The organism is Dyadobacter linearis (genome assembly GCF_907165045.1).
Lineage (GTDB): Bacteria > Bacteroidota > Bacteroidia > Cytophagales > Spirosomataceae > Dyadobacter > Dyadobacter linearis.
This window is the reverse complement of the sequence record NZ_CAJRAU010000002.1, coordinates 230,685-346,027: the sequence shown is the minus strand read 5'-3', so window position 1 is coordinate 346,027 and position 115,343 is coordinate 230,685. Positions and strand designations below refer to the sequence as shown.

Sequence of the window (115,343 nt, the reverse complement as noted above, 5' to 3'; positions counted from 1 at the left end):
GGACGGTGCAGCCTCTCTTTAACAATCAAACTACAATAGCTTTTTTGACAAAATCTTATTTGCATAACTAACAACCAAAATCATGAAGAAATTAAAAACAACCGGCGCATTATTGGGATTGGCATTGTGTCTTTGCTTTGCATCTTGCAGCAAAGAAAATGACGATACCGAAGGAAGTGAAGGCTCGGGAAGCGCAACGCAGACTACTCCTAACGACAGCAGCGGAGCTGAAAGCAGAAAAGCAATGGGAATAGGAGAAGATAATCAGGATGACTCGCTGGGATTTCCATCAAACCAGTCTAACCTGAATAGTGACTCTACCAGAAGCAAACACGATGATAAAGTGCCGGCTGAGCAAAAGAGATAATCGGGAACCGGTAGAACCACATAAAAAGAAAACAGCCGACGTAAGCCGGCTGTTTTCTTGTCTGATGATGAAGATATAATGTTAATGCACTTTTTCCATGTCACGCAATCTCTTTACAGTATCGTGACCCGATTTTAGTGTGGCTTTTTGCTTGGTTATCAATGAACGCAGATCAGGAGTGAGCGCGTCCGATTTTAATGCAGTTTCGTATGCTTTCTGAGCTGCGTCTTCTCCAAACTCTGAATTTTCAAGCGCAGTCAATCTGTTTTCGCTGGTGAATACGGATTTTACATCCATCCATGCGCGGTATATTTTACCAGATACCATTGTGCCGGTCGCCGGTTCGCCGCCCAGGGAAGTTACCTCCGATGACAACTCACGTACATGTTCTGCACTATGTTCGGAAAGGTTACTAAATAGAGATTTCAAGTCAGAGTCAGAAGAATTAGTTTCTTCCGATGCTTTTTTATAACCTTCAATACGGTCGTTATTGATAAGAATCAAATCGTTCAGTACCTCTACAATTTCTGAATTTTGTGCCATGACAATTTCATGATTGGTTCTGAAATGCATTCTGAAATAACTATTCCAATTGCCTGGAAGGGCGTTATCAGGGTTGTTTACAGCAAATTTGTGGAGCTTTTTGCGCCGTATATACAGCGCCTGGATTCCTTTCTGGTAAAAATTTAATTTGCACTTAGCTTCTTCCTGACCTTACTCAGGAATTCGGGCGAAAATCCGAGATATGAAGCGATATAATGTTGGGCTACACGTTGGGGAATGGTAGGGTAACGGTTAAGAAAGTCGAGGTATTTCTCCACCGCGCTGGTTGAAATGGTACGGAACAATCTCTCCTGCGTTTGCGCGAGATTCCGCTGTACCATTAATCTGAACATCCTTTCAAAGCCAGGGATATTGGTCAGCAGCTTTTCTTTATCCTCCGGGGTAAGCAGCAGCACTTCGCAGTCTTCGAGCGTTTCAATATACATGTGGCTCGGAGTCTGGTTCTGGAAACTGGTAATATCACTCACCCACCAGTCCTCAATCGCGAATTGGAGCGTCACCTCCGAGCCGGCGCTGTCGATATAGTAAGTCCGGATACATCCTTTCAGAATATAAGCTTCAAACTGGCAAACCTCGCCTTCCAGCAGAAGGAAGGTCTTTTTGTTAAATTTTTTGTGTTGAAGTAAAGAGTCGAAAAAATCTAGGTCGTGGCTGGAAAAGTGCATGCACCGCAATGCGTAGTTGTTGATCCGTTCAAACATGCTGTTCATTTATCGCCGGGCAGGCGCGTGCATTTTCAGTTGAGGTATTATCCCAAAAGTAAAAAACCCGGCCCTTAATCAAAAGGCCGGGTTGCGAAAACCGGGTTACGAAAACCGGGTTGCGAAAACCGGGTTGCGAAAATCGGGTTGCGAAAACCGGGTTGCGAAAACCGGCAAATGAAGACATGCAGTTTAAGCCAGAATATGCTGGTTGGCCAGCTTGATCTCTCCGGGAAGGATTGTGTGCGGCCGCCCTGGGTAAATGTTGAATGTAACAAATGCATTCATCCGTTCCAGGATAGCGATACTTTCCTTCACCCTCGAAACCGGTACGTGCGGATCAGGATCACCGGTAGAAATGAATACAGGTGTGTTCGCGAAATCCCCGCCGTAATTATGCTCGTCCAGCGTTTCACCGATCAGTCCGCCGGTGAAAGCAATTACCCCACCGTACCTTTTTGCATTGCGCGCTACATATTCCAGAGTCAGACACGCTCCCTGCGAAAATCCTGCGAAAAAGATATTCTCGGGCGATATTCCACTTTTTTCAATCTGCTCCACAACGCCGGCAACCGTATCCAGCGCCGAATCCAGTGCCGGCTGGTTTTGCAAGACCGGAGCCATAAAACTGAAAGGGTACCAGCTGTTACGCGAAGCCTGAGGAGCCAGGATCGCCATTTCGTCGAGGTTCAGGCTCCTGCGCAGGGAAACAATATCCTGCGCCGAGCCGCCCCTTCCGTGTAACAATATGATCGCTTTTTTGGCCTCGCCAAGCGGAATTCCTTCCTGGATTATATTCAAACTATGGGTGTACATATTAGGTCAGTTTTGGAAGTACAGCTTCAATTTTCGCCCTTCTTGGTTCGTATTGCGGAGGCAGCATCAATCCTGATCCCAGTTCTTCCACAGTTTCATCCGTTGCAAACCCTGGATTATCGCTGGCAATCTCAAATAGTACGCCGCCTGGTTCACGGAAGTAGAGTGAATAGAAATAATTTCTGTCAATCTTATCGGTGATCTGGTGACCGGCTTCCAACACTTTTTTACGGAATTCCATCAGAATATCATCATTGGCAACTCGGAATGCCACGTGGTGAACGGAACCTGCTGCCACATGTCCGGCTCTTTCGCCCGGCGCTTCCACCAGGTCAACAATCGCCGCATTCTCAACTGCGTCGGTGATAAACCGGTATCTGTTAACGTGTTGTTCGAGCAAACGGTAACCAAAAATATCCGTCAGGATTTTGGCGGTATCCTCTATTTTGTTGCTGGTGATCGTAATATGGTGAAATCCGCGGGTTGCATGCTCGGCTTTCACTTCGCTGGTTTCCCATGGTGCCCGAACATCAGGTGTTTTAGGAACCGTCAACTCAAATTTCAGACCGTCGCGATCCAGGAAAGTCACATATTCTTCTCCGAATTTCTCAGCGGTCTTATTATATGTAACACCGTTTGCTTCAAATCTTTTAAGCCAAAAATCCAGACTGCCCTCAGGTACCGAGTAACCAATTTCGGTCACCTGCCGCGTTCCCCTTCTGCCCGCTGGGATTTGACTGCCCCAAGGAAAAAATGTCAGAATGGTACCAGGCGTGCCGTTTTCATCACCGTAATAAAAGTGGTATGTGTTAGGATCATCGAAATTGACGGTCTTTTTTACCATCCTCAATCCTAGTATCCGGGTGTAAAAATCATAGTTCTTTTTGGCGTCGCTAGCAATTGCAGTAATGTGGTGGATGCCGTTGATTGTATTTTCCATTTTCTTGTTTGTTTAGATCTGCTTCGTTTTAATGATACAAATGTACCCTGCCGGGCAGGGGCAAAGCATTGAACTAGGACAAGAAAACGCGGCGTTTCAGGATATTTTGTCAGTTAAAATCGCCTGAATTGATGCTCGGAAATTCTTTATTGTACAAACTTTCCCCTAACGTTCCGCATAATAAATATGGTCGCGGCAACCACATATATGTTGGCAACTTTAATATCTTCGCAGAAGTTCTCTTCCCATTTTCATACAATTCATTTGAAGTCAGGAGGTTTTCAATGCAGCCAGACCAGTGTATTACTATGTGCCGTCAGGAACAATTAGGTGCTAAAACAAATCATTAATTAACTAAACAATTTGTACATGAAGAAAAATTTACTCGCAATTATCACTATCCTCTTACTACAAATCCCCTGCTCGGCCATCGCGCAGGTTGTGGTAACTTTCCCGACAGAAAGGGCTGTATTCCAGCGCAATAAGGACAATGCCGCCACCATATACATCGGCGGATATGTGACGCAAGGATTTGAACGGATTGAAGCGCGCTTCGTGCCCTGGGTCGCCAACGAGGGCGAAGCTGCACCCGGCGGCGATGCCTGGCAAATCATCGATAATACGATTGAAGCGGCACAGTTCTACGGATCAATGCCGGTAAAAGGCGGCTGGTACCGGCTGGAAGTCCGCGCGATCCGTACAGGCACCGACCCTGTTGCGGTGGCTGTTCAGCACGTGGGCGTCGGCGAGGTATTTGTCGTGGCCGGCCAGTCTAATGCAACCGGTGGCGATGATAACCCAAATGGTCCGGGCGCTAAAAACGACCAGGTTAATAGTGTCAACTATCAGAATATCAATGGCGGTACTATTTCCCCCTACCCTTCGCTGGAACTCCCCTGTCCCGAGTTTGTACATCTGGATGCCGGTGTAAAAACAGCGCCTTTTGGGAATTATGCCTGGTGTTGGGGATCGTTTGGCGACAAGATCTATGAGAAGTTCCGCGTGCCGGTCATGATATTCAACGCTGGTTGGTCAAGCACTGGAGTCGGAAACTGGCAGCAGTCGATCGATCCCAATGCTACGCCGACGAGCGCATTCGGTTACACATTTCCCGCCGGTATGCCCTTTGGTCACCTCAGGATCGCCCTCAACTATTATATTGCCCAGATGGGCGTACGTGCGGTTTTGTGGCATCAGGGCGAAACCGATAACTATATTGAGCAGCCCGGCGACAATACATTCAATCGCTATATCTCCAATTTGTGGGATGTGATTGGCGCGAGCCGGTCGCTTACCGGTAAAAGTGACCTTGCGTGGCTGGTTGCCAGGGCTTCCCGGTTTACAGTCGCAGGCGCAACGCGCGTTTCTGCCAATGTTGTGAATGCACAAAACGAATTGATCAACAACAACGCATCTTATCCCCACGTATATCAGGGCCCGGAAACGGATCCTTATTTTGATATAAACTATCGTGGCGATCAGATACATTTCCGCGGCGACGGCGTCACGCAGTCTCCTGATGGAAATGTATATTCCGGATTGATCTCGCTGGCAGGCTTTTGGGCAGATAAGGTTACGCCTGAATTCCTTACCCAGTCGGAACCCTATTCAGCCATGGCACCACCGGCGGTTTCGGCGGCTTATTCATCCGGCGGCTCACAAATTACTTTCACAGGCCCGTCTATCGGATCCGGAGGGCAATACAACTGGTTGGGAATTGACTGCAATCAGGTTCAGAACACTTCCCAGCAATGGACAGTCGGACCGGGTACCTTTAAGTTGAAAGTTATTGATGCAAACCGCAACACCGTTTTTTCACCACAATTATATGTATCCGGATCAGCGCTGCCTGTGACCTGGAAAACATTTACGGCAAAAACGAATGAAGCGGGTCGCGTGCAGTTACAATGGGCTACCGCGACAGAAATGAATACTTCCCACTTCGAAGTGGAACGGAGCGACGATGCGATGGTTTTCACCAAAATTAAATCTGTGAATGCGGCAGGATATTCGAAAACAAATGTCTCATACCAATATGAAGACGAGTTTTTGATGCCCGGAACGTACTATTACAGATTAAAGCAGGTTGATGCCGACGGCGCTTTTGACTATACCCGCATCCTGCCGGTGAAGATCGATGGTACGGAAACGATCAGAGCTTACCCGAATCCGGTTACCGATTTTATAACCATTCAATCCGCATTCCCGCTAGGTGATGTAGAAATCATCAACGCCGCCGGAGTTCGGTTGCATGCTGCCAAAACCTCAGCAACGAAGCTGGAAATCAGTATGAAGAGCTTCCCCAACGGTCTTTACACCATTTTAATGAATGGAAAGAGTATCAAGATTGTAAAATAGCGTTTGTGCCCTTCGGCGTGCTGGATTTGCAGTACGCCGAAGGGCACATTACATATTACACTTCAAATCGGATCAGGCAACGTGAGCCGCCTTTGCAGGCAATACTTCGATCAGCTTGATATCAAGAATTTTTTCGAGCTTGCAGAGCGTTTCCAGGGTCATATTCTCTGATCCCTTCACAATTTTGTTTACATACTGAGGCGAACACTTCATTTTCCCCGCCAAATCCTTCTGGCTCATTTTGCGCTCACGCAACGTGCGAAGAATCGCCAGACCGATCCTGAACGAGACGTCCAGCCAAGCTGCATTTGCCTCGCGAAAAGCCGCGGCCTCCTGCCATTCCGTATCAATAATTGCCGCTCCGACAATTTTTTCCTTCATTTTCTGGATGCTCATATTGTTTATGTTAAAATAATTCAAATATGCCAAATTCATCTTCCCGATCCGTTCTCAGATAATCACACACTACCTCCATTTTCCTGAGCTCAGCCAGCAAATGAGCCCGCTCATTCATTGTTCTTGAAAGCTTAATAGCTCCGCCCGAGATGATGAAAAGGTTGACGTCAATGCGGACCGCATAAATTCTCAACCAGCTCTTCGCCTGACCACCCGTTGCCTTACTTTTCTCAAATTCAGAAACCGAATATGTGTAATTATGCAAAGGCTTGAACATGGTTGAAAGGTTTTCAAACTGGCTATGCCTACCCTTTCTAGCCACTGCCAGCAACCGACTTTCCAATACCCTCGCCTCATTCCTCGTCCTGATCACAGCTTCTTCCAAAGTGATCTCCGGCCAAAAAGCAGCTAAGTCATCCTGGTGCTTTTCAAAAAAATCTTCCAGAAAAACTGCATCGTTCCAGCAGGCGAATAATCTCCCAAATTCATGGGTCTCCTCCGACTTGTACTGAACGACAAAAAGACTATATGGAACCAACGCAAAGATATTACAAATTTTCATAAATCAACCTATAAGTTTATTTTTATTTATTTCCTTTTAGACGTCGATTTCGCAATTTGGTAACACCGTATTTAAAAAAAAGAGGACAGGCTGTGCGCCTGTCCTCTCACTTAAAGTAAAAATTACCAGCCTAACTCATTTGCTGCAATGCACTTACAAACAGCTTCATTTCATCCATAGTACCGATACTCACGCGGCAATAGGGTTTTTCTTTTATGTCCATCGCTTTGATAATAATCCCTTTGTCGACCATCTTTTTCAGGAATTCCTTGCCAGGCATATTGATCGGGAAAATCACGAAATTGGTAAATGAGGGTACATATTTATATCCCATTGTTTTCAGATTGTCGTACAAATAAGTCTTCGCTTCCGTATTCATTTTGCGCGTACTGTTCTGGAAATCAATATCGTCCATTGCCGCTGATGCTGCATACACCGACGTACACGCAATTCCCGAACCGCCGCCTCTTACTTCCTTTTTAATAGCGTCCAAAGTTGCCGGCAATGCAGCAATATAGCCGACACGCAATCCCGCCATACCCATGATTTTCGAAAAAGTGCGAGCAATGATCACATTCTTTTTGTCTTTCAAAAGACCAACCATACTTATATTATCGGCTCCTTCAACCAGCTCAATATAGGCCTCATCGATGAAGATAGGCACTTTTTCTGACACGCGCGAGCAGAAATCTGTCAGCGCTTTGGTGGAAGTCACGGCCCCTACCGGATTGTTCGGGTTACATATATAGACCAGTTTCGTGTCCTTATCAATCGCTTTTTCCATCGCGTCCAGATCATGCGACCAGTCGGACTTGCAGGGAATTGCCTTCCAGGTTGCACCTGCGCCTTCTGCAACGCGAATCAGCGACATATAAGTAGGATCAGCAGAAACGACGTTTCCGCCATTTTTAAACAAAGCCAAAGCCGTTTTTTCCAAAAGATCACCGGAACCGTTACCCATCATGATGTGGTCCGGCGCTACTCCTTCTTTTACTGCGATTTTCTCTGTCAGCTCTTTCAACTCTGTCCTCGCGTATCGGTTGCCTTTCTCAATGGAATCCGATATAGCCTGTCGCGCTTTCGGAGGCGGGCCGTATGGATTTTCGTTGGAGCCGATCCGTGCTACCATTTTGGAAAGATCGGGCTCAGTTTCAAGGAAATGGCCTCTTACCATCGGACTGTAAAATACCCGGCTCGCTTTATCGAGCCTCAGCGGAGTTCCCGCAAATGCACCTTCCGCTAAAAATGGCGCCGCCGCCATTGCACCGATAGTCGCAAAACCCGATTTGAGTAAACTACGACGATTGATTTTCTGTACCATAAAAGTTTGTTAGTGGTTAAAGAAAGAATGTGTTTCAATGCTGACCAGATTGATCTGGGCTGCTCATCGAAGGCAGTGCGGCTACCAAATTGCATTTCAATAATTAGTACAAATATTATTCTGAATATCTGCGATACCTAAATATAATAATTTGCCCGGTAACACTTCTACCAACTATTTAAACTGTTGAAAATGTGCACTAATTCATTCAAATGATCCCATAAAACGATTGAAAACGATATGCTCTTTTCTGTTTGTAACCGCTTTTTTCGGAACGGATGGAATGAAAATAGTAGCAACAGTTGTTGAACATCCAGAAAACACAACGTTTCGAAAAAATTATGAATTGGATTGCAATCAATACGGAGGAGGAAGTAGCTAAAATATCTAAATCCGGAGAATACGCTATCATTTACAAGCATAGTCCGCGCTGCATGACCAGCCTGATGGCTTACCGGCAACTTAAAACAGATGTAAGCAACGCCGCACATATTTCACTACCGATTTATATCGTAGATGTGATCAGCAACCGAAGAGAATCAATGGCAGTTGCGGAGACGTTTCAGGTACAGCACCAGTCACCGCAAATACTGATCGTGAAGGACGGACAATGCCTGTATGACGCTTCTCACGAAAACGTTTCCCTGCAAGACACTTTGAAGTACGTGAGCTAACCTGTTCAGAGCAAGTGAGATTTGATCACTTGCTCAATTTTTTGGTATATTTATATGGAATAAATCCTTATTAGTGGAAATATTCCATAAATTTGCGTACCCACTTACATCAACGGATATGAAAACGCTGCACTACACGATCGTCTCGGAAGAAATGGTTTGGTTATGGTATTACGACGAGCTGCACGCAAAGCATTTCAAAGAATTACTGGATTATGATGCAAGAACATTCATCAAAGAGCTGAATGCATCGGGCGGCGATTTGCCAGCAGTGGTAGAGCGACAAAAACAGACTTACTAACACTTCATTCATAACAAACGCAAAAGAGCAGCTTAATGCTGCTCTTTTTTTACGCACGATCAGGTGGCAAGCGGTGGTCCGGAAGGGATAAAAATCTTCTCGCGCTTGTATTTGAACTTGTATTTTTTTGCAGTGAATTTGGCTGTCATATATTCGCCCATGTAGATCGACCCCGTCATCACATCGTCCTTCACTGTTCCTGAAAACAGGAAAGTGATTGCGTCCGCGGGCTGGCGGTCGGTGCTGCGGATCTTGAATTCGTTGCCCTCCACGGTACCCTGCAATTCCCGAACGCTGAACTCACCTTTATGAGAACCATTCAGCCAGTTACCGTCTTGTTCGATGATCAGCGAATGCTTGCTGGTGCTGGAAAAAAATTCGATATCAGCTTCCCAATGTCCATTTAGAGAAACTTCCGCCGCTGCCATTTCAGTTTTTGGAGCAGTTCGTTTTTGGGATAAAACCTCTACCAACCGATCGGAAACGGTCTTTTCATCGCCCGGCTGCATTTGTCCGGTTGTGATCGTCACATAAGTCTCGCCTTCGCGCGTACCGCCTCCCAGCGCAATGCGCGGCTTGGTGCGACCAAACAGTTCGGCGACCTCCTCCCCTGTAATATGAAGTTTGGACGAGTCCCAGGTAACGCGCAATACCGGCGTTCTGTTCGACAGGTCTTTGGGCTCAATAACCGTAGTTTTCACCGTATCGATCACAGAAACGCGTTTTGAAATGCTGTCAAGCCACGAAAGCCACCGTTTCCATTCGCTTTTGTGATCGCGTTTTGTCCACGCTTCCACGGCGGCGATCATGCCCATCGTTTCTTCCCGACCTACCTTATTATCGCGGCCCGGCCCGTGGTGCGGCGCGCTCGCCTGCCAGGCCGACATGAGCAGATCTTTCCTTCCCAGCACCAGACCAGCGCATTGCGGGCCGCACAATGCTTTTCCTCCACTATATATCACCACATCCGCGCCCATTTTTAGATGCACGTTCGGGATAGTCAGATCCTCTGCGGCGGCGTCGATCATGACCGGAATATCCTTAGGTTTCGCGATTTTAGAGATTGCTTCCAGCGACATAGGTCCGCTCATGGATTCGCGTCCCGCCATTAAGTAAATCATCGCAGTGCGCGAGCTGATTGCATTCGTTAATTCCTCGATCGAATCAACTGTGATCAGCCTCACGCCTACATTGCGCAACGCGTGATCGTATACATTCCGGGAATACCGGGGGATAATGACTTCTGTTTTCTCAAAGCCGGAAAGGTCAGGAATACGGATCAATTTTTCGGGATTTCCGCCGGTGACGCAGGCTGCGGTTACGTGCTTCATACCGGCGGCACAGCCAGCTGAAACGAGTCCCCATTCTGCGCCTGTGAGTTCAGCGAGGCGTTTTCCCGCACCAAACGCCAGCTCATCATATTGAACAAAAACCTGTGCAGCGGCGTCCATAGCAGCGCGTACCTCCGGCCTTTCCACCGAGCCGCCGATGATCGTGAACGTGCCCCGGCAGTTGATGATCGGCTCCACGCCAATAGCCTGGTAAGCCTGTTTGCCCGCCTCTGCGTCCATTTCCGCAGGGAATTTTTTTACAGTTTTAGAGGGAAGTACAATTCCACCCGCCAGCGGAAGCATGGAGAGGTCTTTCAATGCAGCTCTTCGTTTCATTTATTTTTTGGTAAAAGATCAGGATATAGTCGACTCTTTATTTTGAATATTACTAAAACTACGACACAATACAGGCACCGGTATCAGCTTTTACCAAATATAATAATCCTTTGCGTGCTCGTGAACGAAGATTTTAAAACACTTGATTAAATCTCAAAAAAGCTGCTTTTTTTTATAGCCTAGATGCAACGTCAAGGCGGTTTTCAGTCCCTTTACGCCAGTTTGCAATAAAAATCAGCCATGAAAAAAATTTTATCGATCACATTACTTCTTATAAACGCTACCTGCGCTTTCTCACAAAGTTTCCATGTAGGTGGTTCTGTAAAAAACCAGCAGGACGAACCGATCCCATTTGCTGCGGTTTCTATCAATCAATCCAAAGATTCCAGTCTGGTGAAAGCCGACGTAGCCGACGAGAATGGGGTATTCAAAATTGCGGACATCCCGCAGGGTACATACTTCCTGAAAATCTCCGCAGTCGGGGTCAAAACTTTTCAATCGCCCGAATTCGGTGTAGTGGATTCTGACGTTACCCTATCCACCTACAAGCTTACTTCTGACACCAAACAGCTCAATGAAGTGAAGGTTACCGCTGCCAAACCTCTGATCGAGGTGAAAAATGACCGGCTTGTATTCAATGTGGAAGCGAGCATTAATTCCACCGGCTCCAATGCATTGGAACTACTTCAAAAATCGCCCGGCGTGCAGGTGGACAAAGACGAGAATATTTTGGTAAAAGGAAAAACAGGCGTGCGGATCTACATCGACGGGCGGCCTTCGCCTATGAGCGGAAAAGACCTGGCTTCGACCTTGAAGAGTATGAACTCGGCTGATATTGAAGCCATTGAAATTATCACAAACCCTTCGGCTAAGTACGATGCGGCCGGCGATCTGGGGATTATCAATATCCGGCTGAAAAAGAACGTCAAGCTCGGGACGAACGGAAATGTGAGCCTCGGTGCGATGTACGGAAAAACGCCCAAGTATAATGCGACGCTCAACCTCAATCACCGCGATAAGAAAGTCAATATTTTCGGCGCATACGGATTCAGCCAGGGCGAGTGGCGCAATACAACTTATGATGACCAGATCCTGAACAGGGTAGCTTACAACAAAGTGTGGCAGGGGATCTGGCGCGACACGACACACAGCGCGAAAATAGGCGCGGATTATTTTATTAATTCAAAAAACACACTTGGTTTTAGTGCAAACGGGCGGATCAGTGACCATAATGGAGGCGGTTCCAGCGAGACTTTCATTAGCAGAAAAGGACAGACTACCGCCGATTCGCTGATGCTTTTTTCACGTACTTCCAACCCGGAAAACAACAAAAACCTCAATCTCAACCTCAACTACCATTATACAGACACGACCGGCCACGAGCTGAACATTGATGCAGATTATGGCCGGTTTTCATCACGCGGGATCAGTTACCAGCCGAATATGTACTTTTTTCAGCTGACCGAAGAGTCGCCGCTTGAAAGGAACTACGTAACCAAAACTCCGGTGGATATTACGATCAGGTCTTTAAAGGCAGATTATGAACAGAATGCGTTTAAGGGAAAACTAGGTTACGGTTTTAAGCTCTCCGATGTAAAATCCGACAATACCTTTGATTTTTTTAATGTATTGGGTAATACGGAAGTGATTGATACCAACCGGAGTAACCGCTTCAAATATACCGAGCGCGTGTATGCAGCTTATGCCAACTACAACGTTACATTTGGTAAAAAGTGGGATTTGCAGGTCGGCGTCCGGGCGGAACATACCAAATCGCTCGGCGACCTGACCAGTTTCAAGCACAATGATCTCGACCGGGTAGACACGACTTACCTGAATTTCTTCCCCAGCGGGGCTATTTCTTATAAAGCTTCCAAAAATCACAACTGGAATATCAATTACAGCCGGCGGATCAACCGCCCGAGCTACCAGAACCTGAACCCGTTTGAATACCGGGTAGATGAACTGGTGTATTCAAAAGGTAACCCTTTTCTCAAACCCGAATATGCCAACAGTTTTAAACTCACCCACGTGTATAAATCAATGCTGACAACGGCGCTCGGATACCGGCGCACGCGCTTTCCTGTTGTTGGCCTGCGCATTCCTTACGACAGCAGCCGGACCTATTTTATCACACAAAATCTGGATTACTCACAGGGATACAGTCTCGACGTGAGCATTACCACGCCGATCACTAAATGGTGGGAGATCTACTTCAATGTGAGCGGCTACCATAATATCTGGAAAGCGGCGCTGGACAATGGGCTGATCATCAATAACAATACTACTGCCGTTAACTTCAACGGACAAAACACATTTAAGCTCAAAAACAACTGGACGCTCGAACTGAGCGGCTGGTACAATTCACCTTACCGGAGAATCGACTACAACTGGGCGATGGGCATGCTGGACGCAGGTGTCCAGAAGAAATTCTGGAAAGATAATGCTACCGCCAAGCTTTCATTCAGCGACGTTTTAGGAACCTCCCGCGGCGGCTACACGTCCAATTATGCCGGCATCGAAACCAGGCTGCGTTTCCGGTTTGAAGGGAGAATGGCGAAACTGAATTTCAACTACCGATTCGGCAGCAAGGAAATCAAGGCAGCACGCAGCAGAAGATCCGGCTCCGAAGACGAATTGAATCGCATTAAGGGTGGATAAAAGTCGGTGCGTTATTAATACTAATTCTACTTCGTTTTGATCGTACGCGCACCTATATTTGTGAGAACGAAAAGATTCCCGTTTTGCTTCCTCAGCAATATTTTTATCAAGTTTGGGCCAGGCTTTCCGGGGATCCTTCCAAGTTCCCTCTCCATGCGCGTATATTTCATTCGGTATGTCTGATCTCCATATTCGCGCTCAGCTATAATGTCCCTTTTAACTACATAATCGGACTTCCCAACATTGCGCTGGCAAGCTTTTTCGGCTTGGTGGTAGCCTGCGCGGTTTACTATATTTCCAGATTTAAGAACCGGCCCGAAATCAGCATTCCCATTGTGAACATTTCCGGGCTGCTTCTTTTTACATTCAATTACTTCATGAACTCCGGGATCAGCGGGCCTACCGACCTGTATTTCCTGCTCTTCCTGCTGTTGAGTATTGTTATTAGTCCAACTAATGAATACAAATTCTGGATCCCGGTCAATGTCGGCATGTTCCTGATTCTGGGCATAGCTGAATACCTGTCTCCGGAAACTTTCCCGAATACTTACGACGACCGGTTCAGCAAGTTCATCGACCATTTGTCTTCTTACCTGGTTGTGGCCGCGATCACTTTCTTTTGTACCTACTACATCCGGCGGAGCTATGAAAACGAAAAACTGATTACGGCCGAAAAGTCGGAGGCGATTGAGAAGCAGAATGAGCAGATCATTGAAAAGAACAGGGAGCTGGAAGGCATTAATGCCGAGAAAAACAAACTAATGTCTATCGTAGCCCACGACCTCCGTTCGCCACTGGGCAGCATTCAGAATTTCCTGGAACTGCTCACGCAACACGATCTGGAAGAGCAGCAGAAACTCGACATTGAGAACGACCTGCTGAATGCGACCAAGAATACGCTGGCAATGCTCAGCAAGTTACTGGACTGGTCCAAATCACAGCTATATGGCGTTTCTGCCAGACCAGAAATGCTGAATCTGAGCAAGTTACTACAATCCACACTTGAACTGGAAGCGGATATTGCTTTCCGTAAAGGGATCACGCTCGACTACCAGCTCAGCCCCTCCATGTCTGTTTTCGCGGATGGGGATATGATGCAGATCGTGGTCCGGAATATCATCGGCAACGCGACTAAGTTTACAAAAAGTGGCGGCAGGATCACGGTGAGGGCTAATTCAGAGCATAACCAATGCGTGATCAGTGTTCAGGATGATGGAATCGGAATGTCGGCGGAAAAAAGTGAGAGTATATTTTCGCTGAACGTAGAATCTACTTATGGTACCAAAAACGAAAAAGGAGTTGGGCTTGGGCTGCTGCTTTGCATTGAATTTGTAAAGGCACAAAATGGCCGTATCTGGTTCGAAAGCGAGCCGGGCAATGGTACTTGCTTTTATATCAGCATTCCCACCTCCAATGCTGCAGATACAATTGCGCCCGACCTGACCAGCGATATTCGTCTTCGCGCGTAACCTTACTTTCGCACATTTGATTATTTTTGATCAAATATTGATTGAAAATGACTTTTCAGGAAAGAAAGAAGAAAATAATCGCTGCTGTTTTTGAAACCGGCAGCTTATCTGTATTCCAGCTTGCAGATCAGCTTGCCGCCTCTCCTGCCACGATTCGGCGCGATTTACACGAGATCACACAGGAAGGATTACTGATCAGGACGCACGGCGGCGCAATGAGAACCGAAAGTGCTGTCGTGACCAGCTTCACCGGAAAGAAAGCTGCCGACAGTATTCAAAAGGAGAAAATCGGCGAGGCGGCAGCATCCTATGTGCAGGATGGAGATACCATTTTTATGGATTGCGGCAGCACCGTTTTTCAAATGTGCCTGTATTTGAAAAAAAAGAACAATATCCGCGTGATCACCAACTCATTGCCAATTGTAGCAGAGCTGATCGACAACCCTACTGTCACTATCAATCTGATCGGCGGTGAGCTGGACAGTTCGCGAAAAGCGGTGCACGGTGCAAAGGCAGTGGAACATGTAAACAGCTATCACGCGGCAAAAGCATTCATTGGCGTGGATGGTATCTCCCCGGAAAATGGCCTTAGCGCACACAGTGAGACCGAATCTTCCATTACATCCGCATTTATACAAAATTGCGAAAACGTGTACCTCCTATGCGATTCGTCGAAGATCGGCCGTGACAGCTACATCAAATTTGCAGCACTCACTGATATTTCATTTCTGATTACAGATAACCGGCTGGAAGAAAGCACTGCGATGTCTTTGAAAGAAAAAGGAATTGGGGAGGTAGTGTCCGTTCAGGTGCCGAATTGAATATGTGAGGCAGTATTAAAAGGCTAGATCAGCACCGATTTAAGAATATGGACGAGCTCGTCGAAACTGTCCGGTTTTTTGATAAAATCGGCGGCGCCGAGCTGCTTGCTATGCTGAATGGTACTTACATTGGATGAAGTAGAAAGTATGATTACAGGTATATCCCGCAGTTCCTGCCTGTTTTTGAGCTCAATAAGAAACTCCTGCCCGTTCATCAAAGGCATATTCAGGTCCAGGAAAATAAGGTCGGTTTCCAGCTCACGCCGGGAAAGCTTTTCCAGAGCGGTGACTGCATTACTTATCGTCACGCAATTGACTGAATTGGAGACGTTTTCCAGCGCACTCAAAAATATTTCCTGATCATCCTCATCGTCGTCAATGAGAAGTATGTTTTGATAAGGCATCGGTACAGATTATAAATCTTTAACGAAATTACTAATATCGCGAAACTATCACCAAAAACTAACTGAATATGTCTTTCCAGGGATATTTGAAAACGATCAAATCAAAAACAGGTAAAGAGCCCGCAGATTTTCGCAGAATAGCAGAAGAAAAGGGCTTTACGGCCGGTGGGGAGCTTAAACCCGAAGTTAAAGCAGGAGAAATAACGAAATGGCTGAAAGAGGATTTCGAGCTTGGCCAGGGTCACGCGATGGCGATTTATGCACTGCTGAAAGGTTTGAAAAACGAGAACAGCGACTAGCATTTTGGGGAGGAAAAACCATTCCTCCCCTCAAATATTATTGTATATCGTCAAACTTACCCTGATTCAAATCGCCCGTTTCGAAGCCTTTTTTGAACCAATACATCCGCTGCTCGGAAGTACCGTGGGTAAATGCGTCGGGTACTACGCGCCCTTGCGATTCCTGCTGCAACTTATCGTCGCCGATCGCATTAGCTGCTTTTAAAGCCGATTCCAGATCGCCCGGTTCGAGAATATTCGCCATTTCCTGCGCGTGATTTGCCCACACACCAGCCAGAAAATCTGCCTGCAATTCCAGCTTGACCGAAAGTTTGTTGTACTCCGTTTCACTGATCCTGCCGCGTTGTTGCTGCAACTGATCCGAAATTCCCATCAGGTTCTGTACATGGTGACCAACTTCGTGCGCTACTACGTAAGCCACTGCGAAATCGCCCGGCGCTTTAAAACGGTCGCGCAGCAGGTCACAAAAAGAAAGATCAATGTAAACCTTCTGATCGGCCGGACAGTAGAATGGTCCCATTGCCGACGATGCGCCTCCGCAGCCGCTTTGGGTCGCATCTTCAAAAATCTGCAACTTAGGCTTCACGTATTGCGCGTCGTTTGCCGCATAGATATTCGTCCAGACATCCTCGGTGCTGCCCAGTACCGCAGTTACGAAATCGGCTGTCCGGTCGTCGGGACGGGGTCCAGGCGGGCGGCTTTGTACCTGCTCGCTTTGCCCGGTACCTTGCAGGTTACCCAGGATTTCGCTGGGATCCTGCCCCGTCAAAAGTCCGATCGCGAGCACGATGATCATCCCGATCCCGCCGATCGCAACTTTGCCGCCACCGGACATGCCGCGGCGGTCTTCTACATTACTGCTTCTTCGTAAATCCTGCCAACGCATTTTACAGATCGGTTAAATTGAAGACGTTTATTGCAATGTATGCTAATTATGTGCCACTGTAAAAATAGGAATATGGCAATTTAAAGCGAATCTTAAATTATATTTATATGTAGAAGTCCTTTACCCACTGATGAAAAAAGCTGCAAAAATTTTTCTGGCGATCTCCATTTCAGGTATTTTTTATGCCTGCTCGCCGCAACTGCCTGATGATGTGGAAGTCGCGATGGAGGCACTTCCTGAAAAGCTCGACTATAACCAGCATGTAAAGCCGGTTCTTTCGGATAAATGTTTCGCCTGCCACGGACCCGACAAAGCCAAACAAAAAGGCGGTCTCCGGCTGGATCTGGGCGAATCTGCGTTTGCCAAGCTTTCCAAAAATTCCGACCGTGTGGCAATTTCTCCCGGCGATCTGGCTGACAGTGAGTTTTTTCACCGCATTATTTCTTCCGATCCGGAATATGTAATGCCAACCCCCGAATCTCATTTGTCGCTTTCCGCGGCTGAAAAAGCCATTTTGATCCGGTGGATCGACGAAGGCGCTGAGTACAAGCCGCACTGGGCATTTGTAAAGCCGGAAAAAGCAGAAGTACCTGAAATTCATCACACGAACCTGGCCGTTAATCCGATTGACCATTTTGTATTTAAAAAACTGGAAGACCAGAAGCTACAACCCGCGGCGCAGGCTGAAAAGGAAATATTGCTCAGGCGCGTTTCCCTCGACCTGACCGGCCTGCCCCCTACTCTCGATGAAACTGACGCATTTTTAAAGGATAACAGCACAAATGCGTACGAAAAGCAGGTTGACCGGCTGCTTGCCTCACCACATTATGGTGAAAAAATGGCAGTCGACTGGCTCGACCTCGCGCGCTTTGCCGACTCTCATGGCTATACGGTCGATCGACTGCGGGATATGTCGCCTTACCGCGATTGGGTAATTGGCGCATTCAACAAGAATATGCATTATGATCAGTTTATCGCGTGGCAGCTCGCGGGCGACTTAATGCCGAAGCCTACCCGAGATATGATGATTGCGACTGCATTTAACCGAAACCACCAGCAAAATATGGAGGGCGGGATCATCGAGGAGGAATTTCAGGCGGAATATGTGGTCGACCGGACCAATACATTCGGCGACGCGTTTCTCGGACTTTCCGTAGGCTGCGCCAAATGCCACGATCACAAGTACGACCCGATTTCGCAGAAAAATTACTACGAGCTTTTCAGTTTTTTCAATAATGTAAAAGAAGCCGGGCAAATCTCGTGGGACGACGCAATGCCCACACCTACCATGCTGCTGCCTACCGGCGATCAGGAAAAAACGCTCGCTTTTATAAAGAACCAAATTAAAACAGAAGAAAGTAATCTCGATAAAGTAAAGCAAAATGCAGAGCCGGGATTCCAGAAGTGGCTTACAACCGGTGGATATAAGGTTTTGGCCAAACAGGAAATCTCCCAAAACGGCTTGCAGGCGCGGTTTACATTTGAAAATGGTTCGCTTAAAAATGCTATCAATCCAAAGGATATTGGCGTAATGAAACGTGAATCTGGCGGCGCAGGCGGCGATCCGGAATTTACGGATACTAAAAATGGAAAGGCATTGAAGCTGAATGGCGACGTTTTTCTGGATTTGAACCAGGCGGGGGTTTTTAAAAAATCAGAACCTTTCAGTATTGGTATCCATGTAAATATTCCTAAAAACTTAAAGGAAGGTGTGATTTTGCACAAGAGTCAGGCGGAGCGGCTTTACAATTTCCGGGGTTATCATTTGTATTTAAAAAACGACCGGCTGGAATTGAATATGGCCCACACAGCTCCCGCCGATGCAATTACGCGCATTTCTACGTCACCTGTGCCGAGGGATAAATGGATCCAGCTGACGATCACTTATGACGGATCTTCACAAGCGAAAGGTTTCAGATTGTTTCAGGATGGCGCGGAGCTGGCGATGGAAACGACGATGGACCAGCTTCGGAAAGAAATTCTGTTCAAATCACAGGTACAGCCCGGCTTGCAGATCGGCGCGTGGTGGCGGGGATTTGGACTTACGGGCGGCCAGGTGGATGATATATTGGTCTATAACCGGGAACTCTCGCCATTTGAAGTTCAGATTCTGGCTAAAAAAACAAACTGGGCGGCTATTGCCGGCAAACAACCTTCCGAACTTACCGGCCCGGAAACGCAGATATTAAAGACCTATTACCTGTCGGCAGCGAGTAAAGAAACCGCCGCCGCCCGGCTTGCATTGCAGCAAAAACGCAGCGAGCTGACGGACTCTACCGAAAAGATCCAGGAACTGATGGTGATGCAGGAAATGCCGAAACCCAAACAGGCGCACATTCTTCTCCGCGGAAATTATGATGCGCCGGGCGAGAAAGTGTATCCTGCTACCCCTTCTTCCATATTGGCTTTTCCAAAAAATTTACCTAAAAACCGCCTGGGTCTTGCCCGGTGGCTCACTCAGCCCGACCACCCGCTCACTGCCCGCGTGGAAGTGAATCGCCTCTGGCAGAACTTCTTCGGTACCGGACTGGTGAAAACGACGGAAGATTTCGGCAATCAGGGAGAAATGCCCACGCACCCGGAATTGCTTGACTGGCTGGCGGTTACCTTCCGTGAATCGGGCTGGGATATGAAGAAAATGAACAAGCTGATCGTGATGTCGGCAACTTACCGGCAAGATTCCCGAGCCACTAGGGAAACGCGGGAACGCGACCCGGAAAACCGAATGCTGGCAAGGGGCCCGGCAAACAGAATGTCAGCTGAAATGATCCGCGATAATGCATTGGTTGCAAGCGGTTTATTAAACAAAAAGATAGGCGGAAAAAGCATTAAACCTTACCAGCCTGAGGGTTTGTGGTCGATCAACAGTAGCAATTATGTTCCCGATTCGGGCGACGCTGTGTACAGGAGAAGCTTGTATGTGATCGTCAAACGTTCGGTACCGCACCCGACTTTGTCAACATTCGATGCCACGACCCGCAGTTTTTGTGTGGTAAGGAGACAAAAAACGAATACGCCGCTGCAAGCGCTGGTGACTTTAAACGACCCGACATTTGTGGAAGCTTCCAAGGTTTTAGGACAACAAATGACTAGAATATCCGACCCGAAAGCAGCTATCAGCGTGGCATATCGAAAGTTGACCGGTAAAAAGCCTCCTTTAAAAGAGCTGGATCTGCTGGTAGCGCTTCAAAAGTCAGAGAAGGAGAAATTTGAGAAATACCCGGAAAAGGCATTTGGCTGGCTGAATAGTGGTCAATACAAAATGACTTTAAAACTGGATCCGGCGCTTGCGGCAGCCAATAGTGTAGTGGCCAGTACAATTCTTAATTCTGACGCCAGTTTAACCAAAAGATAGGCTATGTCACATCATCACGACGAGGAGTTCAGAATGCATTCGCCGGACTTCAATGAGCTGCATAAAAAGCTGGACAGGCGCCGGTTTCTAACCAGAACCTCGCTCGGAATGGGCGCTCTGGCGGTTGGATCGCTATTCGGGCTTGATAAGATATATGGTTCGGCTTCGAGGCAGCAACCTTCTGCCGGCGATGTGGAGGCAGATATCTTGAAGGCATTACCCCATATTGCCCCGAAAGCAAAGCGGGTTGTGTATCTGTTTATGGCGGGCGGACCTTCGCAGTTTGAGACGTTTGACTACAAACCCAAACTGGCAAATCTGGCGGGACAAAACCTGCCTGATTCGGTACGAAAAGGCCAGCGACTGACGGGCATGAGCGCCAGCCAGAGCGCATTGCCGATGGTCCCTTCGATCTACAATTTCAGCCAGCACGGAAAAAACGATACGTGGGTAAGCGAGCTGCTGCCCCACACCGCCAGGGTGGTCGATGACCTTTGCATTGTCAAATCCATTTACTCGGAGGCGATTAATCATGACCCGGCTATTACGTTTTTTCAAACGGGAAATCAGCTTCCCGGTCGGCCTTCGATCGGCAGCTGGGTGAGTTATGGGCTGGGCTCGGATAATAATAATCTGCCTACATTCATTGTATTGGTTTCCAAAAACGCCCCCAAAGATCAGCCCCTTTACGCGCGGTTATGGGGAAACGGTTTTCTGGAATCCCGTCACCAGGGCGTGCAGTTTCGTTCGGGAAAAGACCCGGTTTTGTTCTTGAATAATCCCGAAGGCTACGATGGTACCGATAGGAAGGAAATGTTGCAATATCTGTCCAAACTGAATCAGCTGCAAAACGATTCGTACGGCGATCCTGAGATCAATAACCGCATTGCGCAGTATGAAATGGCATTTCGGATGCAAACTTCGGTGCCGGAAGTAATGGATACCGCAGGCGAACCCGACGAAGTATTTGATTTGTACGGGCCAGATAGTCGCGACGCTGGAACTTATGCAGCTAATTGCTTACTGGCAAGAAAGTTACTTGAAAAGGATGTGAAATTCGTGCAGCTTTATCACCAGGGCTGGGACCAGCACGGCGGGTTACCGAAGGGTATCGCAAGGCAATGCAAGGATACCGACCAGGCGACGGCGGCATTGATTATGGATTTGAAAAGACGTGGTTTGCTGGATGATACGCTCGTAGTTTGGGGCGGCGAATTTGGCCGCACCGTGTATTCACAAGGCAAGCTGACAGCCGACGATTATGGCCGCGATCATCACCCCCGGTGCTTTACGATGTGGATGGCGGGCGCGGGTGTGAAGGCTGGCATCAGTTACGGCGAAACGGACGATTTCAGTTATAATATCGTCAAAGATCCGGTCCACGTCCACGATTTTCACGCGACTTTAATGCATTTAATGGGTGTGGATCACGAGCGCCTTACCTACAAGTTCCAGGGCAGACGGTTCCGGCTTACAGACGTGCATGGGAACCTGGTGAAAGATATTCTGGCCTGACAAACGTTTCTTATTTATTTATACAAAATGAAAAAAATCAAAACGCTGCTACTGATTTCCACTATCGTTTTAAATACTTCGGGAATGGTTGCGGCGCAGCAGGCGAATGTAAATCTGGACTATAATCCCCAGAAAAACACCCAGAACCTGGTGCCTTACGGAGGCAATGTAGTTTCACCCGAAGTACATGATGATCATACTGTTACGTTCCGCGTGAAGGCACCGGACGTGCAGAAAGTGGAACTGACTGGCGGGCCAATTTTGCTTGCATTGAAATCCAAAAACGCGATCCCATTTACCAAAAATGCAGACGGAATATGGACGTTGACCGTGGGGCCGGTAAAGCCTAATATTTATGTGTACCGCCTGCTTATCGACGGCGTGGCTGTTGTTGATCCTGCCAATACATTAACCGGCGCATCGAATCAACCAGGTTACAGCAATTTGGTTGTTCACGATAATCAGCCATCCTATTATGATGCAAAACCCGTCCCGCACGGAAGTGTGACGCGACATATTTACCACTCTGATGTTTTGAATGGGGAGCGCGAAATGTTTGTGTACACGCCGCCGGGCTACGATCCGAAAAAGAAATATCCGGTCCTCTATCTCCTCGGCGGCAGCGGCGAGCTGGCAAATGGCTGGGAGCTGGATGGAAAGGCTAACCTGATCGCTGATAATCTGCTTGCGGAAAGCAAAATAGTACCGATGATCATCGCAATGCCCAACAATCAGGTACTGCACCGGAACGATCCCAAACATCTTGAACAGACTTATAAATTGTTCGAAAGCGAGCTCAGAAAGCATATTGTACCCTATATCGACTCGCATTACAGTACGATCAAAGACCGCAAATCACGTGCCATTTCCGGACTTTCGATGGGCGGGCGGCACACAGAGGCGGTGGGTTTCAATGCAATAGACTTGTTCAGTTCTTTTGGGATACTGAGCGCCGGCGATCTTGAACCGGAAAAGCTCAATCCTGCTTTTTTTAATGATCCTAAAATCAAAGACAAGGTAGATTATCTGCTCATCGGGCTGGGTAGCGGCGAGCTGGACTTTGTAGGTAAAAGATCGGCCGCAACGCACGAGGCACTGGACAAAATCGGCGTGAAACATGACTATTTCATAGGCGGAGAAGGTGCACATGACTGGGGTACCTGGCGGCTTTTATTGCACGATAAGCTCCTGCCTAATTTATGGAAAAAGAAACCCTGACCGTGTAAACAACCAAATGGCAAATTTTAATATCGATGCAAAAAGGGCACAAACCTTTGATGCAATTGTGGTAGGAACCGGGATAAGCGGCGGCTGGGCAGCGAAAGAACTGACAGAAAAAGGCCTGAAAACGCTGGTTTTGGAACGTGGGAAAGATGTAAAACACATTGTAGATTACCCGACTACCAATATGTTCCCCTGGGAATTTGAGCACCGTGGCCAGCCTTCTCTGGCAATCCGCGAGGCAAATCCGATGGCGAGCAAGCATTATATTTTCAAAGAGGATGCCATGCATTTTGTGGTCAAAGACGCGGAACATCCCTATGTGCAGGAAAAGCCTTTCGACTGGATGCGCGGGTACCAGGTAGGCGGGCGCTCGTTACTCTGGGCGCGGCAAACACAGCGGTGGTCAGAGTTTGATTTCGAAGGTCCGGCGCGCGACGGATTCGCTACCGACTGGCCGATCAGGTACAAGGATATTGCGCCCTGGTACAGCTACGTCGAAAAGTTTGCGGGTATATCTGGAAATAAAGACGGCCTACCCCAACTTCCTGATGGTGAGTTCCTTCCGCCACACGAATTAACGTGTGTGGAAAAGCATTTCAGCGAACAGACTGCTAAAAACTATAACAATACGCGACCGATTATCATTGGTCGGGCGGCGCATATTACCGATCCGCAGCCGGTTCACCTGGAACAGGGCCGCGCCAAGTGCCAGCACCGGAATATGTGCCAGCGCGGTTGTCCGTTTGGCGGGTATTTCAGCACCAATTCTTCTACCTTACCCTGGGCTGAAAAAACGGGAAATCTGACATTAAGACCGCATTCTGTTGTGCATTCAGTGATTTATGACGAGAAAAAGAAGCGGGCGACCGGTGTGCGGGTGGTAGATACACTGACCAGGGAGATGACAGAATATTACGCCAGGATCATTTTCGTAAATGCGTCGGCGATCAATTCCAATCTGATTTTGCTTAATTCCAAATCCAACCGCTTTCCTAACGGACTTGGTAACGACAGCGGCGTGCTGGGTAAATTCATTGGTTTCCACAATTACCGCGGCCGCGTAAGCGCAGAGTTTGACGGGTTTCACGACCGCACCACCGACGGTCGCCGGCCAAATGGTTCTTACATTCCAAGATTCAGGAACGTAGCCAAGCAGGAAACCGATTTCCTCCGCGGCTACGCAGTTTCTATGAATACTTCAAAACTCGGTAACCAGAATGCGGGCATTGGTGAAGACCTGAAAAACAGCCTTTTCGCGCCGGATAACAGCGGCTGGTCCATTGCCGCGCAGATGATGGGCGAAACTCTGATGAAAGAATCCAATATGATCAGCTTGCACCCTACCCTCAAAGATCAGTGGGACATTCCGCAGCTGAAAATGTCCGTCGCATTTGACGACAACGATATGAAAATGGTTGAAGATTTTTATACAGAGCTGAGCGAAATGCTGTCGAAAGCTGGTTTTATCAACATCAAAACCTCGGACACGAAAAGAAACCCCGGCAGCGAAAATCACGAAATGGGCGGCATTAAAATGGGTAAAGACCCAAAGACATCGATGCTAAATGAGTGGAACCAAATGCACCACTGCCCCAATGTATTCGTCACCGACGGAGGCAGCATGGTCTCAACCGCCACCCAAAACCCCTCACTAACCTACATGGCACTCACGGCAAGAGCAGTAGATTACGCGGTGAAGGAAATGCGGAAGGGAGGGATTTGATCAATCCACCTTCTCAAACTCAAAATTCCCCTTCACATACTTATTCAAAAAAGTGCCTTTGGAAAACGAGGCTTTCATGGCCTGGTATACTTCCAGAGGCACTTTTTTGTAGTCGTAAACCATCCCTGACACGTACACTACGCGTAACGTTTCAGTGTCTCCATCATAATTGAAATAGGAAATTACTGAGGATGGCATTGTGGTGATCAGTTAAATTCGTCTAATCTGGTTCTCAGGTCGTCAACTGGCTTTGAAGCTATTTTTGACTTTTTGAATGTCGTATTCGCGTCGGTCCAGTCGTCGTAAAAGTCATTATTAGCCTTGTTATCAACTGCCAATGCGGCTCCGTTCAATGTGATACCGGCGAATAAACCTTTGCTTCTTGAATAGGAATACACTTCTGCTTCAAGTTTGTAATCTGTTTGTGCAGAGGAACTTCTGCCCATTGGTCCGGCTGCAACTGAGAGGTCGCCGCCCAGTGTGAAGCTGCCTTTTCCGATTTCCATCAGCGTTTTGCTGTTCTTGAAAACCAATACCAGATCAACTGATTGGACGCCGATCTGCGCGCCGATGCTTCCGCCGGTGATCGTGATAAATACCGGGTCGCTCCACTCGCCGTTCTCCTTTTTTACCATCGCCAGGCCCCGGCCGTATTTGCCGCCGAGCATCAATCCTGCATTGATCATTTTAGGGACGATGATGATCCCTTTTGACATATTCAGAAGCTGGGCAGGGATATTCTCCTGCATTTCGTTAAAATCATTCAGTACAGCCGTCGCCGCTTTCACCTTTTCTTCCTCTTTTACCTGCGCCGAAACATTGGCAGCTGAGCACAGACCTATCAATAACATTACTCCGAAAAAACTCCCTTTCAACTTCGCGATCAACATGGTTTAAATAATTAGTGGATTTGAGTATCTGACTGTAAATTGTCGTGCCCGAAACGCTGCATTTCAGCTTTTTTAACCGGTGCAGGCAAGCGGAATTACGATACTTTGACAGTTTTCGAGGAGATTAACGTATAGAGTTTGGAAGTATGATATTTTGGTATGATTTTGTTGTTTCAATAACCTGAAACACGATTTTCAATTTTCCCAGCTATTATTATGGATGCTAACGAAATCAGCCTCAATGAACAGGAAGTTAAGCCTGTTGTAGATTTGTTGAACGACTATCTTGCCAACTATCACATTCACTATCAGAAACTGAGGGGATGTCACTGGAATGTAAAAGGTCAGAGCTTTTTCACCCTTCATGTCAAATTCGAAGAACTTTATACCAATGCCCAGCTTACGATCGATGAGATAGCAGAACGTGTATTGACACTTGGAAAGCCGCCGCACAGCCGCTTTGCAGACTATATCAATGAATCTCAACTGAAAGAAATCAACACCATCGGTATGAAAGACCTGGATATGGTGGACGCGATCCTGGAAGATATGGCGACGCTGATCGGGCTGGAAAGGGAGCTGCTGGAAGCGACTTCGCAAGCAGGTGACGATGGTTCCAATGATATGGTGAACCGTTTTATGCAATTCAAGGAAAAGAATACCTGGATGCTGCGTTCTTTCGCAGATAAGAAATAGCATTACCCACATTAATTTGTCAAAACCATCCGTACTGCGGGTGGTTTTTTGTTTGTAAATGACTTATTTGTGTAGCTCTAAAATTTAACGGGAAGCATGCGCCCAATACCAGAATTCCGGATCAGCAGTTTCAGTTTGGTCGGTGCGATCAAATTTGCGCGCGACCCGCTTCATTTTCTTCATCAGGGTTTTGAAACTTGTGGAGATACTTTCAAAATCAAGCTTTTCCGCGAATTTGTGATCAGCCGCGAGCCAGGATTTTTCCGGCATATTTTACAACAGCATAATAAAAATTTCAAGAAAGGCAGCTCGTCCAAAATGTTGCAGCCGGTATTGGGAAACGGGCTGGTGACGAGCGAGGGCGACTTCTGGCTCCGTCAGCGGCGACTGGTACAACCGGCGTTCCATCGCGAGCGGTTGCAGGAATTGTTCCTCACAATGGGCGAACTGACCAGAAGTTTCCTGGATGAAATGGAGCAACACCGCGGCAAGGAAGCGATCGATATTGACGCGAAAATGATGGGCGTCACTTCTGATATCGCACTCAAAACCCTGTTTGGCAATATGACCAGCGAGGATAAGGCGCAGATTTACAAGCAGGTATCGCGCACGCAAAAATACCTTGTCACCCGGGTTCGCCGACCTTACCGGCGGCCTCTGATGGCGATCAACGGGGAAAACAGGCATTTTAAAACCGACATCACCTATTTTAATAAGCTCATTTTTGATTTTATAGAACAGCGCCGCCTCTCCGGAGAAGCGCCGAATGATCTGCTGCAACTGCTGCTGGACAGTACCGACGAAGATACCGGCGAGCAAATGAACGACCTGCAAATCCGGGACGAGGCGATCACGATGTTTGCAGCCGGCCACGAAACTTCGGCGACTGCATTGAGCTGGCTGCTTTGGGAGCTTTCTAAACAGCCCGAAATCGTGGCGCGGATCAGGCAGGAATGTGCGGTTTTTGAAACGGTACCTTCATTTGAGCAACTGATGCGAATGCCATACACAAGGCAGGTTGTAGAGGAAGGATTGCGTTTGTACCCGCCCGCCTGGACAATGACGCGCGAGGCGACAGTCGATCAAGAAATTGAAGGTTACCACGTTCCAAAAGGCACTTCCGTGTTTTTATCGGTTTTCGAACTGCACAGAAACCCGCATCTCTGGGAAAATCCGTTCGTTTTCAATCCCGGGAATTTCAGTGCTGAGCATGTGAAGAACCGGGCTAAGTTCAACTATCTGCCTTTTGGGGCGGGCCCCAGGATCTGCATCGGGCTGCAATTTGCGATGATGGAAATGCAGCTTATACTTTCTGCATTACTCAAAAGATTTACTTTCGAAAACGACCCCGCGCACGAGGTAGGAATGCATCCGCAGATCGTGCTGAAATCGACGAACGGTATCAAATTATATGTAAAATAAGCCGCGATGCACAACAACATTATTTTATATATATCGCTGATCCTCATTATCTTATTCCTGGTAATGCTCGCGCAGCGGATCAAGGTATCCTACCCTATTGTGCTGGTTCTTGGCGGGCTTGCATTGAGCTTTATACCGGGTACGCCCACCGTTGAGATCGACCCCGAACTGATCTTTCTGATCTTCCTGCCGCCACTGCTTTTCGAGGCTGCCTGGCAAACTTCCTGGAAAGAATTCTGGAAATGGCGGCGCGTGATCGGCTCTTTCGCGTTTGGGATCGTGATCTTCACTTCCTGCGTGATCGCATTCGTTTCCAACGCATTAATCCCGGGATTTACGCTTGCACTGGGCTTTTTGCTCGGCGGAATCATTTCGCCGCCAGATGCGGTTGCAGCTACTTCCATATTAAAGGATGTAAAAGTTTCCAAGAGGCTGATCACGATCGTCGAAGGTGAAAGTTTGCTGAACGATGCTTCCAGCTTGATCGTTTTCCGGTTTGCGGTAACGGCCGTAATTTCCGGCACATTCGTTCTTTCCCAGGCCGTTACCAGTTTTTTCATGGTGATTTTAATGGGATTTGCGATCGGAATGGGCGTCGCGCTGATATTCTACGCGATACACCGCTGGTTGCCTACCACGCCCAGCATTGACACGATTCTCACTTTTGTGGCGCCTTACACGATGTATATTGCGGCAGAAGAATTCCACTATTCCGGCGTGATCGCGGTGGTTACGGGCGGCCTTTTTCTTTCGGAAAGAAGTCACAGTATCCTCAGCCACCTCAGCCGCATTCAGGGGTTTAATGTCTGGGCTACGGTTGGTTTTGTGTTAAACGGACTGGTATTCATGCTCATTGGCCTTGAACTTCCTGTGATCGTAAACCAGCTGGGCGACATTTCCTTGCTTACTGCGATCGGTTACGGACTGATTATTTCGCTGGTCGTGATCGTGACTCGCATTGCGAGTACCCTCGGCGCGTCGGTATTCACGGTTTTTGTGAGCAAGTTCATCAAAACAGCAGATAGCCGACCGGGCTGGCGTGCGCCGCTGGTGTTTGGCTGGACAGGAATGCGCGGGGTGGTGTCACTAGCCGCGGCGCTTTCCATTCCGCTGGTGATCCATGGTGGCCAGCCATTTCCACAGCGCAACCTGATCCTGTTTATCACTTTTGTGGTGATATTGGTGACGCTGGTTTTCCAGGGGTTAACCCTTCCGCTGGTGATCAAATGGCTGAAAGTAGAGGAACTGGATTATGAGGTACCTTCACAGGAGCAGGATATCTTGATCAGGAGAAAACTGGCGGAAGCTTCCCTGGCCGTGATCAATGAAAATTTGCTGCGGAAATACCTAAAAATGAGCTGCTGCAAAGTCTGAAATACAAGCTGGAAAGTGATATCGGCTTCCTGGATCACGTCAATGAAGACGAACACGAAACCCGCGGACGCAATTATATAGCTGAATTCCAAGATATTACCAGAGAGCTACTCGCTCACAAGCGCGCGCTTTTACTTCAATACAACAAAGAAGAAATGTTCGAAGAAGAGGTAATCCGCCAGCACCTCGCACAGCTCGACCTGGAAGAAGAAAAAGTGCGGCAACGATTCCTGCACATGGAATAGCCGCCGGATTTTTCTAAACTAAACCATATTCGTGAACCGGATAAACCGCCGATACCATGGTATGTTTGCCCGAATCGCGGTCGAAAAAATAATCCAGCCGCCCCAGATTAATACCTGCAAAACCGACCTGGTTGATCGTAGCAGGCTTTCCGTCGAGGTTCATAATCGTTTCCGGGGCTTTCATAAAAGTGTGGGTATGCCCGCCGATGATCAGGTCGATATTCCGGGTTGATTTGGCAAGCGTCTGATCAGATCCTTTATCGCTCTGGTATTTGTACCCCAAATGCGACAGGCACACAACCAGGTCACATTTCAAGTCATTTTTCAAAATGGAAGCCACTTCGTTCGCCTTCGCGATCGGGTCCTGGTAAACCGTTTCGCCATAGTTTTTCTTATTCACCAAACCTTGCAGCTCAATACCCAGCCCAAATATGCCGACTTTAATACCCTGCTTTTTAAATACTTTAAATGCCTGCGTTTTGCCTTTTAGCTCCGTATTATCGAAGTTATAGTTACTTACCAGAAAAGGAAATTGAGCGTGTATGAGTTGTTTATTAAAACCTGCCAATCCATTGTCAAAATCGTGGTTTCCCATCGTTGCCGCGTCGTAACCCATTTGGCTCATGAGCGTCATTTCCACTTCTCCTCCGTACAAGTTGAAGTAAGGTGTTCCCTGAAAAATGTCGCCTGCGTCCAGTAAAAGCACATTTGGCTGTTCTGCCCTGATTTTTTTAACCAAAGCGGCACGTCTGGCTACGCCGCCCAATCCCTGGTTTCGCGAACCGTCCATCGGGAAAGGCTCCACCCGGCTATGCACGTCGTTGGTATGCAGAATCGTCAACTGCACTGTCCGGTCTTTCGCAAAAGCAGCGAGTGGCGAGGCAGCCAGTCCCAGCATTGCCGTCGCGCCCAGACCCTTGCGTAAAAATTCCCTTCTGCTGTTACTGGACAATCGTAATTCTTCCATCGAGTTGCGCCGTGATTTTTTTGCCCTCGCGGGTCAGATCGTTGATATTTTCTAATATTGCTTCTCTTACCCGTTGGCCCAGGTCCCTTCTTTCCAATGTATTTTTCAGGAAACTCAGCTGATCGCCACCGTCGGCGAGGTAATCGTAGGTTAGTAATGTATAGGTTTTGTTAATGTCAAAAGGCTGGCCGGCTATCGTGACGTCAAATGCCTTTTTGTCCCGGATCTTCATCTGCATTCCTGAAACGGGCTCACCTTCTTTTCGAGCAATAAAATCGATGAGCTGCTGCACATTTTCACCCTTCATTTTTAATACCACCAGTTCATTTTCAAATGGCATCAGTTCAAAAACTTTGGAAACGGTAATATCTCCCTTGGGAAATGTGGTGCGCAGGCCGCCTTTTGTAGATAATGTGAATTGAATCGAGGGATCCTTTTTCAAACCTTCTTTCAGGATTGCATCGGCAAAGAAGTTACCAAGTAACGTTTCCGGCTCGCTGGGTTTGGTCAATTCCTCCTCGGTCTGCCCGATCACGCGGCTCATTTCAGCCTGCATTTTTTCCTTATAAGGAGAATAATACCGCAACGCCGCCGAGTCCTCCCCAACCTGCTGATCAATGCTATATTGCGTGTATTCGCTTTTAGAAACGGTGAGATGCTTTTGGCAGGAGGTGAAAGTTAATGCAGTTGCGAGAATCAGGAGCCGCGTTTCTCGAAGAAGTTTAGAATTAGTCATAATGAATACGAAATATACAATAAAATTAAGTTATGCAGTACCATACAATCACAGGTCAGAATAAACTATAAAAAATATTTAAAGTGCAGACCGACAAATAACTCAGCAATGTCGATGGCACATTAATTCCCAAATGTTTGAGACTGGTAATTTATATTGATCCACACGAAAACTATTTCATATGAGACCACTTCTAGTTTTGCACTGCATATTTGTAATATCCGCGAGAGTACTTGCGCAGTCTGGCACCCTTGACCCAACTTTTGGTAATGGCGGCAAAGTTATTACCGATATTGATCACTTTAGAAACGCGACAAACTCGGCCGTGATTCAACCTGATGGAAAACTTGTCGTTGTCGGTTATTCCTCTGAATTTCCACAAACCGGTTACTTCTGTATCATGAGATATAATGTCGACGGCAGCCTCGACTTATCCTTCGGACAAGATGGCATTGTACGAACTATCTTAGGGCCGGACGAGGATTGGGCCTATGCGGCTGTACTTCAACCAGACGGTAAAATTATCGCCGCTGGCTATTCTTGGAGTGGTACAAGCTATGATTTTGCTATGGTTCGCTATACCCGCGACGGTACGAAAGATTTAACATTTGGATCTGGTGGGATTGTTACTTCCGATTTCGATGGCCGTAATGAGAAGGCCAACGTTATCCTTTTGAGACCTGATGGAAAAATTCTACTCGCCGGTGTTATAGACGAGGCTGCTACATTTGATAAGGATATGGTGGTCGCACAGTATGAAGCTAATGGAAATCTGGATATCGACTTCGGAGTGAACGGAGTCTCTGTAATTAAGACTGGGGATGTTGGTCTGTGGCAATCGGTTCGAGCCGCCGCTCTTCAAAATGACGGAAAACTAGTATTAGCCGGCTACTCAGAGGTTTGGGTAAACAATTTCCAAGAATTAAATGATGTTATTCTGGTTGGACGGTTAAATGGATCCGGTTTATTGGACAATAGTTTTGGAGAATCTGGATTCGTTAAAACCGCCATTGGTAAGCGGGATGTCGGCACCTCTGTCGCAATTCAGAAGGATAATAAGATTTTGATTTTGGGAAAAACCCAGAAAGTTAAAATTTCAGGCTACCCTGACATGGCTCTGTTAAGGTATGATTCGAATGGTAACCTTGATAATAGCTTTGGAACTTCCGGGATTGTAATTACAACCTTTGAAAACAGCGACGACGAAGGTTATGCGCTCGCCCTACAAAGCGACGACAAGATTCTTGCCGCTGGTTTTACAGCTAAAAACAACGGTTCAACTACAGACTTCGCAATTGCCAGATTTCACCCTAATGGAACCCTTGATGTTTCTTTTGGAACAACTGGAAAAGTGTCTATCGATATCTCTGGTGACCTCGACTTTGGTTCACTCGTGGTTTTGCAAAAAAATGGTAAAATAATACTTGGCGGCTATTCAAAAATCGGAAATGACTATGATATCTCACTAGTCAGATTATTGAATGACGTGGCCCTGCCTGTGAAACTTCAATATTTTGAAGTAAGTAAGGCTGATAATGAAATATCATTAAATTGGAAGACAACCTTCGAGGAAAATTTCGATCATTTCGATATTCAAAAAAGTCGTGACGCAAAAACCTGGGTCGATGTCGGAACGCAGGCAGCTGCCTCAACTTTGGATTCAACTGCAACATACGAATTCATTGATCGTGAGGCAGGTCAAGGAAGGCTATATTATCGCCTAAAAATGGTGGATTCTGACAATACCTTTGCGTACAGTGCAATAAGGAGTATTCTTCATAGTGAACTTGCAGGACAAATTTTAATTTATCCTAATCCAGCATCTGATCAAATTTTTATAAAGAGCGATTTTAATTTGCCCGAAAAAGTCACCTTTCTCAATAGTGTGGGAAAAAAATTCAGCTTGGTAAAATCTCCTGATAATTTTGTCGATATCAGTTCTCTCGACAGTGGGCTCTATACCATTATAATTGACAGGAAGATTGAAAAATCGGCTACTAAACTCCTAATTTTTAGATAAGACGCTACAAAAACGCCGGGCCTTCCAATACGGAAGACCCGGCTAGAATAGCCCGGCGTCTGTAAAGAATGCATTCATTCAATTCTACCAACCGTCATTCTGTCTCAGATTCGGGTTCGCGTCGATCTGCGATTGTGGGATCGGGTAAATTTCCAGCCTTTCGGTGTAGGGGATCAGGATATTGTCGACGATCTGGTCCTCGCTCATGGCGGCGATTTCTTCCTTCAATGTACCCCAGCGGCGGATATCGAATACGGTATTGAATTCACCGGTCAATTCCAGTCTCCTTTCCTTGCGGATCGCGGCGCGCATGTCGGCGACGGTGGCGGCACGGTAAGGAGTGGCCTTCGCACGTGCCCGCACACGGTTCACGAGTGGCAATGCTTCGGCACTTTTGCCCGTCTCGTTCAATGCTTCAGCCAGACTTAACAGTACATCCGGAAAGCGCATTTCTATCATATCTGCGCTATATCCCTGCACCGCAGCTCCCGCCGGACGAGGTACCCGCGCCAGTTTTCCATACGCAATACCATATTTAAAATCATCGTGGGCGAAGGATGCATTCGTGCGTTTGATCACGTAGTTTCCGATCGTGGGATTATAGATAATACTGTCGCCAGTCTGTGCATTCCCGCGAGCGGTGCCCTGGAAAACATATCTCGGAACGAGCGTAAAATCCCTTCTCTGATCCGTCTTTTCATACAGTTGGTAAAAACTATAAAGCAGCCCGTAGTTGGTTTGCTCATCTCCATTTACCAAACCAGAAGGAAAAAGATTAAATGGCAGGATGTTTCCATTCGGTTGCGAAGAGTTGATGAAATAACCGAAGGAAAGTACGATCTCGCGGTTCCTTTCATTATCAAGAGAAAATACATCTGTAAAATCAGGAAGCAGCTCAAAATCATATTTCTCTTCATTTACAGGTCCCACCAGCTGGCTGAACACATCTATCGCTTTCTGGTAATTCTCAGTGCGGTTCAATGGTTTGCCGGCCATTTGCAGGTACACTTTACCCAGCAATGCTTTCACTGTTCCGGCGGAGACCCTGCCCAACTCTGCGCCACCGCGTGAATCGGGTAATCTTGTTTCCGCAAATATCAGGTCCGCTATGATCGCGTCGTACACTTCCACATCGGTCGCACGCGGCGCAAATATCAGATCTTCATCCGCGAGCGAGTTGATCTCTTTCAGGATAAGCGGCACGCCACCGAAAAATCTGACGAGGTTGAAGTAAGCGTAAGCCCTGAGCACGCGGGCCTCGGCAATGTACGGATCAGCTTCCTCTTCTTCACCGGGAACAGCCCTCGTCGCATTGTCAATCACCACATTGGCCCTGAAAATAATCTTGTAAAACCGGCTCCAAACCGATTCGAATGCAGGCGAAGTGGCATTGTGTCCAAAACGATAGTAAGGATCGGCCCCCGAACCCAGGATACCCGCCGTGGCATAACGGTGGCCCGTTTCAGTCAGTGAGAACCGGTTGCTGATATCGCCGAAATCCGGCGCGGTATAAGCATGATAAACGCCGATCGTAGCCTGGTTAAGCCCGTCTTCATCTTTGAAAACGACCTCTTTGCTCAAAGAAGAATAAGGCGATTCTTCCAGATTGTCCTTGCAGGAAAACATTCCCGTCAGCAGGAGCAGTGCAGCTATTTTTATATGACTTTTCATTTTCGTAGGTCGGAATTAGAAATTACACGAGAAACCAATGGTGTACGAACGCTGCGTCGGATACGCGCCATAATCAATACCCTGCTGCAACAGCGACTGCGCATAAGAGCTCACCTCGGGGTCGAAGCCGGTATATTTGGTCAGGGTCCACAGGTTTGTTCCCGTCACGAAAAGTCGTGGGTTCTGAACCGGGCCGAGGCGCGGAAATGTGTAAGACAAGCTCAGCATTTTAAGGCGCATAAAGCTACCGTCTTCCAGCATCGTCGAATTAATATCACCCGAAGGAATACCGCGCTGGATCCCCGGATATTTCGGATCGTTGTGCACGTTGGATTCGGTATAACGCTTGTTGTACCACTCTTCCGACTGATTAAAACCAACGCCGCTGTATTCCACCACGCCATTCATAATGTAAAAATTGGTCAGGTTCAGTACATCGTTTCCGACAGATCCCGTGAACAGCGCATTCAGTGAGAAGTTTTTCCAGGTCAGGTCATTACTCCATCCGAATGTAAAATCGGGTGTGGATTTCCCTAAAACGGTCCGGTCGTCGGCAGTGATGATATTATCGCCATTCACATCTTCATAAATCCACGCGCCGTAGATCGGGGTACCCTTGCTGCCCGCAGGTCTGGGACCTTCAAAAGTGGCGAATGTGGGATTTCCATCAGCGTCGAAATCGGTTGTCTGGGTCAGTCCAGGCACTTTAAAGCCGAAGAACCGGCCAACTTCTTCTCCCGGTGTCAATATACCCATTACTCCGCCGAGCAGGTTTCCATTGAGAGATACAAAGTCAGATTGCGTTCTTTCGCCTAGATCGACCAGTGTATTGATGTTCCGGCTAAGGTTGACTCTCGAAGAAAAAGTTACATTCTTTTTCTGAATGATATTTCCCTGAATACTCAACTCAAATCCCCGGTTACGCATCGTACCATAGTTGTCGATAATGGTACTTACGCCGGCCTGTGTAGGAACTCTCCTTGGTTGGAGCAGATCCGATGTTACCTTATTGTAGTAGTCAAAACTGAATACCAGACGGTCTTTGGCGGTATTGAAATCCATACCCAGATTCAGCTGCCGCGTTCTTTCCCAGGAAAGGTTCGGATTCGCGATCGTATTCGGGAAGATACCCGTACCGATCACCGCGCCATCACCCTGCGGCCCCATTTCATAAAACCCGGAACCATATTGCGAAAGCGAAGAGTAAGGTCCGATCGCCTGGCTACCCGTTTCTCCCCACGATCCTCTGAATTTGGTATTGGAAATAAAGGTAACCCCCTTCATAAATTCTTCCTGATCCAGGTTCCAGGCGAGCGCCACAGAAGGGAAAATTCCGTATTTATTATTTGCAGCGAATGCAGAAGCTCCGTCTATACGCACCGAGCTGTTGAGAACATATTTACCCTTGTAAGAGTAATTTGCTCTTAAAAATCCGGATTGAAGAATCCGCTTTTCCTTGAAGGAACCGATCGCCTGAGATTGTGCACTTCCGATATTATCTATTCCAAAAAACGGCACATCATAACCAGAAGCGTTGGTGTTGACGATTTCAACAGTCTGGTCGTTATATTCCACACCCAGCGTCGAATTCAGATAATGGTCTTTGTTGAAGGTTTTTTCATATTGCAGGTACGCATTGACGTTGTAGCTGTACGTATTGGAAGTATTGTTACTTCCTTTTCCTCTCACCTGATTTCCCTCTGCCGTGGATGGTGGTAAAAATACTTTCCGTCTGCTCAGGTTTTGATTTCCGGCAAGACTAACAACCAGTTGCAACCCTTCCGCCAGCTTAAAGTAATTCTCGACATTCAGAATAGAATAGTCACTCTGCGTCACGTCGGTTTTCGCCATCAGCTCATTCAAGGGATTTGAAAAATAGAACCCTGAATAATTGGGAATACCCATACTGTTGTTACCAAGATAATCGAGTTCCAGCGTCGGCGCGGCGCGAAGTCCGTCCATTAACCCGCCCGAACTTGGCCACGCACGGGAAGCAGTTACAGCCCTGTTTGACTTCTGCCGGCTGAAAGAAAACTGCCCTTTTACATTGTACCAGTTATTTACTTCATTGTTGAGGTTGACGCGCAAACTAGCCCTGTTGTTATCCGAATTCACGATCGTACCCTTTTCCTGTAAATAGTTTCCCGAGATATAATAGGAAGATTTTTCACTGCCGCCCGATATGCTGAGCGTTACATCCTGCCGGAAACTTGGTTGCGTGATCGCCGCGACCCAGTCGGTATTTGTGAATGCGCTATCGAGGTTTCCAAATGGCGGAGTACGGTCGCTTAAAGCATAACTTTCATTGATAATCTCCGCATATTGTCTGGAATTCATCATTTTGATCGGGTTGGAGACCGTACCAAATGACGTTTTGTTTACCAGCTCTACCCTGCCCTCACCGCGTTTTCCGGATTTGGTGGTGATCAATACGACCCCGTTTGCACCGCGAGAACCGTAAATTGCAGTCGCCGAGGCGTCTTTAAGGATTTCCATGCTTTCAATATCGTTGGGGTTGATCCCGTACAATCCGTTCTGCTGATACGCGCCGGTGAAGTTGGCACCCGCTTCCCTATACGGCGGCATCGGAAACCCGTCGATCACGTAAAGTGGCTCGTTGTTTCCGCTCAGCGAGTTATTACCCCTGATCCTGACAACAGCAGCTGCACCCGGCTCGCCCGAGGTTTCGGTCACCTGCACACCGGTGGTCCGGCCCTGGATCGCCTGATCGACCGTATTGATCACCGCCGACTTATATTCGGTTGCAGAAACACGCGAAGTAGAGCTTGCCAGATCCCGCTTGCTTTGCGCTCCGTAGCCTACTACCACCACTTCTTTCAGCGCTTTCGATTCGGGAAGCAGTTGTACATTAAATTGCGTCTGGCTGCCTACGGGTATTTCTTTGGTTGTAAAACCTACAAAACTGTAAACGAGTATTGCTCCCTGAGCGGGTACCTTCATCTGGAAAGTACCGTCGGGCTCTGTAATCGCCTGAATTGTCGTATTTTTCACTAAAACACTTACTCCCGGCAATCCGGAATTCTTTTCGTCAACCACTTTTCCTTTGATTGATTTCGCATCCGGTCCCAGCTCGGGCGATTGCTGCCCTATTGCACTGTCTGCGGGCTGTGCTGGTTGTGCAGCAGGTTGAGTTGGCTGACCTGCCGGTTGGCCGGGAGCCGCATTGCCGGTTTGAGGTTTTGCATTAAGGCTGTCGGGACGCTCCGCCGGCGTGGCGGTGGTATCGGCTGCGACAGCTGGTTTCTTGGTCGTATCGGGAGGAGTTGTAGGTTTTACCAGCGGATCAAAATTCTGAGTACTTTTTCCGGGAACTGCGCCGGTTGCTGGTTTATTGGCTGAATCTGCGGGAGTTTTGATTGAATCAGCCGGTATTTTCGTTTTGGGGAGGGTATCAGTTGCGGGTTTGACGACCGGTGCAATAGTAGTGTCCGGTTTTGCTTTGCGGCTTGAATCTGGAATCACCTGTTGTGCGTAAACGTTTGTTTTGACAAAAAAGAATAGCAGCAGGAGAACCAAACCAATCCTCAGAAAAGTGAGCGTGCCTGAATAGGCTCTACGCCCGCTTAATCGTCGAGTTTCTTGCATATAGATTTTTGGCTAGGTGAAAGGACTATTGTCCCGAAATAATTATGAGTTACTCCCCGGAAGACAAAAATCGTACCGCTATGTTTCTATCGGTGATAAAAAGCACGTTTCAGGCTGCAAGCACCGATTTTTCAACAATGCGGGGCAAACCTGTGCCGGCACTAACTGTGGCAACTATATGCAGGATGCTCCGGGGTTTATCCGCGTGCCGGTATATGTTTTGTAGTTTGATAAATATTGACGAAACGCACGTCATAATTTTTGGAAACAATAAGGTTCCGATTACATTTGCTAAACTCCCCTATTTCTTTTGGGACAACATTGCTCTTTTATAAAGGAGTATAAGAAAACAAATTCCACATGCGCCAGGAACAACTGCTTACCGCCGACTATATTGATTCTCAGATAGGAAATGTAATTGAGTATTACATTCGATGGGAATTTGAAGAAGATCCTTTCTACGGAAAGGCGAGGATTAAAGGACTTGTTGACGGCGATTCCGGCGGTTTAAAGATCATTTGCGACATTATCGAAGGCAGCGACCTCGAACTTGCCTACGAAGAAGAAGAGGTATTTATGATTTCAGACAACCACCCGATCTACGCCGGCAGCCTCCCTGATATTTACTCTGCCAACTGGGTCAGTACCGATGGAAAAAAGAAAAAACAGATCTTTATAGCGCCTGAGAACGAGAATGCAAAAGAATTCGCAGTTTCGCAGACAAATAGTAAAGTGATCGTTAAAAGGATATATTAATCAAAAATAAAATAGCCGGAATCTCTTTCCGGCTATTTTTATGTCTAATTCTTGATGATCTTTTTGGTCAGGACCCGGTCCTCAAATTCTGCCTTTACAATGTAGAGCCCGGAAGCATAGTTCGTCAGATCGAACTCATATACATTGGTACTCACTTCGCCCGTAACTAATTTTTCAGCGATCTTCTTACCTCCTACCGTCAGAATAGAGACTGAACGCAGCCGTTCCGGATGCGGGTAAAACTGCACAGATACCCGCCCGCTCGTCGGATTCGGCGTGACCAGAAAGCCAGCTTCTTTCAGATTAGGATTGATCGTGACGGTCCGCAGATTGATATCGTCGAGGAAAATATCATTTTCTGTTCCACTTGAATTGAGAAATGCAACCAGGATTTCTCCCTGACCGATAAATTCACTGATATCGATCTCTTCCCGCCTCCATTCACTTGCATTAGGAGTAAATGCCACGCGGGTAGCTCCCCGCCGCGTAACCAGCGTTGATCCCCATTTTTTGTAGACACTTGTATAAGACAACCCGCAGTCTGTACTGATCAGTACCTGCAAACTATCCCAAACGTTGCCCTGCGCCGAAGAACTCGTATTTGTAGCTGCTGCAACCTCGAAAGAAACAAATGCAGAATCCGTTCCGGCGATATTCACTGTCGGCAAACGGAGGTAATCCCGCTGGCCGATCACCTGGTTGTTGAAATTCGAAATGCGTACAGACGAACTGCCTGTTTTAGAGGCAATACTCGTCTTTTCCCAAGTTGTGCCGCCATCTTCATTCACAATATCCCAGCCCCGCGGTGGAAACAGGCTTTCGAAACTCTCGACCACAGGCGGGTCTATTGGTTCATAATAAATGAAATCCATCGAAAGCGCATCGTTGGAAGGATCTTCATCCGCCGCGCCGTTCGGATTAAAAGTGGAGATATTCAGAATGTGGTTACCCTCCGTGGTTTGCAGTTCTGCCAAAGTTACTGTTACCCTTTGGTAAGTAGCCAGCGAACCTGTCCAGGTGTAATTCTGCTCGGTCCCATCGTCAATTACCGCGCGAATGCGCACAGAAGTCAGGGTTTCGGCACCCCGGTTTTCGAGTATGATCTGCGGGATAAATGTGTTGGTACAAATACGCTGCTCCGGCTGCGTGATCGATTGAATAGAAGCATCCTTGTTTTTAAGATTGACCGGCGTGCAGGCATTGGAAGATAGCAGCGACAATCGATTCCCCAGTAAAGTCGCCTCCATCACGGCGACCTGCTCCCGGGTAAACATCAGCAGACAATCGTCCGGGGTGTAATCCATATAATTTTGATACATGATCCCATTTCCTGTCGGTGTGCATTGGTCACGCACAATGCCGGTTGGACAGGTCCCGGTGCTGCCTTGCTGGCGCGGTGTGTCGCTAATCCCATCGTCGCGGGTACAGCTATCGTTGTCGTCGCCCCAGATGTGAAACAGGTTGAAATAGTGCCCTAATTCATGCGTAAGTGTTTTTCCACCATTATATGCGGTAAAACTTCCGCCTGGCAGACACGAATAATCCACCACCACACCTTGCTCGTCGGGAACGCCGTCGTCGGGGAAAGTAGCGTAACCAAGCACACCACCCGAAAGATCACAGATCCAGATATTGAGATACTTATCAGGGTCCCAGGCATCCAAACCGCCCGATTCGGCGTGTTTCACAAGATTTGTAGTGTAATCAAATGAATTTCTTGTGGTGGTCACTATTTCAATACCGGTCGTCGGTCTGTCGTCTGGCGTCCTTTGCGCTAAACAGAACTGAATACCTGACTGTCCGAAGAGTGACTTAAAATAGGAAGGTACTTGTGCCAGATGATCAGCGGCACCAAAATAGTCTTTGTTGATCGTATCGAGCTGAGCCCGGATCTGTTCGTCGGTTACCTCCATCCTGCCGCTGAGCACCACATGGAAAACGACGGGAATTACATTGTCCTCGGCGGTTCTGAGCGATTTTCCGGTTCTTAACCTTTCATTGATGATCTCTTTCAAACGCGCATTTCGCTGCTCAAAGATGTTTTTCAGCGCCGGCTGCGCTTCGAATCTTTTATCAAGTAGCCCCATTGTACCGCATTTGTCCTGAGCGGCCAGGGGAGAAATAGAAAAGCAAAAGCAAAAAAACAGGAGTAGGTATTTAGCAAATTGTATAGTTTGTTGCATTAGTTAGGTCAGAACAGTTACTAATAGTCAGGCGCGTATCTTGGTAAATCTAAATTCAATAGAGATTACGAAAAAAAATTACCAAATGATGCGAATTGAAAGTTATTTAATTTGTTTTTAACCAACAGTACTCTATTAAATAATCAAATCTCTCACTATGTCAGCGCCGCTGAGAAAGATCATTCATATTGATATGGATGCTTTTTATGCTTCTGTGGAGCAACGTGATTTCCCTGAATACCGGGGAAAACCGCTGGCCGTGGGCGGCTCTCCTACCGGCCGCGGCGTAGTGGCTACCGCGAGCTACGAGGCCAGGAAGTTTGGCGTACGCTCGGCCATGTCGTCGCGCAAGGCTATTCAGCTTTGTCCGGATATTATTTTTGTGTATCCAAGATTTGAGGTTTATAAAGCAGTTTCCAACAAGATCCGTGAAATTTTTTCGCGCTATACCGATCTGATCGAGCCGCTTTCCCTGGATGAAGCTTACCTGGACGTTACCGAGGACAAACTGAATATAGGATCGGCCATGGAAATTGCAGGTCAGATCAAAAACGCGATCCGTTCCGAGCTTAACCTGACTGCTTCCGCAGGTGTTTCTATCAATAAATTTGTAGCTAAAATTGCCTCGGATATCAATAAACCCGACGGGCTGACTTTCATCGGACCTTCAAAAATCGAAAGTTTCATGAGCAGTTTGCCGGTAGAAAAATTTCACGGCGTCGGAAAAGTAACTGCCGATAAAATGAAAGGAATGGGCATATTCACTGGCGCAGACCTTAAAAAGCTGAGTGAAGAGGAGCTGGTAAAGCGGTTTGGGAAAACGGGTTATTTCTACTACCAAATCGTCCGGGGCCTCGACGACCGGCTCGTACAAACGCACAGAGAAACGAAGTCGCTGGGCGCTGAGGATACTTTTACTTACGACCTGACCACGCCCGAGGAAATGCACAAAGAACTCGACAGGATCGGTGAGATTGTTTTTAACAGACTACAAAAAAAGCAGTTACAAGGCCGGACCGTGACCCTGAAAGTGAAGTTCAGCGATTTTACTCAAATCACCAGAAATCAGTCATTCAACTCCGCCGTCACTGATATTGACGCGATTATTGATACAGCGAAGAGTCTGCTGGACAAAGTTGAAATGAATGAAAAGCCGGTCAGGCTGCTTGGGATCTCGCTTTCCAATTTTCATGAACCCGAAATTCCCAGCCGCAAGCCCAAATACCCGGGACAGCTCGAATTGTTCACTTAGTACTTAAAGCAGCAATGCATCGACGCGATGCGCCTGTACTTTTTTCTCGCACGGAGACCACGAAAAGATCGTAAAACGTCCGTCCTGCGACGCAACGAGAGCGATCGCATCGCGCTGATCATAAACAAATTGCGCTGCGGATAAATGCCTCGTACCACCGGTTTGGACAGGATGTACCACCATGCCCACGTTGCCGATCACCGGCTCTGTCATAATGATTTCCTCCACCGGAACTCCGTCCGCGGACCGGCCGATCTTGGCTCCGAATGCCAGGAGTTCATACTGATCATTAATGATAGTAGCACCATCGACCGCTGTTAATCCGGCCAGATTGTTCACCGCCGCGGCAAATTGCGTCTGCCAGGTGAGCGGATTGGGTTCGTCGAGATATCCTCTATAAAGGTGCGCGAGCTCTGAAAACGCAGGCTCAACCTGATAAGTAATCGGATGAATGATCGATTTTCTCCACTTTTCCAGGCCAGTCGGTACCACGAGAAGAATACCGCCGCGTTCGTGGCTGCGCATGGAAACCGCGAGCTGCACGAGTAGATTAGGCGAGTTGTTCCAGAGTTTCGGTGATTTGAAACCGATCATCGAGTTAATCACCGACGGACAGTCCCTTTCCTTCACGCTTTCCTCGTTCACAACCTTTATCTGGTCGCCTTTCAATACAGCCACATTAACGAATTTTCCGAAACCATCGACGCGCCTGTGTTTGATCACCAGCATGCCCGGCTCGATTACTTCGAGCACAAAACACAAACCCGGAATTACCCTGGTTGTTCCCCAGATGCACAAACCTTCCGACGTGGGCCAAACGCCCAAATGTATCCCGGAACGTTCGACAGCCGGGGCCAGCTTGGTGAGTGTATTGGCAGTAAGCGGTAATTTTTCGGCAAATATGAGTGGGTGCTCCGCGTCTTCGGGAGGCAGGAATGCAATAGAAACTTTGGGCGACCTTCCCTCCTCTTTCCGCAGGCTTGCCCAGAATGTAGTATCAATAATAGACTCAATCGTACGGGCGTCGGGCTTCGGCGCCAGGTCGTGTTCGTAATAGCGGCTTACAGCCTGGTGGTGGCTTTCAAAATGCTGGGCCACCAGATCTGCGACAGAACGCGCCGCATTATATGTAGTAAAAGAAGGAATCTCACTCGCTTGGTAACTCAATTCAGGATTGACCATTTTTCAGGTGGTTTGGCATTCAAATGAAGGTGCAGCTTTCCAGGAATATGCTGGTTATTTCGGTAAACAAACGCAATCGTGAAAAAGTTGGAGGATTATCTGATTAAAAATTCTCCTTCCGGCACCGGCAGATTGTTGAGTATTTTTTTTCACACATTCCAGAAAAAGATTTGCCCAAAATGTAAGTTTTTACCGCCTGATAATGAAGCGTTTCACACTAGCCGAAGATTATCAGCGTCATAATTGTGACAAATTCAGCTCCTGTTTTCCAACCATTTTTCGCCGGCTTGTATCCTAGCATATACAAGTCAGAATATTAGCCATGAAAATTTTGTTTCAATTTTAACAGTATGAATAACGATCGATATTTCAGATCTTGCCTGCTCCAAACGCCCGACTTTTCTCTTAATAGAGATCAAAACAAAAAAAATGAAGTTATGTGTTTGAATAATACCGCAAATCAATTTTCTGAAAGCTCAGCAGCGTCTGCATCCTTTACCTACCTCCTTCCTTCTCTCTTAACAAGTTTAGTTTTCCGGGCTGTTTAAAAAACTCTATCTGAATTTTTCAGTCCTGGAAAGCGAGCCGAACAATGCGGCGTATATGCTTTTCGTAAGCGGCCGTATCGTTTTTTCTAATGGTTCAATTATTTAACAAAGGCAGTGATTATTACCGAAGGCAATGAAATAAGACAGGGTGCGTTTGAGAAACACCCCGCTTTCCTGATTAAATCTATAACCATTAATGATATAGCTATCGGAAACACAATTTACCCTACACAAAAACTGAAAGATTAATGAGAAGCATTTCCGTAGTTATTCCGAATTATAACGGGAAACATCTGTTCGAAAAGTATTTTGAGAGCAACTACAAAATATTGAAGGGATTGGGGCCAGATGTACAGATCATCGTTGTTGACGATGCTTCCACAGATGATTCGGTATCATACCTCGAAAATCACTATGGTAGCGAAATCACTATCATCCGCAAGGAAAAAAACTCCGGATTTGCCAATACCTGTAACCTCGGGATCAGAAAGGCCAACAACGACCTGATCTTTTTGCTCAACACCGACGTGACGCTGGAAGAAGGGTATTTCGAGAAGTTATACAAATATTTCGAGCTGGAAGATACGTTTGGTGTGATGGGGCGGATTATCGGAATGGAGGATGACAACATTCTCGATGCGGCCCGCTCGCCGAAGATCCTGGGCAGGAAGATCAAGCCAAGTAATTTCTTTTACCTGCAAGACGCCGATACGCTGACCCCCACTTTCTATCTGTCGGGCGCGATCGCATTGATGGATACGCGCAAGCTGAAAGCGATCAACGGTTTCAACGAAATGTTCAATCCATATTACGGTGAAGACCAGGAAATGTCGATCCGCGCGTGGCGCCTGGGCTGGAAGTGCTATTACGAGCACAACGCAGTGTGCCGGCACGAGGTATCGGCTACGACAAAGGGACATAAGGATAACTATTCGGTAAAAAGGATTTATTTCCGAAACAGATATTATATGCACCACCTGCACCTTCACGGGTCGGATCTCAATCTGTACCACTTGCAGGTTATTTTAAGCGATGTGCTGCCAAGCATTCTTACGCTTCAATTTTACAAGGCAGAAGCTTATCTGGATTTTCTTCGCAATATGAATGAATTGAAGCAGCGAAAAACTGCATTCAAACGCCAGATGAGAACTTACAAATCCAACCTCGGTATCAACGATATTATCGAGAACATCCAGATCATGCTTAAATACAAGCAGGTTGTTAAATTGTAATCGTAGCGCTATTTTCATCTAATAACATTAATTTGCATCCTGGACCGGAAATTGTCATGATTTCCGGCCATTTTACTTTCAGGCATAGCTAGCGTGAATGCCATTTTAACAAATGAAGACTTACTTTCGATTATTATCTTTTGCCCAGCCAATCTCACGATTTGCATTTCCATATGTCCTTTTCACAGTGCTTGGCGTTGTTTTCAATACCCTTAACCTGGCACTGCTCGCTCCGCTTTTAAGTACTCTTTTCAACAATAGCAAAGAAGGTACTACGCTGATACCTAAGCCGGAAAGTGCATTTGACGTACCAGAACTTTTGAATTATTATGCACAGCAGGCCAACATCATTTACGGGCCGCACGGAGCGCTTCAAATCGTGTGCGGCATTATTGTCGTATCGGTGTTGCTTTCGAATGTATTCAAATATTTCTCTCAGCGGGTCATGGAAAATCTCCGGATCCACACTTTGCTTAACCTCAGAAAAACGGTTTTTAATAATGTAATGAACCTGCACGTGGGCTATTTCAGTAACCAGCGTAAAGGGGATATTATTTCAAAAATCGCTTCTGACGTGCAGGTTGTGCAGTTTTCAGTGACGGGTACCTTGCAAGTTGTATTCAAAGAACCTTTACAGCTGATCGCCTATATTTTCATGCTTTTCGCGACGTCGGTAAAGCTGACCCTTTTTGCGATCCTGGTAATCCCAATCTCCGCGTTTCTGATCTCTAAAATTGTAAAAAGACTGAAAGAGCAGGCTACACAGGCGCAGCAGATGTTCGGGTTGATGATCAGTTACCTGGACGAAGCTTTGTCGGGGATCAAGATTATCAAGGCTTTTAATGCGACGAATGACATTAAGGATAAATTTCACCAGGAGAATGTGCGGTACTCGGATCTTGGCAAAAAAATGGCCAAACGCCAGCAGCTGGGCGCCCCGGTTTCTGAGTTTCTGGGCGTGACGATGGTTGCGATCATTGTGCTGTACGGAGGCTCGCTGATCCTTGATAATCAGTCAGATCTGACCGTTTCGAAATTTGTCGCCTACATTGGTATTTTCTCTCAGGTAATGCGTCCGGCCAAGGCTATTACGGATTCTTTCAGTACGATCCACGCCGGTATTGCCGCAGGTGAGCGCGTTTTGGAATTGATAGACGAGCGGCCCGCAATTAAAGACAGCCCGGATGCAGTTGAAATTAACACTTTCAACGACGCGATCAGGCTCAATGACTTGTCGTTCTCCTACCCTGGCCGACCGGTTTTGCAATCTATTAACCTGACCATCCCGAAGGGAAAAACGGTCGCATTGGTAGGGCCGTCGGGAGGCGGGAAATCTACCTTAATGGACCTGATTCCAAGGTTTATCGAAGCCCACGAAGGAAATGTGACCATCGACGGGGTGGATATCCGCAACCTTAAACTCGAATCGCTTTGGTCGAAGATCGGCGTGGTGAACCAGGAATCCGTGCTATTTAACGATACGATTTTCAACAATATAGCTTTTGGGGTACCGAATGCGACCATTGAAGAAGTGGAAGCCGCTGCCCGCATTGCCAATGCACACGATTTTATCATGCAAACCGAGGAAGGTTACGATAGCAATATCGGTGACCGCGGCGTGAAACTTTCGGGTGGACAGAAACAGCGGATCTGCATTGCCCGCGCCGTGCTGAAAAACCCGCCTATTATGCTCCTCGACGAGGCTACATCTGCACTGGATACTGAATCGGAAAAACTGGTGCAGGATGCATTGAACAACCTGATGAAAAACAGGACTTCGCTCGTCATCGCGCACAGGCTCAGCACAATCCAGAATGCAGACATTATTGTGGTGCTGGAAGACGGCCGCATTGTGGAGCAGGGTAACCATCCTGAGCTCATTGCAAATGAAAGACTTTATCGCCGGCTGGTCGATATGCAGCAATTTTCGGAGGCTTAATGAATAAAATGCCAGAAATATCAATCGCGTTGTGCACTTACAACGGTCAGGAATTCTTGCCCGAACAGCTCGATTCAATTCTTAATCAAAGTATTTCAGACTGGGAAATTGTCGTTGTCGACGATTGCTCTTCCGACCAGACCTGGTCGGTACTGGAACGATATGCAGCTGCTGACAAGCGGTTCAGGCTTTACCGGAATGATCATAACCTGGGTTATAATAAGAATTTCGAGAAGGCGCTGACGCATTGCCGGGCTGAGTTTATTGCTATTTGTGATCAGGACGATCTCTGGCATCCCGACAAGTTAAAAATACAGCTAGCGGCTATTCAGGATCACAAACTGATTTACCACGACTCGGAATTCATCGCCCATACCGGGGAGAAAATGAATATCAGGATCTCTGATAAATTCAATTTTTACCGGGGCAACCGTCCCGAACCTTTCATTTTTCTGAATTGCGCATCGGGACATAGTATTATGCTGCGCAGTGAGGTGGTAGCCAATGCAATTCCGTTTCCGGAAAATTTCCATTACGATCAGTGGCTTGCATTTGTAGCGGCAGACAGTGGTTCTATCGATTTCCTCGAACAGCCACTTGTACAATACCGGCAGCACCGGAAAAACAATACCGACATTCTTGCAATGCACGCAGTGCCCAAGTCGCGGGAACAAAAGGTGGAGGAGCTGGAACGCGAAAAAGAGTGGCTTCGCCTTTGCCTGAACAAAACGAGGGATAAACCAAACCAGCTTATCGCCGAACTTTACGCGGCCTGCAGGAAAAGAAATGCATCTTTGTTGAGCATTTCCTATGCGATGATCATCTGGAAAGACCGGGACCTTTTGTTATATCTGCTAAAAAAGCCGGAGCTGAGCAAGTTTTTCTTTACCCTGCGCAAGATGTGGGGAATCTGGGCCAAAAAGTTCTTATGAATCCATTAGTAAGCATCATTATTCCCTCCTATAATTACGGATTTATCATTGAAGAAACCCTCCGGAATCTCCAGGAGCAATCCTATACGAACTGGGAAGCACTGATTGTCGACGACGGTTCCTCTGACAATACAGCGGAGGTAGTTCGGAAATTTGTGGCTCAGGATAGCAGGATACACTTTTTTACCCAAAAAAATAAAGGAGTATCAGTCGCCCGTAACCTTGGCTTTGCGCATTCGAAAGGAAGCTATATCCAATTCCTCGATGCGGACGATCTGCTCAGTAAAGATAAACTTGCCGTTCAGGTTGAATATCTGGAAACACATCCTGGAACTGATATTTCGTACACCGATCACCTGTATTTCGAGCACGACCGGCCGGAAATTATGTATCCAGATTATGAAATGAACAATCATAACTGGCTTCCAAAGATTGACGCCAAAGGTTACGATGCGATCAATACACTGATCTACTCTAATATCGCGGTGGTAAGCAGTCCGATGCTGCGCCGGGCGGTCGTCGAAAAAGTGAAGGGTTTCCCTGAGTTCAGTAACTATACGGAGGATTGGGAATTCTGGTTTCAATGCGCCATTATGGGCGCGAGATACACTTTCCTCGATGACGACCGGGCCAAAACGCTCATCAGGATCCACCAGCGTAATACCAGCAGGAACATCCAGATCATGCAGGCGGGAGAACTTCAGTTCCGGAAAAGGATCGTAGCGCAGCTGCGGGATTCGCAGGTGCTGAATGCCGAGGAGAAGGACATTTTGTTGCAGCGCAATGCAGCCAGCACCCAGAAGCTGTACAAATACATGATGTACCACGCCGATCTGGGCAGCCTTCCCCAGCTGAAAATCCTGTATAATCTCGTCGATCGGAAGACTTTTATATCCTATTACTTCAAGTCGCTGAATTTCAAGCGCAAGGAGTTGTTTAAAAAGAAAAAAAGATGACCCAGGTACCTGCCGCCTTACCTACGGAAATAGATGTGATTATCCTCAGCTACGCAAATACTGAGGCGCTTCAAAAAGTAACACTCGACAGTGTCGAAAGTCTGGTCGCATCCGAGGATCCTGCCAGGATCAAATTCAATATAGTCGTGCTTGAATCGAACAAAACGCTGAGACCTTTTCAGTATCCAAATACAAAAACCGTATATCCGTGGCAGCGGTTTGGGTACCATCGCTATATGAACATTGGTATCAAAATGACCAAAAGTCCATTCATTTGTATCAGCAATAATGACCTGATCTACTATCCCGGCTGGGCGAGCGAGATACTGGCTGCTTTTAAGCAGGATCCGGAACTCTACAGCGTTTCGCCAGCGTGCAATGTGCATCATCCCGAGCAGGGAATCGCATTGAATAGCGGCAATCATTATGGTTATGAGGTTCGGAAAGAGCTGGTCGGCTGGTGTATTTTGTTTAAAAGGGAAATGCTTAAAATCACCGGCAAGCTGGATCCGGCATTCAAATTCTGGTATGCGGATAATGATTACAGTAATACGCTGCAAAAACACAAACTGAAACACGCACTGGTCACTTCATCGATCGTAGAACACCTGGAAAGCCGGACGCTTAATACTAAGAATGTGAAAGAGCGCCTGGAACTGACGAGCCGCGAGCGCTTTTATTATGAATATAAATGGGAAGGAAGAAGCTACTTTTCTTATCTCAACCGACTGAGGAAATTTTATAAAGAGCTGAAAAAGATCAGATAAGCAGCTTATTGCTTTTGCATTTTCAGGAATTTCCGCATTAATTTAAAAGGGAAAGAAAAGGTCGCAACCCGCGATCTCCGGGTACTCCAGATCAGTTTCAGCATTTCAGATCTTGGATAATCTTCTGCATTAACGCGCTGCTGCAAAAACACTTCAAGGGCATCGCGCTCTATTCTCTTCAAATGCTGTTCCGGAATGGCGTCCACATTAACCGGCAGTACTTTGCTCCATTTACGGTGTACTTTCAGGATTTCGTCCATCCACGATTTATTGAAATTTCCCTCTGAAAAATGTTTCAGCAGGATATTAAAAGTCACAATCGCTTCATATTCCCTGCTTATTGCGATTGAGAAATCGAGGTCGTAGCCGTGGAATTTCGTGAGCAGCTTGCTGTCAAACGGGTATTTTAAGGCAATCTCTTTTTTGGTACAAAACCAGCATCCGTCCACGCAGGCCACTTTTGAGAAACTCTCACTTTTGGGATTGCGGTAATCATGCATATCTGGTTTTCCGCTGTGCTTGTAACCCTGGATCAGGTTGCAGTAAAAGCCGCCATTTTCCTGTAAATAGTAGTTATACCAGCTGGAAGGCGCTAGCGACTTGTATCCGCCGCCCGCAATACCTATCAACCCCAACTTCTCATTTTGACCAAACAATTCCAGCACTTTGGCGCCCCAGTTCGCCGTTTTCATTTCCATATCCTCGTGCATAAAGCAAAGCACAGGAAACTTCGCGAGGCGGGTGCCTTCGTTATAAACCGCACATATCCCCTTTCCTGATTCCCGGTTGTCAATCCCAATGATCTCATGCGGCACGCCGATCGTGGCGGCGATGTTCTTGCTGACCATTTCCAGTTCCGCGGGATCTATTGAACATATTATAACTGAGATCATATTTTCCGGTTGCCCGATTTATCCTGCGGAAGTGATTTCGCAGTGGGTAAAATTAACATATTAAGTAGAAACCGCCCCCTGAACGCATTTATTAGCATTCCATCTTTGTCCCTTAATTATGAAGCGTCTGTTTTTTGTTCTTTTAGTATTGATTCAAACTTCGGCTTTTGCGCAGGTTAAGCTCGCGCGGCTATTCTCTGATCACGTGGTTTTGCAGCGACAAAAACCGATTCCGGTCTGGGGCTGGGCGAAGGCGGGTGAAAAGGTGAAAGTTACCCTGGCAGGACAGTCGGTGGAAGCAAAGGCAGATAAATCGGGGAAGTGGCTGGTCAGTTTCAAGCCACTGGAAGCTGGCGGCCCGCATTCGCTGACAGTTTCGGCGAAATCGGGGAATGTGACGATTAATGATGTCCTGGTCGGTGAAGTCTGGCTTTGCTCCGGGCAGTCTAATATGCAATGGGAAGTAGCTGCCGCAAAAGACTATGAAAAGGAACGAAACAACGCCAATTTTCCTCAGATACGTCACTTCCATGTCGACCGGCAGGTTTCACTCACGCCTGAGCAGGATCTGAAAAAGGGCGAATGGGAGATCGCTTCTAGCGAGACGGTCGGAGATTTTACGGCGATCGGGTTCTTTTTTGCAAGAGAATTAAACCAAAAACTGAATATACCCGTCGGCATCCTGCATTCGTCCTGGGGCGGCTCGCAGATCGAGGGATGGATAAGCAAAGAAGGAATGCTGGCTAGCGACGAGCTGAAAGAATATGCGCAAACCATGCCGAAAACCTGGGAAGAAGCGGATGTGGTAATGGATGAAAAATTGCGCCAGCAGCTATTTAAAAGTGCTTCTGCGACGCCAACTGGTGAGGACGAAAAGAAATATGTCTCCGGAAATGCAGACTTTGGAACCTGGCAAAAAGTAGCCGATCCGATCGGACAGTGGGATTGGAAAGGTTTGATGGGCTTTCGTGGGGCCGGCTATATGGCGAAGGAAGTGGAGCTGGCCGCTGATATCGTGTCAAAATCAACGGTATTGTCGCTCCCTGAGAATGACAGTCCGAATCAGATCTACATTAACGGAAAGCTGGTTCACGAAGGCGCTTTAAAAGGTGTCAGAAAAATCACGATCCCGGAAAATACCTGGAAAGCTGGAAAAAATCATTTGGTGATTAAGCTCGGTAATATGGTAGCCCATTCATGGTTTGGTCCTGGCTTCCTCGGTTCTGCAAATGATCTTTTTGTGGAAGAAGGCGGTAATAAAATCAGCATTTCGAAAGACTGGTACCTGATGCCCTCATTCGCAGAAAAGCACGAATACGCGCATTTGATGAATAATGTGGGAACTACCATTTATAATGCGATGATCGTTCCGCTCATTCCGTTCGCGATCCGCGGTACGCTCTGGTACCAGGGCGAAACCAATGCGCCGCGGGCGTTTCAATACCGTAAATCCTTCCCGCTGCTCATTAATGACTGGCGCAGATTATGGAACGATGAATTTTCATTCTATTGGGTGCAGCTTTCCAGCTTTGGCAGTGAAAATAACAGCAACCAGGGCAGCGGATGGAGCGAATTGCGCGAAGCCCAGAATATGACTTTGCAACTTCCAAAAACAGGAATGGCGGTAACCACCGATATCGGCAACCCGAAAGATATTCACCCGACCAACAAACAGGACGTAGCCAACAGACTCGCCGCCACGGCGCTGAAACTGGACTACGGTCAAAATATCCCCTACGCATCGCCACTGTTTGAAAAAGCTGAATTTACTGATGGAAAAGCCATTGTGACATTCAATAACGTGGAAACTGGCCTGACCGTTAAAGATAAATATGGCTACCTGAAAGGTTTTGAACTGGCGGGTGCTGATAAGGTTTTCTACTACGCGATGGCGCAGATCGTTGATAATAAAGTGGTGGTTTCTCACCCGAAAGTGCCAGCTCCTGTGACGGTAAGGTACGGCTGGTCGGACGCGCCCGAAGATGCGAACTTGTATAATACTGCCGGCTTCCCGGCAAGCGCGTTCCGAAGTGATAACTGGCCCGGACTCACGGATCAGGTCAAATTCAAATAACTGCTACCCGTTATTTTGTTTTAATTAAAAATTCTCCTGTAAAATCAGTTTTATGTTAAAGCCTTTTTTGGGTGCTGTACTCGCCTCAGCGATCCTTTTCGGAGCTACTAATATGTCTCGAAATGGGGACACTGACAGCAAAGAATGGCCTGAATATCTCGGCGGCCCGGGTAGGAATCACTACTCCCCGCTGACACAGATCAATCCCGAAAATGTCAAAAACCTGAAAGTTGCGTGGACATATTCAATGCCGGATTCAGGACAGACGCAGGTGAATCCGATTATTGTCAACGGTACTTTGTATGGTGTTACCTCCACTGTACAGGCTTTTGCACTCGACGCATTTACAGGAAAACAGAAGTGGATTTTTGGAGATAAATCTAAAAACGGATCAAATACCAGCCGCGGTCTCACCTATTGGAGCGACGGCGACGACAAGCGGATACTGCACGCAATGGGCTCTTTCCTTTATGCGCTCGACGCTAAAACCGGAAAGCCGATCGAGAGTTTTGGCGACAATGGAAAGATAGACTTACATACCGGCTTGCCTGAGATCGCCGCAAAAAAATATATGGTTTCCAACACGCCAGGGACTATTTACCAGGATCTGATCATCATGCCGCTGCGTTTGTCGGAAGATTCAGACGCGGCGCCGGGCGACCTCCGGGCATTTGATGTGCGCACCGGAAAGCTGGTCTGGACATTTCATACTATCCCCTATCCCGGCGAATTTGGCTACGAAACTTTCCCGCCCGATGCGTACAAAAATACCTATACTGGCGCGGCCAATAACTGGGCAGGTACCGCCATTGATCGGGAACGTGGTATCCTGTATGTCCCGACCGGCTCGGCAGGTTATGATTTTTATGGGGGAAAAAGAAAAGGTGCAAATCTGTTCGCAAACTGTCTGATCGCGCTTGATGCGAAAACTGGCAAGCGGCTGTGGCACTTTCAGACAATGCACCATGATATGTGGGATCGCGATCTTCCAGCGCCGCCGAACCTGATCACCATTACGAAGGACGGACAAAAAATTGACGCGGTCGCACAGGTCAGCAAGCAAGGTTATGTATTCATTTTCGATCGTGTTACCGGAAAGCCTATCTACCCGATTCGTGAAGTAACCGCCCCTGGCACAGCACTTCCGGGAGAATTTCCATGGCCCACCCAGCCCGTACCGACCAAGCCTGCCTCCTTTGCGAGACAAGCCTACACGCTGACTGAAAATGACATCAGTCCGTACGCGCCCGACCGCGATTCCTTGAAGATGAAGTTTAAAACGTATAAAAAAGCCCTTTTCGCCCCGCCTTCCAAAGAAGGTACGATCATTATGCCTGGTTTCGACGGCGGAGCTGAATGGGGCGGCGCCGCAGCTGATCCGAATGAAGGCATATTATATGTGAACAGCAATGAAATGGCGTGGATACTGACGATGAAAGACACGCCCAAAGCAAGTGAAATGTCCAGTCTGAGTCCGGGTGAAAAGGTGTATACTACTTACTGCACCACCTGCCACGGGCCGCAGCGGCAAGGAAATGCGAAAAGCGGATATCCATCCCTCGTTGACATTGGTACAAGACGCGACCGCGCATTTGTGAGCCAGATCGTAAGTTCAGGAAAGGGAATGATGCCAGGTTTCCCAATGCTGACGGCCGACGAAAAACAGGCTTTGGTTGCGTTTCTATTCGGTGATGAAAAAGTGGAAGCAGCGTCGGAGGTAGCGGCTTCGGACAAAACTTATCTGCCTTATCAAAGCACCGGTTACAACAAATTTCTGGACAAAAACGGCCTCCCCGCGATCGCACCGCCGTGGGGAACACTCAATGCGATTGATCTGAATACAGGGAAATATCTCTGGAAAATTCCGTTCGGCGAAACTGAGTCGCTCAAAGCAAAAGGCGCACCTATGACCGGTAGTGAAAATTACGGCGGCCCGGTGGTCACAGCGAGCGGACTGCTTTTTATCGCCGCGACCAAAGACGGAAAGTTTAGGGTTTATGATAAGAAAAATGGCAGGCTGCTCTGGCAAACAACGCTGCCCGCCGCAGGTTTTGCGACACCTTCTACTTATGAGGTCAACGGAAAACAATTCGTTGTGATCGCTTGCGGAGGTACGAAGCTGGGGACTAAAAAAGGGAATCAGTATGTGGCTTTTGCTTTACCCTGATGCTTCTTGGCCAATACGTTGGCGAATTCATTCTTACCATTAAATCATTTTTTTAACATATCTCGGGACAATAGGCGATGTTTGAGTTTGCACACTTCAAATCTGGTCTGATATGTCTGAGGTTTTCAATAAATCTGTCGCTGCTACCAAGCGGGAATTGACTTTCATCTACGAAATGCTTTTCTGCGACGAGCTATCTTTTTACGCACAAACACTCGAAGATCTGACCCCATATCCCTGGTCGGTGCTGTTTAACCCCGCCGCCACGGCACCGGATTTATACGAAGTTATCGACAATTCGGACGATAATTCCCGCGTCAAGCTACTCGCTTACAACAAGTTGCTTCAAGGTCATCATCCTGTATTACGGCGGGAGATATTAGCTGTAATAGTTGAAGTCGGTTTGCAGAAAGGTCAGGACACGCTGGCCTGCTACCGTGATGGTACAGCGAGATATATTAATCACACCGGCAAGATCGTTTTCTGGGATTCGGTTAATCCCCATTCTAAGGAGCTAACAGACAGGATATTTGACGAAAGTGAAAAAATGATCGCACACCTTGGACCCTGGGAATACGGAAGACTAAATCCTCCAAAACCAGGATTCGCGCGAATCACTTTAATGGCTTCCAACGGATTATACTTTGGTGAAGCAGAAGCCGATACGCTGTTCAGCGACGCGCTGGCGGCTCCGGCTTTGCAGGCAGCAACTGCATTTCTTGGCTATATTACCACGAAGATCACTAAATGAGCAGTTGGATTATTATAGAGCTTCCACGAATTTCACCATCATTTTCCGTGCATTACTGTCTGGTAATTTTCCCGCGGCGGCGCCCAGGTTATCTGCCAGATGCTTCACATCGGATGTACCGGGAATCACGCAGGTTACCGCTTCGTGACTGACTATATATTTCAGGAAGAATTGCGCCCACGTTTTAATATCGTATTCCGAAGCCCAATCGGGCAACTGCTTGCCTTTCACCGCCCTGAATAAAGCGCCTTGCTCAAACGGTTCGTTGATTAAGACGGCCACGTTATTGTCTTTCGCTACATTCAGCAGGCTCGTTTCCGCGTTTCTGGACCTTATCGAATAGTTAAACTGCACGAAATCCACCGCCTTCGATTTCACGATCTGTTCCAGTTTCGAATGCGCGGAATCCGTGTAATGCGTGATTCCGATGTACCTGATCTTTCCCTGCGCCTTCCAGTCTTTGAGCGTTTTCAAATGCGTTTCCCAATCAAGCAAATTATGTATTTGCATGAGATCCAGTTTGGAGCGTTTCATTTTTTTCAGCGAATCATTCATTTGATCAATACCTGCCTGCCGGCCGCTGGTCCAGACTTTGGTGGCGAAGAAAAACTGGTCGTTGAGTTTGAGCTCGCTCGTCAGATCGCCGATCACCTGCTCGGCGCGACCGTACATGGGAGAAGCGTCGATCACTTTTCCTCCCAACTCATTCATTTTTGAAAGTACGTCGCGAAGTTCACTCCGATCTTCTTTTGATGTCCCCACATCGAATTGTTGCCAGGAACCCAGTCCTACAACCGGGAGTTTTTCACCCGTCGATGGTATCTTACGATTGATCAGCATAGCAGGTACGTTGGTTGCGGCGGCAGCAAATGGATCCAGTAGCATGGCAGCACCCGTCGCTCCCAATCCTTGCAGCGCCTTTCTTCTTGATAGTATCGTTTTCATTCGGCAAACATTTTCAATTATCAATTTACACAACAAAACGATTTAGCAAACCCAAAACCATCACAAACAGAAAAGGAGCCAGACAGTCTGGCCCCTTTTACTACACTATACACCAAAACTCCAACAATCACTTTCTTTCAATACTGAGGTCAACTTTGTAATCTTCCAGCTTCGGTGCGAGATTAGAAATAGGATAAGGAGATACTTCGCTTACCCGCAAAATGAATTCCTTATCACCCAACTTGAATACCTGAAAATCTGCTTTTTTGTCTCCTTTCACTGTAAAGTCTAAGTCTGTCTGGTTCGCTCCGTCGGAGATATTAAAGTTGATCTTAACATCCCCCAGGGTAATGCATAGCACATCTTTGGGGCAGCGGGTATCAACAATCTCGCGAACATCAACTTTCAAATCTGCTCCGGCTATGCTCATTGTCGCGGCCTTCCGGTAAGGTATGCTTGCTGATTGAACTTCATTTTGCGGTACTGCTGCGTCTTTTTTGTCGCAGGCGATCACACTCATGCAGATCAATGCTAATAGAATTACTTTTCTCATGGATATATAGATTAAAATGGAAGCTCATATTCTTTGGTAACAGGTTTGGAACTGCGTGTTTTGACTGTGATTCTCGCTTTGAGCGGACTGCCGGTTAGCAGGTAATATTTGATATATTCCTCTTCACTTCGCGCCCAAGATTTGTCTTCGAGATAATATGCTTCGGTGCCAAGTTTTCCAGCTTGGTAAGCCCATTGCTCTACGATATTAGGCTCGAAAGTGACAAATTGCCCCATACTTAAAAACTGGATACCGGGCAGACCGGCATTGCCGAGTTCTGTATTATGCTCTACTGTGACATTAATTGCAGTATTATCTTCAAGATCTTTGACAGACCATTGATCGATAACTGTCTTTTGATTTGCCATATTCAGGATTTTTTTGATTGAACTGGCCCAAAGTAGATAGGGATAAATGGATCAGGCATATCCATTTATTTGAAGGTTGGTTTGAATGATCGGAAGGCAGATCATCCTAATATGCACGATAAGGCACAAAAAAAGCCGGAATGAACTTCCGGCTTTCCCATTTGAATGTAAGGTTATTATTTCACGCTTACCCTACATTATTTCCGTCTTTATCTAATTTCACCCTGGCACTTTCACTGCCTTTGGCTACTTGCAATTCATAGTATTGCGTATTTTTTTGGTCAGTTACCAGAAAGGCTTTCTTTACAGTCCAACCCGCGAAATCGTCGCTTTTAATGGTTTTCTTAATTCCTTCCGGCAGATCTTCCGGCTTTACCGCGACCTTATCTTCCTTCGCACTTTTCTTAGTTGTCGACGTCGTTGTCTCAGTTTGTTGAGCTGCGTCTTTTTCAGCAGTTTGTGCCTGCACTGAGGTAAAAGAAATAAGCGTTAAGGCAAATGCCGATACTATTAGCTTTTTCATAATCTATGTTTTTTAGACAATTGATATTTGACTCCTGTGCATCCGCACTCGCTTTTTTTAATAATAGCTTTGTGCCAAAATGATTAACTGTCTGATTTAAAATAATTTACAAAAAAGCATTTAAGTGCTGAGTGGTTACATATCTCTACGTTTTGTAGGAATTTTCTTCAAAATCCGGTTTTAAACGACAAACCCCGCGCTTTCTCAGACGCGGGGTTTGCCTATTTTAATCCAAAACACTATTACTTGTCGTAACCTGGATTCTGTATCAACTTGGCGTTTCTGTTGATTTCATCCCTACTGAATGGGCGGAAATACATTTTGTCAAGCCAGGTCCTGTTTTCGTGAGACTTCTCTTCCACCGGCGTGTAAGTATAATTGTACACGGTCGGGTTGTAGCGGTAAGGCTCTTTCATCGACTGTCCCGCTTTGAATTTACCCAATACCGTAATGTATTGAAGTGGGCGGCCCAATGTAGCCTGTGCGATCATCCAGCGTCTTGCATCGTGGTAACGTTGCTCTTCGTAAGCCATTTCAACGCGTCTTTCATGACGGTAAGCGTCTCTCAATGCAGTTCCTGTGGCTTTAATAGCAGGCATACCAGCGCGGAAACGAATCCGGTTCAGCCAGGTCAAAGCCTCCGCTTCCTGTCCCAGTTCAATGCTCGCCTCGATGTAGTTGAACACAACCTCGGTTACGCGGAGGAACGGCCACGGAATATTCTGTCTGTCGGTATTATCGTACAACGCAGGGTTAGGATCAACGAATTTGCGCATATAGTAACCTGTGCGGCTACCATTCCAGTCTTCAATAGAACTGCTGCGCGTGTCCAGACCTTTGCGGTTGAACAATGTGCCTTTGTCGTCGAGCAGGTCGTAGGAACCTGTCTGGATCTGGTTGGCAGGATCATTTGCATCGGATGGCCGTGGTTTCCAGGGCGCTCCGTCGTAAAGCACAGTCGCGTAAAGACGTGGGTCACGGTTTGTATAAGGACTTGCCTTGTGCGTCGGGTTGGTCCATGAGAACGGGGTTCCGTCCATCATTTGGTAATCGTCTACCAGCAAGCCAATCGGCGTATTGCCAGCCCAGTTATGGTATCCGTTTGGTCCGTTGTTCAATCCCATCTGACGCGCAGCTTCATTCAAACTGGCTACAAAATAGCGCCCGAAAATGATCTCGCTCGCAGCAGATCCGTCCACACTTTTATCCAGACTACCACCACCCATTGAAATGGACACGTAGTTCTGTTTGCCTTGCTCGGGAGTTACAGGCGCGGTCAGATTCAACTTGTATCCGCCTGTGCTTGCATCCAATGCCACTTTTGCAGCCGTTTGTGCTGCTTGCCAGCGTGCTTTGCGATCGCCGCTTACGTATCCCAAAAATTCAGGATTCGGATAGGAAGATATCACCGCAGATTTTGTCTTGGCAGTAGTGATATCGTGCAGATCACTCGCTGCATAAAGCAATACGCGTGATTTCAATGCCAGAGCAGCAGTTTCAGTAGCGCGGCCTTTTACCTCCACTTTTCCTTTCAGCAACATTGCGGCGCTATCCAGGTTGGTCACCACGAACTTAATGCATTCATCGTAGGTATTCCGTGCCACTGAGTAGTCCTCATTCAGGTTGTAAACCCTTGTGATAATAGGGACAGCTCCGTAGTAACGCAGCAATTGCTGGTAGTAATAGGCTCTCAGGAAGTACGATTCCCCCATCAGGCGCGCTTTCAGCGTTTCATCTGTGAAAGTCGCAGTTTGCAGGTTTTGAATAGCCAAGTTGGTAGCGCGGATCCGCGTGTACATAGGTCCCCAGCCATAAGTATCGTCAACCCAACCCAAATTGGACGGACTCAAACTTCCTTCGTTCACTGTATTAATGTTTCTACCGGTGTGGGTAAAAACGGCTTCGTCGGTCAGGGATGCGAGCATTTGCTCACTAAATCCTCCCTGTTGCAGCCCCTGGTAAATACCAGTAACAAATCCTTCCGCAAGCGGCCCTTCCTTCCAAACTTCCTCACTCGGAATCTCGGTCGGTGGGGTCACATCCAGGAATTCAGTATCGCAGGACACGAGCCCGGTTGTGGCAAGTGCTGCTAGAAATATCCAATTTTTATAACTCAATTTCATGATTGTTTCTTAAAAAGTTACACGTACACCAGCATTCAGAATGCGGGATTGAGGGTAATACTGACCGTTTGAAGAAGTCGCCTCAGGATCCCAGATCTTAATTTTATCAATGGTGAACAAATTCAATCCGTTAACATAAACTCTCAGGTTACCCAAACCAAGCTTGCTGCCCACTTCGGAAGGAAGGTTGTAGCCAAGCTCGATGTTTTTCAGACGCAAATAATTGTTGCTTCTCAGGAAATACGTATTGGCACCGGCATTGTCGAAGTTGGTATAATAGGTATTGTTCCTGTTGGCAAGACGCGGCTCAGTTGAGCTTGGATTATCAATTGTCCAGCGGTTGTCGTAGGCATATTTCAGGTAGTTACCAATATCACCCGATTCTGTCTGACCAATGTATTGAAGCCCGCCCAATGTTCCCTGGAACAATAGCGATAAATCGAACGCTTTGTAACCAAAATTCATATTCATACCACCTGTAAACTGTGGACGGTTTGTTTTATCAGAGCGAACTTTATCGTCAGCAGTGATCCTTTTATCTCCGTTCACATCCTGGAATTTCATGTCACCGGGACGAATAGAACCTGTGATACCTGAGTAATCCAATGGGTTGGCATCAATTTCAGCCTGGTCGCGGAACACACCATCATATTGGTATGCAAGAAATGCAGTGTATGGTCTTCCAGTAGTTTGCTGATAAGTCGGCGCGCCGGGTGTTTCATCCCAGTATTTGATCTTATTTTTAGCATAACCTCCATTTACACCAACAGAATAGGTAAAGTCACCCGCATTTCCGTCGTAGCTCACTTTGAATTCCCATCCTTTGTTTTGCAGCTTACCCAGGTTTTGAGGAGGAAGTTTTCCGTCGATACCTGCCGAAGATGGCGTTGAACCTGCTTTCGGGATCAGGATGTTGGAACGGTTGTTCACAAAGTAATCGAATTCAAAAGCAACGCGGTCACGGAACAACGTACCCTCGATACCGAAGTTGGAGTTGTTGGCAACCTCCCAGGTAAAGTTCTGGTTCGCAACACGCGTTTCAAGCAGCGTTTTAGCAACCTGATCGTTGATAATGTACGATCCGAAGCCCATTGTAGACAGGTACTGGTATTCAGCAAGTGTTTCTGTACCGATCAAATAAGGCTCAGCACCCATTTGTCCCCACGATCCGCGGATTTTCACGTTGTTCATGAAACGGATATTGTTCTTCCAGAAATCCTCTTCTGAAATCCTCCAACCCGCAGATACGCCCGGGAAAAATCCGAAACGACCTTCTTTCGGGAATACATAAGAACCATCGACGCGCCAAAGGAATTCAGCAAGATACTTCTCCTTGTAATTGTAACCCGCGCGACCGAAGTAGCTCAAACGTGCACGCTTAAACAGATCAAAATTGTCGATATTCTGCTCAGCTGCACCACCGGCGAACAACTGGTCAACCACAGGTGAAATGAAGTAGCGACGGAAAGCAAAAAATCCATCCGCATCAACAGTCTCACGCTGGATACCAGCCATTATATTGAAGTTGTGATTGTTAATGGTCTTTTCGTACGAAACCTGACCTGTCAGCTGGATCGAAAGCTCCTGAGAAGCATTCTCGGTCAACCTTGGATCACTGAATGTAGAACGAACTGATCCTACCAGAACCGGCGTAACACCATCAGCCTCGTAAGTCGTTTTATCCCAGTTGTAAAGCGTCCATGGTTTTTGGAAAGATTTCTGGCGGCGCAGCTGCTTGTCCAAAGCGGCCATCGCTGTTACTTTCAAACCTTCCACACCTGGAATAAGCGCCTCGATCGTACCGTTTGTCTGAATATAGTCTCTCTTGTCGTTATTATAACCAGTTGCATTGGTTGTAATGATCGCAGGGTTCTGACCATTTTCAATATCACGTCCCGGGCGACCGTCTGGCCAGATTGCGATTTCAGTAGGCTTTCCGCGCATCAACATCCGGAAGATATCGCCTGCACCACCACCATTCGGGAAGTGACGGAATTCTTCACGCAATGCAACACCCAGATTCGCACTAACATATTTATTGATTTTGGTATCAAGATTGATACGCATATCATATTGCTTGTAACCGGTCGCAGAGTTCACATAGTTACCCTCCTGATTGATATAACCAAGGGAAGCCAGGTACTTTATATTCTCGCTACCACCAGTCAATTGCAGGTTGTGGCGCTGCTGCGGTGACCATTTCCGGATCACCTCGCTATACCAGTCTGTATTCGGGTGGATCAAAGGATCGCTTCCGTTTCTAAAAGCTTGAAGATCAGCAGGAGTGTACACCGCGCTCAGCACATTTCCGTTGTCGGTACGTGTGTAAGCCCCGTTTGTATTAAATCCCTGCAAAGCACCGCCCCACTGTCCCACAGGCAGGTTATCATAGATCTGCAACTCGTTACGGATCGTCGCATATTCAGCTGCATTTGACATTTCAGGCAGGCGCGTTGGTTGTGCGATACCCATATTCAAATCGTAAGCCAGCTGTGGTTTGCCCGTTTTTCCTCTTTTCGTTGTGATCAAAATAACCCCGTTACCAGCGCGTGAACCGTAAATCGCGGCCGCCGCATCTTTCAAAACAGAGATACTTTCGATATCGGCAGGATTCAAACGGTCGAGACCACCACTACGGTTAGGTACTCCATCCACAACGATCAATGCATTGCTGTTACCCAGGGAGTTGGTACCGCGGATACGAATTGCAGACCCGTCATAACCCGGCTCGCCACTCGCCTGCACAGTAGAAACACCCGGTAAGCGACCGCCCAGTGTATTGGAAAGGTTGGCTGCTGGTGCTTTTTGAAGCTCAGCTCCTTTTACTGCTGTAACTGAACCTGTTAGGGTTGCTTTTTTCGCAGTACCATAACCTACAACAACTACTTCGTCGAGTGCTTTGGTATCTGCAAGCATTTTAACATCCAGGCTCGCCCTGTTTCCCAGCGGAATTTCCTGGGTGATATAACCGATAAAAGAAAAAACCAGTGTCGCAGATCCCGGTACATTTACCGTATAATTTCCTTCCAGGTCAGTCACTGTACCGACCGTAGTCCCCTTCACAACCACACTCACACCGGGCAGGCCCTGCCCCTGTTCATCATTAACTTTTCCCTTGAGTGCCACATCCTGTGCGAATGCGCCTACGCTGACCAGAAAGGTCAGGACAAGAGAATAAAAGTACCGTGTCAGGTTCCGGTCCCTTCTTTTAGAAATTCTCATAGATTAAGTAAAATTTGGTAGATAGTAAAAAAAATAGGTAAAACATTAAATTCTGCTGTCACACTGCTCCGTCATTCACCTCCTTTGTCTGTGTCTTTTATACACAATTAATTCAACAAAAAGTTACATACTGTTTATTTCCCAAGAACGAAATCGTTGTCAGGATTATTGGTCAAGAAATTTTTGAGGTGGGTAAATGCAAAAAGAAAGGGATACTCATTTCAAACTATCGGTTCTTCGTATTATCCAAGAACGTAACTGCGGGTACAAAAAGATATGAAATTATTCACATAAACAAGGATTCCAGCTATCTGACTATGATTTCTTGGAAATTAACCATAGGTTACTTGACGTATACCGGGTACAGTTTAGATAATTGCAGGTTTATAATGCCGTAATCCTATTTCGTATCCGCGCCTTCTCCCGGCGCCGTCACCGTTGCTTCACTCAGCGTGGACTCTGAGTAATTGCATTCTCTTCTTATCGCGGAGCGCCCCTACATTGAGCGCTATTGACCTTTCGCGACCGGACATGCCGGAACGCTTTCAGTTCACACTAATTTTTAAGGTACTATGAGAAAAACCTATTTCACATTGGCGCTGCTGTGCATTTGCCTCGCATTTACATGTCATGCACAACTTCCGCGCAACTATTTTAATTTTCAGGGAGTAGCCAGAGATGCGGCCGGAAAGGTCGTCGCTAATCAAAATGTCTCTGTAAGGCTGGGCATTCATCCGCTTTTGAACCCTTACGTTTTCCGTGAAAAGCATAGTGTACAGACAAATGCGCACGGTATTTTCACTTTGCAGGTTGGATCGGGGGAACTGATAAGTGGAAATTTCTTCACCATCAACTGGCAATCGGGCTCCTACCAGATAAACATTGAGATTGATATAACAGGAGGCGAGAACTATGTCAGCCTCGGGTCGACACAATTGCTGAGTGTACCTTACGCTATTCATGCAAAACAGGCAGACGGATGGAAGGATTACGATGCCATCGTCCAAAGCGGCGATTTTCAATTCGGGCCGCCGCTTCCAGATCAGCTACCGGGCACCAGACTGATCTGGTATCCTAAAAAGGCCGCTTTCCGCGCGGGACTAATCACTGGCAATGCCTGGAACAATGTTAACATTGGTGAATACACGACGGCTTTTGGATACAATACGCAGGCTTCGGGCCAATATGCATTTGCGGTTGGCGCATGGAGTTTAGCGGGTGGAGAAGCTTCTTTTGCAGCCGGAAATGGCAGCGCAGCAAATGCAACCAACTCGATGGTGGGTGGATTACAGAACCAGGCCAACGGAGAGTCGGCATTTTCTGTCGGCAGTCACAATAATTCAAAAGGCAACGGATCGGCCACGATCGGGATTCAGAATATAGCTCACGCAGTGGGCTCCATTGCCACTGGAAATAGCACCCAGGCTTCCGGTGATGGTTCTTTCAGTTCGGGCCAAAACACTTTTGCAAAAGCTTTTGGCTCAGCGACTTTCGGGGCGTATAACAATTTGCAGGATAATCCCGTCGGAGCTACTAGTGCCGACGCACGCGATGCTGACAGAATTTTTCAGATCGGCAACGGAGGAGGGCCAGCGGATTTATCAAATGCATTGACTGTACTAAGGAGCGGCAATATTGGTGTGGGAAATGGCGTATTGATACCACAATTTATCCTCGATATAGGCGGGCGCCCCCGCGTCAGGCACGGTGCTGAAACAGCAGGGATTTTCTTCGATGATTCGGAACATAACCCCAATGCATTTGTCGGTATGAGAAATAACAGCGAAGTGGGTTTTTACCTGGGGCAAGATTGGCGGTTCTATGTAAATGCAGGCGGAGGCGCAACGCTGGTCGGCGCCCTCGACCAGGTTTCGGACCGCCGGCTCAAAAAGGATTTCAGCCAGCTTACAAATAGCCTGGACAAGATTTCCAAAGTAACCGGATACCATTACCGCTGGACGAACAAGAAACTGAGTGAGAATATCCAGACCGGTGTCATTGCTCAGGAAATCGAAGCGATCTTCCCGGAACTGGTCAGTACGAATGCAGAAGGTTACAAAGCAGTAAATTACATCGGCCTGATCCCGCATCTGATCGAATCTGTGAAGGATCTTAAAGCGGAGAATGAAGAACTAAAAAAAACGCTCGGCAGGGTTGCACAGCTGGAAGCGAGCATGGGTGAGTTGCTGAAAATTGCCGGTGAAAAACGCTCGCCTGAGGCGCAGGTGAAGTGATGTTGGGTTATGGCATGATTTATTTTAGACATAACAAACGAGCTGCCGGAAATCCGGCAGCTCGTTTGTTATGATTACCGTTCTTACTACTATTTTTTGACAACCAACTTTTGGGAATATATTTGATTTTCTCTTGTGATAACAATGACATAAGTTCCGCTGGTGAATTGCGAAACATTCAACTTTTGCCCGGCTGACCAGTTTCGTTTATTCATCAACAAGCCCGCCTGGTTATAAATCTTCATTTCAAATCCTTCTCCCAATACTCTTTCAGCTACGCCTTTCACAGTAATTGCGACGTCGTTACTGGCCGGATTTGGAAAGAATACAAGTTCTGACCTAAAAAGTAGAGTAGCTTCCTGCTGGTCAGGATAGAAGAAAATCTTGCTTTCATGTTTGGCTCCAACCTCTTCCGCCGGTTGTTGTGCTAATACTTTTCCGCAAGTAAATACAGTTGTCAAAATATAAAATTTCAATAAAGAGGTCTTGTTCATAGCTTTTTAGTTTGGGAATTCGTAGTGGAACTTAATAATCTTTTTGGCACCGATAGTCCGGCTTGGGAAGACGGGGTTGGATGGTTCGGGATGGAACTCCCGACTGAATGACCAATCGTCCTCTCCTATTTTACGTTTATACTCTACGCCTGAAACAGTGATGGCAGGGTGGGCTTTCGGATCTGCACAGCCATCACATTGCGCCATATCCAAGATTTCCAGCTCGATGACATAGTCCCCAGCTTGATCCAGTAATTGTCCATTCAGCTCGTTACCATTGATCAGTTGGCCCTCGCCCGGGACGAAACCAACTTGTAACCAGGTATCTGCATCGACTGTCCCAATGCCGGAAAATCCAGTTTGTCCATCAGGCCTCTGCACGGTAATCAGATAATGATAAAATCCACCGGTGATATGTGGATCATTATTGTCAACCCTCAGCTCAAAGCCAAGATCAAATTCCATCGGCTCTTTTTCAGTATTAAAGAATCCAGTTATTTTTTCAGCCATACATGAATTCTCTGCCAACGGGGTGACAGTCCAGAAAATCGGACTGTTGAAATCGAGGTTGTTCAATGTAAAGCTTGTGCCTGTAACCGGCTGGTCTACTAGCTTCGAAGGCGCACCATCAACTTTGGCCATTAGTTGAACCGTAGTAACCCCGGCTGGTAGCTCCCAGCTCAATACGACCGAGTTATTCGGTCCGAGCTTCACGCCATCTACGTTGTTCGGACTTAAGTTGAATGGAGATGGTGGCAAAACAGCATAATCGCCAACGAATTGGGGACCAAAAATCCACTCACCATTACCACCCATGACACCAGCCTCCACTGTAAATACATATTTGTTAGGAAACTCCGAGGCGCCATTTATGTTGGCCCCAGTAAACCCTGTTTGAAAATTCGCAACTACTCCTTGGGTCGCTGCATTGGTCACCTTCACCCTATAACTCTGGGCACCTGGCACTTCCTTCCAATGCAATGCTAGCTGACTATCTGCCTTTACACAATCAATATGTTCAACCTCAGGCTTGGGAGCCAGATCCTTGTCTACGATAAAGCTAAACCAGCCAGGTGAGGCTCCCTCCTCTTCTTGCAAAATGAAAGGAGGTGTGGCTTTTTTGCGCTGGATAAATGTCCACTCATATGACTTTTTGTCTTCCAGACCTATCAGCCCCTGGATTCCAATGGGGTAATGTGCAAAGCTCGAATCAATTTCTAACGCCTTGTCCTCATACAAGGGCTCACGGAAACTGTATTGATAGTAGTCGGCGCGCTGAAGAAACTCCTTTTTGGCACGTACCATAATTTCCTCACCAAATAGAGGCACGTGCGTACCATCAGCAGGTGAATGTAGCTTGATCTTTGGAATGTCTGTCTTGAAATTGCGTGTCTCTGTCCAATGGCCATAGACATTTGGAAACGCCTCCTTTTCCTCTTCGCTTAGCAATATGATCGAACCTTGCGGCAACACATGCACAGCGTTCTCGGAACCCAGCCGCTGACGCGCAGCAATGGCATAACTATACGGTGTATCCTTAGATAAAGCCAGCTCGGTATGAGCAGGATTGCTGGAATTGTCTTCGTCGAAGGCAATATCTATGGCAACATCTTGCTCCGAAACGGTTCCGGTATGGTCTATTACATGTATATCATAGCCGCGCGCGCCAGGAACGCTGCCCCAGTTAAATGGAGTAGCCCACGCTGCTACCAATTTGTTATTCAGCGGGCTCATACTCACAGGCGCTAATACAGATTCTGTATGAAGTTCGTAAGTAAGTGTCCACTTCTTTTTGTTGAGCAGCGACTCACAAAAGGCAGGATCATCCGTGGTGGAGCAGTGCTGACGAGATTCCGGGCCATTCGCAAGGTGGGAACGAACATAATAAGTTTGTTCTGCTTCAAGATTTACTTCGCCATAACTCATACTGGTCTGGTGGTCTGGCGACGCATTGCTGACAAAGCGATGGACTGGAAACTCGTTTTCATTAAAAGTGCTGCTTTTGCTAACCTCAAACAACCGGTAGCTTTCATTCAGAGGATATTCGACTTCAACCCCAACCTTGACTGGCCAGGGGTAGACACTCGTTCCGTCTTCTGGAGAATGCGCCAATGTCGAAGCGTATTCGGGCAAACCCAGCACCGCTGCCCATGCATCGTAAAAGGCAATGTGCTCCTTGGATTTAGCGTGGTAATGTATAGGATCCAGGTCGTGGAGTGTAGTCATTGTTGCCTGACGGAATTGTTCTGAAGAAGCATAGATGTCGATTGATCTGGAAGCTTCGAAGATTACCTTCAAAACGAGGTCTTCTTTCACGGGATTTACAAAGTAAGTCTTGCTGCCCGGTTCATTGTTGGTATACCCTACGTCCTGCCCATTTTCGTCCTCAGTTCCGTGCACCAGCAGATAGTAAAACAGATTGAGAAATCCGCTGTTATTTTTGATCTTCCCCGGCTTCCAGTTTTCCCCAAATAACTTAGCCGGCTGTCCCGATAACTTTGGGTTGGTAAAATTCATGATCAGCGCCGGATCGGCTGTTTCCTCATACAGTGTCCAAATATTATCTGCATTGGCATTTTGAAGTGCTCGTTCGTAATCCCTTTTGATCGCCAAAGCGAATATGTTGGCAATTCCAGCCTTCCAAATCCTGTTATCCTCATTGAAGTTACTGAAGGTTGGAGCCGGAAAGTTTTTGAAAAGACTAACGGCAAGCGAGTAAGTACGACTCACCTCATCCCGACAGGCGGATTTCTTATTATAATTGTAATAGAAGTTTGCAAAATTGCCCAATGCTGCCAAATCCGTTTCTGGAAACTCCGGATCTGCCAAAATGTTAAAAATGTACACCTTCCCATTCCCATCCACCCCATTGTGCCCAAACTTATCTCTGAACCAATTCCTGGCCTCGATAGTGAATTTGTGAATACTTACTGCTGCCTTTGATTTCAGCGGGTCCAAAGTTTTACCATAAATTTTACTTTCCAAAGGATTTTTATTCATGAACACAATGGGTGTTGTCACATCCTGTTCATCATATTCAAGCGTTTCTATGGTGCCGGGTGACATGCAATCTTTCAACTGCAATGATTTTGCACTCTGAGGATCGGGTGTAAGTGATGTTTCCATAGCTGCAAAGCTGAGCTCTCCATTGAACCACGACTCCGCCTGTGCAGTCACAGCACAATTTGGATTGCTTGTATACGGCGCTGGTCCTACATTCACTGCATACCAGGCTGTCATGATGCGTTTATAAACATCTGAACCTACTGGGTGATTGTTCTTAACTGCAGCTTGCAAGGTCAGTTCACGAAAATCTTGGAAAGTTGTGTTCGGGTTGATTTTGCCGACAACGGCATCGTACAAAATCTTCAATGCCAGTTCATAAGTAGCGTGCTTGTCATTCGGTATCAATGGTTCGGTGAGAAAAAAGCCTTTCTCATCGTCGTCATCAATATGACCTGACTTTTGTGTATTGAGCAGATAAAACCAGTAATTAATGACGGAAGAGTTCCGGGAAACTTCACTTGGTTCGTCATTCCATAACTCACCTTTGTAAGTACTGGGATAACCGGTCGCCTTGGGATCGTCAAATGGTAATCCATATTTATTTAGGGGTAAAACACCAAGTTCAGGCCACTGCGTCCATTTGGGATTGGTAAACTTGGCGGTTGGATCTTCCCAATTACTAAAAGAAAGGCTCATTATATCACTAAAACCAGTTTGGATTGCAAACACTTCCTTCCCGTATGGCAATGGGTCAGGGCTATCAAACCCTGCGACCCAGTAACCTATTAGGGACGCTATGCTGGACCGGCATGTAATTGGCAATCCGTCCGAATTTTGAACTGTAAAATATTGTTCATGGGCACCAAAGGGGACGGTTGGATCCGACTTCCTCAATATAATCTTAATGGGTATCAACCCTTCTTTATCAATTCCTGAGTGACCGAAAAAATGCTGTGTAAATCGCGTGAAGCTTTGGGCGGCGTAGAGAGCGGTAACTCCATGTTTAGACAATATCGGATAAATCGAACTTGGGTCCTCCTGCTCATTCAAGTGATGGAGCTTGTCAAAAGACCCATTATATGAAACGGTAGGCACACCAGCCGGGAGTACTGAGGAGAATGGAAATTCCTGAGAAATCGCCAGGTCTCCGGGTTCCGCGACTGCCGTAATTTCAATAGGTGCAAATAAGCCAATATTCGGACTTCGTGGCGAGCTGAGCGCATAAGCCGTTGTATAGTAGCCGCCAAAAGGAACCGCAGGCTGGCTCGGGTCGTACTCATTTTCGATATAAGGCAGGTAAGCAGTTAGCCAAACGGTCTGAATGTCATGATACAATGTAGGAACCTGTACCCCGCGCGTTTGCCAATTGTACAGCACGCCAAACTTGTTATCCGGCGGAGGTTGGAGCGGATCGTAATTAGCCTTTGGATAAGAAGGCGGATCTTCTGTTTGGTCCTGGGCAAAGGCGAGATTAGCAGAGAAATGCGTAAGCAGGATCAGCAACAGGTAACTTGCCCTCCTGCCTGATCGTAGCATCTCACATTTTGCATGCCTGCATACATGTACATTTTTGAACATAGATTGAGATATTAATCGTGAAAAACAGCACGATAATATCCCGAATCAGGCATACCATTTGGCAAAACTAACCAAAGGCATTGCTTCAATTATTGATCGGATTGCAGTGAAAAATAGTTGAAGCGAATTGCTCAAACTAATGTTTTGAATAGCACGAATAACAACCAGCAATGCAACACTTCTTTTAAATCGTTACCTATATACGCTAGCAGTTACTATTAGCAATAACTGTAAACTAAATCGACATTAAAAGTACGTTTTACCGCGCAGTCCAGCCGCCATCGACCGGTAAAATTGAACCTACCATATAACTGGCAGCCTCACTCGCCAGGAAGATCGCGGCGCCTTGAATTTCCTTTAAATTACCCCAGCGTTGAAGTGCTGTTGCACCAAGAATAATGTTCTTTGCATCCTCGCTTTCGGCAATAGGAATGTTCATTTCTGTAAGGAAAGGACCCGGACATATTGCATTCACGCGAATTCCAAATGGTGCAAGTTCAAGGGCAAGCGCGCGCGTCATCTGCACTACTGCTCCCTTGCTGGCTGTGTAAGGCGTACGGTTTGCCAGGCCAACCAAACCGAGCGTACTGGCCACATTGATAATCCTTCCGCTTTTTTGCTCTTTCATGTAGGGCGTGACTGCACGTGACGAAATCCACGTTCCATTTACATTTACCTCCATTACTTTGTTGAAATCCGTCAGGCTAAGTTCGTCGATCGCGCCGCGGATGTTGATACCGGCGCTATTGATTAATATGTCGATTGTGCCCAGGCTGCTGAATGTAAATTCCGCCATTGCGGCCGCGTCCAACTCCCGGGTAATGTCCGCCGAGTAAGATAACACCCTCGTTTTGAATGCAATGCAAAGTTCAGCAGCAGCCCGCTCCCCTTCCAATGCATCTCTGCTTACCAGCACGATATCTGCGCCGGCGGAAGCAAGGCCCGCTGCCATCGCAAAGCCAAGCCCTTTTGAGCCGCCGGTCACAATAGCGACTTTTCCGGTCAGATCAAACTGTTTGATTCCGGGTAAAACGTCTTGCAGCATAGTTACCGGTGAAAGGATTGCGAAACGAAGTCAAGAACAGCAGGCAGCGATTCCCGCCAGTATTTCCAGTTATGCGCACCTTCTCTCACACGAAATTCATGAGGAACCTCTTTTTTACGCAGTGCAATGTGGACCAGCGCGTTACCTTCATACAAAAAATCATCGTCTCCACAGTCAATATACCATTTCACCGCCTTTTTCTGGTCGTCGGGAATGTTGTTGATCAACGCCAGTGCACTGTGCCTTTCGTAATAGCGGGCGACAGTTGAGTCCGCGATATTCGGATTGTTACGCACAAGGTTCTTTTTTGCATCTTCCAACGTGATCGGGCCGGTCGACGCGCTCAGCGGACAGGCCGCCGCAAACAGCTCGGGATGGTGCAATGCATACATAAATGTACCTCCGCCGCCCATCGATAAACCGGCAACAGCGCGGAATTCTTTTTCTGTTTTTACCCGATACTTCTTCTCAATAAAGGGAATAAGCTCTTTGAAAAAGAAATCTTCATAAGGCCAGTCTCCTTTTACATCATTAAAATAACCCCTTCTGCCTGTATTTGCGTCTGGCATTACGATGATCATCGGGGCCGCAGTTCCGTCAGCAATCGCTTTATCTGCAATATGTTGTACCATACCAAACTGTACCCAGCCAGTCTGATCGTCGCCCGCCCCGTGAAGCAGATATAGTACAGGGTAGCTACGTTCCGAAGTCGCATAGTCCGGCGGGAGGTAAATCGCAAATTTTCTATCAGACTTCAAAAGCTTAGACGGCAGTGTAAGCTGATCATAAACTTTGCTGGTCTGAGCAGTTAATGAATTGGTAATCACAATCAAAAGAAAAAATAAACCTGAAACTTTCATGGATTTAGGAAATAATAGTTGTAGTTACTTTTTCTTAATTTTCATCGCAACCGGATCCCATTTGATCACCTTTTTGCTGAAATAACTCTCATTACAAGCCAGAACCGGCGCAGCCGCGCGGAATGCAAAGATTGGATCTTCAATGGTCGCAACACTGCCTTTTTTGATATTATCAAAGAAATCCCTGAAATGGTCTGCATGCTCATCTTCGTCCTTTGGAGCGTCAAAACGTACTTCTTTTACAGGATCCGCTTTGCGCATCTCGGCTGGATATTGTGCATCATACTGCTTCTTGAATTCCTTTTGCTCACTCTCAGAAAATGTATTATAGCTATCGTACCCGCCAAATCCTGGTGCTTTCGGCAGTTTCTTTTTGGTCAAAATAAGGTTATCTTCTGTAAATTCGATCTGACCTTCTGTTCCGATAATGCGGGTATTGTTGGCGATCGCGCCGGCATTTGCGAAGTTCACACGCAGTACCATCTGGAAGTTGGCATGAATATCGGTTTTAGGGTAGTCAAGAATGGAAACCAGTACATCCGGCACGTCCCGACCATCTTTCCAATAACTCAATTCTCCCGAAGAAAAAATCCGCTCAGGTCCATTTGAAGCAGTTACAAAATGTACTCCCGTAATCAAATGGACAAACAAATCACCCGCGACACCGGTACCATAATCGCGGTAGTTGCGCCACCGGAAGAAGCGTTTGGCATCAAAAGGTACCTTGGGTGCGTCTCCGAGAAAAGTATCCCAGTCGACTGAATTCACGGAAGCGTCTGTCGGGATGGAGTAGTTCCAGGCTCCTATCGAGTTGAACCGGTCGTTGTTTGATTCCACATAATTGATTTCGCCAATCTCACCGGCTTGAAACAGCCGTTTCGCCTCTTTGAATGCGGAGGAGCTGATCCGCTGACTGCCTACCTGCATCGTTTTACCCGATTTTTTCCACGCATCGATCACCGAAAGACCTTCATTAATATGGTGTACCATCGGCTTTTCACAGTAAACGTGCTTTCCGGCAGCGAGTGATGCTTTGGTAATATGGTCGTGCCAATGGTCGGAGGTTACTACCAAAACTGCGTCGATATCCTTTCTTTCCAGTATCTCCCGATGATCGCGGGTTGTGAAAATATCTTTTCCGTAGAGTTCCTTGACCCGGGTGAGCCTGCCGTCGTACAGGTCAGCTGCCGCTACGAACTCGGCTCCTGTCCCGCTGCGCAAAGCGGCCTTCGTGTCGCTGTGACCCTGAATACCCATTCCGATCGTCGCAAAACGTATTTTGTCGTTCGGACTGATTTTTTTGAGGTCTTTGATAATATTAAATGGCTTGGCCACAGACTGACTCGCTACGAGTGCCGAGGCAGCAGTCACATTTTTGAGGAACTTACGACGTGTAGGATTCATTTTGAAGAAGAAAATAGTGACAGGTTGTTTTTGCTAAAAATAAACAAATAATGCTTTCTTAAAAGACTGACTATTGATAATCATGATGGAAAAAAACCAAATAAATAAGCTGGTCAACGAGCTGATAACGCTGATAGAAAAAGGAAATGCACACGTCTCATTATGGGATGCCACGGCAAAGCTGCCTGCCGATTTAAGAGGAGTTGTTCCCGAAAGTCTGCCTTACAGCATCTGGCAGCTGGTTGAGCATTTAAGGATTGCGCAAAAGGACATTCTGGAATTTTCCGTTTCAAGTGAATACAAGGAAAAAGAGTGGCCGAAAGACTATTGGACACCGGCGCATGAACAGGTAAGTGACGAGGAATGGGAAAATGCATTAAACGAGATCCGCGACGATCAAAAACAATTTTTCGCATTGCTGAAGACAGAAACAAATGACCTTTTTGCCGCATTTCCCTGGGGCGATGGTCAGACCCTGCTGCGTGAAGCACTGCTGATCGCCGATCACAATTCTTACCACACGGCAGAAATTGTAGTAATACGAAGATTATTAAACGCCTGGAAGTGACGCCGGGCTAAATTTCTTCTATCCACAAATCTTTAAAGTAGACCTTCGCCTTGCCGCCGCCGTGAATCTGCAAACCGATGATCCCATTTTGCGGTATCGATTTGTCCGGCTCGGTATAGTCGACGGTCTGCGTCCCATTTAGTAATATTCGTATCCGCCCGTTCTGGCTGTGCACTTCGTAATCATTCCATTCATTCCTTTTCACTATCTTCTCAACCAATGCCGAATCCGGTGCGATCAGTGTTTTGTTTCTTCTGGATTCATCATAAAGGCTGGCCCAGAACTTATCTCCCAAATCTGCCTGATAACCAATCATTTCGTAAGCCGGGTCTTTGGCCCTGACGCTGTGGAACTGCACGCCGGTATTAATAAAACCCTCACTTCCGGTAAGCTTAAACTTCACTTTCAATATGAAATTGGAATAGCTTTTCTTTGTGCGTAAAAATTCATTGTGCGGCACAGTTTCGGTCAGAGATCCTCCCGTGATCGCACCGTCCTCGATCTTCCAGGTTTTTACGGTATCACCTTCCCAGCCATTAAAGGTCTTGCCGTCGAATAGCGGGACCGGTTTCTTCTCTGGCAATATCATGCAACCCGTCAGGATCAGAAGCGCCAATGCGAGTGGATAATGTGTAATTCTCAGCATAAGATTTTGTATTTTAGCAGTCCGACGATGTAGTTTCTCTAATTGTATTAAAAGCTGACCTGTGTTGTTCTTTTACTTTAAATTGCCGCTAATAGAAGTCGGGTGCAGTTTTTTCACAATAATTCCGGAACAATAAGTGCCCGATCCCGGTTGGGAAACCAGCATTCGTTGAATTCTTCTAATGTGATTTTTTTATAAAGTGTTTATGCTTCAAATGCAAAAATCCCGCATTTTACAGCATCCTCAATTCGTATGATTAACTCTCTTGACGATCGGAAAGACGATCTTTTAGTTGCCATTGAAAGGTTCCAGCTTGTTGCAAAAGCGACGCGTGACGTGATCTGGGATTGGGATCTTGTGAACAGCACAGTTTGGTGGAACGAAGGAATTCAGCAGAATTTTGGGCATTCTCCCCAAGATCTGCAAAAGGGCCCCCAGTCCTGGTACGACCATATTCATCCGGACGATCAGGAACGGGTTGTTCAGAAAATCCACCAGGTCATCGAGCAGGGAGAGCCGCATTGGTCGGATTTTTACCGCTTCCGTCGTGCAAACGGCGAATATGCCCACGTTCATGACCGCGGCTACACCATTATCGTAGACGGAAAACCGGTCCGGATGGTCGGTTCCATGCTGGATATTACCGAGCAGCTCCGACTTGAAAAAGAGCGGGCGGAAAGTGAAGCGAGCCTGAAATTCGCTATGGAAGCCGCCCAGCTAGGCACCTGGAATTTTGACCCTTTTACCAAAAAAATAATTACCAACCAGCGCTGCCGGGAACTGTACGGAAACCCGGACGAAGAGGTGCTGGACTACGAAATTGTTTCCAGATATATCCACCCTGATGATAAGGAACGGGCCAGGGACGCCACTATCGCTTCGCTCGATCCTAAGATCAGGGCACCCTATGATATCAGATACCGCACGATAGGTGCAAAAGACAGGGTACTCCGCTGGCTGCATTGCTCCGGCCAGGCTTATTTTACCGATGGAGGAATGCCCTACCGTTTCGCAGGTATTTCCAGGGATATAACAGATGAAGTAATTAATCGTGAAAAAGTAGAATGGGCTGACAAACAGGCTGCTATGACCATAGAAGGGTCGGGCGCAGGTTCGTTTCTGGTTAATTCAAAAACCGACGAGATCATCTATTCGCCTACCATGGCGAAGATCCTGACCGGCCATGAAGACAGGCACGTGACAAGGCACATATTCATCGAACACGTTCACCCGGAAGATCTGCCGATCCGCGAAAAGGCTTACGAAGTGGCCGCTGAAACAGGAGAACTTCGCTATGAAGCCCGCTTCGTGTGGGACGATGCGTCGATCCACTGGGTCAGGGTGATAGGGCAATATATGTTCGACAGCCACGGAGAAGCCACTTCTTTGTCGGGGATCGTCATGGATATTACTGACCGGGTCCACTCGGAACAGCGCATTAAGACCAGCGAAGAACACCTGCGGACATTGATCCAGCAGGCGCCTGTCGCTACTGCATTGTTTGTAGGCAGGGATTTTGTGATTGATATTCCAAATGCAGCTATGTTGAAGCTTTGGGGAAAAGGGGACTCTGTGATCGGAAAACCGCTTCTGGAAGCTTTGCCTGAACTCAGAGAACAGCCATTTGTGGAAATCCTGAAACGCATTTATGAAACTGGTGACGCACATTCGGAACAAGGTGCCCGGGGAGATATTGTGATCGATGGTGAATTACAGACATTTTATTACGATTATACCTACAAACCGCTTCGCAACAGCGAGGGCCAGATCTATGCGATCCTGGATATGGCCGTGGATGTAACTGAGCAGGTGAAATCGCGGCATGCGCTTGAAAAGAGTGAAGAAAAATACCGGCAGCTTGTCAACGACCTGGAAAGAAGGGTACAGCAGCGCACTGCGGAACTGAACCAGACAAATGCGGAGCTGATCAATTCAAATAATAACTTGCAACAATTTGCTTATGCGGCAAGTCACGATATGCAGGAGCCGCTCCGGAAGATCCAGTCGTTTGGTTCACGGTTGCAGTCGCTTTACTCGAAACAACTCGATGAGAACGGGGTATTTATGCTCAACCGGATCCAGGATGCATCCAAAAGAATGTCGCTGATGATCGATGACCTGCTGGCATATTCAAGATTGGCGACTCGGGATACTGATTTTCAGCCGGTTGGTTTGAAAGAAATGGTGAGTCACATTCTGGCGGATTTGGAAATCGCGATTCAGGAACAGAAAACTTCCGTCATCGTTGAAGATCTGCCGGAAATTCACGGAAACCGGCCGCAGTTGACCCAGTTAATGCAAAATCTGCTCAGCAATGCGATCAAATACCGTAAACCCGACGCGCCTTCTGAGATCAGACTTTTATCGAGAGAAGCCACTGCCGAAGAGGTATTGTCCATTGCCAAACCGCTGGAAGGATTTTCCTACGCACGCATTGTAGTTTCCGATAATGGAATTGGCTTTGATGAAATATATCTGGACAGGATATTCCAGATGTTCCAGCGACTGCACGGACGCAGCGAATTCTCGGGTTCGGGAATCGGGCTGGCGCTTTGCAAAAAAGTGGTACAGAATCACCACGGGCATATTACAGCCAGGAGTACAGTGGGTGAAGGATCCGATTTTATTGTTTTTCTTCCACTTGCCAATAAAAAATAGAGCTGCGTTGTGCAGCTCTATTTTTTCCAGATATCCTCAAAATTTTCAGGATGCCGCTTGAATTGCAGGTGTACATACTGGCAAAGCGGCAAAACCTGCAAATGTTCCTGGCGCGCGTAAGCCACCATTTTATCAAACATTTGTTTCGCGAAACCCTTACCCTCTTTGTCAGGGTCAACTTCCGTGTGGTACACCGTGAGTGTGGTATCACTCACCCCGATCACCATTTCCCCGATCTGCTTTCCTTCTTCCTCTATATAGAAAGCGCCGCGCTTTCTATTGTCAAGCTTCATCTTTACTTCGCTCATAAACGCAATTTTAAACTCCCTGTGCTACTTTTTTCATTTTTTCCAGACCGGTTTTCGCTACCAGCAATGCATCCTGTGCATAATATCCCTGATTGAATACTTCGAAAGAAAGGATCACCGGTTTTTCGGGATTTTTCAGATTTTTCAAAAGTTCTTTCAAAGGCGCTACGCCGTCTCCTGCATAAACCCGATCCGCGTCGGTAATAGTTTCCCGTGGCGGTGTTTTGGGGTAATCGTTAATATGAAAAATCTCGACCAGCGGCTTCCCGACATCCTTCACACTATCCATTCCTGATCCGCCTTTATGCAAATGGTAGACGTCCATCAACACTTTTGCCGAGGGATGATCCGCTTCTACCGCGACATACAGTATCTCACCCACCCGGCTAAGGTTTTTTGAAAATCCCCACATTTCAAGGTGCGGAGTCACTTTTGTGGTATCTCCCAGCTCCAATATCGCCCGATAACGTTCCGCTACTCTTTTCAGATCGAGCGAATCTCCGGTTGTTGCGCCCATCGGTGGCGCGGCTATGCGCGGACAACCTATTGCGGCAAGCTGATCCATTTCCAGTTTTAATTGTTCCGAAGCTTTTGTCCTGGTGGCACTATCGTCTACAATCCAGGGAGCAAACCCGATCGCATCCTCTACTTTCAGGCCGAGATCATCGATCATAGATTTCGCCTCTTTCAGGTTACCGCCGTTTTTAAGATAGTCCTGCAAGGTATTAACCCATATTTCCACTGAGCGATAACCTGCTTTTGACGCTACTTCCAGCTCTTTGCGAAAACCCAGCTTGTGGCCACGCAACGTGCTCATATTGAGCGAATATATAAACGGATCTTGTTTGGCTTTCAAAGTTTCGGCTGGTAAAAGTCCCGTACCACTGACGGCCAGCATAGAGGACATTGCTTCTCGACGGTTCATAAAATAGGAATGTGAGGTAATTGGTCTATGGGTTAAAGGGCTGCGGGGGAATTTTTTACCGCAACTAAATGTAATTTGGTTTACAAAGCTAACCTCAAAACTCTATCATGGAACCTCAGGATTATAAGCTCCCGACCCTTACCCGTATTGGTCACGTGCACCTAAAAGTGGCCGACCTGGATCGTGCTATTGACTTTTATTGTGGCTTGTTGGGTTTTGAAATTACGACACGCTACGGCGACCAGGCGGTTTTCATTTCCGCTGGCGGTTACCACCATCATATTGGTTTGAATACCTGGTACAGCAAAGACGCTCCGCCTGCTCCGCAGCACAGTGTCGGGCTTTTTCACACTGCCATTTTATACCCTACCAGAAAAGACCTGGCAGCGATCCTGGACAGACTTTTAAAAGCAGAATACCCGCTTTCCGGCGCCAGCGATCACGGTGTTTCAGAGGCGCTTTATCTCAATGATCCTGATAATAATGGCGTGGAATTATATTGGGACAGACCGAAAGAACTCTGGACGTACCTGCCCGACGGTTCTATCGAAATGTTCACCAAATCCCTCAATCTGCGCGGCTTGCTCGGGGAGCTGAACCAGTAACATGCTCTTTAGTATTTCATTAGCAAATTAAGGAGCTTTCTGTCCAGCTTTTGTCCGTGCCAGTCTTCGTAAGCCACATCGTCGCGGCGAGAGTTCAGTACGCCAAAATCTCCTGAGAATTCCCAAAGCGAAAAACCGATCCCGTTAGAAGATAGAATATCCAATACGTCCGAAAACCACGCCAGGAACACTGCATGCGGCGTTTTGTTCCAACAGCCGCATTCCCCGCAATGTACCCCCACCCCTTTCGCGACCAGTTCGATCCAGGGTTTGTAGTATTTTTCGAGCATTTCGCGGCTGAGGTATTGCTCTCCTACCTGTCCCGGCCACTTTACTTCGGGCAGGTTATCCGTTTCTTTCATCGCCCAGGGCGCTTTGTAATGCGAGATAATGCCCGGGTGATAGCCTCTGCAACTTTGCCCAATATCCAGATCTGCAATCTCCGGAATGACCGAGTTGCCCACATCGTTTCCATCGGCGATGATCAAATGATTCGGATTTTCCTTTCTGATCGCCTCCTGGGCTGCGAGTGCGACTTTTCTATAAGTCGCGCCAGGAACCGAAGATCTTTTTGAATGCTGATCATTCATATCCTCCCGCATACTCGGTTCATTGAGCAGGTCAAAACTGATCAGCTGGGAAGAAACATTTTTATAACGTTTGGCCCACATATTCCAGTGATAGCAAAATGCGTCCTGTGCTTTTTGATCCGTCCAGAGGTTATAAGGTTCATGAAAGCCTGCATTAATGCAATAGCCCGGCGCGCGGTGAAGGTTCAGACTCACGTGCATTTTGTATTTGTGCGCCATCATTACCAACCTATCTATTTTATCAACAGCCTGCTGGTCAATTTGATATACTTCCTCCGGCGTAATATTTTTAGTTCTGTCAAATTTCACATAGGCAGGATAAGCCATCGGAACTCTCACAAAATCAAAACCCCAGTCGCTCATCCATTTGAAATGATCTTCGGTGGTAGGCTTGCGGGCGGATGCCGGATCGGGCGAGAAGAAATCGAGTAAATTAAAACCCTTCCATTTGGGCAGCTTATTCTTGGCATTTGGCGTTTGGAACGCGAACCCGGGCGTTATTGCGGCCCCGGTAGCAACAAATGCGCCTGTATTTTTAATGAAAGTCCTGCGATGCATCGTAAAATGGGTATCGTTGTTACTTTCATTAAAATACAGGCGCTCGGATCTTTTACTTAGCTGATATTGTCAGCTACGATTTTCAGAGAATCATTTGATCCGGCTGCTCCGCTCCTTTTCGTACTCTTCGTTCGCTATTGTTGGTGTTGTCACCAACAACAAGCAAAACGAAAGCAAGCTCACCTTCAATCCATATCATGCGTCACAAAGTTGCCGCCATTGTTGGTGTTGTCACCAACAACAAGCAAAACGAAAGCAAGCCCACCGTCAATCCTTGTAATGCGTCAGAAAGCCGCCGCCATTGTTGGTGTTGTCACGAACAATAAGCAAAACGAAAGCAAATCCACCGTCAATCCATATAATGCGTCAGAAAATCAAAAGCATTCGCCCCCTAATGATAAAACTGATACAAACTGTAAAAATACTCCGATTCGTGAGCAGCTAGCTTCCAACCTTTTGCACCGGGTTTCGATGAATGTAATTGAGCTTTTGTTCCAATACTTTCGGTGAGTAAAGGTCAATGCTCAACGGATTTCTCCGCCAAAATTGATGCCTCCGATCTTTCGAACGTACTTCAAAATCAAATAGCAAGAGACTCTCACTATCAAGGAGATCAAATTTAATCTGCTGAGCTGTGTATTTCAGGAAGTTGCGCTGTACATCCTGCAAGAGTAGATCTTTGTGGATTCTCCATATAACATGCATGTGATTTGGCATAATCACGAATCCATGAATTTGTGCCCGACCTTTGTCTACCAAAAATCGCATGCTTTCAATGATGATGTCCTTGTATTTGTCTGACGCCAGGATATTCTTCCAATCAAGGATCGTAGCGGTGCAGAATTGAATATAATGTGTTTCCATTTCCCTTTTATTATTAAGACGTTAATCAGGGATTTTGGTCACATTATATGCTTAGGGGCTCTTGTGCATGTTGCGTCGGTGACAACACCAACGAAGGCGGAAACATCAACACCATCATTAGTCTTTATCAAATATGTTTGTATTCCAACCTCTATATTCGTAGTACTTACGTTTCGGCTCACCAGTAATTCCGTTGATACCTTTTCTTCGAGGCAGGTAGTATAAATGGACGTAGAGAAACATGGGCACGAAGATTCCCAAAAGACATGCGAACGCGAAGAATCGTCCGAAAAAACTTGATACTGTAGTTACAATAATTAGAACAAGAATATATTTTCCCAATCTTCTCAATTTTGGAGTCTGTTCTTCGAAATGCCCCATCAAGATATTTCCAATTGCGAAGATCGCGCTGATAACAGCTACTTCAAACCAGAGTGTGTTTGGTGACCACATAAATAATGGTTGATATAAAAAACCGGCGACCACTCCTTTGGCCGCCGATTTGATTTTTTAACATAATATCTTAGGCCATCAAAGCCTTTCGTGCGAACTCTACGCATTTCGCAGTTTCCTTTACTGCGTCCGAGCCCGCCGGAATTTCATATTCCAGCTCAATAGTTGCCGGGAACTTGTATTTCTTGGTCCGCATCAGTTCCAGCACAGGGATAATTGGTGTATCGCCGGTGCCCCAAACCAGATTCGCGCCACCGTTTGCTTTCGATTTCCGGTCTTTGATGTGCATGCTTTTGATATGCTCATGTTTCGCATTGATCAGATCGATCGGGTCGAAGCCTGCGGCTACGTAATGCCCCATATCCAGATTCATCGCATTGAATTTCGACTGCCTCAATGCAGTATCCCACCACGTCGGTGTTTGCTGGGTGTGACCGTGGTAGGCGATGAAAGTTTTGTTTTTGGCAGCAATATCTCCTAAACGCTTGGTTTGAGCAGAATCATTCGGAAGTTCAACCGTCGCCTGGTTCGCACCCAGCGCCCGTGCGGCACGCAATGCGTAATCCACTTCTGCATCCGTATTATTAGTGCCTAGTGCATTGGGTTTGTAAGCATAAATACTCACGCCGGCATCATTGTACATCTTACGCAGCTGCGTGAATTTATCCATTGAAACCTTTGCACGCCACTCTGCCATTTTTGTACCATATTCTTTCATAGCCGATTTTTGCTCCTCAGTCATTTCCGGGCGCTTGCCGTCAGGGCCGGGTGCCATGTTCGGACGAGGCGGTGCTTCGGGCGCACCGGCAAATTGCTCTGGCGTGTTACCCATCATTTCAATCGCGCTGATATTGCAATCAATGCAGTATTTCAATATACTTTCCGCATCCTGCGGCATACTGCGCCACGAGTAGGTGATCGCGCCAATCTGCACGCCATTGAAGAGTGAATTGGGTTTGCCTAGGTTCTTGATATAAGCCGGCGCGCCGATAACAGGTGTACGAAGCAGCGCAAAACCTGCGGCTGCCAGCGCCGACGTGCCTAAAAACCGACGTCTGGATAAGTCTTGATCTTCCATGAATCTATATAAATTTGAAATAGTTTAGTTAGTAAAATCTGCCTACATATTTATTCTCGACAATCATTTTCTTCATTTTCGCCGGATCAATCGGCCCTTGCTGCGAATACACGATCTTGCCACCCGGCTCCACAAGCAATGTATAAGGTAAAGCGCCCTGCCATTTCGGGTCTACTGCCTCAATCAGCTTATATTTATCTTCCACATTAAAAATGTAATTAGGGTTGGAAGCGTATTTTCCCTGCAAAAATTTCAACGCTTTTGCCTTCTTGTCCGGGCTATCTGCGCTGATGGACACAAACTCGAAATCGCGGCCGCGGTACATGTGATGCATTGTCATAAAATCCGGAAATTCGGTAACGCAAGGTCCGCACCACGTCGCCCAAACGTTGATCAGCCGGAGCTTATCAGTTTTATTTTGAATCAATTCCTTTAAACCCGCTTCATCGATCGTTTCCAGCTTTACCGGCTCTTTGGCCCAGCCTGCCTGCTCGCTTTGCGCTCCCGATTCTTTCTCCGCCCATTTCATCGAGCAGCCGAATGTTTTTGTAGAAGCAACCGGAACCGGCTTTCCTGCAACCAACGCTTCTATTGCATTTCTGGCGTCTAAATTTTTCGGCGTACCCGTCGGTTTTTCCACATCATCGATCCTTCCGTGATATTGTAGTTTGCGGTTTTTGTCAAAGATAAAAATGTGTGGCGTTGCGACCGGGCCGTATGCGAGCGCCGTTTTCTGATCGTCCCCATCATATAGATAAGGAAAATTGTAGGACATATCTTTCGCCCGGATCTTCATATCGTCGTAAGTATCACTCAGATCCGTATACCCCAGCTCATCGAGCCGGATTGCTTTGGGGTCGTTGGATGAAATCGCAATTACCGCCACTTTTTTTGCTTTAAAATCCGAGGTCAATTTTTTAATGCGCTCCTCGTAGGCCTGTGCGGTGGGACAGTGGTTGCAGGTAAAGACGATTGCCAGAACATCTGCGGTCGCAAAACTTTTGAGAGAATAACGCTTTCCATCTGTACCCAACAAATTGAAATCGGGAGTAGTCGCGCCGATTTTTAAGGTTTCGGGCTGATCTGCACGCATTGCGCCACCTGCATTACCGAACGCCGCAGCAAAGATGATGAGCAACAAGACTGAAATTCGGAAACGTAAGCGCATAAGTCCGGCAGTTTGATTCAGGAATTAATAAAGCGAAAATTGCAATGCTTCAACAAAATACTGTTTTTGTACCAAAATTTACAGTTAACGATTAAGTTTTTCCGTTTTTTGATAAAATTTCGGATGGCTGAAAAAAGATTGTTGCAATTTTTTAAAAGATCAACATACTCCTGACAGACTGTTGTCATACCGCGTTCCTTAATTTGAATATCAATAACTGATCAACTAAACAAAAACAAGATGGCTGGATCAAACGGATTTCGGGGATTTGGAACAATGACTATTTATGCCGCCGACCACAAGGCTGCAATCGATTGGTACACAAAGGTTTTTGGCATTGAGCCTTATTACAACAAACCAGGCTATTCCGAGTTTCGGATCGGTGATTATCAAAATGAAATTGGCATCATCGACGCTCAGTACGCCCCGCCCGGTGCTGCCGGCAAGCCCGCAGGCGCGATCACTTCCTGGCATGTTGACGACCTTTCCGGCACATTGGAAAGGCTGCTTTCACTCGGAGCAACTGAATACCAACCAATTATAGAGCGAGGTGAAGGATTCGTGACAGCCGCAGTAGTGGATCCGTTCGGCAATATCCTGGGTATTATGACTAATCCGCATTATCTGGAAATTCTTGGAGAAAATGGAAACTAAGGACGGAAAAGAAGTGATCCAAGCCGCTTCCGCCAATGAATGGCGGGAGTGGCTTGACAAAAATGCAGATACGGCGAGCGTTGTATACCTTGTTATCTACAACAAAAACAGCGGTGTTCCCAGCGTCGGATATGCCGAATCTGTGGAGCACGCGCTTTGTTACGGATGGATCGATAGCAAGACGATGAAACGTGACGAACAAAGTGTTTACCAGACCTTTACGAAACGCAAACCCGTCAGCAACTGGGCGAAAAGCAACAAAGAACGCGTAGTCCGCATGACAGAGTTAGGGTTAATGCGCCCGCAAGGCCAGGCCATAATCGACCTCGCCAAACAAAACGGCTCCTGGGAAAAGCTCACCGACGTGGAAAACGAAGTACTTGCAGACGACCTCAAACACGCATTTGCCAAAAACAAAAAAGCATTCGAAAACTTCACGGCCTTCGCCCCCTCCGCCCGAAAATTCATCCTGCAATGGATATACGCCGCAAAACGGCCGGAAACTAGGGAGAAGCGGATTAGGGAAACGGTTGAAAAGGCGGCGGAGAATTTGAAGGTTGGTTGAAATAGTGATCACAAAAAAATATTGCGAAACCTGTTTGAAATGTAAAAGAATACACCAAAATTTGTAACTAATATTCAGTTACAAAAAAAACACTACACACACATGAGTCAAATAGAAAAACTGCTCGGGCGGTTTTTTACTAAGCCTAGGGATTTTACCTGGAAGGAGCTTATATCTGTTTTGGAATCATTTGGCTATCGCGAATTGCCCTCTGGAAAAACCGGAGGCTCCAGACGGAAATTTGCTGACTCAGAAAAACGGATCATTAGTCTTCACAAGCCGCACCCGGGGCAAATTGTGAAAGTATATGTGATAGAACAGTTGATAGCAAATTTTAAAGAAAATGGAAAAATCAAAAATGATTAATTCACTCGTTTACCAGGGATATACTGCCAGCATTCATTATAGTCCCGCGGATGAGGTGTTTTTTGGTAAAGTGATCGGTATCAATGATCTGGTTACTTTCGAAGGCACGTCGGTTGAAGCACTAAAACAGGGAATGAAGGAAGCAGTTGAAGATTATATTGAAACCTGTAAAGAGTTAGGTAAGTCCCCGGACAGAACCTACAAAGGTGTATTTAATATTCGTGTTTCCTCAGACCTTCATAAAAAGATAGCACTGCTTGCCTCTCAATACGACGTAACGCTAAATGATTTTGTAAAATCAGTCCTACAATATGCCTCATCGCACCAAGAAATCAACGCAGAGGTTTTTGGCGAGCGGTAATTCTTAAACGTATGTCCCCCAGCGCGCTGCACCTTTTCATCATTTCCCCGGCAATGCTACCTGTGCGCTCGTTTTCAAATACGCTATCAACTCTTTTACTTCTTTGTCGCTCAGGTTTTCTAATAAGCCGGTTGGCATCATAGACGCCGGGGTTACTTCGCGCGTTTGAATATCTGATTTATTGATATTTACCGCATCCTGACCGACAATTCGCAAAGTAACTTGCCGTTCGGTTTCCTTCGCGATATTCCCGACATAAGTCCGGCCGTCACGGGTGGTTACTACTACCATCTTATAATCGTCCTGGATTTCACCGCTTGGATCGAGGATATTGCCAAGCAAATAATCGAGATTGGCGCGGTTAGAGCCTGTTAATTCGGGGCCGATAATACCACCTTCGCCATACAATTTGTGGCAAGGCGCACAGGTGTTTTGAAAAACCATCCGCCCATTTGCTTTGCTTGCCGCGGCAACTGACTGATCAGTAAGCATATTCTTGTATTTTTTATAAGCCTTTTCATCAAAAGCAACGTGATCGATCGGCCCCCACACTTCTACAAAACCACTTCCAACTACCCGTCGCAACTGCCGCGCGACGAAAGTCGGAACGTCTTTTTTGGGTATCGCGTTTTTCGAAATCGCCTGGGTCAGCAACCAGCCAGACTTAGGTCGCGAAGCCAGCGTTTGTACCGCCTCTGACTTTTCTGCATTGTTCAATTTCGGGTAACGCTCGATCAAAGACTTGGCCAGAGGCTCGTTGTCAAATGCGGCAATACTCCTGATGACATCCAGACGCAATTTATTGTCGTCCAGCAATGCAGGCAGTTCTTTCAGCAACTCGGGTCTCTGCCGGTTTGTGAGCGATTGCAAAGCCTTGCTTCGCTGTTCTATCGGCGCAGTTTTGTTTTTCAAGATTGCCAGATCGGTTTTCGAAGCTTCCGTATCTCCAAACTGTCTCGACAATTCGGTCGCCAGTTTTGCAGTTGTGTTGTCGGCTTGTTTAAGTTTGGCAAAAACCGCATTCCAGTTTCCCGGCGTTTTAATATCAGTTCTGCCATCCAGCCCGTCGCGCATTCCTTCCAGCAAATTGGTCCGGTTTACCGGCGCCTTGCCAATTGTGTTTACGAGCATTTCAATCTGATCCGCATCAACAGTCCGGCGTGCAATAAACTGCGTTACCATCGGAATTTTTGACTTTTCTGCCATCGCAAGTGCCTTTACCGGATTTGCTTTCACCAGCGGCTCAATGCCAAACCAGATCATTTTAGGCAGGTTATGGTCTTCCGAATCTTCTGGATGTGTGAGCAACCCAGCTGCTACACTCCACTTTGCAGCATCGTCCATTCGCTGCAATGCCGCCGCGAGGTAAAGCCTCACCACGGCCGACTTTTCCTCAACTGCCATTTTCGTGAATTTCACGATCGCATTTATCGAAGGCTTGCTTTCTTCTGTCAAAAACTGCACAGCCCAGCTTCGAATGTAAGGATCCTGATCTCCGAGTGCCTTTGTCAATACATTTTCATCAAGGTTACCAGTAATATTTAGTGTCCACATTGCTCTGAGGCGATGGTCGGCGTCAGTTGCGGATTGGTAGGTTTCACTCAACTTTTTTAATGCAGCGGGATCCATTTTCCCTTTTCCAGCTCTGTTCTGTAAAATGATTCTCGCCCGGCGCGCGTGCCAGTCGCTTTTGCTAGTCTGCAAATCGGCGAGTTCAGTATCCTTCATTTTGTTTAAATCCGAATACCTTCCTTTCCAATCCTCTGCGAGCGATTTTTTAGGAGTAATTCTAAAAATACGACCGGTTTCAGAATTGAGTACATCAGAGCCACAAATATCCGCATCATGCCAGTCCAGCACGTACATCGCACCTTCGGGCCCGATTTCCATACTAAAACCTACCCACTGCGCATTGTTGGCCATCATAAAATCGTCTCCGTGCTTGCCTGAAAAGCCGGAACCTTTCGGTTTAAGGATGTCCGACAAAATACCGTGTTCATGAATATTGGCCATGAAGATCTTACCCTTTTCATTGTCAGGAAATGCATCCGACTGATACACACGCGCGCCACCATGCGCAGATCGGTGGGTATGGTCAGCGATGGTTTTGATATCATTATAAACATAAGGATTGAAATGCTGTCCGCCCTGGCGATGGTAAATCCCACCAGGAATTACGTGCCATAAATGCGGTATTACACAGGCAGTTATAAGCATTTGACCCTTTGCATCAAAATCAACTCCCCATGGATTGCTGAAACCGTGTGCGACCACTTCGAAGATCTTTTTGGTAGGATGATAGCGCCACACACCGCCATTGATATCTACGCCATTTTCGACCTGCATATCCTCCGGGAAAGGATCTTTGTGCTTGAAAAGTTGGCCTTTTCCAACTGGCTTGCCGACTTTCGAAGGTGTTGCAAAACCTTGCAAACCGTACAGCCAACCATCTGGTCCCCAGTGAAAACTATTCAATGTTTCGTGCCGGTCGCGGATTCCCCAGCCGGTCAGGCGAACCTCAATATCCTCCATATCAGCCTTATCATCGCCATTTTTATCGGGGACAAAAAGCAAATTTGGCGGCGCACCGACAAACACACCATCGAAACCGACCGCAAGTGCGGAAGGGAATGCAATACCCTCCATGAACACTTTCTTCGTATCTGCCACGCCATCGTGATCTGTATCTTCCAAAATCAAAATGCGGCTGTTTCCTGCATTCGAAAACCCTTTTCCTCGTGACTCGTAATCCTTATTTTCCGCGATCCACATTCTCCCACGGTCATCCCAGCAAAACGCCATCGGCTGCGTCATCATCGGTTCGGAAGCCCAGGCATTCACCTGAAAACCATCTTTTATCGTCATCGCCGCCACTGCCTCCTGCGCACTCAGAAACTTAGCCTCCCTACCCTCTTTTTGCGCAATTGCCCACAATGCAGCAGTATTATAAGTACCATTATTTCCGATAAACTCACCGAAAGTTTTGTTCAATTCTACGTCATTCAACTCGCCGGTATATACTACCAGCTCGTGCTTGATTACTTCGGTTTCGCCTTTTTTAAGATGCCAGTCACCTTTTCTTGCACGCGCCGGGCCGGCGCCGAGTTGCGGGTCCACACGCCAGGTTTGCGGGTAACCGTTGTTTTCGGGGTGGTCAAAAATTGCAATGTGCGCCAGGTCATCTCGACCGGCTACCTGCATGCCAATATCCACCCACATGGCAGCCTGGCCTTCTGCTTTTTCATTTTTCTGCCGCGCGGCATTCACTACTTCGCCTTTAATGCCTTGTTTCCAGGGCATTCTCACAAACAGCCCGCCGTAATCATATTTACCAAATGTCACATCTGTCTTAGCCTCCCCATTCCATTCCAGGTCCAGAAAATATTTGCCATTTTTCACGCGCATTGACCAGTTTTGCGTCTCCGTCAGCACGGCGGTGCCAGTAGAATCCAGCAAATCATAAACCGTCTGCCACTTTACCTCAACACCTTCTTTTTCGATGATTTGCGAGGATACTTTTCTCCAATACGAAGCTTCGGGATGATGAAAATAGTCACGGCCGTTTACGCGGGTATAGCCCCAGTAAATGCCGGTTTGATGTTTGTGGTGTCCGGGGCTGTATTCAGTGAGGATGCCTTTTCCGTCGGGTGCTACTATTGGGTGCAGGTAGGGACGGAAATCTTTTTTTGCATTTTGAACCAATATAGGCTGACCGCCAGTGCCTTTCGAAATGCTGATTGTTTCACCATCACCGCTTGCGACAGCTCTCAGCTGGGTATCTTCTGCATTGATTTCGTGGGACTTGTCTGCTGGCTTCCTGAAATCATAGCCGAAATTGAGTAAGATAAAAATTAAAAAAAGTGGCACTGACCGCATAATATTCATAAAAAATTCAGGATTTTAGGATACTAACCGGATTGATTTTTGCTCCCGATTGTTAGCAGGATAAGAAGATTTTGCGCAAAAATTACTCGCAGGATCGTCATCTGCCACTATCGCTAAGTTTTTATGGCTTTTTACAAACTCGTCTTCCTGCTCATTCTGATCATTATGCTGCAACACCGCGGTATCATTTACCGGGCCAGCAAGGAAGCGGCTGTGCGAAGAGAACTGCGGGAATTAGGTGAATCCACTTTGCCCAAAAGTAGTAATGTCCTCGGCTCCTGGCGGATGTACGGAGTCAATGAAGTCGATCCGATTGCCACCGGGCCGGAAGGTAACACGCTGGAAAACACCCCAATGAGCAAGAAGGAGCTATTCATTTCCTTTTTTCCCGACGGCAGTTTTACCCAGGTCCGGGATAACAATGCATATAGTACCGGAAAATGGGCCTTCGATAGCACGTCACAATCTGTATTCTTAACATCTGAAAGGGTAACCCAGGAAGTAGGTATCTCATTCGAAATAGCGGAGAATGGCCTTCGCGTCATGCATTTTGAATTTAATCCCAAAGAAAGTATGCTGTTGATGGAGTATGGAAAACCGCTCAGTAACTATCGGGAGGACCCTTTTTTTGCAGGAAATAATGAATGGCGGATCAAACCTGAGAAACCGGAGAACAAAGGGCAGCTGCAAAAAAGGCTGAGCAACTATTTGCTGCACAATATTTACTTATTGAAAGCTGCCAAAACGCGGGAGCAAAACCGCGTTTCGTGGGAATTTTCTGAGGGTATTCTGCGAATATACAATCCGGGAATCGGCGTAGTAAAACCTAGCCAGGTCCCGGCGCCATGGATCAATGCGTTTTACTCCGAACAAAATGCGCGCGAAGCTTTCAACATGTTCGAGGACTTCATGAAAAAATCGAAATTCAAGGGCAGCGGCAAGGGGAACTGGGTAGAGCAGAATAATCAGATTTTGACTGATATTAGAAATGGGATAAAAACCCCCGGCCCCTGAAGGGGAGCCGATACCTCTGAGTACCCCCAGCCCCTGAAGGGGAGATCGCGATATTTACACGCAACAACGAAAGTCCCCCACAGGGGATTTAGGGGTAACATTAACCCTTACCCCCAGCCCCTGAAGGGGGATCGCGATTTACACGCAACAACGAAAGTCCCCAACAGGGGATTTAGGGGTAAAAAAAACGCGGAGCCTGGACCCCGCGCTTACTCTATTTGAGGACGGTTTACAGAATGTAAAATTTATCGGGCGTGTAAACCATTGGTACCTGCTCGTCGCGCATCATTTGTTTCAGGTCGCGCTCGATGTTTCTTGAAATCGTCATGACGGGCGTGTCGGTAGGCTTGTTTTCGAATGGATCCTGCAAGTGAATCGCCATTTTTTCGATCAGGAAAAAGCAGGCAGTGATCACGATCAGTACCGGAACCATCAGAAAGCCAAACAATTGCACCAGCCCGAAAGGCAATAGTAAGATGAAGAAGTGCAATGCAAGATGGATATACAAACTATAAGTCGACGGAAATACGGTGTTCTTGATACGTTCGCATTTACCCATTGAATCGCAAAGGCGGGTTAAAGTACCGTCGATTTCGATCTGCTGATATGGATTTACCCAACCCTGCTTCAACGCATTTTTCAGGTCGCGGGCGTGCAGCTGAAGTAAGCCAACGTGCTTGTTATCATAATCTTTCACATATTCATATTCCTCCTCGGTCACGAATTTGCTGATCAGCGGCAGGGGATCGTCTTTGCGCAACCCTTTTCCGAGCGCGTAACACCAGGCGATCTGCCTTTTGATCATCCGGTGCTTGAAACCGTCGATACTCTCGGAATCGTAAGGTTCGTCCATCAACGCGATAATCTGCCGGGCCAGCGTTCGTGAATCGTTCACGATTGCGCCCCAGATGATCCGCGCTTCCCACCAGCGATCGTAAGCTTGGTTAGATCGGAATGCTAGAAGCAGGGATATGATCGTCCCAAGCACCGTGGGAACCGTCATTGGAATCGAGATATTGGTGATGTGAAAGTTTTGGTAAATGATTTCTATCGCCACACCATAAATAGTCACAAAAAATATCTCATATTTTATTTTGCCGAAAATATATCGGATCGGAATGTTCTTTTTGAGCAGCATATTAATCATGTTATCATTTTCACGAATTCACTCACACTATCAATGCATTTCCGTCGACTAGGCAAGTGCCGAAACGCTGATCAAATCTGCATTGATCATCTTAACGCCACTCTTCTTCAATACCGGAAATGCATCCAGACTGCTTTTATTTAGTTTTGGAAAACCATAGCTCTCCGAATAGGCGATACTCTCGACCTCGTGGTATTCCATGAAATTTCGGAGTGCAGCGAGCTTATTCCCGTAGAAGAAATCGATCTTTATACTTTTCAGCGTATCGGAATATTCCTCTTTGAGCGATTTACAATCTGCCCAAAAATCCTCAGACACAAATTCAAACTCTTTTTCGCGGTAGCCCGAGAACAATAAATCCTGAATATCATCTGCAACGTGGAAAAGGTGCGTGAACACAATTTTCACCTGTTCATTACTATCTCTCACAATCGCTTCGGCAACCTGAATGCTCTCATTTGTAAAATCTGTCGGAATCATTACAGTTTTCATACAACTCTATCGGTTTGATTAACAATGATTTTCCCTGATTGAATCAGTGATACAATGTTACGGCAGAGTTATTAGGCTGTCTTAAGAGGCAAATTATAATACAGTGTGAGACTTATTAGAATGGGATGAGAATATTAAAACCGGATTAAAAATGTGCCCTATTTGAACGGAAGGAAGGTTTTGAAGCGGGTACCGGTGTCAACTTTACTTTGAACATCCACTTTTCCCTGGTGCATTCTGATGATATTGTGCGCCAGCGGGAGACCAATCCCGTAACCTTTGTAGCGCTCCGTATTGGAGGCGCGGAAAAACGGGACGAATATCTGCCCTATCTCGCGGTCAGGGATCCCGATACCTTCATCCACGATCTCAACGATCGCATATTGCTGGTCCGAACTGATGATGATTTCTACCGGTTTGTTATCCGAGTATTTGCAGCTATTGAGAACGATATTCGTAAATGCAGCTTTGAGCAATACCTTATTTCCATTGACAACCAGCATTTCTTCATTTTCTGGTAAATGGTCAAAGTTGATGCTAACCTTATTTTCAGCGCTGATTTTGTCAGCTGCCTCTTTGACTGAAAGGATCAGTTCATCGATACGAAGCCAGCCCCATTCTTCTTTTTTACCGTCAAAACCCGTTTGGGCGAGACTTAACATGCTGTTTGTCAAGTGTTCAAGCTTTTCGGATTCTTTGTAAATATTAGTAAAAGATTGGCGCACATTCTCCGGGAGCTCAGGAACGCTCAGCCCGAGTTCAGCTTCGCCGCTGATTACTGTAAGTGGCGTTTTAAATTCGTGGGAGGCATTACTTACAAAGTTGTTCTGTATTTCAAAGGTAACTTCGAGCCGGTCGAGCATATCGTTGAATGTGCGCGACAGGTCTTCAATATCGTCGTCACTATTATCGATAACCAGCCGCTGGTGCAGGTTATGTGCATTGATCCCTTTTACATTGCGGATAATGCGGCGGATCGGCTTGAAGATCGCGTCAGAAAAGATCTTACCAAAAGTGAATATGAAAACGAAGGCGATCAGAAATCCGATCACGAGCAGATTTTTAAGGTTCTCCATTTCTGCCAGCCCGTAAAGATCCACCGCTGAAGAGATCACAATGATCTTCTTGTCATCATTTACGATTGTCCGCCCCACGTAGGAAGTGTCACTGCTGATAAATCTTGCTTCATTATTTTTGAGCAGATCCTCGTAAAAATCGTCTGGCAAAGGCAGCTTCGCTTTCTCCTTTATATCCACCGAAGACAACAATACCTTGTGCCTCTCAATAGGCAGATCGCCCAGGTGGCGCTTTTTGATATCGTAATAGATTGGCTTTCTGGATTCATTTTCCTCCAAAACCGCGTGTCCGATAATGTCGCCACGCACTTCCAGCCGGTGGTAAAAGCTGGACCGAATGCTCTCGGTGGCGAAGATGTAAACGAAAATGCTCAGCGCGACAATAATGCTGGCCGACAGTAATGTAAATAGCAGCGCAATCTTATTTTGAATCTTCATAAGCCTGACGCACGACGTAGCCCATTCCGAAAACGGTATGTATCAGCTTCACTTCGTGGTTTTTATCGATTTTTTTCCTCAGATAGTTGATGTATACGTCGACCACATTTGTGCCGAGATTGAAATTAATGTCCCATACATTTTCAAGAATCTCGATCCTGTTGAGTACCCGGTTGGTATTTGAAAGCAGATATTCGAGCAAACGGAATTCCGTGGCTGTCAGATCGATCGTTGTCGACCCCCTTTTGACGCTTTTTGTGATCTTATCAAGCGTGAGATCTCCAAGGCTGAGAATACCCTCCTTTTTCTCTACCTCCTTTCCTCGGCGCGTCAACGTCCGTAGCCGCGCTTCCAGTTCGGCGAGTTTGAAAGGTTTGGTCATATAATCGTCCGCACCGGCGTCGAGGCCTGACACAATGTTCTCGGTAGTGCCCAGCGCGGTAAGCATCAGGATCGGTTTCGCGAACTGCGCATTCCTCAACCTGCGGCAAACTTCCATTCCGTTGATCATCGGGATCATCAGATCAAGTACCACAATATCGAAACTATGCTGAAACGCCATTTCCAGTCCCGACTGCCCGTCCATAGCAATCGTAATCTCATAGCCGGAAGCTGAAAGTCCGCGCTGGATGACGGAAATGACGCCCGGATCGTCTTCAATAAGCAAAATCTTCATTGGCATTTTTTATGCTCCTCAATCATATTGATACTGTCAAGGTATAAAAAAAGCGAGTGCAAATGCTTTGAGCACGCACGGATTTCTCATTTGAAGCAAACTTTATAGGATAGGCACAAAAAAAAGGGAAGAAATATTCTCCCCTTTTTTAAATCAAACTCAACGGATCCTGTTTCCAGGATCAATTCAATTTACTTAGCAGAACTGCCTTTTAATTGAAGCCCTACGATTGCTGCTTTTTGGTCAGCATTGTGTTTATTGGTGTCAACTGTCAATTTATCTTTCTGTGGAGCAGGGCTGTCCAGAACAGGAAGTGAAGCTGGTAACGCTTTGTCCAATACTGCAACTCTTGTTTTCTCTTCGAAAGTATATGTCGTATTGTTTGCGTTGGCATAAGTTGCGATAGACATGACCATCATGGCAGTAGCTATCATTGTTTTTGCATTTTTCATTGGTAATAGTGGTTTACTTGTTCTTGTGTTTTTGTGTATCATTTACAGGTACAAATATACCACAATATTCCGAATGCAAGTAATGCGCAACACTCTCGACAAAATAATCTTCGGTTGAAATACCAATAATGACTGCGGAAAATAGCTATATTCGATTCGTAAAAATGGTACTATTCAAAGACTCCTCTCTTGAAATTTCTCATTATCCTCGATTTTCTGCCAAGGAACATTTGGCTGGAATGTAAGAGTCACTAATGCAATATTACCGCAACGTTAACACAGGTAGAAACTTCTGCATTATGCTGAAAAATCAAAATAATCTTCCGAGTGGATTTTACCACTAGCCTTTTTTGCCAAAAAATCTCCGTTAACTCGGTCCTCACCCGAAAAAAAATTTGAAAATAATTTAAAATATTTTTCGTGAATTGATTATTCGGTCAGTTTTTAAGCAAAAATGCGCTGGAACTGAGCCAGGTACCTAAGGATAGCGACCACTTACATAGGTGTATTTGGCGTTTCGATAGAGGGTAAATGAATGGTAATGCCGGAAATTTCACAAAGTGCCAGAAATTCAGAAAGAGAAGGGATAGTGTTCTGGTTGAGTATATTGTCCGCATTATCCGGAGATATGCCGGCGTCTTCCAATGCGGTATCCAGGTTCAAGCCTTTTACTTCAATAATCTTTTTAATCTCGCTGATCAGTTCTCTTGCGCGGGATTCATACACGGTGGTTTCCATATTATATAGGTTTTGATTCAATTCGGAGGGACTAAAATTATGCCAATTGGCCCTCCTAGGTCACTGGCGCGCAATTTGCCTGATCATATTACTATCGGCGTAACCAATGTCAGTAAAACATTGTTATGCCCAACAAACTTTAACATCAACAAAAATGAGCACAACCGAAAGCCTCCGCACATTTAAGATTGGCGGGGAAATTGAGATCAACAGGCTGGGTTACGGAGGAATGCAGCTGACAGGAAAAGGTGTCTGGGGCGACGCGCCGGACCGGGAGAATGCAAAGAAAGTACTACAGGCAGCAGTCGAGGCCGGCGTCAATTTCATCGATACTGCCGACTCTTACGGCCCGCACACGAATGAGGTGCTGATCGCCGACGCACTTCACCCCTATCCGAAAAACCTGCTGATCGCAACCAAAGGCGGTCTCGACCGGACGGGCCCGAATCAATGGCCGGTAAATGGCGACCCGAAACATATTAGGGAAACGATCGACGGAAGTTTACAGCGACTGAAACTGGACGTAATTGATCTTTGGCAGCTGCACCGTTTTGACTCCCGCTTCCCGATTGAAGAAACACTCGGGCCGGTAGCCGATGCTGTTGCCGCAGGTAAGATCCGGCATGTGGGCCTTTCGGAGGTAGATATCGAGCAGATTGAGCGTGCAAGCAAAATGCTCCCTATTGTTTCGGTTCAAAATCTGTACAACCTGGGAGACAGAAAGTGGGAATACGTGCTTGACTATACCATTGAGCAGGGAATGGCATTTATCCCGTGGTACCCGCTCGCTTCGGGGCCGGATAAATTAAAGTCGAAGATTGAGAAAATAGCCGCTGGGCACAATGCAACTACTGCGCAGATCGCGCTGGCCTGGCTGCTGAAACGTGCGCCGAATATCCTCCTGATACCGGGTACCAGCTCTATCGAACATTTACACGAAAACCTGAAAGCAGGAGATATTGAGCTTTCAGATGACGAATTCAAAGCACTTTCAGAATAAACTAAATCTTATCCATAAAAAAACCGATGCGCTTGCACCGGTTTTTTTATGGGGTTTGAAAATCTGCTCCTAGCTTAATGCAGGAACATTCTGCGCCATCTTTTGCGCTTTTAATGCCAGTTCGGTTGCAAGAAAGCAATGTTCCTGCGACATCGCCGTTTCTGTGCGGTTCAAAACATCATCCACCAGCTGGCGACCGTAAGGCAGCTCCGTTTTGCTGGAATCTATATATTGTGTTTCTTTATTATTGACCAAAAAAAGGTGATTTCCACCATCGCGACCGCCTATATCTACATTTTTACGGATCTCGATAAAACCTTCCGTACCTAAAACCGTAAGTCTACCGTCGCCCCAGGATTTCAATCCGTCGGGAGTAAACCAATCGACGCGGATATAGCCGGCACCACCATTTCCTCTCAACATCGCGTCACCGAAATCTTCAAACTTCGGATATTGCGGGTGGCCAACATTCCCAACCTGAGAGGCTACAATTTCTGCTTTGGTAGAGCCTGTAAAGAACAGAAATTGGTCAAACTGGTGCGAAGCAATATCGCAGATAATCCCGCCAAACCTCTTTTTATCGAAAAACCATTCCGGGCGCGTATTAGCATTCATCCGGTGCGGCCCAAGCCCGATCGTCTGGATGACCTTTCCGATCGCACCTTCCTTGATCAGTTCGCCAGCTTTGATCGTCGCCCGGTTTTCCAGGCGCTCGCTATACATAATCGAATAGATCCGCTTCGTATCCTTCTGCACTTTCCGGACCTGCGCCAGTTGTTCCAGCGAAGTAATACCCGGTTTGTCAACCATATAATCCTTTCCGCTTTTCATCACGCGGATACCCAGCGGTGCGCGCTCGTCGGGAATAGCCGCGCTCAGGATCAGCTGAATGCTTTTATCTTCCAAAATTTCCGCTTCACTGGCGGCCTGTTTTGCATTCGGGTATTTTTTCGCAAATGCAGCGGCAAGATCTGCTTCTTTCGCATAAAAAGATACCAGTTCGCCCCCGCCGCGGATCACCGCTTCTGCCTGGCCGTAAATGTGGCCGTGGTTCATTCCGATCACTGAAAACTTGATCCTGGACGCCATATAAGTAGGTTTTACTTCTTCCGCGACTGTTGTTGCTGGCTTGGCGATCAGGTTTTCCGACAAGGTCGGCAGCATGATCATACCTGCGGCGGTATTGACAGAATTTTTGAGAAACTGGCGACGGTTATCCTGTGTATCTTTCATTACTTGGATTGGGTGATGTGACTAACCTGTAAAGGCACATTTTCCACGGATATAATGTGCCCGTAACAAAGACAGCTTTTCTCACCCTTTCCCCTTACTTATTATAATAACCCGGCATTATTTATTCCCCACAGAAACACCGAAGGTAATGCGGGAATCATTGCGCTTGCGGCTGGCCTCCACCACACTTTCAAATGAGTTTTCAAAGCTTGTCCGCAGGGTAACCCATTTGTTCAGCGGCAGCTCTACCGACATAATGGTATTCCACCGCAGATTGGAAATATCGTTCAGCGCAGGCTGTATGAATGTGATGTGGTTAAATCGGATCTTGTCCTGGATCAGCGAATGTTTTCCTTTCACCCTGAAAGAGTTACGGATTGTAGTTACTGTATTGCGCTCGATAAAATTGGTCGATTCATATAGAATGGCATTAGTCAGGCTCAGGTCGTTGGTTTTGGTTTTCAACAGTCGGTACCCAACCCCGGCACCCGCCATTTCCCGCAAATCAATGCGGCGCAAATTGCTGTTTTCCAAAACCCCCAGACCAAAAACGTAAGTCCGGCTTTTCTTGAAAATATCTACAAAGAGATCGACGTAACTGTCGCGCTCGGCGAGGATCCCACTTTGTTTACCATAAGTAAATCTCGGATTCGAGGCGATATTGATCAGCGGGCCGCTGAAAATGAGTTCCGCGCGCAGCACCATTAAACTCCGGTTGACATTCCCGCGCGTAAAATTACCATCGCCGATAAAACGGTACCGGACTGTGTCGATCAATGCCTTTCGCGGCCGGATCATAGTGTCCGGCCAGGTAGTCGCTACCGAATCAGCGGGCAGGATTTTGATTGAATCGGCTGTTTGCTGAGCAAATGCAGCACTCGAAAAAAGAACTAAAAAGAAAGCGGCAAGCTTTACAAAACGGGGGCGTGTCGGTTTTTTCATTACGCGATTTTGCAAAATAATAATGCCAAATCCGCGTCCTGAACACATTTTTAACCGTTTTTTTCCAGTGCCTTCACCTTATCCAGCCGCCGCATGTGACGCTCTGCACCGGTGAATTCTGCATTCAGAAAAGCTTCAACCAGCTCTTGCGCAGCCATATTACCCGTCACCCTGCCGCCCAGACAAAGCAAATTCAAATCATCGTCTTCCACGCCCTGGTGTGCCGAAAAGTGATCGTTGATCAGCGCCGCGCGAACGCCTGAAACCTTATTGGCAACCACGGAAGCGCCTACCCCACTGCCACATACGGCGATGCCTCTTTCCACATTTTGCGAGACAATTGCCTCCGCCAGCGGAATCACATAGTCCGGATAATCGTCCTGGCTATCCAATGCAAATGCACCGAAGTCTTTGATCGTATGTCCCTTTTCTTCCAGATACTTTTTCAAAAATTCTTTCAGCTCGTACCCGCCGTGATCGGCTGCTATTCCTATTTCCATTTCCTTATAGTTTTGTTTTAAACCAAAAACCAACACTCCTATTCAATTCTCAATTTCGATAATTTCGCCTTAATATCCGTACCAATGCATTTGTTTTCGGCATTTGACATTAGTTGTTTATTTTGCCTTATGAGAAAGATTGAGCCGAACGATACTGCCACTCCCAGCCTGCATAATTTCATTTTCCCCGATTTTAATATAGCCGATCTCACCGCTACGCACATCCTGCAAAACAGTGTTACCATGCCGGAAACGGAGAAACGCGGCTACTTTGATATTCAGCCGCATGAAATCGACCTGCAATATGGTGCGTTCCGGATTTCCGGCATTACGGGTGATGTGCTTAAAATAGTAATCAGGCAAAATCAGAACTCGGTCCAGATCTATTGCGAATGCAGCCAGCCAAAACGAAAATTATGTGAGCACCAGGCACAGGTTCTTTATAATCTGCTTAAACACAAACAACTACGCGCATTTTTCGACCACCGGCTCAGATATGAGCAGATCAGGACTGTTGCTGCTGACTATGGTTTGCAAAATGAGATTTACCTCGACGATTTCTTCGAACTGAGCTACGCGAACCGTGAGCTGCACATCAAGCCGCGACTGAAAGAATTGCTTCCGATCGACGACAAATCAGTTACGCTGCTGCAAGAAAGCCTGGTACCGGCGCGGAGTAAAGGTTTGCCTGCGGACACAGATGCTTCAACCCAAACAAAAAAGCTCGTCGTAATCGGCCTGAACAAGTACTACGAGCACTTTTTTACCGAACTATACGAAGCAGCCACGACCCGCGACGGTAAGATCAAAAATCCGGTCACTGCGCTGAACCCGATGGAACAGGTATGGAAAACGGAAGATCCGGACTCCGTGAAGTTTTTCACAGCTATCGCCGGTTTTCAAAACAATTTCAGAAAAAAACATCGAGATAATGATATTGGCGGCTTCAAGGCAATCCTCAAAAATCCTCTGAAAGTTGACTTCTTTTACCACGACCCGGAAGTTTCCGAGAATGTGAATGCAGCCTCGCTGGTTCCCGTAAAAATGCAGCAAACACCGGTCGACCTTCAACTGAATATTGATCATAAACCGCCTTTCTATCATATTTCAGGGGAATTGATCCTCGACGGCATTTACCTCGATCTGGAAAAAGTACAGCAGCGATTCGATTATTTCGTCCTCTACCTCAACTCTCTTTACCTGATCGACCGGGAGGATATTCTGAATACGATCCAGTTTTTCCGGCAGCATAACCAAAAGATTTTCATCCACGAATCCAAATTCGAATCGTTTCGACAAAACCTGCTCTCGAAGCTCGAAAACCGCATTAGAATCACTTATTCATTTCTCAAACCTGCCACGGAAAATCAGAAGGAAGAAGCAGGATTCAATACTGAGCCGAAGAAGCTGGTGTACCTGGAAGATTTTGGTAACTACGTGCTGATCACGCCGGTTATGCAATATGGAAAGGTGGAAGTACCGCTGTTTTCTAGAAAGGAAATCTATTCGGTCGATAACCACGGGCATCCTTTTACGGTTTTACGCAACACCAGCGAGGAGCTCCGTTTCAGCGCCGCATTGATCCGCCAACATCCAGATTTTGAAGATCAGCTGGGCAAAGATTTTGTCTATTTACACAAAGGTCAGTTTTTGGATGAAAACTGGTTTTTGAATGCATTTGAAGAATGGCAGCACCAGGGAATCAGCATCTTAGGTTTTAATACTTTGACAAAAAATAAACTGAACCTGAACAAAGCTTCGATATCTGTGAGTGTCGAAAGTGGGATTAATTGGTTCAATACCGTCGCTCAGGTCAAGTTTGGAAAACAGCAGGTTACGTTGAAACATTTACATAAAGCTGTCAAAAACCGGACGAAATATGTGGAGCTTGGCGATGGCACGATGGGGATATTGCCCGTAGAATGGATTGATAAATTTGCCAAATTCTTTGAGGCCGGCGAACTCAGCGGCGAGCTGATCAGAATGCCGAAAAGCAGCTTTGTGGCGATCAGCGAGTTATACGAGGCAGAAGTTTTAAGCAAAGAAGTGCAGGCGCAGATCACCTTTTTTAAATCAAATCTGGCCAATTTCGAAACGATACAGCCGGTTGCAGTACCCGCCAGCCTGCGCGCGTCCCTCCGTGATTACCAGAAAGAAGGTTTAAACTGGCTCAACTTTCTGGACGAATTCGACTTCGGGGGCTGTCTGGCCGACGATATGGGTTTGGGAAAAACGGTTCAGGTGATTGCATTTCTGCTTTCACAAAAGGAGAAGCGCGGGAAAAGCACCAGCCTGATCATTATGCCTACTTCGCTGATATTCAACTGGCAGGCCGAGATTGAAAAATTTGCGCCCGAGCTGAAAGTGCTCACTATTTACGGCGCCGAGCGGCAGCGGGAAATTACCGATTTCGACTATTTTGATATCGTGCTTACTTCGTATGGTACACTGCTTTCCGACGTGAATTTTCTAAAAAAATACGTATTCAACTATATTATACTTGACGAATCGCAGGCTATTAAAAATCCTGAATCGCAACGTTATAAAGCGGCGCGGCTGCTGCAATCGCGCAATAAGCTGGTGCTTACGGGTACTCCGGTGGAAAACAATACTTTCGATCTGTACGGACAATTATCCTTCGCCTGCCCGGGCTTGCTGGGTAACAAAACGCAGTTCAAAAACCACTTTTCCATACCGATAGACCGGTTTAAGGACAATGATCGTGCGCGCGAATTGCAGCGACGCATCAATCCTTTTGTACTCCGGCGGACTAAAAAACAGGTTGCTACCGAGCTTCCTGACAAAACCGAAATGATCCTGTATTGCGAAATGGGTGACGACCAGCGGAAGATATACAATGCGTATGAACTTGAATTTTACACATTCCTGAACACAAAAAATGAAGTGGATATCCCGCGCGAATCACTGCATATTCTGCAAGGGTTGACGAAACTACGGCAGATCTGCAATTCACCCGCGCTGCTCAATGACGACGCCTATTATGGAAACTCGTCGGCCAAGATCGACGCTTTAATGGAGCAGATCGAAAGCAAATCGCCGCAGCATAAGATATTGGTATTCTCCCAGTTCGTGACCATGCTCGACCTGATCAAAGCTGAACTGACCGAACGAAATATTTCATTTGAATACCTTACCGGACAGACCAGAGACCGGGAAGCGAGGGTTAATAATTTTCAAAACAATCCTGATGTGCGCGTATTCCTGATCAGTCTCAAAGCAGGCGGAACCGGATTGAATCTGACCGAAGCAGATTATGTATTCCTGATCGACCCGTGGTGGAATCCGGCAGTGGAGAATCAGGCAATTGACAGAAGCTACCGGATCGGGCAGAAAAAAAATGTGATCGCAGTGCGGCTGATTTGTCCAGGTACGATTGAAGAGAAGATCCTGGAATTGCAATCGACTAAAAAGGATCTGGCGAATGACCTGGTAAAGACGGACAATTCGGTATTGAAAACATTGTCAAAATCTGATCTGCTCGGACTGGTTTCGCAACGGTAATCAGCCTAGCTTTTTATTATTTCACCGAGCAGGTATCCTTTTTTCTTTTGTCCGAAAACCTTTGCCGGAGCGGCGAAACATGCGAGCTAAATTGCTAGCGCGAGGTAGGATAATAGTCTCATAGTAAGTAGTCTTTTCTCAATAAAGGGCGATTTTGCGTGATATTATTTCCCGTTCTGTTCGGATTACTGCAATGTAAATGCCCGCCTGCCAGCCACTCAGATCCAGCCGCAATGCTTTCAGGATTATGACTGCCTTAATTTTTTTTCCATTCATATTATAGATCAGCAATTCGCCCGCGCCTGCGGGTGGAGTGTTTGCGATCAATGTTTTCCCGGCGAGGTACAATTCGTATCCATTCCCCGGATCCTCAACTGATGTGATAATCGAAGCCGCGCGCACAAGTGAGAGCAGGCTGTATGGAGAACTACCACCCGCATTGACAGCCTTGATCCTGTAAAAATAGTCTACAGTTTCCAGCTCCTCCCGATCCTCGAATTGCAATGTAGCAGCCGGTACGCGGCCAATTTCGACGAAATTATCATCGCTGGCTTTCGTCCTTTCTATAATCGTTTCTGTCGCATTGCCTGTCACAGCGGCCCATCGAAGCTGGATGAGGCCGGGTGAAGTTGGCACAGCCGTAAAATTCACCGGCTGATTTGGCGCAGGAATATTCTGCGTCCGGAATGAACCCACATTACTATATGCCGACGCGCCAGCCGCATTCACAGCCCGCACGCGATAATAGTACAATGTATTCGTTACAAGCCCTGTATTCTGAAAAGTAGTCACATTCGTGCTCACGGCCGCTATTTTGAGGTAGGTAATACCGTTCAGCGAGCGTTCCACCTCAAAACCTGTTTCGTTGTCCGATGCATCAGTCCAGGAAAGATTAATCTGCGTTTGCGACACCGAAACGCCCGAAAGCGCAGTTGGAGCCGCCGGGGGAACCTGTAAGGTAGTCGCCGCAGCTATATTGGAGTATGCCGATTTCCCCGCGCTATTCTTCGCCGCGACCCGGTACCAGTACTTTGTAGCCGGTTCCAGTCCCACATTTTGATAAATTTCAATATCCTTTAAAACTTCGGCAATCGTTGCAAAAGTAACTCCGTCGGTAGATTGCTCGATTTCAAATGCGGTTTCGTCAGTTGCATTGTCTACCCAAGTCAGCGCAATCTGAGATGCCGAGATAGCGGTTGCTACCAGCGTAGTCGGCGGTTTCGGAATCGTGATTGGAGTTAACGAAGTAGCAGTAACAATATTAGAATACGCAGAAAAACCAGAAGCGTTTTTGGAGCGAATCCGGTACCAAAATTTCTTCCCGGCTGCTAAACTATCATGTACATAACTAACGGTGTTCAATTTTAAATCAGCGATTTTAGCATATTTAAGCCCATCTGTTGAGGTTTCCAATTCAAAACCCGTTTCATCCAACGCATTATCAGTCCAAGAAAGTGAAATTGAACTGGTAGTTACAGAAACAATGTTAAGGTTGGATGGAGCCTTCGGGATCAGGAATGCATTCGCCTTTTGATGGCTAAACAAACTGAGAAAACAAGCAAGAAGTGGGAATAAGAGGTATTGGTTTAGGTAGCCTTTTTTCATAAAGTTTTAGGGGAGGTGGACGCGATTACAACCAGCCGCGCCTTTTGAACCAGATATAAATACCTACGGTAATTGCGCCCATTAATATCATTACCCCGGGATAGCCAAGTCGCCATTTTAATTCCGGCATGTGCTCAAAATTCATCCCATATATCCCCACAATGAATGTAAGTGGCATAAAGAATACTGAAAACACCGTTAATACCCGCACAATGTCATTAGTGCGCTGGGAGGATATTGAAAAATAGATCATTACCAGCTGGTTCATGTTCTCAAACAGCGTATCGTAAATGTTGTGAAGCTTTACGTACAAGTCGCGTGTGTCGCGCGTGTAGGTATTTGATAGTTCGCTACTATCGATTTTATCAACAATATCGTGGGACAGCATGAGCACGCGGCGGGTCACCTCCACCTGCCGGCGCAGGTAGTAAAGTCCTTTAAGTAAAGAGGGTTTTCTGTTTTTGAGAAACATATTCTCTTCATAGAACTCAATATCCGAAGTGAGCTTCGAAGAAGGCGCTTCGTAAGTCGCTATGCAGCTTTTAATGATCTCATTTACAAGCTGATGCGTATTTTCACAGGTATGTTCCTTAATCTGGTTTTCCTTGATATGCTGAGGAGCCAGCCACTCTTTTTTGTGCAAAGTGATCACAAGTTCGTCAAACATGAATATTGCCACTTTGTCAGTCAGTTCTGTTACCGTATCTGCTTCATCGGACACGTTATCAGCGTGCAACCTGAAAATAATGAAGATGTAATTATGTACATTTTCATACTTCGGAAGATGGTCAACTTGAAGCCAGTCATTGATAGACGAGCTGTGCAAATTATATTTCCTGGTAAGTTCATCAAGCTCTTGCTGATCGGGGTCAACGATATCGATCCATTCGAACGGATGCTCGCTGCGATCAGTAATACTCTGAATCATAATAGATTAAATGAATACTAACAGTGTAAGGTTTTAATATGGCGGCAGCTTCTTTCATTTATCCGGTTTGGAATCAAGGATGAAACGCAGCGACTGGTCCCGGGTAACGAAAGCGACCATCCAGTTGTAAAACGTTTTAACCTGATTACGGTAACGGATCAATGAGAACAAGTGTACGACCATCCACAGAAAGTACGCGATAAAACCCTTGAAATGCAAACCGCGAGGCAGGTCGGCCACCGCCTTGTTTACACCGATGATCGCCATTGTCCCCTTATCAATATAACTGAATTTTGTGAGCGGTTTACCAGACAACATCAGACTCAAATTTTTAGCCAGATTCTTACCCTGCTGAATAGCGACCTGCGCCAACTGCGGGTGACCGTTTGGAAAGTCATCGTCGCCTTCCATCATGCAAATGTCGCCGAGCGCAAAAACGTTCTCGAATCCCTTTACCCTATTGTAGCGATCCACCAGCACGCGCTTTCCTCGGCCAAGAACTTCTTTTGGGAGGCCGGGCAACTCTACCGCGGTAACGCCGGAAGTCCAGATCAGCGTTTTAGTCTCAATGGTTTTTCCATTCGCAAAAGTCACCACATCATTTTCATAATCCTTTACCGCGTGATCCAGCAGTACTTTAATACCCAGACCTTTCAGTTCAGCCAGCGTTTCTTCCTGTGATTTTTTGCTCATCGGGTTCAAAACAACCGGCAGTGCGTCGACCAGATAGATTTCAACCTCGTCGCTTCCGAGCTCTGGATAATCCTTTTTAAAAATTCCCTTGTGCATTTCTGCCAACATCCCCGATACTTCCACGCCAGTAGGGCCAGCGCCGGCGACTACGATCGATAAGAGTTTTCTCCGCTCTGCCAGGTCGTTAATTCGGGCCGCCTTTTCTTTGTTTGCCAGGATCGTATTGCGCAGGGCCAGCGCATCCTTTACCGTTTTCATCGGTACCGCATTCTTTTTAACATTTTCCATCCCGAAATAATTGGTTTCGGTACCGGTGGCAAATACGAGGTAATCATAATCAATCTCGCCGGCGTCGGTCAGCACCTTATTCTGTGCGAGAAATACCTGACGAAATTCTCCCAGACTAAACCTGAGATTCTCTTTTCCCTGAAAAAATTTCCGGAAGGGGTAACTGATATTAGAAGCTTCCAGAAAACCCGTCGCCACCTGGTACAGCAGTGGCGGGAAAAAATTATAGTTGTTCTTATCAACCAGGGTAATATGAAAATTTTTGTCCTTAGAGAGTTTCTGCGCCAGGTTAATACCGGCAAAGCCTCCGCCGATTATCACTACTTTCTTCGTAGCCATATTCTTATATTTTTAGTGCTATATCCTGCGGAATGCGGTTATTATAATTATGCCGGTTCCAGCTTTTCACCCTATTTTTTGGTGAGAAAATATTTGCTCACTACGCGCTGGCACATGGTTTTTGACCCAGGCGGTCAACTTCACCAAACAAATTATAACATGGATTACGACATTGATACCAAAGGTCAGACGCAGAACGTACGGCCTGGAATAGAAGAATTGATGGATCCGGCTCCGGTTATTATCCGCGAAAACTACCGGGGAAGCGGCAAGTTGCAGGGTAAAACCGCGCTGATCACAGGAGGTGATAGTGGAATCGGCCGCGCGGTAGCTGTTCATTTCGCCCGCGAAGGTGCCGATGTGGCTATCGTATATCTGGAAGAAAGCCAGGATGCTTCGGAAACCAAAGCTATGGTAGAAGCCGAAGGAAAAGGTTGTCTGTTGATCCAGGGCGATATTCGCGACGAACAGTTTTGCAAAGACGCTGTGAGCAGGACGGTAAGTGAATTTGGCAAGCTGAATATTCTGGTAAACAATGCCGCCGAGCAGCACCCCAAAGAGGATATCAGGGAGATTTCTGCCGAGCAGCTCGCCACTACTTTTGAGACAAATATTTTCTCATTCTTCTACTTTACCCAGGCGGCCCTTCCACATCTTTCGGAACGGGATTCGATCATAAATACCACTTCCATTACCGCCTATCACGGCAGCCCGTCGCTATTGGATTACTCGTCCACCAAAGGAGCGATCGTGGCGTATACCAGGTCGCTGGCGATGAATCTGGCGGAACAGGGAATACGGGTCAATGCAGTTGCACCTGGACCAATATGGACTCCGTTAATTCCGTCAACATTTGATTCTGAGAAGGTTAAGGAGTTTGGGAAGGATACCCCGTTCAAACGCCCGGGCCAGCCTAGTGAGGTAGCTACCTGCTTTGTATTTCTGGCAAGTGAGGATGCTTCCTACATGAGCGGACAGGTATTGCACCCTAACGGCGGACAGGTTGTCAATGGATAACAAATTGATTAACAGGAAGGTAAAAGCATTTATCGCTTAGCTTTCCTGTTTTATTTTTTATTTTCTGCAAGAGCCTGCTCAATATTGCTAAGCAGCTGCAATTGCCTGTAAGGTTTTGTAATGTAGCCAGCCGGTGAGGTTTCCGCTGCACGGCGAATGGTTTCCTGGTCCATATAAGCAGTCAAATAGATAATAGGCATTTCCGGCCGCTCCTCCCGTACGAGCTTGGCTGTATCTATCCCATCCATTTCTCCTTTAATATGAATGTCCATCACAATCAGGTCGATTGGGCTTGCTGCTACGAATTGAAGCACTTCTTCGCTGCTATCTGCGATTCCAACCACCTGATAACCCGCCTGCTCCAACGTTTCTTCCAGGCCCATAGCCTGAATACCTTCATCTTCTACAATTAAAATTTTGATCTCCTTTTCCATAAATAATGTGCTTTCTAGCCGTCAGTACTTCTCTGCCGCAGCGGAGCTTCCATAATAAACTTCGTACCACCGGCGATTTGTACCTTGCATTTACCATCCAGTTGCCTGGAAAGCACTTTTACCACTTTTACTCCAAACGAACCCGCGGGAGATTCCCACTTTTTAAGATCCATTCCCACACCATTGTCGGAAATTTCAAGGTAAAGGTTTCCCCGGTTTTCCAAGATAACTGATATTTCCGGATCGGAGGTATGTTTGAATGCGTGTTTAAATGAATTCGTGATCCACTCATTGACGATCAACCCGATCGGCATTGCGGTATCAATATCCATTTCCCTGACAGAAACTGAAATGCTCAGCTTCAACTGCTCGTGACTGATCCCGAAACTTTGCATTACACTTTCGATCAGGTTACACATATACTCGCGCATATTCACCAGATTAACCGTATCATCATTATACAAGCTCTTGTGGATCAGCGACATTGCTTCAATACGCTGTTGTCCGGCGCGGATACTTTGCCTGGCATCCTCGTCGGTTATCCGGCTGGATTGCAGGCTGAGTAAACTTGAAACCGTCTGCAAATTATTCTTCACCCGATGATGCAGTTCTTTCATCAGCACCGTCAGCTTTTCAGCCTGATCATTGATCTTCTGGTTGTTTTTGGCCAGCACCTTGTTAGTTCTGGAAATGGTCCGGTATTGGAAAAACATAAAGACCGAGAGAAGCAGAAATGCAAGAAGCCCGCCTAGTGCCCAGACAATTTCCCGCGTTTTACTCCTGTTAGCTGCGCCCAATGCACCAATCTGCTGGTCCTTCTTATCTGCCTCATATTTCATCTGCACCTCCCCGATCTGTCTCACATTTTCGAGCACCCGCAACGAATCCCGGATCTCACTATATCGCGTGTAGGCGGCCAGCGCCTCTTTGTAGTTACTGGTCTGACTAAGTGCGCGGTACAGGTACCGGTTCACCTCCATTTCGCGAAACGGATTATGCAGTTCCTGGGTGATTTTTAATGCAGATTCAAGGTAACCAATAGCCTTTTTCTTGTCCTCCCGCATTAGCCATATCTGCGAAAGCCAGGTGTAGCTGTAAGTGAGCGAAAGCAGCTGGTTGTGTTTTTTTGCCAGATTCATCCCTTTGGTTACGTAAAAAAGCGCCTTTTCGGGATCTTTCTTTTTCACATAAACCTGGGCTAGGTTGTTGTAATATCCGATAGTGTGTTTTTCAAAACGCGGCGACGATTCTGCCAGCTTTAAGCCTTCCAGGTGCATATCCAGCGATTTATCGATCAGGATACTGTCCCTTCTGTCGGCTCCGAGCCCCTGGGTGAACATCGCTTGCAGGCGCGCCATGTAGATAATTCCGACCGTGTCCCGCCTGCTTCTGGCAATTCCCATCCCTTTTGCAACGGCCGCCAGTGCCATACTATAATTCGCTTTCTCTTTGTGCAGGTTGCCGATCACGCCGTAAATGTCTGGCAGCTCGGAGGTGGTTTTCCATTTTTCGGCATCACTTAATGCCTTGATTGCCATTTGCATAGCCTTATCGTGGCTACCCAACCGCCACAGCGCTTGTGCCTCGTAACGCTGCCCGCGCACGAGCGCATTTTTATCATTGAGCCTTTTTCCCTCTTGCATTACCAGACCTGCTATTTTCCGGAGCGAGTCGGGCCAGGCCGTGGCATAATCATCTGCTTTTGCATAAAGTTCAGTGAGCGTCGATTGCGGCGGCACTGTTTTGGGCGTTGCATTTGCTGTTTGGAAAGAATGTATGAGCAGATTTTCGAGTAGCAGCAAACCCAGAAGAAAAGTGGTAGTATAGATTTTCCGCATCCGCAACTAGATTTTGACAAGCCAGCGAAGGAGCATTTCTTCCAAAGTATCCCTGATCACAGGCTTTGTGAGGTAATCGTCCATTCCGGCTTCTATACATTTTTCCCTCTCCCCAACAACCGTTCCGGCTGTGAGCGCAATGATAGGAACGCGCGTTCCATTTTCCAGGTTCCTGATCCCCCTGGCGGCTTCATACCCGTTCATTTCCGGCATTTGGATATCCATAAATACCAGGTCGGGATTGCTTTTATGGTAAGCATGAACCGCCTCCCGCCCGTTTTCAGCCTCTACGATCACCGCATTCGGGACTATTTTATTCAACATCGACCTGACCAGCAACATATTGATTTTGTGATCCTCGGCGATCAGAATGGTAATCTCCGATTCATTGATAACACGTTCAGTGAAGTTTCCAGGCTGTTCATCCAGCTCCTCCCCTGCTTTTCTGTTAAGTCCGGAAATTGCCGAGAATAGCTGCTGGATTTTGACGGGTTTAAGGAGGAAATGCTGCACATCCAGCTCTTCACGCAGAGCAGTAACAGAATCCTCTTCAAAAGCATCGTTCAGCAAAAAGATCGGTTTACCGGAAGCCGCTTTATTGTCCATTTGTCTGATCTCCCTGATCGTCGCGATACCTCCCAGACCAGGCATTTTGCAATCCATTAAGATGATATCATAGTCCGGATCAGACGATAGCAATTCTACCGCCTCTTCCCCGCTTTTGACGAAAGTAGAGTCAATATCCTTGTTTTTAAGCATTTCATGCAGGATTTGCCCATTGGTCTCATTATCGTCCACGATGAGAACATTCCTGATATCATCCACATTTTCCCATTCGAACAGGTCCTTCCCGGCCACTACTGTGAATGTAACGTCGAAAAAGAAGATACTTCCCTTGTTTACGTCGCTTTCCAGTTGCAAGTTGCTACGCATTAATCCGAGCAGACTATTTGAAATCGTCAGTCCCAATCCCGTGCCGCCAAACCGTTTGGTAGTAGAAGAATCTCCCTGCGAAAATGCCTCAAAGATCTTTTTCTGGTCCTGCGGTTCAATACCAATACCAGTATCCCGGACAGAGAATCTGAAAGTGTAGTCTTCCTCTTCCGTTTTATCCAATACCTCAATTTTCAACTCTATTTCACCCGTTAATGTGAATTTTACTGCGTTACTAAGAAGATTTACGAGGATCTGCCTCAACCGTAACGGATCAGTCCATACGAAATGCGGAATATCTGCGGGGATATTCAATAGCATTTCAAGATGTTTTTGCTGCGCCTGGTAATTGACCATGTCCGAAACCTGGCCGCACATTTCTAAAAGGTCCGTTTTCTCCCAGCTCAGTTCAAGCTTGCCTGCTTCTATTTTGGAAAAATCCAGAATATCATTGATGATATCAAGCAGCGAATTCGCCGACTGAAAAACCATTGACATATATTGCTGCTGGGTTTCGTCAAGGCTCGTTTTCATGAGGAGGTCCGTAAATCCGACTACCCCATTAAGCGGGGTCCTGATCTCGTGGCTCATATTAGCGAGGAACTCCGATTTCAGTTTACTCGCTTCTTCGGCCTGCTCCCTTGCTTCCAGCAGCTCGATCTCAGCCATTTTGCGGGACGTAATATCGCGCACAACAGCCTGGATAATATCATGGTTATTAACGTGGATCAGATTCAGCAGGACTTCTGCGATAAACGTTTCTTTTTTATCCCCGAACCGTTTGTAAATCCACTCAAAGCTGTGACTGCCTTTTTTGTAAACGGCTTCAATATGGCGGTTCGAAATGCCCAGTAGCGTTTGCTCGTCGTCTTCGCCACGCAGAGACAATCCCCCCAGCGACATTTGCCTCAGCTTTTCAACAGTATCAACCCCAAACATTTTGATCGCCGCTGCATTACAATCCAGATAACCGTTCCGGTCAAAAAGGATCACCGAATCACTTGTGGAATCGTACAGGCTCCTGAACTTGGCTTCTGAGTTAAGAATCTCAACCTCAGCCATTTTCCTCGTCGTAATATCCTGAAAAGCACCGTAAAGCCTGCGGCAAACACCGCCCTCCATTTCAGACTTCCCGATCGTTCTTACCCAAATCTCTTTGCCTTTCGCCGTAACGATCTGTAATTCAATATCCCATGAAGTAGCATTGAGCATTCCATCCTCGACTACTTCTGCGATCGCTTCCCTGCTTAATCCTTCTTTATAAAAACTGATGGCTTTTTCCAGAGTAGGTTCGTAATCCTCTTCTACCTCGTGTATTTCTTTTGTTGTGGAAGACCAGTACAGTTCCCCTGTTTTCGGATGTAGCTCCCAGCCACCGATCATCGCGATCTGGTTGGTCTCTTCAAGCATATCCTTGATCCGCTTCAACTCGTCATCGGATTCTTTTCTGGCGGTAATATCCCTTTCGAGCGCCACGTAGTTTGTGCAAACCCCGTTATCGTCAAATACGGGTGTCACTTTCAAATCGACCCAATATTTATCTCCCGCCCTTGAATAGCACAGAACTTCTTCCTGCACGACTTTCAGCTGCTTGCATTCCTCGTAAATGCGTTCAATGGTATCCTGATCAGAGCCAGGCCCACGCAGCAACTCAATCGGGCTTTTACCCTGTGCTTCTTCGCGACTATACCCGGTTTGCTGTTCGTATGCATTGTTCACCCAGGTTATCAGCCCCTTTCCATCTGTAATAACAATGTAATCGGTTGTATTGGAAGCCACTATTGCAAGCTCTTTCAGTCTTTCCCTGGAATTGCGAAGCTCGGTTATATCGTGACTGGTGAGGATCACTTTTTTGCTGGAAGGCTCTATGTTCGCTGTTGTATTGCTCCACGACCACTTCCCGCTCTTGTGCCGGATCCTGTGTTCTACGCCGCCTGCGACGGGCACACCGGTTTCAATCGTGATGCGCAGCGCCTCGAAGCAGGTCTGAAAATCCTCTGGATGTACAAATTCCATAAACGAATGACCGATCGTTTCCTCGACCGTGTATCCATAGGTATTTAGCCAGCTTGGCGATGCATAACTAAAAATCCCTTCACGATCTATCATGAAGAGTACGTCCTGCATATTGGAGATCAGCACTGAAAAATCCTCTTCCACTTTCAGCTGCTTCGTCAAATCGTAACCAATGCAAAAAAGCTCCGTGACTTCTCCACCGGCATTGGTAACGCCCATAAATTCCCACTGGGTGGTTTTAACGCCATTGCTGGCAGATGCTTTGCGCAGCTGAACCGGGTGTGGCGTATTCGGCACATCAAAGCATGCGCGCCCGACAAGAAAACACTTTTCAATATCCTCCGGCACCACGCCGGCCAGCGAAGAAGTACCGATCAGGTCTTCTCTTCTATATCCGTAGAAATCACAGAAGTAATCGTTTGCGTAGATGTAATTTCCTTCTTGCGAAATACCTACTACGTACACCGACTGGCTCTTCATGAAGACGTCGTACAGCGGCGTATCGCGAATGGCACGCGGCATATTCGCTTGCTTATCAACTACCGAAAAGCCGGAAACGATCAGAAGGGAATTGTTTTCGGGATGAAAAATGGGTTTGGAATGTACTGTAAAAACAACCTGATCCTGGCCATGCACTTGTAGCTCGATCTCGTGACTCAGAAATTGCTCGCCTTCCACAAAGTCGGAGACGGGCCGGGATCTGTATTCCTCAATGAATTGACTATCAATTAACAGATCTGTACGACCAGATGCATTTGCAGTGCCCGAAAGTTTTCTGGAAAGCGTCGCGTCCGCCCATTGATTTTGAGGATTACCATACTCCCAAACCAGATATCCGTCCGTTGCATATTCCTGAAGAAAATTAAATAGATCCTCATCCTGGCGAAACAAACTCACCAACACCTTCCGCAAATTATTCATGATTATAGCCCTCAATATATCAAGGCGGTCGTAAGAACACTTTGACCGTACAAGATATAGTTTTTTGGTAACTTAAATCAGACATTGAATTTCTTCGACAAAAGAGTTGGGACACGAGACTGACGATTGACGACCGGCATAATCGATCGTCAATCGCCAACATGGATCGTTAGTCTTTCTTCGGCACTTTCGCTCCCTCTTTTCTTGCTTC

General features: G+C 46.8%; 93 protein-coding genes (2 of these 93 cut by a window edge). 39 read left to right on the top strand and 54 right to left on the bottom strand.

Translation table 11 applies throughout. The annotated features are described in order from the left end of the window. Together KOD92_RS07565 and KOD92_RS07560 are read left to right on the top strand one after the other, a co-directional pair. On the top strand, positions 1–22 hold the end of the coding sequence (locus KOD92_RS07565) for a CinA family protein (protein ID WP_215232948.1). 491 nt of this gene lie to the left of the window's left edge; the window shows 22 of its 513 coding nt (coding positions 492–513); its start codon lies beyond the left edge, outside the window; it ends in the stop codon at positions 20–22. 60 nt (positions 23–82) lie between these two features. Continuing rightward, positions 83–367, top strand: a complete 285-nt coding sequence (locus KOD92_RS07560) for a hypothetical protein (protein WP_215232947.1) — start codon at positions 83–85, stop codon at positions 365–367. Positions 368–448: 81 nt separating this feature from the next. Here the strand turns inward: KOD92_RS07560 and KOD92_RS07555 are convergent, their stop codons facing one another. From KOD92_RS07555 to KOD92_RS07540, 4 genes are all read right to left on the bottom strand, one after another. Beyond that, positions 449–910 carry a ferritin-like domain-containing protein gene (locus KOD92_RS07555; protein ID WP_215232946.1) on the bottom strand — a complete coding sequence of 154 codons (462 nt, stop codon included), beginning with the start codon at positions 908–910 and terminating at the stop codon, positions 449–451. A gap of 143 nt (positions 911–1,053) precedes the next feature. Further along, positions 1,054–1,641, bottom strand: a complete 588-nt coding sequence (locus KOD92_RS07550; RefSeq protein ID WP_229254580.1) for a Crp/Fnr family transcriptional regulator — start codon at positions 1,639–1,641, stop codon at positions 1,054–1,056. A gap of 183 nt (positions 1,642–1,824) precedes the next feature. Further along, the gene (locus tag KOD92_RS07545; RefSeq protein ID WP_215232945.1) at positions 1,825–2,448 is read right to left on the bottom strand and encodes an alpha/beta hydrolase; all 624 of its coding nucleotides are present in this window, start codon (positions 2,446–2,448) and stop codon (positions 1,825–1,827) included. A 1-nt stretch (position 2,449) separates the two neighbouring features. Next, positions 2,450–3,388 (bottom strand): ring-cleaving dioxygenase, encoded by a 939-nt coding sequence (locus KOD92_RS07540; protein ID WP_215232944.1) that lies wholly within the window; start codon positions 3,386–3,388, stop codon positions 2,450–2,452. A 369-nt stretch (positions 3,389–3,757) separates the two neighbouring features. Between KOD92_RS07540 and KOD92_RS07535 the strand changes: the two genes are divergently transcribed. Further along, positions 3,758–5,746 carry a T9SS type A sorting domain-containing protein gene (locus KOD92_RS07535; protein WP_215232943.1) on the top strand — a complete coding sequence of 663 codons (1,989 nt, stop codon included), beginning with the start codon at positions 3,758–3,760 and terminating at the stop codon, positions 5,744–5,746. Positions 5,747–5,818: 72 nt separating this feature from the next. Here the strand turns inward: KOD92_RS07535 and KOD92_RS07530 are convergent, their stop codons facing one another. The 3 genes from KOD92_RS07530 to KOD92_RS07520 form a co-directional block, all read right to left on the bottom strand. After that, the gene (locus KOD92_RS07530; RefSeq protein ID WP_229254579.1) at positions 5,819–6,142 is read right to left on the bottom strand and encodes a helix-turn-helix domain-containing protein; all 324 of its coding nucleotides are present in this window, start codon (positions 6,140–6,142) and stop codon (positions 5,819–5,821) included. A 10-nt stretch (positions 6,143–6,152) separates the two neighbouring features. Continuing rightward, positions 6,153–6,704 (bottom strand): hypothetical protein, encoded by a 552-nt coding sequence (locus KOD92_RS07525; RefSeq protein ID WP_215232942.1) that lies wholly within the window; start codon positions 6,702–6,704, stop codon positions 6,153–6,155. A gap of 130 nt (positions 6,705–6,834) precedes the next feature. Beyond that, positions 6,835–8,025, bottom strand: coding sequence for a pyridoxal phosphate-dependent aminotransferase (locus tag KOD92_RS07520; protein ID WP_215232941.1), 1,191 nt, complete (start codon positions 8,023–8,025; stop codon positions 6,835–6,837). 341 nt (positions 8,026–8,366) lie between these two features. Between KOD92_RS07520 and ytxJ the strand changes: the two genes are divergently transcribed. After that, on the top strand, positions 8,367–8,699 hold the full coding sequence (ytxJ, locus tag KOD92_RS07515) for a bacillithiol system redox-active protein YtxJ (protein WP_215232940.1): 333 nt from the start codon (positions 8,367–8,369) through the stop codon (positions 8,697–8,699). 118 nt (positions 8,700–8,817) lie between these two features. Then, positions 8,818–9,000, top strand: coding sequence for a hypothetical protein (locus tag KOD92_RS07510; protein WP_215232939.1), 183 nt, complete (start codon positions 8,818–8,820; stop codon positions 8,998–9,000). A gap of 59 nt (positions 9,001–9,059) precedes the next feature. On the opposite strand, the gene KOD92_RS07505 is transcribed toward KOD92_RS07510, so the two are convergent. Continuing rightward, complete coding sequence (locus KOD92_RS07505; RefSeq protein ID WP_215232938.1) at positions 9,060–10,667, bottom strand: aminotransferase class V-fold PLP-dependent enzyme; 1,608 nt, start codon at positions 10,665–10,667, stop codon at positions 9,060–9,062. 240 nt (positions 10,668–10,907) lie between these two features. On the opposite strand from KOD92_RS07505, the gene KOD92_RS07500 reads away from it, so the two are divergent. The 3 genes from KOD92_RS07500 (at position 10,908) to KOD92_RS07490 (ending at position 15,618) form a co-directional block, all read left to right on the top strand. Then, positions 10,908–13,328 carry an outer membrane beta-barrel family protein gene (locus KOD92_RS07500; RefSeq protein ID WP_215232937.1) on the top strand — a complete coding sequence of 807 codons (2,421 nt, stop codon included), beginning with the start codon at positions 10,908–10,910 and terminating at the stop codon, positions 13,326–13,328. 83 nt (positions 13,329–13,411) lie between these two features. Next, entirely contained in the window at positions 13,412–14,797 is a 1,386-nt protein-coding gene (locus KOD92_RS07495) for a sensor histidine kinase (protein WP_215232936.1), read from the top strand. A 47-nt stretch (positions 14,798–14,844) separates the two neighbouring features. Next, the gene (locus KOD92_RS07490) at positions 14,845–15,618 is read left to right on the top strand and encodes a DeoR/GlpR family DNA-binding transcription regulator (RefSeq protein WP_215232935.1); all 774 of its coding nucleotides are present in this window, start codon (positions 14,845–14,847) and stop codon (positions 15,616–15,618) included. 23 nt (positions 15,619–15,641) lie between these two features. Here the strand turns inward: KOD92_RS07490 and KOD92_RS07485 are convergent, their stop codons facing one another. Then, a complete protein-coding gene (locus KOD92_RS07485; protein ID WP_215232934.1) occupies positions 15,642–16,022 on the bottom strand; it encodes a response regulator in 381 nt (126 codons plus the stop codon). A 68-nt stretch (positions 16,023–16,090) separates the two neighbouring features. On the opposite strand from KOD92_RS07485, the gene KOD92_RS07480 reads away from it, so the two are divergent. Further along, complete coding sequence (locus KOD92_RS07480) at positions 16,091–16,321, top strand: DUF4287 domain-containing protein (RefSeq protein ID WP_215232933.1); 231 nt, start codon at positions 16,091–16,093, stop codon at positions 16,319–16,321. 37 nt (positions 16,322–16,358) lie between these two features. Here KOD92_RS07480 and ypfJ read toward each other — a convergent pair whose 3' ends face one another. Next, entirely contained in the window at positions 16,359–17,207 is an 849-nt protein-coding gene (gene ypfJ, locus KOD92_RS07475) for a KPN_02809 family neutral zinc metallopeptidase (protein ID WP_215232932.1), read from the bottom strand. 130 nt (positions 17,208–17,337) lie between these two features. Between ypfJ and KOD92_RS07470 the strand changes: the two genes are divergently transcribed. From KOD92_RS07470 to KOD92_RS07455, 4 genes are read left to right on the top strand one after another with little or no spacing between them, the layout of a single operon-like run. Further along, complete coding sequence (locus KOD92_RS07470; RefSeq protein ID WP_215232931.1) at positions 17,338–20,562, top strand: DUF1553 domain-containing protein; 3,225 nt, start codon at positions 17,338–17,340, stop codon at positions 20,560–20,562. 3 nt (positions 20,563–20,565) lie between these two features. Next, positions 20,566–22,077, top strand: coding sequence for a DUF1501 domain-containing protein (locus KOD92_RS07465; RefSeq protein WP_215232930.1), 1,512 nt, complete (start codon positions 20,566–20,568; stop codon positions 22,075–22,077). 27 nt (positions 22,078–22,104) lie between these two features. Further along, positions 22,105–23,295 (top strand): esterase, encoded by a 1,191-nt coding sequence (locus KOD92_RS07460; RefSeq protein WP_215232929.1) that lies wholly within the window; start codon positions 22,105–22,107, stop codon positions 23,293–23,295. Positions 23,296–23,311: 16 nt separating this feature from the next. After that, positions 23,312–25,024, top strand: coding sequence for a GMC oxidoreductase (locus KOD92_RS07455; protein ID WP_215232928.1), 1,713 nt, complete (start codon positions 23,312–23,314; stop codon positions 25,022–25,024). Here KOD92_RS07455 and KOD92_RS07450 read toward each other — a convergent pair whose 3' ends face one another. Together KOD92_RS07450 and KOD92_RS07445 are read right to left on the bottom strand one after the other, a co-directional pair. Beyond that, entirely contained in the window at positions 25,025–25,222 is a 198-nt protein-coding gene (locus KOD92_RS07450; RefSeq protein ID WP_215232927.1) for a KTSC domain-containing protein, read from the bottom strand. An 8-nt stretch (positions 25,223–25,230) separates the two neighbouring features. Then, entirely contained in the window at positions 25,231–25,914 is a 684-nt protein-coding gene (locus KOD92_RS07445; RefSeq protein WP_215232926.1) for a lipid-binding SYLF domain-containing protein, read from the bottom strand. 216 nt (positions 25,915–26,130) lie between these two features. On the opposite strand from KOD92_RS07445, the gene KOD92_RS07440 reads away from it, so the two are divergent. From KOD92_RS07440 to KOD92_RS07430, 3 genes are all read left to right on the top strand, one after another. After that, positions 26,131–26,610 (top strand): Dps family protein, encoded by a 480-nt coding sequence (locus tag KOD92_RS07440; RefSeq protein ID WP_215232925.1) that lies wholly within the window; start codon positions 26,131–26,133, stop codon positions 26,608–26,610. 96 nt (positions 26,611–26,706) lie between these two features. Beyond that, positions 26,707–28,032, top strand: a complete 1,326-nt coding sequence (locus KOD92_RS07435; RefSeq protein WP_215232924.1) for a cytochrome P450 — start codon at positions 26,707–26,709, stop codon at positions 28,030–28,032. A gap of 6 nt (positions 28,033–28,038) precedes the next feature. Then, positions 28,039–29,406 carry a Na+/H+ antiporter gene (locus KOD92_RS07430; RefSeq protein WP_310589441.1) on the top strand — a complete coding sequence of 456 codons (1,368 nt, stop codon included), beginning with the start codon at positions 28,039–28,041 and terminating at the stop codon, positions 29,404–29,406. 258 nt (positions 29,407–29,664) lie between these two features. On the opposite strand, the gene KOD92_RS07425 is transcribed toward KOD92_RS07430, so the two are convergent. Together KOD92_RS07425 and KOD92_RS07420 are read right to left on the bottom strand one after the other, a co-directional pair. After that, positions 29,665–30,618, bottom strand: coding sequence for a bifunctional metallophosphatase/5'-nucleotidase (locus tag KOD92_RS07425; RefSeq protein ID WP_215232923.1), 954 nt, complete (start codon positions 30,616–30,618; stop codon positions 29,665–29,667). Further along, entirely contained in the window at positions 30,593–31,354 is a 762-nt protein-coding gene (locus KOD92_RS07420; protein WP_215232922.1) for a 5'-nucleotidase C-terminal domain-containing protein, read from the bottom strand. Before KOD92_RS07420 ends, KOD92_RS07425 begins: the two co-directional genes overlap by 26 nt. A 181-nt stretch (positions 31,355–31,535) precedes the next feature. On the opposite strand from KOD92_RS07420, the gene KOD92_RS07415 reads away from it, so the two are divergent. Continuing rightward, entirely contained in the window at positions 31,536–33,374 is a 1,839-nt protein-coding gene (locus KOD92_RS07415; RefSeq protein WP_215232921.1) for a T9SS type A sorting domain-containing protein, read from the top strand. Between the two features lie 84 nt (positions 33,375–33,458). On the opposite strand, the gene KOD92_RS07410 is transcribed toward KOD92_RS07415, so the two are convergent. Together KOD92_RS07410 and KOD92_RS07405 are read right to left on the bottom strand one after the other, a co-directional pair. Further along, the gene (locus KOD92_RS07410) at positions 33,459–35,045 is read right to left on the bottom strand and encodes a RagB/SusD family nutrient uptake outer membrane protein (protein ID WP_215232920.1); all 1,587 of its coding nucleotides are present in this window, start codon (positions 35,043–35,045) and stop codon (positions 33,459–33,461) included. Between the two features lie 15 nt (positions 35,046–35,060). Continuing rightward, entirely contained in the window at positions 35,061–38,651 is a 3,591-nt protein-coding gene (locus tag KOD92_RS07405) for a SusC/RagA family TonB-linked outer membrane protein (protein WP_215232919.1), read from the bottom strand. A 360-nt stretch (positions 38,652–39,011) separates the two neighbouring features. Here KOD92_RS07405 and KOD92_RS07400 point away from each other — a divergent pair, with 360 nt between their 5' ends. Further along, positions 39,012–39,407 (top strand): hypothetical protein, encoded by a 396-nt coding sequence (locus KOD92_RS07400; protein ID WP_215232918.1) that lies wholly within the window; start codon positions 39,012–39,014, stop codon positions 39,405–39,407. Between the two features lie 44 nt (positions 39,408–39,451). Here KOD92_RS07400 and KOD92_RS07395 read toward each other — a convergent pair whose 3' ends face one another. Beyond that, positions 39,452–41,494, bottom strand: coding sequence for a M43 family zinc metalloprotease (locus tag KOD92_RS07395; RefSeq protein ID WP_215232917.1), 2,043 nt, complete (start codon positions 41,492–41,494; stop codon positions 39,452–39,454). Positions 41,495–41,747: 253 nt separating this feature from the next. Between KOD92_RS07395 and dinB the strand changes: the two genes are divergently transcribed. Continuing rightward, the gene (gene dinB, locus KOD92_RS07390; protein ID WP_215232916.1) at positions 41,748–42,842 is read left to right on the top strand and encodes a DNA polymerase IV; all 1,095 of its coding nucleotides are present in this window, start codon (positions 41,748–41,750) and stop codon (positions 42,840–42,842) included. Between the two features lie 3 nt (positions 42,843–42,845). Here the strand turns inward: dinB and KOD92_RS07385 are convergent, their stop codons facing one another. Further along, the gene (locus tag KOD92_RS07385; RefSeq protein WP_215232915.1) at positions 42,846–44,024 is read right to left on the bottom strand and encodes a putative sensor domain DACNV-containing protein; all 1,179 of its coding nucleotides are present in this window, start codon (positions 44,022–44,024) and stop codon (positions 42,846–42,848) included. 796 nt (positions 44,025–44,820) lie between these two features. On the opposite strand from KOD92_RS07385, the gene KOD92_RS07380 reads away from it, so the two are divergent. The 5 genes from KOD92_RS07380 to KOD92_RS07360 all read left to right on the top strand — a co-directional run bounded on the left by KOD92_RS07380 (position 44,821) and on the right by KOD92_RS07360 (position 50,398). Continuing rightward, the gene (locus tag KOD92_RS07380) at positions 44,821–45,804 is read left to right on the top strand and encodes a glycosyltransferase family 2 protein (RefSeq protein WP_215232914.1); all 984 of its coding nucleotides are present in this window, start codon (positions 44,821–44,823) and stop codon (positions 45,802–45,804) included. 112 nt (positions 45,805–45,916) lie between these two features. Continuing rightward, positions 45,917–47,743, top strand: coding sequence for an ABC transporter ATP-binding protein (locus KOD92_RS07375; protein ID WP_215232913.1), 1,827 nt, complete (start codon positions 45,917–45,919; stop codon positions 47,741–47,743). Positions 47,744–47,751: 8 nt separating this feature from the next. Beyond that, the gene (locus KOD92_RS07370) at positions 47,752–48,675 is read left to right on the top strand and encodes a glycosyltransferase family 2 protein (RefSeq protein ID WP_229254578.1); all 924 of its coding nucleotides are present in this window, start codon (positions 47,752–47,754) and stop codon (positions 48,673–48,675) included. Next, on the top strand, positions 48,672–49,631 hold the full coding sequence (locus KOD92_RS07365) for a glycosyltransferase family 2 protein (protein ID WP_215232911.1): 960 nt from the start codon (positions 48,672–48,674) through the stop codon (positions 49,629–49,631). Before KOD92_RS07370 ends, KOD92_RS07365 begins: the two co-directional genes overlap by 4 nt. Continuing rightward, entirely contained in the window at positions 49,628–50,398 is a 771-nt protein-coding gene (locus KOD92_RS07360) for a glycosyltransferase family 2 protein (protein WP_215232910.1), read from the top strand. Before KOD92_RS07365 ends, KOD92_RS07360 begins: the two co-directional genes overlap by 4 nt. A 5-nt stretch (positions 50,399–50,403) precedes the next feature. Here KOD92_RS07360 and KOD92_RS07355 read toward each other — a convergent pair whose 3' ends face one another. Then, positions 50,404–51,291, bottom strand: coding sequence for a glycosyltransferase (locus KOD92_RS07355; protein ID WP_215232909.1), 888 nt, complete (start codon positions 51,289–51,291; stop codon positions 50,404–50,406). Positions 51,292–51,409: 118 nt separating this feature from the next. On the opposite strand from KOD92_RS07355, the gene KOD92_RS07350 reads away from it, so the two are divergent. The 3 genes from KOD92_RS07350 (at position 51,410) to KOD92_RS07340 (ending at position 56,283) form a co-directional block, all read left to right on the top strand. After that, a complete protein-coding gene (locus tag KOD92_RS07350) occupies positions 51,410–53,365 on the top strand; it encodes a sialate O-acetylesterase (RefSeq protein ID WP_215232908.1) in 1,956 nt (651 codons plus the stop codon). Positions 53,366–53,417: 52 nt separating this feature from the next. Next, positions 53,418–55,532: an outer membrane protein assembly factor BamB family protein gene (locus tag KOD92_RS07345; protein ID WP_215232907.1), complete on the top strand. Its 2,115-nt coding sequence runs from the start codon at positions 53,418–53,420 to the stop codon at positions 55,530–55,532. Between the two features lie 112 nt (positions 55,533–55,644). After that, entirely contained in the window at positions 55,645–56,283 is a 639-nt protein-coding gene (locus tag KOD92_RS07340; RefSeq protein WP_215232906.1) for a hypothetical protein, read from the top strand. A gap of 12 nt (positions 56,284–56,295) precedes the next feature. Here KOD92_RS07340 and KOD92_RS07335 read toward each other — a convergent pair whose 3' ends face one another. From KOD92_RS07335 to KOD92_RS07310, 6 genes are all read right to left on the bottom strand, one after another. Further along, complete coding sequence (locus KOD92_RS07335) at positions 56,296–57,228, bottom strand: aldo/keto reductase (protein WP_215232905.1); 933 nt, start codon at positions 57,226–57,228, stop codon at positions 56,296–56,298. A 127-nt stretch (positions 57,229–57,355) separates the two neighbouring features. Further along, the gene (locus KOD92_RS07330) at positions 57,356–57,781 is read right to left on the bottom strand and encodes a hypothetical protein (RefSeq protein ID WP_215232904.1); all 426 of its coding nucleotides are present in this window, start codon (positions 57,779–57,781) and stop codon (positions 57,356–57,358) included. An 11-nt stretch (positions 57,782–57,792) separates the two neighbouring features. Beyond that, positions 57,793–58,149 (bottom strand): hypothetical protein, encoded by a 357-nt coding sequence (locus KOD92_RS07325; RefSeq protein WP_215232903.1) that lies wholly within the window; start codon positions 58,147–58,149, stop codon positions 57,793–57,795. Positions 58,150–58,336: 187 nt separating this feature from the next. Then, complete coding sequence (locus KOD92_RS07320; protein ID WP_215232902.1) at positions 58,337–58,672, bottom strand: hypothetical protein; 336 nt, start codon at positions 58,670–58,672, stop codon at positions 58,337–58,339. A 242-nt stretch (positions 58,673–58,914) separates the two neighbouring features. Beyond that, positions 58,915–60,795 carry a RagB/SusD family nutrient uptake outer membrane protein gene (locus KOD92_RS07315; protein ID WP_215232901.1) on the bottom strand — a complete coding sequence of 627 codons (1,881 nt, stop codon included), beginning with the start codon at positions 60,793–60,795 and terminating at the stop codon, positions 58,915–58,917. Positions 60,796–60,804: 9 nt separating this feature from the next. Further along, on the bottom strand, positions 60,805–64,017 hold the full coding sequence (locus KOD92_RS07310) for a SusC/RagA family TonB-linked outer membrane protein (protein WP_215232900.1): 3,213 nt from the start codon (positions 64,015–64,017) through the stop codon (positions 60,805–60,807). 572 nt (positions 64,018–64,589) lie between these two features. Between KOD92_RS07310 and KOD92_RS07305 the strand changes: the two genes are divergently transcribed. Next, positions 64,590–66,251, top strand: a complete 1,662-nt coding sequence (locus tag KOD92_RS07305) for a tail fiber domain-containing protein (protein WP_215232899.1) — start codon at positions 64,590–64,592, stop codon at positions 66,249–66,251. An 89-nt stretch (positions 66,252–66,340) separates the two neighbouring features. Here the strand turns inward: KOD92_RS07305 and KOD92_RS07300 are convergent, their stop codons facing one another. The 5 genes from KOD92_RS07300 to KOD92_RS07280 all read right to left on the bottom strand — a co-directional run bounded on the left by KOD92_RS07300 (position 66,341) and on the right by KOD92_RS07280 (position 74,638). Then, complete coding sequence (locus tag KOD92_RS07300; RefSeq protein ID WP_215232898.1) at positions 66,341–66,727, bottom strand: T9SS type A sorting domain-containing protein; 387 nt, start codon at positions 66,725–66,727, stop codon at positions 66,341–66,343. Positions 66,728–66,751: 24 nt separating this feature from the next. Further along, positions 66,752–71,287 (bottom strand): M4 family metallopeptidase, encoded by a 4,536-nt coding sequence (locus tag KOD92_RS07295; RefSeq protein WP_215232897.1) that lies wholly within the window; start codon positions 71,285–71,287, stop codon positions 66,752–66,754. Positions 71,288–71,588: 301 nt separating this feature from the next. Continuing rightward, positions 71,589–72,374 carry an SDR family NAD(P)-dependent oxidoreductase gene (locus KOD92_RS07290; protein WP_215232896.1) on the bottom strand — a complete coding sequence of 262 codons (786 nt, stop codon included), beginning with the start codon at positions 72,372–72,374 and terminating at the stop codon, positions 71,589–71,591. 2 nt (positions 72,375–72,376) lie between these two features. Further along, on the bottom strand, positions 72,377–73,234 hold the full coding sequence (locus tag KOD92_RS07285) for an alpha/beta hydrolase (RefSeq protein ID WP_215232895.1): 858 nt from the start codon (positions 73,232–73,234) through the stop codon (positions 72,377–72,379). Between the two features lie 24 nt (positions 73,235–73,258). Further along, positions 73,259–74,638, bottom strand: a complete 1,380-nt coding sequence (locus KOD92_RS07280) for a Gfo/Idh/MocA family protein (RefSeq protein WP_215232894.1) — start codon at positions 74,636–74,638, stop codon at positions 73,259–73,261. A gap of 82 nt (positions 74,639–74,720) precedes the next feature. On the opposite strand from KOD92_RS07280, the gene KOD92_RS07275 reads away from it, so the two are divergent. Next, positions 74,721–75,206 (top strand): DinB family protein, encoded by a 486-nt coding sequence (locus KOD92_RS07275; RefSeq protein WP_229254577.1) that lies wholly within the window; start codon positions 74,721–74,723, stop codon positions 75,204–75,206. 7 nt (positions 75,207–75,213) lie between these two features. Here the strand turns inward: KOD92_RS07275 and KOD92_RS07270 are convergent, their stop codons facing one another. Beyond that, on the bottom strand, positions 75,214–75,852 hold the full coding sequence (locus KOD92_RS07270; RefSeq protein WP_215232893.1) for a 3-keto-disaccharide hydrolase: 639 nt from the start codon (positions 75,850–75,852) through the stop codon (positions 75,214–75,216). A gap of 252 nt (positions 75,853–76,104) precedes the next feature. Between KOD92_RS07270 and KOD92_RS07265 the strand changes: the two genes are divergently transcribed. Further along, a complete protein-coding gene (locus KOD92_RS07265; protein ID WP_215232892.1) occupies positions 76,105–78,510 on the top strand; it encodes a PAS domain-containing sensor histidine kinase in 2,406 nt (801 codons plus the stop codon). Between the two features lie 17 nt (positions 78,511–78,527). Here the strand turns inward: KOD92_RS07265 and KOD92_RS07260 are convergent, their stop codons facing one another. Together KOD92_RS07260 and KOD92_RS07255 are read right to left on the bottom strand one after the other, a co-directional pair. Beyond that, complete coding sequence (locus KOD92_RS07260) at positions 78,528–78,818, bottom strand: GNAT family N-acetyltransferase (RefSeq protein WP_215232891.1); 291 nt, start codon at positions 78,816–78,818, stop codon at positions 78,528–78,530. Between the two features lie 10 nt (positions 78,819–78,828). Further along, on the bottom strand, positions 78,829–79,743 hold the full coding sequence (locus tag KOD92_RS07255; protein WP_215232890.1) for a sugar phosphate isomerase/epimerase family protein: 915 nt from the start codon (positions 79,741–79,743) through the stop codon (positions 78,829–78,831). A 107-nt stretch (positions 79,744–79,850) separates the two neighbouring features. On the opposite strand from KOD92_RS07255, the gene KOD92_RS07250 reads away from it, so the two are divergent. Further along, complete coding sequence (locus KOD92_RS07250) at positions 79,851–80,348, top strand: VOC family protein (protein WP_215232889.1); 498 nt, start codon at positions 79,851–79,853, stop codon at positions 80,346–80,348. A gap of 8 nt (positions 80,349–80,356) precedes the next feature. Here KOD92_RS07250 and KOD92_RS07245 read toward each other — a convergent pair whose 3' ends face one another. The 4 genes from KOD92_RS07245 to KOD92_RS07230 all read right to left on the bottom strand — a co-directional run bounded on the left by KOD92_RS07245 (position 80,357) and on the right by KOD92_RS07230 (position 85,059). Further along, complete coding sequence (locus tag KOD92_RS07245) at positions 80,357–81,496, bottom strand: glycoside hydrolase family 5 protein (protein WP_215232888.1); 1,140 nt, start codon at positions 81,494–81,496, stop codon at positions 80,357–80,359. Between the two features lie 441 nt (positions 81,497–81,937). Continuing rightward, entirely contained in the window at positions 81,938–82,360 is a 423-nt protein-coding gene (locus KOD92_RS07240; RefSeq protein WP_229254576.1) for a transposase, read from the bottom strand. A gap of 523 nt (positions 82,361–82,883) precedes the next feature. Further along, the gene (locus KOD92_RS07235) at positions 82,884–83,891 is read right to left on the bottom strand and encodes a sugar phosphate isomerase/epimerase family protein (RefSeq protein WP_215232887.1); all 1,008 of its coding nucleotides are present in this window, start codon (positions 83,889–83,891) and stop codon (positions 82,884–82,886) included. A gap of 28 nt (positions 83,892–83,919) precedes the next feature. Beyond that, positions 83,920–85,059 (bottom strand): redoxin domain-containing protein, encoded by a 1,140-nt coding sequence (locus KOD92_RS07230; RefSeq protein ID WP_215232886.1) that lies wholly within the window; start codon positions 85,057–85,059, stop codon positions 83,920–83,922. A gap of 240 nt (positions 85,060–85,299) precedes the next feature. Here KOD92_RS07230 and KOD92_RS07225 point away from each other — a divergent pair, with 240 nt between their 5' ends. The 4 genes from KOD92_RS07225 to KOD92_RS07210 all read left to right on the top strand — a co-directional run bounded on the left by KOD92_RS07225 (position 85,300) and on the right by KOD92_RS07210 (position 87,005). Then, on the top strand, positions 85,300–85,713 hold the full coding sequence (locus KOD92_RS07225) for a VOC family protein (protein ID WP_215232885.1): 414 nt from the start codon (positions 85,300–85,302) through the stop codon (positions 85,711–85,713). Next, positions 85,703–86,278 (top strand): YdeI/OmpD-associated family protein, encoded by a 576-nt coding sequence (locus KOD92_RS07220; RefSeq protein WP_215232884.1) that lies wholly within the window; start codon positions 85,703–85,705, stop codon positions 86,276–86,278. The genes KOD92_RS07225 and KOD92_RS07220 overlap by 11 nt, the downstream gene beginning before the upstream one ends. Positions 86,279–86,380: 102 nt before the next feature. Continuing rightward, on the top strand, positions 86,381–86,644 hold the full coding sequence (locus KOD92_RS07215) for a type II toxin-antitoxin system HicA family toxin (RefSeq protein ID WP_215232883.1): 264 nt from the start codon (positions 86,381–86,383) through the stop codon (positions 86,642–86,644). Next, positions 86,622–87,005: a type II toxin-antitoxin system HicB family antitoxin gene (locus KOD92_RS07210; protein ID WP_229254575.1), complete on the top strand. Its 384-nt coding sequence runs from the start codon at positions 86,622–86,624 to the stop codon at positions 87,003–87,005. Before KOD92_RS07215 ends, KOD92_RS07210 begins: the two co-directional genes overlap by 23 nt. A gap of 39 nt (positions 87,006–87,044) precedes the next feature. Here KOD92_RS07210 and KOD92_RS07205 read toward each other — a convergent pair whose 3' ends face one another. Beyond that, positions 87,045–90,890, bottom strand: coding sequence for a PVC-type heme-binding CxxCH protein (locus KOD92_RS07205; protein WP_215232882.1), 3,846 nt, complete (start codon positions 90,888–90,890; stop codon positions 87,045–87,047). Between the two features lie 123 nt (positions 90,891–91,013). On the opposite strand from KOD92_RS07205, the gene KOD92_RS07200 reads away from it, so the two are divergent. Further along, positions 91,014–91,904, top strand: a complete 891-nt coding sequence (locus KOD92_RS07200; RefSeq protein ID WP_215232881.1) for a hypothetical protein — start codon at positions 91,014–91,016, stop codon at positions 91,902–91,904. Positions 91,905–92,133: 229 nt separating this feature from the next. On the opposite strand, the gene KOD92_RS07195 is transcribed toward KOD92_RS07200, so the two are convergent. From KOD92_RS07195 to KOD92_RS07170, 6 genes are all read right to left on the bottom strand, one after another. Beyond that, positions 92,134–93,042 (bottom strand): bestrophin family protein, encoded by a 909-nt coding sequence (locus KOD92_RS07195; protein ID WP_215232880.1) that lies wholly within the window; start codon positions 93,040–93,042, stop codon positions 92,134–92,136. A gap of 57 nt (positions 93,043–93,099) precedes the next feature. Next, complete coding sequence (locus KOD92_RS07190) at positions 93,100–93,543, bottom strand: hypothetical protein (protein ID WP_215232879.1); 444 nt, start codon at positions 93,541–93,543, stop codon at positions 93,100–93,102. 158 nt (positions 93,544–93,701) lie between these two features. Continuing rightward, a complete protein-coding gene (locus KOD92_RS07185) occupies positions 93,702–95,057 on the bottom strand; it encodes a HAMP domain-containing sensor histidine kinase (RefSeq protein WP_215232878.1) in 1,356 nt (451 codons plus the stop codon). Beyond that, entirely contained in the window at positions 95,041–95,733 is a 693-nt protein-coding gene (locus KOD92_RS07180) for a response regulator transcription factor (RefSeq protein ID WP_215232877.1), read from the bottom strand. The genes KOD92_RS07185 and KOD92_RS07180 overlap by 17 nt, the downstream gene beginning before the upstream one ends. A 191-nt stretch (positions 95,734–95,924) precedes the next feature. Then, positions 95,925–96,185, bottom strand: a complete 261-nt coding sequence (locus KOD92_RS07175) for a hypothetical protein (protein WP_215232876.1) — start codon at positions 96,183–96,185, stop codon at positions 95,925–95,927. 495 nt (positions 96,186–96,680) lie between these two features. Next, on the bottom strand, positions 96,681–96,923 hold the full coding sequence (locus KOD92_RS07170; RefSeq protein ID WP_215232875.1) for a helix-turn-helix domain-containing protein: 243 nt from the start codon (positions 96,921–96,923) through the stop codon (positions 96,681–96,683). Positions 96,924–97,077: 154 nt separating this feature from the next. Here KOD92_RS07170 and KOD92_RS07165 point away from each other — a divergent pair, with 154 nt between their 5' ends. Then, entirely contained in the window at positions 97,078–97,923 is an 846-nt protein-coding gene (locus KOD92_RS07165; protein WP_215232874.1) for an aldo/keto reductase, read from the top strand. A 69-nt stretch (positions 97,924–97,992) separates the two neighbouring features. On the opposite strand, the gene KOD92_RS07160 is transcribed toward KOD92_RS07165, so the two are convergent. The 3 genes from KOD92_RS07160 to KOD92_RS07150 all read right to left on the bottom strand — a co-directional run bounded on the left by KOD92_RS07160 (position 97,993) and on the right by KOD92_RS07150 (position 100,598). After that, complete coding sequence (locus KOD92_RS07160) at positions 97,993–99,156, bottom strand: Gfo/Idh/MocA family protein (RefSeq protein ID WP_215232873.1); 1,164 nt, start codon at positions 99,154–99,156, stop codon at positions 97,993–97,995. Between the two features lie 117 nt (positions 99,157–99,273). Then, positions 99,274–100,098 carry a DUF481 domain-containing protein gene (locus KOD92_RS07155; RefSeq protein ID WP_215232872.1) on the bottom strand — a complete coding sequence of 275 codons (825 nt, stop codon included), beginning with the start codon at positions 100,096–100,098 and terminating at the stop codon, positions 99,274–99,276. Between the two features lie 50 nt (positions 100,099–100,148). Continuing rightward, positions 100,149–100,598, bottom strand: coding sequence for an RpiB/LacA/LacB family sugar-phosphate isomerase (locus KOD92_RS07150; protein WP_215232871.1), 450 nt, complete (start codon positions 100,596–100,598; stop codon positions 100,149–100,151). A gap of 129 nt (positions 100,599–100,727) precedes the next feature. Between KOD92_RS07150 and KOD92_RS07145 the strand changes: the two genes are divergently transcribed. Further along, the gene (locus KOD92_RS07145; RefSeq protein ID WP_215232870.1) at positions 100,728–104,120 is read left to right on the top strand and encodes a DEAD/DEAH box helicase; all 3,393 of its coding nucleotides are present in this window, start codon (positions 100,728–100,730) and stop codon (positions 104,118–104,120) included. A gap of 138 nt (positions 104,121–104,258) precedes the next feature. On the opposite strand, the gene KOD92_RS07140 is transcribed toward KOD92_RS07145, so the two are convergent. The 3 genes from KOD92_RS07140 to KOD92_RS07130 are packed head-to-tail and all read right to left on the bottom strand — an operon-like array spanning position 104,259 to position 107,973. Further along, on the bottom strand, positions 104,259–105,725 hold the full coding sequence (locus KOD92_RS07140; RefSeq protein ID WP_215232869.1) for a fibronectin type III domain-containing protein: 1,467 nt from the start codon (positions 105,723–105,725) through the stop codon (positions 104,259–104,261). Positions 105,726–105,750: 25 nt separating this feature from the next. Then, a complete protein-coding gene (locus KOD92_RS07135; RefSeq protein WP_215232868.1) occupies positions 105,751–106,653 on the bottom strand; it encodes a magnesium transporter CorA family protein in 903 nt (300 codons plus the stop codon). Between the two features lie 54 nt (positions 106,654–106,707). Then, the gene (locus KOD92_RS07130) at positions 106,708–107,973 is read right to left on the bottom strand and encodes an NAD(P)/FAD-dependent oxidoreductase (protein WP_215232867.1); all 1,266 of its coding nucleotides are present in this window, start codon (positions 107,971–107,973) and stop codon (positions 106,708–106,710) included. Between the two features lie 159 nt (positions 107,974–108,132). Between KOD92_RS07130 and KOD92_RS07125 the strand changes: the two genes are divergently transcribed. Further along, on the top strand, positions 108,133–108,990 hold the full coding sequence (locus KOD92_RS07125) for an SDR family oxidoreductase (RefSeq protein ID WP_215232866.1): 858 nt from the start codon (positions 108,133–108,135) through the stop codon (positions 108,988–108,990). 50 nt (positions 108,991–109,040) lie between these two features. On the opposite strand, the gene KOD92_RS07120 is transcribed toward KOD92_RS07125, so the two are convergent. The 4 genes from KOD92_RS07120 to KOD92_RS07105 form a co-directional block, all read right to left on the bottom strand. Next, positions 109,041–109,424 (bottom strand): response regulator, encoded by a 384-nt coding sequence (locus tag KOD92_RS07120; RefSeq protein WP_215232865.1) that lies wholly within the window; start codon positions 109,422–109,424, stop codon positions 109,041–109,043. Positions 109,425–109,438: 14 nt separating this feature from the next. Further along, positions 109,439–111,262 carry a tetratricopeptide repeat-containing sensor histidine kinase gene (locus tag KOD92_RS07115; RefSeq protein WP_215232864.1) on the bottom strand — a complete coding sequence of 608 codons (1,824 nt, stop codon included), beginning with the start codon at positions 111,260–111,262 and terminating at the stop codon, positions 109,439–109,441. Positions 111,263–111,268: 6 nt separating this feature from the next. Continuing rightward, positions 111,269–115,132: a PAS domain S-box protein gene (locus KOD92_RS07110; RefSeq protein WP_215232863.1), complete on the bottom strand. Its 3,864-nt coding sequence runs from the start codon at positions 115,130–115,132 to the stop codon at positions 111,269–111,271. A 169-nt stretch (positions 115,133–115,301) separates the two neighbouring features. Further along, positions 115,302–115,343, bottom strand: the final stretch of a protein-coding gene (locus tag KOD92_RS07105; protein ID WP_215232862.1) for a DUF6496 domain-containing protein. It continues 132 nt past the right edge of the window; 42 of the gene's 174 nt are visible here — the last part of the coding sequence; its start codon lies off the right edge, out of view — the gene reads right to left on this strand; its stop codon occupies positions 115,302–115,304.

Excerpts from the sequence above, each read along its gene's own strand:
- KOD92_RS07560 (WP_215232947.1), top strand. The coding sequence starts at position 83 with ATGAAGAAATTAAAAACAACCGGCGCATTATTGGGATTGGCATTGTGT.
- KOD92_RS07555 (WP_215232946.1), bottom strand. The coding sequence starts at position 910 with ATGGCACAAAATTCAGAAATTGTAGAGGTACTGAACGATTTGATTCTT.
- KOD92_RS07550 (WP_229254580.1), bottom strand. The coding sequence starts at position 1,641 with ATGAACAGCATGTTTGAACGGATCAACAACTACGCATTGCGGTGCATG.
- KOD92_RS07545 (WP_215232945.1), bottom strand. The coding sequence starts at position 2,448 with ATGTACACCCATAGTTTGAATATAATCCAGGAAGGAATTCCGCTTGGC.
- KOD92_RS07540 (WP_215232944.1), bottom strand. The coding sequence starts at position 3,388 with ATGGAAAATACAATCAACGGCATCCACCACATTACTGCAATTGCTAGC.
- KOD92_RS07535 (WP_215232943.1), top strand. The coding sequence starts at position 3,758 with ATGAAGAAAAATTTACTCGCAATTATCACTATCCTCTTACTACAAATC.
- KOD92_RS07530 (WP_229254579.1), bottom strand. The coding sequence starts at position 6,142 with ATGAGCATCCAGAAAATGAAGGAAAAAATTGTCGGAGCGGCAATTATT.
- KOD92_RS07525 (WP_215232942.1), bottom strand. The coding sequence starts at position 6,704 with ATGAAAATTTGTAATATCTTTGCGTTGGTTCCATATAGTCTTTTTGTC.
- KOD92_RS07520 (WP_215232941.1), bottom strand. The coding sequence starts at position 8,025 with ATGGTACAGAAAATCAATCGTCGTAGTTTACTCAAATCGGGTTTTGCG.
- ytxJ (WP_215232940.1), top strand. The coding sequence starts at position 8,367 with ATGAATTGGATTGCAATCAATACGGAGGAGGAAGTAGCTAAAATATCT.
- KOD92_RS07510 (WP_215232939.1), top strand. The coding sequence starts at position 8,818 with ATGAAAACGCTGCACTACACGATCGTCTCGGAAGAAATGGTTTGGTTA.
- KOD92_RS07505 (WP_215232938.1), bottom strand. The coding sequence starts at position 10,667 with ATGAAACGAAGAGCTGCATTGAAAGACCTCTCCATGCTTCCGCTGGCG.
- KOD92_RS07500 (WP_215232937.1), top strand. The coding sequence starts at position 10,908 with ATGAAAAAAATTTTATCGATCACATTACTTCTTATAAACGCTACCTGC.
- KOD92_RS07490 (WP_215232935.1), top strand. The coding sequence starts at position 14,845 with ATGACTTTTCAGGAAAGAAAGAAGAAAATAATCGCTGCTGTTTTTGAA.
- KOD92_RS07485 (WP_215232934.1), bottom strand. The coding sequence starts at position 16,022 with ATGCCTTATCAAAACATACTTCTCATTGACGACGATGAGGATGATCAG.
- KOD92_RS07480 (WP_215232933.1), top strand. The coding sequence starts at position 16,091 with ATGTCTTTCCAGGGATATTTGAAAACGATCAAATCAAAAACAGGTAAA.
- ypfJ (WP_215232932.1), bottom strand. The coding sequence starts at position 17,207 with ATGCGTTGGCAGGATTTACGAAGAAGCAGTAATGTAGAAGACCGCCGC.
- KOD92_RS07470 (WP_215232931.1), top strand. The coding sequence starts at position 17,338 with ATGAAAAAAGCTGCAAAAATTTTTCTGGCGATCTCCATTTCAGGTATT.
- KOD92_RS07465 (WP_215232930.1), top strand. The coding sequence starts at position 20,566 with ATGTCACATCATCACGACGAGGAGTTCAGAATGCATTCGCCGGACTTC.
- KOD92_RS07460 (WP_215232929.1), top strand. The coding sequence starts at position 22,105 with ATGAAAAAAATCAAAACGCTGCTACTGATTTCCACTATCGTTTTAAAT.
- KOD92_RS07455 (WP_215232928.1), top strand. The coding sequence starts at position 23,312 with ATGGCAAATTTTAATATCGATGCAAAAAGGGCACAAACCTTTGATGCA.
- KOD92_RS07450 (WP_215232927.1), bottom strand. The coding sequence starts at position 25,222 with ATGCCATCCTCAGTAATTTCCTATTTCAATTATGATGGAGACACTGAA.
- KOD92_RS07445 (WP_215232926.1), bottom strand. The coding sequence starts at position 25,914 with ATGTTGATCGCGAAGTTGAAAGGGAGTTTTTTCGGAGTAATGTTATTG.
- KOD92_RS07440 (WP_215232925.1), top strand. The coding sequence starts at position 26,131 with ATGGATGCTAACGAAATCAGCCTCAATGAACAGGAAGTTAAGCCTGTT.
- KOD92_RS07435 (WP_215232924.1), top strand. The coding sequence starts at position 26,707 with ATGCGCCCAATACCAGAATTCCGGATCAGCAGTTTCAGTTTGGTCGGT.
- KOD92_RS07430 (WP_310589441.1), top strand. The coding sequence starts at position 28,039 with ATGCACAACAACATTATTTTATATATATCGCTGATCCTCATTATCTTA.
- KOD92_RS07425 (WP_215232923.1), bottom strand. The coding sequence starts at position 30,618 with ATGGAAGAATTACGATTGTCCAGTAACAGCAGAAGGGAATTTTTACGC.
- KOD92_RS07420 (WP_215232922.1), bottom strand. The coding sequence starts at position 31,354 with ATGACTAATTCTAAACTTCTTCGAGAAACGCGGCTCCTGATTCTCGCA.
- KOD92_RS07415 (WP_215232921.1), top strand. The coding sequence starts at position 31,536 with ATGAGACCACTTCTAGTTTTGCACTGCATATTTGTAATATCCGCGAGA.
- KOD92_RS07410 (WP_215232920.1), bottom strand. The coding sequence starts at position 35,045 with ATGAAAAGTCATATAAAAATAGCTGCACTGCTCCTGCTGACGGGAATG.
- KOD92_RS07405 (WP_215232919.1), bottom strand. The coding sequence starts at position 38,651 with ATGCAAGAAACTCGACGATTAAGCGGGCGTAGAGCCTATTCAGGCACG.
- KOD92_RS07400 (WP_215232918.1), top strand. The coding sequence starts at position 39,012 with ATGCGCCAGGAACAACTGCTTACCGCCGACTATATTGATTCTCAGATA.
- KOD92_RS07395 (WP_215232917.1), bottom strand. The coding sequence starts at position 41,494 with ATGGGGCTACTTGATAAAAGATTCGAAGCGCAGCCGGCGCTGAAAAAC.
- dinB (WP_215232916.1), top strand. The coding sequence starts at position 41,748 with ATGTCAGCGCCGCTGAGAAAGATCATTCATATTGATATGGATGCTTTT.
- KOD92_RS07385 (WP_215232915.1), bottom strand. The coding sequence starts at position 44,024 with ATGGTCAATCCTGAATTGAGTTACCAAGCGAGTGAGATTCCTTCTTTT.
- KOD92_RS07380 (WP_215232914.1), top strand. The coding sequence starts at position 44,821 with ATGAGAAGCATTTCCGTAGTTATTCCGAATTATAACGGGAAACATCTG.
- KOD92_RS07375 (WP_215232913.1), top strand. The coding sequence starts at position 45,917 with ATGAAGACTTACTTTCGATTATTATCTTTTGCCCAGCCAATCTCACGA.
- KOD92_RS07370 (WP_229254578.1), top strand. The coding sequence starts at position 47,752 with ATGCCAGAAATATCAATCGCGTTGTGCACTTACAACGGTCAGGAATTC.
- KOD92_RS07365 (WP_215232911.1), top strand. The coding sequence starts at position 48,672 with ATGAATCCATTAGTAAGCATCATTATTCCCTCCTATAATTACGGATTT.
- KOD92_RS07360 (WP_215232910.1), top strand. The coding sequence starts at position 49,628 with ATGACCCAGGTACCTGCCGCCTTACCTACGGAAATAGATGTGATTATC.
- KOD92_RS07355 (WP_215232909.1), bottom strand. The coding sequence starts at position 51,291 with ATGATCTCAGTTATAATATGTTCAATAGATCCCGCGGAACTGGAAATG.
- KOD92_RS07350 (WP_215232908.1), top strand. The coding sequence starts at position 51,410 with ATGAAGCGTCTGTTTTTTGTTCTTTTAGTATTGATTCAAACTTCGGCT.
- KOD92_RS07345 (WP_215232907.1), top strand. The coding sequence starts at position 53,418 with ATGTTAAAGCCTTTTTTGGGTGCTGTACTCGCCTCAGCGATCCTTTTC.
- KOD92_RS07340 (WP_215232906.1), top strand. The coding sequence starts at position 55,645 with ATGTCTGAGGTTTTCAATAAATCTGTCGCTGCTACCAAGCGGGAATTG.
- KOD92_RS07335 (WP_215232905.1), bottom strand. The coding sequence starts at position 57,228 with ATGAAAACGATACTATCAAGAAGAAAGGCGCTGCAAGGATTGGGAGCG.
- KOD92_RS07330 (WP_215232904.1), bottom strand. The coding sequence starts at position 57,781 with ATGAGAAAAGTAATTCTATTAGCATTGATCTGCATGAGTGTGATCGCC.
- KOD92_RS07325 (WP_215232903.1), bottom strand. The coding sequence starts at position 58,149 with ATGGCAAATCAAAAGACAGTTATCGATCAATGGTCTGTCAAAGATCTT.
- KOD92_RS07320 (WP_215232902.1), bottom strand. The coding sequence starts at position 58,672 with ATGAAAAAGCTAATAGTATCGGCATTTGCCTTAACGCTTATTTCTTTT.
- KOD92_RS07315 (WP_215232901.1), bottom strand. The coding sequence starts at position 60,795 with ATGAAATTGAGTTATAAAAATTGGATATTTCTAGCAGCACTTGCCACA.
- KOD92_RS07310 (WP_215232900.1), bottom strand. The coding sequence starts at position 64,017 with ATGAGAATTTCTAAAAGAAGGGACCGGAACCTGACACGGTACTTTTAT.
- KOD92_RS07305 (WP_215232899.1), top strand. The coding sequence starts at position 64,590 with ATGAGAAAAACCTATTTCACATTGGCGCTGCTGTGCATTTGCCTCGCA.
- KOD92_RS07295 (WP_215232897.1), bottom strand. The coding sequence starts at position 71,287 with ATGCTACGATCAGGCAGGAGGGCAAGTTACCTGTTGCTGATCCTGCTT.
- KOD92_RS07290 (WP_215232896.1), bottom strand. The coding sequence starts at position 72,374 with ATGCTGCAAGACGTTTTACCCGGAATCAAACAGTTTGATCTGACCGGA.
- KOD92_RS07285 (WP_215232895.1), bottom strand. The coding sequence starts at position 73,234 with ATGAAAGTTTCAGGTTTATTTTTTCTTTTGATTGTGATTACCAATTCA.
- KOD92_RS07280 (WP_215232894.1), bottom strand. The coding sequence starts at position 74,638 with ATGAATCCTACACGTCGTAAGTTCCTCAAAAATGTGACTGCTGCCTCG.
- KOD92_RS07275 (WP_229254577.1), top strand. The coding sequence starts at position 74,721 with ATGATGGAAAAAAACCAAATAAATAAGCTGGTCAACGAGCTGATAACG.
- KOD92_RS07270 (WP_215232893.1), bottom strand. The coding sequence starts at position 75,852 with ATGCTGAGAATTACACATTATCCACTCGCATTGGCGCTTCTGATCCTG.
- KOD92_RS07265 (WP_215232892.1), top strand. The coding sequence starts at position 76,105 with ATGATTAACTCTCTTGACGATCGGAAAGACGATCTTTTAGTTGCCATT.
- KOD92_RS07260 (WP_215232891.1), bottom strand. The coding sequence starts at position 78,818 with ATGAGCGAAGTAAAGATGAAGCTTGACAATAGAAAGCGCGGCGCTTTC.
- KOD92_RS07255 (WP_215232890.1), bottom strand. The coding sequence starts at position 79,743 with ATGAACCGTCGAGAAGCAATGTCCTCTATGCTGGCCGTCAGTGGTACG.
- KOD92_RS07250 (WP_215232889.1), top strand. The coding sequence starts at position 79,851 with ATGGAACCTCAGGATTATAAGCTCCCGACCCTTACCCGTATTGGTCAC.
- KOD92_RS07245 (WP_215232888.1), bottom strand. The coding sequence starts at position 81,496 with ATGCATCGCAGGACTTTCATTAAAAATACAGGCGCATTTGTTGCTACC.
- KOD92_RS07240 (WP_229254576.1), bottom strand. The coding sequence starts at position 82,360 with ATGGAAACACATTATATTCAATTCTGCACCGCTACGATCCTTGATTGG.
- KOD92_RS07235 (WP_215232887.1), bottom strand. The coding sequence starts at position 83,891 with ATGGAAGATCAAGACTTATCCAGACGTCGGTTTTTAGGCACGTCGGCG.
- KOD92_RS07230 (WP_215232886.1), bottom strand. The coding sequence starts at position 85,059 with ATGCGCTTACGTTTCCGAATTTCAGTCTTGTTGCTCATCATCTTTGCT.
- KOD92_RS07225 (WP_215232885.1), top strand. The coding sequence starts at position 85,300 with ATGGCTGGATCAAACGGATTTCGGGGATTTGGAACAATGACTATTTAT.
- KOD92_RS07220 (WP_215232884.1), top strand. The coding sequence starts at position 85,703 with ATGGAAACTAAGGACGGAAAAGAAGTGATCCAAGCCGCTTCCGCCAAT.
- KOD92_RS07215 (WP_215232883.1), top strand. The coding sequence starts at position 86,381 with ATGAGTCAAATAGAAAAACTGCTCGGGCGGTTTTTTACTAAGCCTAGG.
- KOD92_RS07210 (WP_229254575.1), top strand. The coding sequence starts at position 86,622 with ATGGAAAAATCAAAAATGATTAATTCACTCGTTTACCAGGGATATACT.
- KOD92_RS07205 (WP_215232882.1), bottom strand. The coding sequence starts at position 90,890 with ATGAATATTATGCGGTCAGTGCCACTTTTTTTAATTTTTATCTTACTC.
- KOD92_RS07200 (WP_215232881.1), top strand. The coding sequence starts at position 91,014 with ATGGCTTTTTACAAACTCGTCTTCCTGCTCATTCTGATCATTATGCTG.
- KOD92_RS07195 (WP_215232880.1), bottom strand. The coding sequence starts at position 93,042 with ATGCTGCTCAAAAAGAACATTCCGATCCGATATATTTTCGGCAAAATA.
- KOD92_RS07190 (WP_215232879.1), bottom strand. The coding sequence starts at position 93,543 with ATGAAAACTGTAATGATTCCGACAGATTTTACAAATGAGAGCATTCAG.
- KOD92_RS07185 (WP_215232878.1), bottom strand. The coding sequence starts at position 95,057 with ATGAAGATTCAAAATAAGATTGCGCTGCTATTTACATTACTGTCGGCC.
- KOD92_RS07180 (WP_215232877.1), bottom strand. The coding sequence starts at position 95,733 with ATGAAGATTTTGCTTATTGAAGACGATCCGGGCGTCATTTCCGTCATC.
- KOD92_RS07175 (WP_215232876.1), bottom strand. The coding sequence starts at position 96,185 with ATGAAAAATGCAAAAACAATGATAGCTACTGCCATGATGGTCATGTCT.
- KOD92_RS07170 (WP_215232875.1), bottom strand. The coding sequence starts at position 96,923 with ATGGAAACCACCGTGTATGAATCCCGCGCAAGAGAACTGATCAGCGAG.
- KOD92_RS07165 (WP_215232874.1), top strand. The coding sequence starts at position 97,078 with ATGAGCACAACCGAAAGCCTCCGCACATTTAAGATTGGCGGGGAAATT.
- KOD92_RS07160 (WP_215232873.1), bottom strand. The coding sequence starts at position 99,156 with ATGAAAGATACACAGGATAACCGTCGCCAGTTTCTCAAAAATTCTGTC.
- KOD92_RS07155 (WP_215232872.1), bottom strand. The coding sequence starts at position 100,098 with ATGAAAAAACCGACACGCCCCCGTTTTGTAAAGCTTGCCGCTTTCTTT.
- KOD92_RS07150 (WP_215232871.1), bottom strand. The coding sequence starts at position 100,598 with ATGGAAATAGGAATAGCAGCCGATCACGGCGGGTACGAGCTGAAAGAA.
- KOD92_RS07145 (WP_215232870.1), top strand. The coding sequence starts at position 100,728 with ATGAGAAAGATTGAGCCGAACGATACTGCCACTCCCAGCCTGCATAAT.
- KOD92_RS07140 (WP_215232869.1), bottom strand. The coding sequence starts at position 105,725 with ATGAAAAAAGGCTACCTAAACCAATACCTCTTATTCCCACTTCTTGCT.
- KOD92_RS07135 (WP_215232868.1), bottom strand. The coding sequence starts at position 106,653 with ATGATTCAGAGTATTACTGATCGCAGCGAGCATCCGTTCGAATGGATC.
- KOD92_RS07130 (WP_215232867.1), bottom strand. The coding sequence starts at position 107,973 with ATGGCTACGAAGAAAGTAGTGATAATCGGCGGAGGCTTTGCCGGTATT.
- KOD92_RS07125 (WP_215232866.1), top strand. The coding sequence starts at position 108,133 with ATGGATTACGACATTGATACCAAAGGTCAGACGCAGAACGTACGGCCT.
- KOD92_RS07120 (WP_215232865.1), bottom strand. The coding sequence starts at position 109,424 with ATGGAAAAGGAGATCAAAATTTTAATTGTAGAAGATGAAGGTATTCAG.
- KOD92_RS07115 (WP_215232864.1), bottom strand. The coding sequence starts at position 111,262 with ATGCGGAAAATCTATACTACCACTTTTCTTCTGGGTTTGCTGCTACTC.
- KOD92_RS07110 (WP_215232863.1), bottom strand. The coding sequence starts at position 115,132 with ATGAATAATTTGCGGAAGGTGTTGGTGAGTTTGTTTCGCCAGGATGAG.